The sequence below is a fragment of the Methylomonas lenta genome (assembly GCF_001644015.1).
Classification (GTDB): Bacteria; Pseudomonadota; Gammaproteobacteria; order Methylococcales; family Methylomonadaceae; genus Methylomonas; species Methylomonas lenta.
Genome location: NZ_LUUI01000096.1, coordinates 1 through 112060, shown reverse-complemented (window position 1 = coordinate 112060; position 112060 = coordinate 1). Strand labels below are relative to the sequence as shown.

Annotated in this window: 93 protein-coding genes and 2 pseudogenes; 54 read left to right on the top strand and 41 right to left on the bottom strand. The window is 46.4% G+C overall.

Annotated features, from left to right (window positions below; genetic code table 11):
* A partial coding sequence (locus A1359_RS23145; protein WP_232322171.1) for a hypothetical protein occupies nt 1-245 on the top strand: 245 nt, incomplete at its 5' end.
* Between the two features lie 330 nt (nt 246-575).
* Here A1359_RS23145 and A1359_RS09640 read toward each other — a convergent pair.
* The 3 genes from A1359_RS09640 to A1359_RS09630 all read right to left on the bottom strand — a co-directional run bounded on the left by A1359_RS09640 (nt 576) and on the right by A1359_RS09630 (nt 4516).
* The gene (locus tag A1359_RS09640) at nt 576-1511 is read right to left on the bottom strand and encodes an STM4504/CBY_0614 family protein (RefSeq protein WP_066981588.1); all 936 of its coding nucleotides are present in this window, start codon (nt 1509-1511) and stop codon (nt 576-578) included.
* A gap of 74 nt (nt 1512-1585) precedes the next feature.
* Nucleotides 1586-2266: a TSCPD domain-containing protein gene (locus A1359_RS09635; protein WP_066981585.1), complete on the bottom strand. Its 681-nt coding sequence runs from the start codon at nt 2264-2266 to the stop codon at nt 1586-1588.
* 99 nt (nt 2267-2365) lie between these two features.
* Nucleotides 2366-4516 carry an adenosylcobalamin-dependent ribonucleoside-diphosphate reductase gene (locus A1359_RS09630; protein WP_066981581.1) on the bottom strand — a complete coding sequence of 717 codons (2151 nt, stop codon included), beginning with the start codon at nt 4514-4516 and terminating at the stop codon, nt 2366-2368.
* 376 nt (nt 4517-4892) lie between these two features.
* Between A1359_RS09630 and A1359_RS09625 the strand changes: the two genes are divergently transcribed.
* Nucleotides 4893-5498 carry a hypothetical protein gene (locus A1359_RS09625; protein WP_066981578.1) on the top strand — a complete coding sequence of 202 codons (606 nt, stop codon included), beginning with the start codon at nt 4893-4895 and terminating at the stop codon, nt 5496-5498.
* A gap of 71 nt (nt 5499-5569) precedes the next feature.
* Here A1359_RS09625 and A1359_RS09620 read toward each other — a convergent pair whose 3' ends face one another.
* The 4 genes from A1359_RS09620 to A1359_RS09605 form a co-directional block, all read right to left on the bottom strand.
* Nucleotides 5570-9790, bottom strand: a complete 4221-nt coding sequence (locus A1359_RS09620) for a DEAD/DEAH box helicase (protein WP_066981575.1) — start codon at nt 9788-9790, stop codon at nt 5570-5572.
* A gap of 91 nt (nt 9791-9881) precedes the next feature.
* The gene (gene sucD, locus A1359_RS09615; protein ID WP_066981573.1) at nt 9882-10769 is read right to left on the bottom strand and encodes a succinate--CoA ligase subunit alpha; all 888 of its coding nucleotides are present in this window, start codon (nt 10767-10769) and stop codon (nt 9882-9884) included.
* A gap of 9 nt (nt 10770-10778) precedes the next feature.
* Nucleotides 10779-11960, bottom strand: coding sequence for a malate--CoA ligase subunit beta (locus tag A1359_RS09610; RefSeq protein ID WP_066981570.1), 1182 nt, complete (start codon nt 11958-11960; stop codon nt 10779-10781).
* A gap of 98 nt (nt 11961-12058) precedes the next feature.
* Nucleotides 12059-13012, bottom strand: a complete 954-nt coding sequence (locus A1359_RS09605) for an HpcH/HpaI aldolase/citrate lyase family protein (protein WP_066981567.1) — start codon at nt 13010-13012, stop codon at nt 12059-12061.
* A 223-nt stretch (nt 13013-13235) separates the two neighbouring features.
* Between A1359_RS09605 and A1359_RS09600 the strand changes: the two genes are divergently transcribed.
* The 4 genes from A1359_RS09600 (at nt 13236) to A1359_RS09585 (ending at nt 20018) form a co-directional block, all read left to right on the top strand.
* On the top strand, nt 13236-14402 hold the full coding sequence (locus A1359_RS09600; protein WP_066981564.1) for an aminotransferase class V-fold PLP-dependent enzyme: 1167 nt from the start codon (nt 13236-13238) through the stop codon (nt 14400-14402).
* 256 nt (nt 14403-14658) lie between these two features.
* Entirely contained in the window at nt 14659-16590 is a 1932-nt protein-coding gene (locus A1359_RS09595; RefSeq protein WP_066981561.1) for a GumC family protein, read from the top strand.
* A 145-nt stretch (nt 16591-16735) separates the two neighbouring features.
* Nucleotides 16736-18754 carry a sodium-translocating pyrophosphatase gene (locus A1359_RS09590; protein ID WP_066981622.1) on the top strand — a complete coding sequence of 673 codons (2019 nt, stop codon included), beginning with the start codon at nt 16736-16738 and terminating at the stop codon, nt 18752-18754.
* Between the two features lie 16 nt (nt 18755-18770).
* Nucleotides 18771-20018 carry a hypothetical protein gene (locus tag A1359_RS09585; protein ID WP_066981558.1) on the top strand — a complete coding sequence of 416 codons (1248 nt, stop codon included), beginning with the start codon at nt 18771-18773 and terminating at the stop codon, nt 20016-20018.
* A gap of 321 nt (nt 20019-20339) precedes the next feature.
* Here A1359_RS09585 and A1359_RS09580 read toward each other — a convergent pair whose 3' ends face one another.
* From A1359_RS09580 to A1359_RS22425, 3 genes are all read right to left on the bottom strand, one after another.
* Entirely contained in the window at nt 20340-20696 is a 357-nt protein-coding gene (locus A1359_RS09580) for a hypothetical protein (protein ID WP_066981555.1), read from the bottom strand.
* 154 nt (nt 20697-20850) lie between these two features.
* Nucleotides 20851-21456, bottom strand: coding sequence for a 5'-deoxynucleotidase (gene yfbR, locus A1359_RS09575; protein WP_066981552.1), 606 nt, complete (start codon nt 21454-21456; stop codon nt 20851-20853).
* A gap of 209 nt (nt 21457-21665) precedes the next feature.
* Nucleotides 21666-21851, bottom strand: a complete 186-nt coding sequence (locus tag A1359_RS22425) for a hypothetical protein (RefSeq protein ID WP_157200516.1) — start codon at nt 21849-21851, stop codon at nt 21666-21668.
* 605 nt (nt 21852-22456) lie between these two features.
* Between A1359_RS22425 and A1359_RS09565 the strand changes: the two genes are divergently transcribed.
* A complete protein-coding gene (locus A1359_RS09565; RefSeq protein ID WP_066981545.1) occupies nt 22457-23221 on the top strand; it encodes an ATP-binding protein in 765 nt (254 codons plus the stop codon).
* Between the two features lie 49 nt (nt 23222-23270).
* On the opposite strand, the gene A1359_RS09560 is transcribed toward A1359_RS09565, so the two are convergent.
* The 4 genes from A1359_RS09560 to gnd (A1359_RS09545) all read right to left on the bottom strand — a co-directional run bounded on the left by A1359_RS09560 (nt 23271) and on the right by gnd (A1359_RS09545) (nt 28618).
* The gene (locus A1359_RS09560) at nt 23271-24413 is read right to left on the bottom strand and encodes a glucose-6-phosphate dehydrogenase assembly protein OpcA (protein WP_066981542.1); all 1143 of its coding nucleotides are present in this window, start codon (nt 24411-24413) and stop codon (nt 23271-23273) included.
* Nucleotides 24398-25942, bottom strand: coding sequence for a glucose-6-phosphate dehydrogenase (gene zwf / locus A1359_RS09555; protein ID WP_066981539.1), 1545 nt, complete (start codon nt 25940-25942; stop codon nt 24398-24400). Before zwf (A1359_RS09555) ends, A1359_RS09560 begins: the two co-directional genes overlap by 16 nt.
* 69 nt (nt 25943-26011) lie before the next feature.
* Nucleotides 26012-27607 (bottom strand): glucose-6-phosphate isomerase, encoded by a 1596-nt coding sequence (locus tag A1359_RS09550; RefSeq protein WP_066981535.1) that lies wholly within the window; start codon nt 27605-27607, stop codon nt 26012-26014.
* A 30-nt stretch (nt 27608-27637) separates the two neighbouring features.
* On the bottom strand, nt 27638-28618 hold the full coding sequence (gene gnd / locus A1359_RS09545; RefSeq protein WP_066981532.1) for a phosphogluconate dehydrogenase (NAD(+)-dependent, decarboxylating): 981 nt from the start codon (nt 28616-28618) through the stop codon (nt 27638-27640).
* A 570-nt stretch (nt 28619-29188) separates the two neighbouring features.
* On the opposite strand from gnd (A1359_RS09545), the gene A1359_RS09540 reads away from it, so the two are divergent.
* From A1359_RS09540 to A1359_RS09525, 4 genes are all read left to right on the top strand, one after another.
* Nucleotides 29189-30892, top strand: coding sequence for a glycoside hydrolase family 17 protein (locus A1359_RS09540; protein WP_066981529.1), 1704 nt, complete (start codon nt 29189-29191; stop codon nt 30890-30892).
* An 88-nt stretch (nt 30893-30980) separates the two neighbouring features.
* A complete protein-coding gene (locus A1359_RS09535; RefSeq protein WP_066981527.1) occupies nt 30981-31856 on the top strand; it encodes an NAD(+) kinase in 876 nt (291 codons plus the stop codon).
* Nucleotides 31857-31868: 12 nt separating this feature from the next.
* Nucleotides 31869-33545: a DNA repair protein RecN gene (recN, locus tag A1359_RS09530; protein ID WP_066981524.1), complete on the top strand. Its 1677-nt coding sequence runs from the start codon at nt 31869-31871 to the stop codon at nt 33543-33545.
* 58 nt (nt 33546-33603) lie between these two features.
* Complete coding sequence (locus A1359_RS09525) at nt 33604-34164, top strand: histidine phosphatase family protein (RefSeq protein ID WP_083960573.1); 561 nt, start codon at nt 33604-33606, stop codon at nt 34162-34164.
* 51 nt (nt 34165-34215) lie between these two features.
* On the opposite strand, the gene A1359_RS09520 is transcribed toward A1359_RS09525, so the two are convergent.
* Complete coding sequence (locus A1359_RS09520) at nt 34216-34932, bottom strand: DUF2490 domain-containing protein (protein WP_066981520.1); 717 nt, start codon at nt 34930-34932, stop codon at nt 34216-34218.
* 633 nt (nt 34933-35565) lie between these two features.
* Between A1359_RS09520 and A1359_RS09515 the strand changes: the two genes are divergently transcribed.
* The 10 genes from A1359_RS09515 to A1359_RS09470 all read left to right on the top strand — a co-directional run bounded on the left by A1359_RS09515 (nt 35566) and on the right by A1359_RS09470 (nt 50022).
* Nucleotides 35566-36036, top strand: coding sequence for a hypothetical protein (locus A1359_RS09515; RefSeq protein ID WP_083960575.1), 471 nt, complete (start codon nt 35566-35568; stop codon nt 36034-36036).
* Nucleotides 36037-36092: 56 nt separating this feature from the next.
* The gene (locus tag A1359_RS09510) at nt 36093-36752 is read left to right on the top strand and encodes a DUF2076 domain-containing protein (RefSeq protein WP_066981514.1); all 660 of its coding nucleotides are present in this window, start codon (nt 36093-36095) and stop codon (nt 36750-36752) included.
* Between the two features lie 14 nt (nt 36753-36766).
* Nucleotides 36767-37642, top strand: a complete 876-nt coding sequence (locus A1359_RS09505) for an alpha/beta fold hydrolase (protein ID WP_232322170.1) — start codon at nt 36767-36769, stop codon at nt 37640-37642.
* A gap of 15 nt (nt 37643-37657) precedes the next feature.
* Nucleotides 37658-39010: a virulence factor family protein gene (locus tag A1359_RS09500; protein ID WP_066981511.1), complete on the top strand. Its 1353-nt coding sequence runs from the start codon at nt 37658-37660 to the stop codon at nt 39008-39010.
* A 125-nt stretch (nt 39011-39135) separates the two neighbouring features.
* Nucleotides 39136-41718 carry a bifunctional lysylphosphatidylglycerol flippase/synthetase MprF gene (gene mprF / locus A1359_RS09495; protein WP_066981507.1) on the top strand — a complete coding sequence of 861 codons (2583 nt, stop codon included), beginning with the start codon at nt 39136-39138 and terminating at the stop codon, nt 41716-41718.
* A 57-nt stretch (nt 41719-41775) separates the two neighbouring features.
* The gene (locus tag A1359_RS09490; RefSeq protein ID WP_066981504.1) at nt 41776-42246 is read left to right on the top strand and encodes a hypothetical protein; all 471 of its coding nucleotides are present in this window, start codon (nt 41776-41778) and stop codon (nt 42244-42246) included.
* 16 nt (nt 42247-42262) lie between these two features.
* Entirely contained in the window at nt 42263-42622 is a 360-nt protein-coding gene (locus A1359_RS09485; protein ID WP_066981501.1) for a hypothetical protein, read from the top strand.
* 550 nt (nt 42623-43172) lie between these two features.
* Nucleotides 43173-44237, top strand: a complete 1065-nt coding sequence (locus tag A1359_RS09480) for a DUF389 domain-containing protein (RefSeq protein ID WP_157200515.1) — start codon at nt 43173-43175, stop codon at nt 44235-44237.
* A gap of 41 nt (nt 44238-44278) precedes the next feature.
* The gene (locus A1359_RS09475) at nt 44279-46021 is read left to right on the top strand and encodes an autotransporter assembly complex protein TamA (protein ID WP_066981613.1); all 1743 of its coding nucleotides are present in this window, start codon (nt 44279-44281) and stop codon (nt 46019-46021) included.
* Nucleotides 46018-50022 (top strand): translocation/assembly module TamB domain-containing protein, encoded by a 4005-nt coding sequence (locus A1359_RS09470; RefSeq protein ID WP_066981496.1) that lies wholly within the window; start codon nt 46018-46020, stop codon nt 50020-50022. The genes A1359_RS09475 and A1359_RS09470 overlap by 4 nt, the downstream gene beginning before the upstream one ends.
* 209 nt (nt 50023-50231) lie before the next feature.
* Here the strand turns inward: A1359_RS09470 and A1359_RS09465 are convergent, their stop codons facing one another.
* Entirely contained in the window at nt 50232-50732 is a 501-nt protein-coding gene (locus A1359_RS09465) for a DnaJ domain-containing protein (protein WP_066981493.1), read from the bottom strand.
* Nucleotides 50733-50812: 80 nt separating this feature from the next.
* On the opposite strand from A1359_RS09465, the gene mobB reads away from it, so the two are divergent.
* Together mobB and moeA are read left to right on the top strand one after the other, a co-directional pair.
* Nucleotides 50813-51340 carry a molybdopterin-guanine dinucleotide biosynthesis protein B gene (mobB, locus tag A1359_RS09460; protein WP_066981490.1) on the top strand — a complete coding sequence of 176 codons (528 nt, stop codon included), beginning with the start codon at nt 50813-50815 and terminating at the stop codon, nt 51338-51340.
* Complete coding sequence (gene moeA / locus A1359_RS09455; RefSeq protein ID WP_066981487.1) at nt 51337-52581, top strand: molybdopterin molybdotransferase MoeA; 1245 nt, start codon at nt 51337-51339, stop codon at nt 52579-52581. The genes mobB and moeA overlap by 4 nt, the downstream gene beginning before the upstream one ends.
* A 379-nt stretch (nt 52582-52960) precedes the next feature.
* Here the strand turns inward: moeA and A1359_RS09450 are convergent, their stop codons facing one another.
* From A1359_RS09450 to A1359_RS09440, 3 genes are read right to left on the bottom strand one after another with little or no spacing between them, the layout of a single operon-like run.
* The gene (locus A1359_RS09450) at nt 52961-53683 is read right to left on the bottom strand and encodes a DUF3581 domain-containing protein (RefSeq protein WP_066981484.1); all 723 of its coding nucleotides are present in this window, start codon (nt 53681-53683) and stop codon (nt 52961-52963) included.
* Nucleotides 53684-53698: 15 nt separating this feature from the next.
* Nucleotides 53699-54022: a rhodanese-like domain-containing protein gene (locus A1359_RS09445; protein WP_066981481.1), complete on the bottom strand. Its 324-nt coding sequence runs from the start codon at nt 54020-54022 to the stop codon at nt 53699-53701.
* Entirely contained in the window at nt 54013-55176 is a 1164-nt protein-coding gene (locus tag A1359_RS09440; RefSeq protein WP_066981610.1) for an aminotransferase class I/II-fold pyridoxal phosphate-dependent enzyme, read from the bottom strand. The genes A1359_RS09445 and A1359_RS09440 overlap by 10 nt, the downstream gene beginning before the upstream one ends.
* 113 nt (nt 55177-55289) lie before the next feature.
* Here A1359_RS09440 and dksA point away from each other — a divergent pair, with 113 nt between their 5' ends.
* The 4 genes from dksA to A1359_RS09420 are packed head-to-tail and all read left to right on the top strand — an operon-like array spanning nt 55290 to nt 59476.
* Nucleotides 55290-55712: an RNA polymerase-binding protein DksA gene (gene dksA / locus A1359_RS09435; RefSeq protein WP_066981478.1), complete on the top strand. Its 423-nt coding sequence runs from the start codon at nt 55290-55292 to the stop codon at nt 55710-55712.
* A 2-nt stretch (nt 55713-55714) separates the two neighbouring features.
* Complete coding sequence (gene gluQRS, locus A1359_RS09430) at nt 55715-56605, top strand: tRNA glutamyl-Q(34) synthetase GluQRS (RefSeq protein WP_066981475.1); 891 nt, start codon at nt 55715-55717, stop codon at nt 56603-56605.
* A 41-nt stretch (nt 56606-56646) separates the two neighbouring features.
* Complete coding sequence (acs, locus tag A1359_RS09425) at nt 56647-58584, top strand: acetate--CoA ligase (RefSeq protein ID WP_066981473.1); 1938 nt, start codon at nt 56647-56649, stop codon at nt 58582-58584.
* A gap of 4 nt (nt 58585-58588) precedes the next feature.
* Complete coding sequence (locus tag A1359_RS09420; RefSeq protein ID WP_066981471.1) at nt 58589-59476, top strand: DMT family transporter; 888 nt, start codon at nt 58589-58591, stop codon at nt 59474-59476.
* 41 nt (nt 59477-59517) lie between these two features.
* Here A1359_RS09420 and A1359_RS09415 read toward each other — a convergent pair whose 3' ends face one another.
* Nucleotides 59518-59964, bottom strand: coding sequence for an Rrf2 family transcriptional regulator (locus A1359_RS09415; protein WP_066981468.1), 447 nt, complete (start codon nt 59962-59964; stop codon nt 59518-59520).
* Between the two features lie 115 nt (nt 59965-60079).
* Between A1359_RS09415 and A1359_RS09410 the strand changes: the two genes are divergently transcribed.
* From A1359_RS09410 to A1359_RS09400, 3 genes are read left to right on the top strand one after another with little or no spacing between them, the layout of a single operon-like run.
* Entirely contained in the window at nt 60080-60418 is a 339-nt protein-coding gene (locus tag A1359_RS09410; protein ID WP_083960572.1) for a hypothetical protein, read from the top strand.
* Entirely contained in the window at nt 60411-61010 is a 600-nt protein-coding gene (locus tag A1359_RS09405; RefSeq protein WP_066981466.1) for a c-type cytochrome, read from the top strand. Before A1359_RS09410 ends, A1359_RS09405 begins: the two co-directional genes overlap by 8 nt.
* A gap of 4 nt (nt 61011-61014) precedes the next feature.
* Complete coding sequence (locus A1359_RS09400) at nt 61015-62520, top strand: cbb3-type cytochrome c oxidase subunit I (protein ID WP_198159313.1); 1506 nt, start codon at nt 61015-61017, stop codon at nt 62518-62520.
* 99 nt (nt 62521-62619) lie between these two features.
* Here the strand turns inward: A1359_RS09400 and A1359_RS09395 are convergent, their stop codons facing one another.
* The 8 genes from A1359_RS09395 to A1359_RS09360 all read right to left on the bottom strand — a co-directional run bounded on the left by A1359_RS09395 (nt 62620) and on the right by A1359_RS09360 (nt 69267).
* Nucleotides 62620-62820, bottom strand: a complete 201-nt coding sequence (locus A1359_RS09395; protein WP_066981463.1) for a KTSC domain-containing protein — start codon at nt 62818-62820, stop codon at nt 62620-62622.
* Between the two features lie 249 nt (nt 62821-63069).
* Complete coding sequence (locus tag A1359_RS09390) at nt 63070-63591, bottom strand: DUF1097 domain-containing protein (protein ID WP_066981460.1); 522 nt, start codon at nt 63589-63591, stop codon at nt 63070-63072.
* Between the two features lie 283 nt (nt 63592-63874).
* Nucleotides 63875-66232, bottom strand: a complete 2358-nt coding sequence (locus tag A1359_RS09385) for a penicillin acylase family protein (protein ID WP_066981457.1) — start codon at nt 66230-66232, stop codon at nt 63875-63877.
* Between the two features lie 246 nt (nt 66233-66478).
* Nucleotides 66479-66952 (bottom strand): LabA-like NYN domain-containing protein, encoded by a 474-nt coding sequence (locus tag A1359_RS09380; RefSeq protein WP_066981454.1) that lies wholly within the window; start codon nt 66950-66952, stop codon nt 66479-66481.
* Between the two features lie 4 nt (nt 66953-66956).
* Nucleotides 66957-67268 carry a pyrimidine/purine nucleoside phosphorylase gene (gene ppnP / locus A1359_RS09375; protein WP_066981451.1) on the bottom strand — a complete coding sequence of 104 codons (312 nt, stop codon included), beginning with the start codon at nt 67266-67268 and terminating at the stop codon, nt 66957-66959.
* 41 nt (nt 67269-67309) lie between these two features.
* Nucleotides 67310-67885, bottom strand: coding sequence for a class I SAM-dependent methyltransferase (locus A1359_RS09370; RefSeq protein WP_066981601.1), 576 nt, complete (start codon nt 67883-67885; stop codon nt 67310-67312).
* Nucleotides 67863-68918 (bottom strand): NAD(P)/FAD-dependent oxidoreductase, encoded by a 1056-nt coding sequence (locus A1359_RS09365; RefSeq protein ID WP_066981449.1) that lies wholly within the window; start codon nt 68916-68918, stop codon nt 67863-67865. The genes A1359_RS09370 and A1359_RS09365 overlap by 23 nt, the downstream gene beginning before the upstream one ends.
* Nucleotides 68908-69267 carry a HopJ type III effector protein gene (locus A1359_RS09360; RefSeq protein ID WP_066981446.1) on the bottom strand — a complete coding sequence of 120 codons (360 nt, stop codon included), beginning with the start codon at nt 69265-69267 and terminating at the stop codon, nt 68908-68910. The genes A1359_RS09365 and A1359_RS09360 overlap by 11 nt, the downstream gene beginning before the upstream one ends.
* A gap of 225 nt (nt 69268-69492) precedes the next feature.
* On the opposite strand from A1359_RS09360, the gene A1359_RS09355 reads away from it, so the two are divergent.
* From A1359_RS09355 to A1359_RS09335, 5 genes are all read left to right on the top strand, one after another.
* Entirely contained in the window at nt 69493-70152 is a 660-nt protein-coding gene (locus A1359_RS09355) for a polysaccharide biosynthesis/export family protein (RefSeq protein WP_066981443.1), read from the top strand.
* A 22-nt stretch (nt 70153-70174) separates the two neighbouring features.
* Nucleotides 70175-71500 carry a porin family protein gene (locus A1359_RS09350; protein WP_066981440.1) on the top strand — a complete coding sequence of 442 codons (1326 nt, stop codon included), beginning with the start codon at nt 70175-70177 and terminating at the stop codon, nt 71498-71500.
* A gap of 1 nt (nt 71501) precedes the next feature.
* Nucleotides 71502-73247, top strand: a complete 1746-nt coding sequence (locus A1359_RS09345; protein WP_066981437.1) for a GumC family protein — start codon at nt 71502-71504, stop codon at nt 73245-73247.
* Between the two features lie 16 nt (nt 73248-73263).
* On the top strand, nt 73264-74034 hold the full coding sequence (locus tag A1359_RS09340) for a CpsD/CapB family tyrosine-protein kinase (protein WP_066981434.1): 771 nt from the start codon (nt 73264-73266) through the stop codon (nt 74032-74034).
* A gap of 401 nt (nt 74035-74435) precedes the next feature.
* Nucleotides 74436-75335: a prenyltransferase gene (locus A1359_RS09335; RefSeq protein ID WP_083960571.1), complete on the top strand. Its 900-nt coding sequence runs from the start codon at nt 74436-74438 to the stop codon at nt 75333-75335.
* Nucleotides 75336-75340: 5 nt separating this feature from the next.
* On the opposite strand, the gene amrS is transcribed toward A1359_RS09335, so the two are convergent.
* Nucleotides 75341-76423, bottom strand: coding sequence for an AmmeMemoRadiSam system radical SAM enzyme (gene amrS, locus A1359_RS09330; RefSeq protein WP_066981431.1), 1083 nt, complete (start codon nt 76421-76423; stop codon nt 75341-75343).
* A gap of 233 nt (nt 76424-76656) precedes the next feature.
* On the opposite strand from amrS, the gene amrB reads away from it, so the two are divergent.
* The 9 genes from amrB to gnd (A1359_RS09285) all read left to right on the top strand — a co-directional run bounded on the left by amrB (nt 76657) and on the right by gnd (A1359_RS09285) (nt 86946).
* Entirely contained in the window at nt 76657-77436 is a 780-nt protein-coding gene (amrB, locus tag A1359_RS09325; RefSeq protein ID WP_066981428.1) for an AmmeMemoRadiSam system protein B, read from the top strand.
* Entirely contained in the window at nt 77423-77980 is a 558-nt protein-coding gene (gene amrA, locus A1359_RS09320) for an AmmeMemoRadiSam system protein A (protein ID WP_066981426.1), read from the top strand. Before amrB ends, amrA begins: the two co-directional genes overlap by 14 nt.
* A gap of 162 nt (nt 77981-78142) precedes the next feature.
* Nucleotides 78143-79612, top strand: coding sequence for a glucose-6-phosphate dehydrogenase (gene zwf, locus A1359_RS09315; RefSeq protein ID WP_066981423.1), 1470 nt, complete (start codon nt 78143-78145; stop codon nt 79610-79612).
* A gap of 31 nt (nt 79613-79643) precedes the next feature.
* On the top strand, nt 79644-80354 hold the full coding sequence (pgl, locus tag A1359_RS09310) for a 6-phosphogluconolactonase (RefSeq protein ID WP_066981420.1): 711 nt from the start codon (nt 79644-79646) through the stop codon (nt 80352-80354).
* Between the two features lie 126 nt (nt 80355-80480).
* On the top strand, nt 80481-81836 hold the full coding sequence (locus A1359_RS09305; protein ID WP_066981418.1) for an OpgC family protein: 1356 nt from the start codon (nt 80481-80483) through the stop codon (nt 81834-81836).
* A 46-nt stretch (nt 81837-81882) separates the two neighbouring features.
* A complete protein-coding gene (edd, locus tag A1359_RS09300; RefSeq protein ID WP_066981414.1) occupies nt 81883-83703 on the top strand; it encodes a phosphogluconate dehydratase in 1821 nt (606 codons plus the stop codon).
* 122 nt (nt 83704-83825) lie between these two features.
* The gene (locus A1359_RS09295; protein ID WP_066981411.1) at nt 83826-84455 is read left to right on the top strand and encodes a bifunctional 4-hydroxy-2-oxoglutarate aldolase/2-dehydro-3-deoxy-phosphogluconate aldolase; all 630 of its coding nucleotides are present in this window, start codon (nt 83826-83828) and stop codon (nt 84453-84455) included.
* 248 nt (nt 84456-84703) lie between these two features.
* A complete protein-coding gene (locus A1359_RS09290; protein ID WP_066981408.1) occupies nt 84704-85282 on the top strand; it encodes a cytochrome b in 579 nt (192 codons plus the stop codon).
* A 218-nt stretch (nt 85283-85500) separates the two neighbouring features.
* On the top strand, nt 85501-86946 hold the full coding sequence (gene gnd, locus A1359_RS09285) for a decarboxylating NADP(+)-dependent phosphogluconate dehydrogenase (RefSeq protein ID WP_066981405.1): 1446 nt from the start codon (nt 85501-85503) through the stop codon (nt 86944-86946).
* 67 nt (nt 86947-87013) lie between these two features.
* Here the strand turns inward: gnd (A1359_RS09285) and A1359_RS09280 are convergent, their stop codons facing one another.
* A complete protein-coding gene (locus A1359_RS09280; protein ID WP_232322169.1) occupies nt 87014-87463 on the bottom strand; it encodes a Dabb family protein in 450 nt (149 codons plus the stop codon).
* Nucleotides 87460-88023: a thioredoxin family protein gene (locus A1359_RS09275; protein ID WP_066981402.1), complete on the bottom strand. Its 564-nt coding sequence runs from the start codon at nt 88021-88023 to the stop codon at nt 87460-87462. The genes A1359_RS09280 and A1359_RS09275 overlap by 4 nt, the downstream gene beginning before the upstream one ends.
* A 121-nt stretch (nt 88024-88144) precedes the next feature.
* On the opposite strand from A1359_RS09275, the gene A1359_RS09270 reads away from it, so the two are divergent.
* From A1359_RS09270 to lexA, 4 genes are all read left to right on the top strand, one after another.
* The gene (locus A1359_RS09270; protein WP_066981399.1) at nt 88145-93346 is read left to right on the top strand and encodes an ATP-binding sensor histidine kinase; all 5202 of its coding nucleotides are present in this window, start codon (nt 88145-88147) and stop codon (nt 93344-93346) included.
* 69 nt (nt 93347-93415) lie between these two features.
* Nucleotides 93416-94117 carry a response regulator gene (locus A1359_RS09265; protein WP_066981396.1) on the top strand — a complete coding sequence of 234 codons (702 nt, stop codon included), beginning with the start codon at nt 93416-93418 and terminating at the stop codon, nt 94115-94117.
* 17 nt (nt 94118-94134) lie between these two features.
* Entirely contained in the window at nt 94135-96510 is a 2376-nt protein-coding gene (locus tag A1359_RS09260) for a sensor domain-containing protein (RefSeq protein ID WP_066981393.1), read from the top strand.
* A gap of 249 nt (nt 96511-96759) precedes the next feature.
* Nucleotides 96760-97392, top strand: a complete 633-nt coding sequence (gene lexA / locus A1359_RS09255) for a transcriptional repressor LexA (RefSeq protein ID WP_066981390.1) — start codon at nt 96760-96762, stop codon at nt 97390-97392.
* 124 nt (nt 97393-97516) lie between these two features.
* On the opposite strand, the gene A1359_RS09250 is transcribed toward lexA, so the two are convergent.
* The 5 genes and pseudogenes from A1359_RS09250 to A1359_RS09230 form a co-directional block, all read right to left on the bottom strand.
* Entirely contained in the window at nt 97517-98905 is a 1389-nt protein-coding gene (locus A1359_RS09250; RefSeq protein ID WP_066981387.1) for a TIGR03013 family XrtA/PEP-CTERM system glycosyltransferase, read from the bottom strand.
* A gap of 25 nt (nt 98906-98930) precedes the next feature.
* Entirely contained in the window at nt 98931-99704 is a 774-nt protein-coding gene (locus A1359_RS09245; RefSeq protein ID WP_066981384.1) for a S1C family serine protease, read from the bottom strand.
* 60 nt (nt 99705-99764) lie between these two features.
* Nucleotides 99765-100025 (bottom strand): annotated as a pseudogene (locus tag A1359_RS23635) (YdcF family protein); the annotation flags it as partial.
* Nucleotides 100026-100339: 314 nt separating this feature from the next.
* Nucleotides 100340-101221 (bottom strand): hypothetical protein, encoded by an 882-nt coding sequence (locus A1359_RS09235; RefSeq protein ID WP_066981378.1) that lies wholly within the window; start codon nt 101219-101221, stop codon nt 100340-100342.
* An 18-nt stretch (nt 101222-101239) separates the two neighbouring features.
* Nucleotides 101240-102256 (bottom strand): tryptophan--tRNA ligase, encoded by a 1017-nt coding sequence (locus A1359_RS09230; protein ID WP_066981375.1) that lies wholly within the window; start codon nt 102254-102256, stop codon nt 101240-101242.
* 218 nt (nt 102257-102474) lie between these two features.
* Between A1359_RS09230 and A1359_RS09225 the strand changes: the two genes are divergently transcribed.
* Genes A1359_RS09225 through A1359_RS09215 form a run of 3 tightly spaced genes read left to right on the top strand, consistent with a single transcriptional unit; the run spans nt 102475 to nt 103664 of the window.
* Nucleotides 102475-102774, top strand: coding sequence for a PilZ domain-containing protein (locus A1359_RS09225; RefSeq protein WP_066981372.1), 300 nt, complete (start codon nt 102475-102477; stop codon nt 102772-102774).
* A 34-nt stretch (nt 102775-102808) separates the two neighbouring features.
* A complete protein-coding gene (locus A1359_RS09220) occupies nt 102809-103213 on the top strand; it encodes a 6-pyruvoyl trahydropterin synthase family protein (protein WP_066981370.1) in 405 nt (134 codons plus the stop codon).
* Between the two features lies 1 nt (nt 103214).
* Nucleotides 103215-103664, top strand: a complete 450-nt coding sequence (locus tag A1359_RS09215) for a DUF1249 domain-containing protein (RefSeq protein ID WP_066981368.1) — start codon at nt 103215-103217, stop codon at nt 103662-103664.
* Here the strand turns inward: A1359_RS09215 and recQ are convergent.
* Complete coding sequence (recQ, locus tag A1359_RS09210) at nt 103657-105798, bottom strand: DNA helicase RecQ (protein WP_066981592.1); 2142 nt, start codon at nt 105796-105798, stop codon at nt 103657-103659. The genes A1359_RS09215 and recQ overlap by 8 nt on opposite strands.
* Nucleotides 105799-105975: 177 nt before the next feature.
* Between recQ and gshA the strand changes: the two genes are divergently transcribed.
* The 3 genes from gshA to A1359_RS09195 are packed head-to-tail and all read left to right on the top strand — an operon-like array spanning nt 105976 to nt 108695.
* Nucleotides 105976-107562, top strand: a complete 1587-nt coding sequence (gene gshA / locus A1359_RS09205; RefSeq protein ID WP_066981365.1) for a glutamate--cysteine ligase — start codon at nt 105976-105978, stop codon at nt 107560-107562.
* On the top strand, nt 107559-108281 hold the full coding sequence (locus A1359_RS09200) for a phosphoadenylyl-sulfate reductase (protein WP_066981362.1): 723 nt from the start codon (nt 107559-107561) through the stop codon (nt 108279-108281). The genes gshA and A1359_RS09200 overlap by 4 nt, the downstream gene beginning before the upstream one ends.
* Before the next feature lie 36 nt (nt 108282-108317).
* Nucleotides 108318-108695, top strand: a complete 378-nt coding sequence (locus A1359_RS09195) for a rhodanese-like domain-containing protein (RefSeq protein ID WP_066981359.1) — start codon at nt 108318-108320, stop codon at nt 108693-108695.
* 122 nt (nt 108696-108817) lie between these two features.
* Here A1359_RS09195 and A1359_RS09190 read toward each other — a convergent pair whose 3' ends face one another.
* The 4 genes and pseudogenes from A1359_RS09190 to A1359_RS22765 all read right to left on the bottom strand — a co-directional run.
* A complete protein-coding gene (locus A1359_RS09190) occupies nt 108818-109957 on the bottom strand; it encodes an ABC transporter ATP-binding protein (protein WP_066981356.1) in 1140 nt (379 codons plus the stop codon).
* A gap of 9 nt (nt 109958-109966) precedes the next feature.
* Nucleotides 109967-110794, bottom strand: coding sequence for a carbohydrate ABC transporter permease (locus tag A1359_RS09185; protein WP_157200514.1), 828 nt, complete (start codon nt 110792-110794; stop codon nt 109967-109969).
* A gap of 2 nt (nt 110795-110796) precedes the next feature.
* Entirely contained in the window at nt 110797-111663 is an 867-nt protein-coding gene (locus A1359_RS09180; protein ID WP_198159315.1) for a carbohydrate ABC transporter permease, read from the bottom strand.
* Between the two features lie 2 nt (nt 111664-111665).
* Nucleotides 111666-112060 (bottom strand): annotated as a pseudogene (locus tag A1359_RS22765) (ABC transporter substrate-binding protein); the annotation flags it as partial.

Below are 112060 nucleotides of genomic sequence, written 5' to 3'. Positions count from 1 at the left end.
GTGAATATACAAAGAATCTATTGCTTGGTCGTAGCTTAATTTCATGGTTTAAATCTCCGATCAGGAAAAGCATTTTGTACGGTTACGTCGTCTTCCAAAGTCAATATTCATGCAACCTTTTAATTCCGCGTGGGCACATAAACCGTGCCCACCCTACCCGGCTTCCACGCTCCAATGTCATGCTGGCGGCACCGCCAACGATTTCGCCAAGCTTGCAAATGAAACATTTCATGCGGACAACCTAAGTTTGAGGAATGATTTTTCTCCCATGATGCCGCGCCGAGCACCGGAGGCTTTGAACGGATCAGCCCGCAGGGGCGATGCAGGGAGGCATCGCGTTTTTCGTAGGGGCTGGGAAGCCCCTTCGGAAAACCCCGTTCAAAGCCTTCGGCGCGCAGGATAAACGCGGCATGGGGTGGCCTTTTCTTTGGATACTTTCTTTTGGTCACGCAAAAGAAAGTATCGCGGTTGCCGGTCCGCGAACCGGCGTTAAATCAGGCTTCGCGATAGCGAAACAATATTCATGCAAACTTTTAATTCCGCGTGGGCACAAAAACCGTGCCCACCATACTCGGCTATCCCGCCATTTCGCATAAAAAAACAATTGCAGAAGCGGTCATATGCAGAACATAAGCGACAATTGCAGGCGGGACTTCTGTGACATCGCTACCTTGCCCATGCCCTCCAAGACGATTTCGAGCAGGAGGAATTCCAGTTTCCAATGAGCTTCGCAAAGAATTAAAGTGTTGTTGCCAAAACTTTGGGATCACTTCATTTACAAAAAGAACATCGAGTAGAGCCTTGCTTGTAGCATTAGCATCGTGAGCCCATCCTCGTTTTTTGCATATTATCTTCATTACGCTTTCAAACGCTTTGAGACACTCGGCGAGCGTTTCTTTGTCATTTCCGTGCCGGTAATGTTCATGGGCTTTTAAAAATTCAGCCTGTGCACCAGCAAATTCAGGTGCACGTATTAAACCGAGTGCCGGTTTAACCACCTCCAAATGGATCAATTGAGAGTCAATGCGGATGATTTCACCCTCTAAATACTGGAATCCGATACCATGCTCTTGAAACCTTTGATTCAGTTCTTCAATTGCACTATCAGCTAACTCAGATGCCTTTGATCGACCAAGATACTCATAGCGACGGGTAAATTTATCAATGACCCGAAAAGAAAATTCAATTGCATCAAGTACCTTTTCTGAGTCGTCCTGCTGAATTAAAAAATTGAAGATCTCATCAATATAGCGCCTGTCGTTATATTTATTTATTTCCGGAGGTAGAAAAAATAATCCGTATTCACGGCACAATGCACCAACGATAAATTTGTATGCCTGAAAAACTTCCGCATAGTGCCCCTGATAATCCCGTTCGTCGCCTAGAATATCCCTCCAAATATGCACAACCTGAACTTTCAGTGGTTGAGGAATCGTGTCGTAGATGTAAATATCAGGGACATCACCACGTAATTTCTTCTGCCGTTTTGAAAAAATGTCGAAAGAAGCCATTTTTGTCCTGATAAATGGTTATTTTAAAGACCATACGACGGAACACGTCAGCGGTTCCTCCGCATGGTGGCGGATCATCCGCACTTCGACTCCCCACAATTCAAACAAGTCATACACCCATCCATCAACACCATCGCCTTGGTGCTGCATTTGGTACACAACACCGCTTTTTCCGGAAACTCTCCATTGTCCGACTCACCATGCTGGGCATCGAATTCTGCACGTTTTTCGTCCAGAAACAGTTTCTGATGATCGGTCATTTTTTCCGACTTGATCATGCCGATGTGCTTCATATGCGATTCTATGGCGTGGCCGATTTCGGCGACCAGCGACGGCATGAACACGCCGCCTTTCTTGAAATAACCGCCGTGTGGATCGAACACTGCTTTCATTTCTTCCACCAAAAAAGTGGCATCGCCGCCCTTGCGAAACACCGCCGAAATCAAGCGGGTTAACGCCAGCACCCATTGAAAGTGCTCCATGTTTTTTGAGTTGATGAAAATTTCGTAAGGCCGGCGTTCTTCGTGCTCGGTACCCTGATTCAGGATGATGTCGTTGATGGTGATGTACAACGCATGTTCGGACTGCGGCGTTTTGATCTTGTATGTAGAACCTAGCAGCACTTCCGGCCGAGCCAGATTTTCATTCATCGATTCCAGCGACGGCTCTTCCACTACCGGCTGAACGACTTCGGCGATTTCTTTGCTCAGCACTTTGTAGCTAACGATTTTTTTGTTGATTTTGTGTAGTGTCATGGGAACCTCAAATTCCGTAGACTGGGTTGAACGATAGCGATACCCAGCTTAAATGTCTTAAATGCTGGGTTTAACAACCCAGCCTACGCCATTGGCAGCTTAAAACTTGCCGTAATAGCCTTCTTTCAAGGCGTCGAACAAATTGGCGGCGCTGTGGACTTCGCCGTCGTATTCCACGTCTTCGTTACCTTTAAATTCCACCACATGACCGTCTTCCAGCGTGAACTGGTAGGTGGTATTTTCCAGGTCGGATTCTTTTACGAGTACACCCTGGAATACTTCCGGGTTGAAGCGGAAGGTGGTGCAACCTTTCAAGCCTTGTTCGTAGGCGTATTGGTAGATGGACTTGAAGTCCTCATACGGATAATCGGTTGGCACGTTAGCGGTTTTGGAAATCGACGAATCTATCCATTTTTGCGCAGCGGCCTGGATATCAACATGTTGCTTGGGCGTGACGTCGTCGGCAGCGATGAAGTAGCTCGGCAATTGCAGATCAGGATTTTCGCTGTACGGCATCGCTTGCGGATTGATCAAATGGCGGTAGGCCAGTAATTCATAGGAAAATACGTCGATTTTTTCCTTGGATTTTTTGCCTTCGCGGATCACGTTGCGCGAATAGTGATGGGCAAAGCTGGGTTCGATGCCATTGCTGGCGTTATTGGCCAAGGATAAGGAAATAGTACCGGTAGGCGCGATTGAGCTGTGATGGGTAAAGCGGCAACCAACTTCAGCCAGTTCCGCTACCAATTCCGGCAACTCCTGGGCAATTTTTTGCATGTAGCGGCTGTATTTGGCGTGCAGGACTTTACCCGCTACTTGATCACCCAGCTTGTAGCCATCGGTTTTCATTTCCGGACGCTTGTGCAGCATTTCGCCTGTCACTGTGAACAATTGCTCCATGATGGGCGCCGGGCCTTTTTCTTTTGCTAGCTCCAAGCCGGTTTTCCAGCCTTCAACAGCCAGTTCTTTGGTGACTTGTTCGGTAAAGCTCAACGACTCATCGTTGCCGTATTGCATGCCTAACATGGTGATGGTGGAACCCAAACCCAGATAGCCCATGCCATGACGGCGCTTGCCGGTGATTTCGTCGCGCTGTTTTTCCAGTGGTAGGCCGTTGATTTCCACCACATTATCCAACATGCGAGTGAAGATGCGGATGGTTTTACGATAAGCATCCCAATCAAAATAAGCTTCCTTACTAAACGGTCTTTCCACGAAGCGGGTCAGATTGATCGATCCCAATAAACAGCTGCCGTATGGCGGTAGCGGCTGTTCGCCGCAAGGGTTGGTGGCACGTATGTGCTCACAAAACCAGTTGTTGTTCATTTCGTTGACCTTGTCGATCAAAATGAAACCTGGTTCAGCGTAATCGTAAGTCGAAGACATGATAATGTCCCACAAACGGCGGGCCGGCATCACTTTGCTGATACGGCAAGCCACCAATCCGTCGTCATTGACCACATAGTCTTTTTTATTCGGTAGGTCGCGCCAGACGATTTTGTTGCTATCAGTCAAATCGATATTGTCAGTATTAACTTCACGTTCGCTAACGGGGAATGATAGCGCCCAGGGGCCATCATTTTTTACTGCTTCGACAAATTCGCTGGTAATCAGCAATGACAAATTAAACTGACGCAAACGGCCGTCTTCACGTTTGGCACGAATAAAATCCACCACATCGGGGTGGGCTACATCGAAAGTGGCCATTTGCGCACCACGCCGGCCACCGGCCGAGGATACGGTAAAGCACATTTTGTCGTAAATATCCATGAACGACAGCGGACCGGAAGTATAGGCGCCGGCGCCGGACACATAAGCATCGCGTGGCCGCAGGGTAGAAAACTCGTAGCCGATGCCGCAACCGGCTTTCAGGGTTAGACCGGCTTCATGCACCTTGGCCAGAATGTCATCCATCGAATCTTCGATGATGCCGGACACGGTGCAATTGATGGTGGAGGTGGCGGGTTTGTGTTCCAGCGCACCGGCATTGGAAACGATACGACCGGCCGGAATAGCGCCTTTACGCAGTGCCCAGAGAAAATCTTTGTAGTGTTTTTCCTGCAAGGCTTTGGATTTTTCAACTTCGGACAGGGCTTTGGCGACACGCTTATAGGTTTCATCGATGTTGGCATCGATGGCATTGCCATCCTTGGTTTTCAAACGGTACTTGCTGTCCCAGATGTCAAGCGAAGCGCTTTGTAACGGAATGTCGACATTGTTTGGCGTCACAATTTGAAGTTTTGCGGTCATTCGTGGTTTCCCTTATCTGAATTATGGTACGAGTCGATTACAACCACAGGCCTTAAAAAAACCAGCTAAGACATTGATGTGCAATCGGTTTGAAGCAGAAAACACTACAGCAAGGCTTAATACTGCATATAGTGTATTTGTAAAAATATTAACACAACATATTGTGTTTTTAGCAGGATATTTTTATCTTTTTTTGCTTGCAAGTAGTTAGTTTTTACACTTCAATGGCTTAGCGAAAATTTTTAATAGCATCATCATCCAGACCTAGCTCGGGCATTAATTAATCTGAAAAACCTATGGACAATCTAAATCACTAAACTAGACTTCAAGCTACGCCGATCTTTTTGACGGTCTCTAAATTGCCGGGGGAATAAAAATGATAAAAAAAACTGCCTTTTCTATAGGCCTACTGTCCTGTTTTGGGCCTGCTTTAGTCAATGCTGATAACAAATGCATGGATATCAGCTTAGATCCGGAAAGAGTCTCTGGTCCATTAAGACCTACCTCGCTAGATGAATGCAATACTGTCTGGGACACTTTAGAATCCAGTAAAAGCTTTCCGCATGTTTTCACACAGAATCAAACCCATCTTTACCCAGGACTATGTTATGTGTCTACCGGTAACGGCATAGCTGCAAAGTTAGGCTCAACGGCAATCAATGTGCGCTCCGCATCGGCGTGGACTACCGAGTTTCTGCCTATTATTATTCCTAACGGTATAGACACCATGGCTACTGTCATTAGCCAATGGAGTGTAAACACCACCAGGAATAAACCATTAGGCAAGCTATTCTCTGCAGACGCGATCGATCTCATCTCTTCCAGTGAATTTGATGTAATTGTTGGCGGGAGTGATCAGTTTGAGAAAGCCAAAGGCGCGGTCAGGATAGACTCTGAGCTAGTAGATAATCCACTTGGCACTCAGTATCCACCCCTTATCAAAATCACCAACATTTCTGGCAAGGTTTGCTTACATAAATAGACACTGCCTAAGAATGCCGGGGCAGTTTAAATACCGCCCCACCTCTCCGAGAACTTTTGTATCACGGACTATCAATCCCCTTTGATCAGCCCCAACAAATCATCCGCCGACATTTTGCCACTGATATCCGCGCCGTCCAGCAAGCTATCAGCCAAGTCGCGTTTATGGCTATGCAGTGCAACGATTTTTTCTTCTATCGTGTCTTTGGCTATCATGCGATAGATCGTCACCGGTCGCTGCTGACCCATGCGATGCGCGCGGTCCGAAGCCTGGTCTTCCACCGCCGGATTCCACCAAGGGTCCATATGAATCACATAATCGGCTGCTGTTAGGTTCAAACCGACGCCGCCGGCTTTCAGGCTGATTAAAAATAAATCGCCTTCACCGCGCTGAAACGCATCAACCCGCCGTTGACGTTCTTTGATCGGGGTACTGCCATCCAGATACTGATAACTAATCCCCCGTTGTTCGATATGGGCTTTAATGAGTTGCAGATGATCGACAAATTGGCTGAATACCAGCGCTTTGTGTTTATTGTCGATTAATTCGTCGACAATCTCGGCAAATGCCGCTAATTTACTGCTGGGCAAAGCGATTTCCGGGTTTGCCAACTGAGTATTGCAACAACTGCGACGCATCTTGCTGATAGCCGCCAGAATTTGTAGATGCTTTTGTCCAGGCGGACCGTCATTGCTGGATAGCATCGCCAGGCTTTCGCGGCGCAGAGCCTCGTAAAACACCTTTTCTTCCTGACTGAGTTCGACATAGAACGGAATTTCGGTACGCGACGGTAATTCCTGCAAGACCTGGGTTTTGGTGCGACGCAGGATAAACGGCTGGATCAGTTTTTTTAACTGTTGTTTGGCTTGTACACTTCTATCCCGCTCGATAGGGCCGGCAAAGCGTTTGTTGTATTGTTCCAGCGAACCCAGCAAGCCCGGATTGATAAAGCGAAACAAATTCCACAACTCACCCAGATGATTTTCCAGTGGAGTACCGGTCATGATGACTTTAAAGCCAGCCTGCAGATTCATTGCCCCTTGCGATCGACGGGTAGCGATGTTTTTAATGGCCTGGGCTTCGTCAAGAATTGCAGTCCGGAAACTGATTTTGGCCAGCATTTCCGCCACTTGTTCCTGCTGCAACATGCCATAGCTACAGATCAATACATCAAAAGGCTGTAAATTCTCCAGCAAGCGTTGACGGTCGCCACTACCGAGCACTATCGGTTTTAAGGTGGGAGCAAAACGGTTGGCTTCTTTTTCCCAGTTCATGCAGACCGAGGTTGGCGCTACGATCAAACTGGGGCCTCCCGGTGCCTGTTCCACCAACAATGCCAGGCCTTGTATGGTTTTGCCCAACCCCATGTCATCGGCCAGACAGGCGCCCACTCCCCATTGAGCCAAGCGCGACAGCCAATTGTAGCCATCCATTTGATAATCACGCAGTTCCGCTTGAAAAGTCGACGGAACTCGCGGCTTATAATCGCGGGCGTCTTTGAGCCGTTGAATATGGTTTTGCCAATGTTTATCGGCTTTAAAACCCGCTTCATCCTGCCAGTCTTCCAAGGTCAACGCTGCTAACGGATTTATCCGCACTTTCTTGCCGCTGATATCCGCATAAGCTTTCAAGTCTTCCAATCGACGCCTAAATTCATCGGTCAAGGCAATAAACTGCCCATCTTTCATTTGCAGAAAGCGGCCCTGGCGATTATCCAGCAAGCCTAAGAGCTGCTGCATATCCAGCACGGTTTCATCGTTGATTTTTAATTCGCCCTGCAGGGCAAACCAGTCGTTGTCGCGTTTGACTTGCACACTTAAGCCACTACCATTGCTGTGGCCCAGCACTTTAAAACGCACACCTTCCGGCCATTCCAATAAAGCCAGTTCAGTCGGTAAATTCTGCGCCTGTAATAAAAACTCCAAACAGGCTTCAGGGTCTTCCAGCAGCCAGTCCCCGGCAGGGTCGCGTTCCACGTCTTGCAGGGCTGGGCAAGCGTCAATGACTGCGTTGGCCTGTTTTTTTTCCAGCTTTAAATCACGTTGGGTTTGCAGGCGTTTTCCATCGACTTCCGCCAACACACTTTCTCCGCCTTGGCCGGGTTGAAAATAGGCTCCCCCACAGGTAAAAGGCCTTACCAATAATGCGACTCTTAAGCCTTCATTGTGAGGTAATAGATGAATCCTTGCCGTGGCATCGGCTTTGACTTGTTCGGCACTACTGGAACTGCCGCCAATGTCAGAATGTACTGTCAACAAGCCGGAAATACTGGTCAATGTTTGCAACACTCTTTCTTGAGCAGAAGCAGGCACTTCTAGCCCTTTTGCGCCAAGCACCGTAAAAATTTTGTGATGATCTGCGGTAAATTCCACCACTCGCAAACGGGTTGGGGTTTCTTTAATGATATGAAACTTTTGTTCATATTTGGGCGCAGGCTCCAGGATGATCTTGATTTTATCGTTCTTTTCTAAGCGTTTAACGCGTAATTCCGCTTCGCCGTTCACCACCTCAACCCTCACCTCCGGCGCATCGGCCCAAAATAAAGTCGGGTGACCTATCAAGGCTTGTGGAATATTGCCGTCAAATTCAAAATAAGTGCTGCCGCCGTACCAACCTGAATCGCGGTATTCCTTGATATGACTACAAAGCCTTTGATCATGCTGGCTGAGATAATCAAAACTATCGCGCTCATGTGCCAAACGTTTCAAAGCGACTGCCCGGCCTTTGCTCCAGCCGCCTTTAGCTTGTTGTTTTTGTTCGCGCGGCTCGATTTTGATATGGTCTTGAGCCTCATTAAAACTTAATAGCCAAGTCAGTCGAGTTGGCTTCTCGACTTGGGCTGAGCTGTCGGGTTTTTTATCGCTAGCCGGTAGATTCAGCAACGCATCCAGCGCCACTTCCCAGTCTGCTCGACTGGCAAATAAGTCGGCCAGTGCTTTAGAACCATTATCAAAAAATCCGCTATCCCACTGCGCTGCTTTTTGCGGCTGCAGGCTGCTGAAAACCTTTGCCAATTCTGCCGCAGGCCAACGGTAACCGTTGTTCAAACAATGTGTATAAAGCTGCTGATGGACCGGTTCCACGCTTTTAGCAAAATCGGCTTTAGCCCAATGCTTAAATATCAGCAATAACATGGGCTGCATTAATGGCATGCTAAAAACAGAATCCGGCACACCACTTTCCTTAAAACCGCTGGCGACGCGATAAGACAGCAACAAAGAAATCAGTTGATCACGTTGCTGCAAATCACCTTGTTGATATTGCTGAAACAGGATCAAGTACTGAAAAACCGAACCCCAAAAACCGTTGGTTTTGATGGCCTGATTCAATAATATCGTCAGTTTTTTGCGTAATTTGCTGTCGTTGGACTTTAAGATAGCCAACGGATAAAACACCCCGGCCAAACCATAGAAATAGGTATTCCGTTGTGCGCTAAGTTTTCTGAGATTTGACAGGGCTTTTTCGTAATGACTGACCGCTTCGTCATAATCACCGCGTAAGAACATCATCATTGCCGCTATAGCTTGCAATTCCGGCTGTTCAGAATTAGCTGTCTGCGCAGATACGACCTGCCATTCACCCCGTAACAACTTCAATTCCATCAAGACTCGAGTGAATAATCGATTCTCTCTGCCATCAGTGTCTGCTAATTGTTGTTGATAAAAGGCATCCAGCTCAGGCTGCTGATATAGATAAATCAATTGATGCAAACAGGCGTAAGCCGCCAATTCTTTCAAGATATGCGGATGATGCTGTTCGAAAAAGCCGATATCCAGCGGATTAAAAAACCAGGACAGGTATAGATCAATCGTATGCGGTAAATTTCCCGGATAGCGTTGGCCGATATCCAAACAGGACTGCATCTTCGGATAATCGCCACGATGAAAATGAATCCGTGCATCCCGAATACAGTCTTCGACTGTGTTGTAGTGATAATAACCGGTCCCGGTAGAATTTAGCTGTTTCACTACGGCTACATATTCATCGAACTCATTGTCGACAATCAATTGTCGAGTGATGGCCTCTACCAGTGTGCGGGCACAGCGAGTACCGCCTGGACGGATATTTTCCTCCAGTATGCCAGCCGTAATCAGCGGTCTTATGCGTGCCTTGACCGTTTCTGACTTCAGAACCCGATTACCTTCCTTGATACCTAAGTCGGCCAAATATTTAGCAATATTCGTCAACGAGCAATAGCCATAATATACCGCTAGCAGTTTGACGATAACTTGCAACTCATTTGGCAAAGCACGGTAGGCGTCCAAATATTTGAGTTGTTGCGAGGCATGCATAAATAAATCCTGAATAAAACCGATGTGATAAAAAGTTAACTCAATAAAAAAGCCCGCATGAAGCGGGCTCTGTAGGCTTAATCAAGCCTGATTAGAGTTTGGCTAATACTTTAGCAACAGTCTCACCCATTGCCGCTGGAGTCGGCGCAATCGTCACGCCCAACGCTTGTAGCATTTCGACTTTTTCTGCTGCCGATTCACCGACAGACGAAATAATCGCACCAGCATGGCCCATGCGGCGACCTTTAGGGGCAGTTAAGCCGGCGATATAAGCTACGACTGGTTTGCTCATGTGTTCTTTAGCAAAAATACCGGCTTCTACTTCCTGTGGACCGCCGATTTCACCTATCATGACGATTACTTTGGTTTCCGGGTCTTGTTCAAACTTTTCCAGAATGTCACGGTGCGAACTACCATTGATTGGATCGCCGCCAATACCGACTGAAGTGGAAATACCAATACCCAGCGCTTTCATTTGATCGGCCGCTTCATAACCCAAAGTGCCGGAGCGGCCAACGATGCCGACATTGCCCGGCATATAAATATGACCCGGCATGATACCCAGCATGGATTTACCCGGACTAATGGTGCCAGCACAGTTAGGGCCGGTCAGCACCATACGTTTTTCTTTCGGGAATTTGCTCAGGAATATTTTGACCTTCATCATGTCCTGAGTCGGAATTCCGTCAGTGATAGACACACAGAATTTAATACCGGCTTCAGCCGCTTCCATGATGGAGTCGGCTGCATAAGCCGGTGGCACGAATACGATACTGGCTTCGGCGCCGGCTTGTTCTACCGCTTCTTTAACGGTATTGAATACCGGCCGGCCCAGATGGGTTTGGCCGCCTTTGCCCGGCGTAATACCACCGACTACGTTGGAGCCATAATCTATCATTTCCTGTGCGTGGAAAGTGCCGATTTTTCCGGTAAAACCTTGCACGATAATGCGGGTGTCTTTATCAATAAAAATTGCCATGTTGTTTCCTTAACCTAGTCTTGCGACTACTTCGTTACGTGCCTGCACCGCTTTCTCGGCGGCTTCCGCCAAGGTTTCAGCCATGATGATGGGTAAGCCGCTATCTTTGATGATCTTGCGACCTTCCTCAACATTGGTGCCGGACAAACGCACGATCAACGGCACTTGCATGTCGATTTTTTTCACCGCATGCACCACACCTTCGGCAATCCAGTCACAGCGGTTGATACCGGCGAAAATATTCACCAACATGGCTTTGACGTTTTTATCCTGTAACACCATGCGGAAGGCTTTTTCAGTACGTTCTGCCGAGGCACCGCCGCCGACATCCAAAAAGTTGGCCGGTTCGCCGCCAGCTAGTTTGATCATGTCCATAGTCGCCATGGCCAAACCGGCACCATTGATCATGCAGCCGATGTCGCCATCCAGCCCTACATAACTCAAACCGCGATCGGCAGCTGCCATTTCGCGTGGATCTTCCTGGGTCTTGTCGCGCAATTCGGAGATTTTTTGCCGACGAAACAGCGCGTTGTCGTCGAAGCTCATTTTGGCGTCCAAAGCGATCAATTCGCCGTGACCTGTGATAACCAGCGGATTGATTTCCACCATATTGGCATCCAGCTCACGCATCGCGCGATAGCAACCTTGAATTAATTTGACGGCTTGCGGTACCAAGTCAGCGTTTAAGCCGAGGGCAAATGCCATTTTCCGGGCTTGAAAATCCTGCAAACCTACTGCGGGCTCGATATAGATTTTCTTGATTGCATCCGGGTTGTTTTCTGCCAGCTCCTCGATTTCCATACCCCCCTGGGCTGAACCTACCATGACGATGCGCTCTTGCGCACGATCAATCAATAAGCTGAAGTAGAGTTCTTTGGCAATATCGGTGCCTGCTTCTACGTATAAACGCAAGCATTGTTTGCCGGCTGGGCCGGTTTGATGCGTTACCAGACGTTTGCCAAGTAATGCTTCCGCGGCTTCGCTGATTTCATCATGGGTTTTGCAGACTTTAATGCCGCCGGCTTTACCACGGGCACCGGAGTGAATCTGGGCTTTAACCACCCAAACATGGCCGCCGATTTCGCGCGACCGTTGCACAGCATCTTCCGGACTGTAGGCCAGTCCGCCGGCAGCGATCTTTACGCCGTATTCGGACAGCAATTGTTTTGCTTGGTACTCATGTATGTCCATGCATCTCTCTCATCTATTTTTGAATTCATGTGAACATGGCGAAAGATCAAAGACGAAAACACCCTCGCCTTTAGCCTTTAGCCTTTAGCCTTTAGCCTTTAGCCTTGTTTTTTTGCAATCGCTTCAGCAGCACGCACAATATTATTGGCCATCCGCTCGGAAGCAGCATCGATTAAACGACCATCCAGCGCAGCAGCACCTTTGCCTTGTGCGGCGGCTTCCTGTAACGCGACCAAAATGCGTTTGGCTTTTTCCACTTCAGCTGCAGGCGGGGTGAATACTTCGTTAGCCAAAGCGATTTGGGAAGGATGAATGGCCCATTTGCCTTCGCAACCCAAAGCAGCGGCCCGGCGGGCACCGGCTTTATAGCCTTCGGGATCTTTGATGTCGCCGAAAGGGCCGTCGATAGGACGCAAACCATAAGCGCGGCAAGCTACCGTCATACGACTAATGGCAAAATGCCATTGATCGCCAGGATAATCAGGATTCAAACCGCCAATATTGACGGTGCGGGCGCGGTTACTTGCGGCGTAATCGGCCACGCCGAAATGCAGTGCTTCCAAACGGCCACCGATGGCGCCCTGTTTGGCAATATCTTCCACATTCGCCATACCTAACGCAGTTTCGATCAGGGCTTCGATACCTATTTTGTTAGTCAAACCCTGCTGCATTTCCAGCTGATTCAACATGGCTTCCACCATATACACATCACCGTAAACGCCCACTTTAGGGATTAACAAGGTTTTGATTTTGGCGCCGGCTTGTTCGACCAGATCGACCACATCGCGCACCATGTATTGAGTATCCAGACCATTGATTCGAACTGAAAGGGTCACCCCGTGGCCTTCCCAATCCAGATCATTGATAGCCTGGATGACATTTTTCCGAGCTTGCAGCTTATCGTCGGGTGCGACAGCGTCTTCCAGATCGAGAAATACAAAATCCACACCGCTTTTCAGGGCTTTTTCGAACATTTCCGGACTGGAACCCGGCACCGCCAATTCACAGCGTTGTACGCGTTGGGCATTGGCTTCGTATAGTGTGTGACTCATGAATTATCTTCCTACTGGCTGATTATTGACTGAAGGCGATCTTCAGCCCAGACTAAAAACAATCAGCCATTTTACTTTCAGACCCGTCAATGTCAATCGCTGCAGACCGATGAAACATTTGAGTTTCAGCATTCTGCCCCAGTAAACGACTTGCTGAAAACGGCCAAATATGCCACTATCCGGCGATTCTAAGCAGACTCATTTCATTCAAAGGAGAAACCTAATGGCAGGTCGCAATCACTTATTTATCCCAGGCCCAACCAACGCCCCACACGAAGTGCTCAGCGCCATGCATGTCGCCATGGAAGATCATCGTTCGCCGATCTTTCCTAATCTGTTCAAACCCATATTGGCCGACCTGAAAAAAGTCTTTCGCACTGAAGCAGGCCAGTGTTTCGTATTTCCAGCAACCGGCACAGCCGGCTGGGAAATTGCGTTGACCAACTGTCTGAATCCAGGCGACAAAGTACTGATTTACCGTTTTGGCCAATTCGCTCACTTGTGGATGGAAGCGGCGAGAAAACTCGGATTTGATGTCGAAATGCACGAAGTTGAATGGGGTAAAGGTATTCCGTTAGATGCATTGGAAGCACGCCTTAAAGATGACAAAAACCATGAAATCAAAGCCGTACTGGCCACTCACAACGAAACTTCAACAGGCGTTACCAGCGACATCAAAGGCGTACGCAAAGCCATGGATGCCGCTAATCACCCTGCCCTGTTGTTCGTTGACGGTGTCAGTTCTATCGCCAGCATTGAATTCCGCCTTGACGACTGGGGTGTAGACGGTGCTATCAGCGGCTCACAAAAAGGCTTTATGCTGCCTGCCGGTGCCGCCATCCTGGCTTTCAGCCAAAAAGCGCTGGCAATGATAGACAGCAGCAGCTACCCACGTTCGTTTTTCTCATTGAAAGATCAGATGAACGCCAACAAAGACGGCTACACGCCTTACACGCCATCCACACCAATGCTGCACGGCTTGCGCAAAGCCCTGGAATTGTTATTGGAAGAAGGCATGGACAACGTCTATGCTCGCCATCACCGTCTGGGCGAAGGCGTGCGTCGTGCGGTTGCGGCCTGGGGCTTAAGCATTTGCGCACAACCCGGCTTTGAATCCGACACAGTCACTGCCATCGTGGTGCCTGCCGACAAAGATGCGCGTGATGTGATTAGCACTGCTTTCAAAAAATACAATATTTCACTAGGTGCAGGCTTAACTGAAGTCGCTGGCAAAGTATTCCGTATCGGCCATATTGGCGACATGAATGATGTCTCTTTACTAGGCGCGATTGCCGGTGTGGAAATGGCCATGCTGGATAATGGCTTTAACATCAAACCCGGCAGCGGTGTAGCGGCGGCGATTGAATATTATCGCTCTACTGCCAACTAACTCTGACCAGTTTGAAGTTCAAAACCAAGAGATTATTGACATATAAGTGCTTGATTTAACTGCAAGCTAAGTTTATCAGGGCGTAAAGGGATTTACGCCCGCAAAGCTTATCAACGATAGGCGAAATCACGTCGAGATGAACAAACTCATGCCCAACAGGCAGGAAAAACGCGTTCTTCTGAACAAGCTACCATTGGTGTTGGAGAGTTGGCTATACTAATTCGGTAAAATAACCTATCTTCCAGGGCGGTCGTTCATGAATTACCAATCTCCCGATTATCATTTGGCGGCGGACGAGTTCGACCATCCACATCAATTCAAACCGAAACGCTTACGACGCTGGCTGGTGTTCTTGCTGGTGTTCTTGCCTTGCCTATTCGGCTCGCAGATTTACATTTTTCTGCAACCTGCCATTTACCAGAGTGTCGCTACCGTTTTAACCATGGCTGCCACCGACATTGATCAAGCCAGTCCTGAAGCTGATTTACAACATGTCAGCATTCAAAAGCAGGTTTTACTGGGCTCTGTGATTATGGAAAAAACCGCAGAACGTTTACAACAACTGCCCAGCAATTTAAAAACCTGGAGCGCTGATGAATTGAGAAGTTTATTGGCGGTGACTCCGGAGCCTGACACCAACCTGGTGCAATTGCAGGCTCAGGGGCCGGAACCTAAATTATTGCAATTAGCTGTTAATGCCTGGATAGAAAGTTATCTGCAAATTCGGGCTGCATTCATTGCCGAAAATACCGCTAAAGTCACTGAAGAGTTAAACAATGAATTGCAACGCATAGCCCAACAAGTGCAAGACAAACGAAATGAAATCGATCAGTTTCGGTTGAGTCATGACATTTTATCCACTGAAAGTGCCGATAATCAGGCACATGCTCGCCTGCAAGGTTTGAATAAATCGTTGAATGACGCAATGGAAGAAGAGGTTAAAACCAAAGCCAAGTTCGATGCCATATTGGATGCCATTTCCCGTAACGAAACCGTGATTCCGGAGTCGGATTCGCGCTCGATGGCGGTTTTAATCCAACAAGCAGAAAAGTTACGCGACCAGTTAGCGGCTATAGAAGCGCAATACACAAAGGAATACATTGATTTAAACCCTAGCCTGAGCCGGGTACGGGAACAGTTGGCGGAAATTGAAGCCAAAATCAGCGAAAAATCCAGCACCGGCAAAAATGTCGCCCGACAAGAAGCAGAAAACAACTACAACGCAGCCAGGCAAGCGGTGATAGCGCTTAAGCAACAAATGCAGGCACACAAAAAACTGGCTGCTGATTACACTTCGCAATTTACCGAGCATCAAGCCTTGCAAAAAGAGCTGGAAAATCTGGAAACTTTACAACAAGACACCCAGCAGCGATTAGTGGAAATCGATGTCAAACAACGGGAAAAATATCCGCAGGTTGATGTTGTCGACTGGGCGTCGTTAGCCGACAAACCGATTAGTCCGAATTATTTGCAGGAATCCCTATTAGCTTTTGCCATCAGCTTGGCTTTAGCCTTACTGGCAGTTTTGATCATTGATTATTTGAATCGAGAAAGCCCGCCATCTGCGCCAGCACCGTTATCTTTTGGCGGCATCCATTTACACCACCAACCCCAATCTATGCTGGACGCATTGAATCAACAACCACAGCGTGTGGCTTACGATCCATTAAAAGCCTTGCCTGTTGAAGAAACTCCGCGTGAAATGCCCCGACAGGAAGTTCTAGCTTTGTATCAATCGGCGGAACCCGTTATTAAAGCGATCATCAGCCTACTATTTAATGGTTTATCACTGATGGAAATACGCACAATTACCCCAGACTGCCTGAACACAAATACACTGATGATACTGATTCCGGGACAGCGCAATCTGATAATGACAGCATCAGTCGCCCATTTATGTGCCAGCGGTTATGTGTTTTCTGACTGGCCCAGTGAGGATGACATCAAAGCTCTGCTATGCTGTGCGGCGATTGATAGCGGTTTATCGCATCCCGAGCAAATCACCTTGGAAACTTTACAATTTACTTACCTATTATTTTTGCTACAGCAAGGTATCAAATTAGCTGATCTAAGCAAGATTGTCGGTCCGCTCCCGCCCAGTCGCTTACTGGAGCTCAGTCAATGGGCTACCACGCAAGCCAGTGTCTCCTTTGATAAAATCAGTCTAGATTATTTGAATGCTTCCTAAAGCCAAAGGCTAAAAATAAAATCGTTTAAGACTTGCCATGGTCGCTATTGAAGCTATCTTGGCATAAAATCTAGATCTATAACTAAAACAACTTAATTCAGGAGGCACCACAGTGGCACTGACATCGGTAGCGGTGAATCTTGCAATGGTTATGGCTTTGATAGGCATAGTGTTTGTTCTTTGGCAGTTGCAACGGGTTTTGGCCTACGAGCAAGGCAACGACACTATGCGCAGTATCGCCAAGGCTATTCAGGAAGGCGCGGCGGCTTTTTTGAATCGTGAATACCGCATACTATCGATATTCGTTGTTGCGGTGGCCATCATCATAGCCAGTTTTTTACAAATACAAACCGCAGCCTCCTTTCTGCTGGGAGCTATCGCTTCCGCCGGCGCGGGTTACTTGGGCATGTTCATTGCGGTTCGCGCCAATGTACGGACTGCCGAAGCCGCCCGACATAGCCTGCATCAAGGCCTGCGCGTGGCATTCGGCAGTGGCGCCATCATGGGCATGTCTGTGGTCAGCTTCAGCCTGTTGGGCATGACCAGTTTGTATTTGCTGTTTAGCGATGACCCTGATTGCTTGACCTATATAACCGGATTTGGCTTCGGTGCCAGTAGCATTGCCTTGTTTGCCCGCGTTGGTGGTGGCATTTTCACCAAGGCTGCCGATGTGGGTGCAGATTTAGTGGGTAAAATCGAAAAAGGCATCCCGGAAGACGATCCGCGTAATCCCGCAGTGATCGCCGATAATGTCGGCGATAATGTCGGCGATGTGGCCGGAATGGGGGCGGATTTGTTTGAAAGTTACAGTGGTTCAATTATTGCCGCGGCAACATTGGGCAGTGCCTTGACCGGCCAGCTCGACACAGCTTTAGTCGCCCTACCCTTTTTAATCGCAGCCATAGGCGTTATCGGCTCGCTATTGGGCTTTAGTGTCGTTGTATTTTCCAATATCGACGAAAATACCAGTTTATTCTCGCTGTTGCGGATGTTACGCAGTTCGGTATGGGCGTCGTCCGTGGCCGTACTGGGTTTAGCATTACTGGTTATTCGCCACGAGCACATCGCCATGAACTATTGGTATGTCATCTTAGTGGGTTTGCTAGCGGGTAACGCTATTGCCTATGTCACCGAATATTACACTACCTATACCGAAAAACCGACTCAATCCATTGCCGAAGCTTGCGAAACCGGTGCCGCTACTACCATTATTCAAGGCTTGGCGGTCGGCATGATGAGTACAGTATTTCCGGTATTAATCGTCGCGGCTGCTATTCTAGCCAGCATCTGGCTGGGCTTTAAAGCGGACGGCAGCATGGCGGCCGGCCTTTACGCCGTGGCCCTTTCGGCCGTCGGCATGCTGAGCACGCTGGGGATTACCCTTGCAACCGATGCTTACGGCCCGGTGGCCGACAACGCTGGCGGGATTGCTGAAATGAGTCATTTGCCTGCTGAAGTGCGTCAACGTACCGATGCTCTTGACAGTTTAGGCAATACCACTGCCGCTACCGGTAAAGGCTTTGCGATTGGTTCTGCCGTCTTAACGGCCTTGGCTCTACTGGCAGCCTATGTCACAGCTGCCAAGGTGGAGCATTTGAATTTACTTGATCCCACTATGCTGCCTGGTATTTTGATCGGCGCCATGATGCCTTATCTATTTTCAGCCATGACCATGATGGCCGTTGGTAAAGCCGCACATGCCATTGTTTTGGAAGTACGCCGTCAGTTCAAGGAAATTCCCGGTTTAATGGAAGGCACAGCACTACCCGATTACAAGGCCTGCGTGGGCATCAGTACTGAAAGCGCGCTGCGGGAAATGATATTGCCTGGCACGCTGGCAGTATTAGTGCCCTTAACCGTCGGCTTTGTTTTAGGCAAGGAAGCCCTGGCCGGCTTGTTGATAGGTACTACGGCTTCCGGCTTTTTGTTAGCCGTCATGATGGCTAATGCCGGCGGTGCCTGGGATAATGCTAAAAAATGGATAGAAACCGGTGAACACGGCGGCAAAGGCTCCGATGCGCATAAAGCCGCTGTGGTTGGCGATACCGTAGGCGACCCGTTTAAAGACACCAGCGGGCCGGCTTTGAATATTTTGATCAAGCTAATGAGTATCGTCAGCTTGGTTTTTGCCTCTGCTTTTGGCTCAGGCTGGTTAAGCTTTTAATTGCAATCAAAAAACCATGAATAAAATCAATCATATATTACTCACACTATCAGTCAGCGTATTACTGAGTGGTTGCGCCAGTTTCGGCAAAGGTATTACCGAAGCTATTTTGGAAAAACAAGATAGTGAAGATACTCGGGTATGCGAAATCACCGGCAATCAGTTTACTGGGCTCAAACCACAAGTGGAAGCGCCTGGTCGCAAGATGAAAGTGCTGATGGTGCATGGTGTGGGCAACCACCTGCCCGGTTATTCCACCGAATTCCTGGAAAAACTGACTAAGGAATTAGATCTGCCAGTTACTACCCGAGCTTACAAAAATATTAAACTGGTCGACCCTAAAGACCCTGGGAAAAACTTAGGTAATTTACGTATTCATCGTTACCTGGATCAGTCCCAGACTCAGGAATTACTGTTTTACGAATTGACCTGGTCGGAAATTACTGCCAAGGACAAAGAAGTATTGGCTTACGATAATTCCGGCGAACAATCTTTCCGCCGTGCCGAGGTCAACGATTTGTTAAAAAAGTTTTCCAATGACACAGGTCCAGATCCGATTATCTATTTAGGCGAAAAACGCGACGACATTCTGGTGGCGTTTGCCCAATCGTTTTGCTGGATGATCAGTGGCGATTGGAGCGCATTACCGGATGATGTGCAACAAGTCTGTTCTTCTAAAAATGTCACGCCGTTTTATAACGACAGCTATGCCTTTGTTTCTCATAGTCTCGGCAGCCGAATCACCATTGATGGCTTGCAACGATTGGCCTCGATTTACGCCGACCAAGAAAATGCCTTGTACTATTCGGCTATCGCAAACGTGCTGAAAAACAAGGAAGTGCCGATTTACATGATGTCTAATCAATTGCCCATGCTGCAACTGGGACGATCCATCCCCAAAATCGTTAATCAGGAAGACGCTTATTGCAAGCCCGATGGACAGAAATTTGCCGAGCGCATGCTGCTAAAAACCAACATTATCGCTTTCAGCGATCCCAACGATTTGCTCAGCTATGCCTTGCCACATGATTTCGTTAAAAAATATCTGGATTCACGCCTATGTATCAATGTCACCAACATCAATATCAACGTTGCCAAGATTTATGACGCATTTGGCCTAGGCAAACTAGCCAATCCAATGGATGCACATGTTGGATATGATACCGATGACCGAGTAGTCGCTTTAATAGCAAAAGGCATCGCCAATGAAAAAACTGCACCTATCGTCAAAGAGCGCTGCAGTTGGGTTAGGACTATCGATTAAGCCAAAAAAAAACTGGCGTCATTCTACTTTGCCTTAAGACACGCAGGAATGGCGCCAAGTTTAAACCCTCTCCGGTTAGCCGATGATAACTTCCAGCATCAGCCTAGTCAGCCTGGAAGTGATCTGTCAATTGCTAACCTAAGCTATTCAAGCCAAAAATGACGGCTCATGGGTAGCTTATGATGCCAGTACCGATAGTTACAAAACCAGCTTCAGCGAACTCAATGTAGCCTGCGAGGCTTGGCATGGACCATGCTTCATAACATATCGAGTGGGCTAAACAAATACAACCACCCTATAAAGCGGAAGATGAAAATAGCCTTAACGACTCATGCCATTTCCCATCCAGGCACCTGCTGCTGCACCGATTCCTGCACCTAACGGATCTCCACGGCTCATTTCGTACCCCACTGCGCTACCCAATACCCCGCCGACCAAACCTTGGGTTGAACGCTGATCATAACTTTGATAACGCGGTGCAGGTACTGGCGCAGGCACATATTGCACCACACGTTCAGGATAATACACCCGCTCTACCTCGACATAATGATCGTGATGATGACCATGATGACCATGATGACCATGATGACCATGATGCTTATGGTGACCATGTCCATCAGCCAATGCAACTGAAGAAAACAGCAAACCGATGACAACTAATTTCGCAACTCTCAACATAAAACCGCCCTCTTTTGAAATGTGATTACGTTGAGGTGAAGTTTACCGAACAATGTTTAATAATAAATGAGTAATGGATTAAAAACAGATTAAATACCCACACCAGATTGATTAATTACCCAATGACATCAGTTAGCCAACAGGCAAATTTCATTCAATTGGTCTGCATCAAACCATCCAAAGTTAAACCACAACTAGGTACAAATGCCTGCATAAAAAAAACCACTTCCGGTTGCTGTAAATTGGCTATATTTTGCGCCAATTGCTGGGCTGCCATTTCAAACTCGCTATTTCCGGCTTTCAGTTCGGCCTGACATTTCAAATATGCCGAAATTTTATCTGCCGCTTTAATAATTACTTGATGCTCTATTGGCTGCTGTTCATGTTGAATCAATGCTCTAAAGTCATCTTGCAATGCATCCGGTAATAATTGCAGCAATTCCGTTTCGGCCTGATGCTCGATACGTTTATATGCATTCAAAATGGCCGGTGAGTGATATTTAATTGGCGTTGGTAAATCGCCGGTAATCACCTCGGTAACATCGTGGTACAAGGCAGCCGTAGCAATAGCGTTGGCATCGAGCTGACAGCCAAAATATCGATTTTTGATTAACGCCAGGGTGTGCGCTATAACGGCCACTTCCCAACTATGCTCCATGACATTTTCATCAAGCGCATTCCGTTTCAAGCCCCAGCGTTTAATCCACCTAAGCCGGGAAAGATAAGCATAAAAGCTACTTTTAATAGTGGTGTTTGTCATAGTATGTTTTGAAAGGTAGAAGGATTTGCTAATAAACCAAGCTTTTTAAACACTTAATAAAACAATTCAACAGATGCCAGTATTTTTAACCTGATAACACCAGGAAAACTATTTCATAATAAGAAACAAATCATACAAAAACACATGTATTGTAAATTTTTTAATTAAGATTATAGTTAAATCGTCTTCAATCATCGACTGTTTACAGTCTAGGACGCAACAATGAACCCTTCAAACAGTAAGTTTAGAGATATCGTAACTGGAATTTTCTTTACATCCGGTATTTTTGGATTCATGTCCGGTGAATTTATCATTTCAACCATGTTGTTTTGGGCGGCTTCGGTTTCCAGCAATTTGGGTCTGAACCATGGCAACCAACCATAAATCGTTAGCATGCACCATCCCTCTTGCTTATCCCGCATCAAGTTCTGCGTACGCCATAGCCCTCAACCATAGTCAGGTGAGGGCTATTTTGTAGACAGCATTAGCCGTGTTTGCTTACAAAACAGAGTTTACTTGCGACAGACACTGTAAATCACATAAGAAGCAAATATCATGGTTAACACATAAATAGCCACTGAAATCATTGTTTTTCCTCGTCAATTATTGTTGTAGTTGTTTTATATCAGAAAAACCTTGCCACTGCTGCCTGTTCTTATGCCTCTAGAATCTATGCAATTGATTATGCGCAACTTAAACCAAATCGGAACCTTAAACATCAATCGCTGAAACAGCGACCTCAACCGCATGATTCTAGAGAAAAAACTCAGCGCACATAGCATAATCATTTAGGATATTCAGGCTCAAACCCATCGCTACAGACATAGTAGCGATACAAAAAGCACTACTTGTAAATTAGTTTTCGTCTATTCGTGGTTGATGTGCATTTTTATGCGGGTTAAAGTGACTTTAAACGCTGCTTAACTTAATAACTTACAGCTTTTAAGTCAGTGTCATCACCATAAAAATACTTTAGAAACCCTGGGATTCAGACAAAACCATGATCGATTGGAACATTAATTACGCCGCCATTTGGCGCCAACGTCAATCTTATTTGCGACCTGTTCGTCAGATCGATCCGGTAAAACTGGGACAACTCATCGGCATCGAACGGCAAAAGCAGCTATTGATTGCTAATACAGAACGATTTTTAACCGGCTTACCCGCCAATAACGCTTTGCTTTGGGGTGCAAGGGGGACGGGCAAATCCTCTTTGGTGAAAGCTTTATTAAATGCCTACAAAGACCGCGGATTACGGCTTATTGAGGTGGATAAACAAGATTTGTTGTTTCTACCAGAAATCGTTGACGATATCCGCGAACATGATCAGCGATTTATCATTTATTGCGACGACTTGTCGTTTGAAGCTGGCGACAGTATGTATAAACCGTTAAAAAGCGTACTGGAAGGTTCTATCGAATTACCACCGGATAACGTGTTGTTTTATGCAACTTCCAATCGTCGCCACTTATTGCCTGAGCAAATGCGCGACAATCTTGAGACCCAGTTGATCGATGGCGAAGTACATTATTCAGATACTATCGAAGAAAAGGTTTCGCTATCGGATCGCTTTGGTTTGCGTCTGGCTTTCTATCCGCAACCTACTCCCACCTATCTAGATATAGTCGACAGTTATTTCGTCGACTACTCAGGTGATCGGGAAGCTTTACATAAGGCAGCGCTAGATTTTGCCCATCTAAACGCGGCCAAAAACGGCCGAACAGCACGACAATTTTATAACGCTTATAGTGAGAAATCGTCGTAGATAGTAGAGATACTCCGGGAGTCTAGTTACCTTATGATGTTGTGCTCGGCTATTTTTGAAAAACTGCACTCATGGCTTGTGAAGCCTTAAGTGCATCTTCAAAAAGTTTATCGCGGTTACGTTGCGCTAATTGTGCCGATATCAATGTAGAACGAATTGGAATAGTTGAAGAAAATACACGTGATGGCACTGTAGAGAGTGATTCGACGATGCCAATTCGGTCATGATCCAAGCGCTCAAAACAAATACGACCAGGCTGATCCGCTTGACTCCAGTCGAATAAGACTTGATAAAGCAGAGGTTCACCTTCCGGCAGCCGCTTAACATGGACTTTAATTTCTTTTTGCTTGGATTGAAACCGCCAGACTAATTCGGAATCGGATAATTTTTTTCCATCGATAGCTTTCCATTGCAAGCGACTCGCTAGCCAACCCACCAACAGCCAAGTCATCGCCAACGCATGTGGACCATGTTCTATTTCAATCAGACTTAATGAATCCAATGCCCCGGGTGCGGTTTGTGGATCAAGCACCTGGCTGATCAACTTGCGCCAACTGGCAATTCGCCGCCAGGCAAGATTATGCACTACTTGTGAGTCCTGTTGAGCCGCCACCCAGCGTGTCATGGATGCAACGGCTTTAGCTGGATTAGCCCAGCCCATGTTGTCGTAAATGATTTGGTTGGCTAACTCAGCAAGTTGAAAAAATAATTCACCGGCTTCGGGCGCTGGCTGACGAGATGCCCACCACAATGTAGTCGGAAGATCGCCAACCAGATGAGCCCTCGCCACAGACGGCAACCTATCAACCGCCTCTGCTTTAGCAATCACATCAATTCTTTCTGCACACACCTGCCAGCCTTCATTCAGCTCAGTGTAATAGATACTCACTAGGGATTCGATGCTGCCCTTTTTCAGCTGACCATTGCCGATGAGCAAGAGTACTCGCGCTGGATGAATGTCAACGATGGCTGAGATTTCATTACCAACGTATTCTGCTTGATCTTTATTATCGCAATAGATGATCAAGTTGGACATACAGGCACGCATGACGGTGTGTCCGCCACTGACATCCTGATGGAAGTTTGACCATAATCGTCTAATCGCAAGATCAATATCTGAAATACTGATGCGCTTGGTTTGGGCGGTCAGCATTTTATTTGGACTGGAATAGGCGATCATAACATCCGCCATTTACGGTTATCCGTTTCAATCAGGCGATCAGCTTCTAGTGGCCCCCAAGTACCGGCAGCATATTCCGGTATCCAGCGCGTGCGGCTACTGGCCCAGTTATTCAGAATATTGTCGACATAGGCCCAGGAGGACTCAACCGCATCTCTACGCATAAATAACGTGGCATCGCCAGCCATCACATCCAGTAGTAAGCGCTCATAGGCTTCCGGCGATTGTTCACCAAAAGTGGAACCATAACGAAAATCCATTTTTACCGGGAATATTCTTAGTTTGGCACCTGGCAATTTGGTGGCAATACGCAAAGACAAGCCTTCATTTGGCTGAATACTCAATGCCAGTACATTGGGCTCTAAGGGTTGCTCATGATTGGCATTGAATAAAATAGGCGGTACGCTTTTAAATTGAATAGCAATTTCACTGGCTCGTTTAGGCATGCGTTTACCCGTACGAATGTAAAAAGGTACCCCTGCCCAACGCCAATTGTCGATAAACAATTTCAAAGCCACATAGGTTTCTGTCACAGAATCTTGCGCCACACCAACTTCGCGGCGATAACCCGGTACGTCTTCACCATGATGAAAGCCGGGTCCATACTGGGCTCTGACCACATGCTGATCAAAATCCTCGCTGGTGATGGGTCGCAAACAGTTCAAAATATCCTGGCGATGGTCGCGAATCACATCCGCATCCATCTTCCAGGGTGGCTCCATGGCTATCAAGGTTAGTAACTGCAGGATGTGGTTCTGAATCATATCTCGCAAAGCGCCTGCCTTATCATAATAGCCGGCACGGGTACCAACGCCCTCCTCCTCGGCTACCGTAATCTGTACGTGGTCGATATGCTTGGAATTCCATAAGGGTTCAAAAATTGCGTTCCCAAACCGCATGGCCAAAATATTCTGAACGGTTTCTTTTCCAAGGTAATGATCGATACGATAGATCTGTTGTTCATCAAAGTTTTCCGACAACGTCGCATTCACTTTTCGCGCACTTTCGAGATCACGGCCTATGGGTTTTTCGACAATAATCCGGGAAAAAGGGCTATGTCCATCAACCGGCATCACCAAGCCTGCAGCTTTGAGTTGGCAAACGCAGGTTTCGATTAAATTAGGCGGAATTGCGAGATAAAACACCCGATTGCCAGGAATACCAAAATTGACATCAATTTCATCCAGTCGCTGCTTAAGTTGCTTATAGGCTTCAGGGTTATCCATTGAGCCTTCTAAATAATGCAGACGGGTTTCAAAGTCAGCCCAAAAAGTAGGCTCTAAGGATTGCCTGGAAAACTGTTCAATGCCTTTGCGGGCAAAATCACGGTAGCTGACGTCGTCCATCTTTTCAATGGCAAAGCCCAGCACGGCATAATTAGCCGGTAATTCACCATCTAAGGCTTGATTAAACACCGCCGGCAGCAGTTTACGACGCGACAAATCACCACCACCACCAAAAATAACCAGCGTGCAGGGTTGCGGAGCATGGGCAATATTGATGCCTACGGTCAGCGGGTTATCGTATTGTTGATCGGACACGTAAATTCTCCAGAAGTGGGATTAAAGCAAGTAATGAATGCGATTTATAAGCCTAGGTATAAATATTAGTTAGGCGCTTTCTGTTCGATAACTTACCAAGATTTCACAGGGTTTGTGCAAATCGCCCTGCAAGATAAGTCCACGGTGATTGATGGCCATGTGGCGAACAATTTTGTACACCGTTTCAACTTGATCAGGGGTATGGACTTTTTCCGCCAAAGATTCAAGCGATAATGGCTCGGGTGTTTCCCTAAGTACTTTTACGATCAATTGCTGTAGGGCCAAAAATTGGGTGGCGGCTTTTTTACCTGCTTCCACGCCGGGTTGGTGATAGGCATTGACATTGATTAAACTGGCATATAACCCTACTGCACGTTCATAAAGGGCAATTAAAGCACCAATATTGATTGCGTCGACCCGTTCCAAGGTAATCGTTAGTGAGGCACGCCCATTTTCATACAGTGCCTCTCGGGTACCTTGTAAGCAACCAAACAAGAAATCGCCCGACATGGCATCCGGCTCAATTTCGATAGACGGGCCTTGGCGATCTTCCAGGACTTCAATGAAGGTCGCAAAGAAATTACCCACTCCTTCCCGCAACTGTTGCACATAGGCGTGCTGATCAGTAGAGCCTTTGTTGCCATACACCGTAATACCTTGATGGACGATATTGCCATCCAAATCAAATTCTTTACCTAAGGACTCCATGACTAATTGTTGCAAGTAACGTGAGAATAGCAATAGGCTGTCCTTGTAAGGCAGGATCACCATATCTTTTTCGCCTTTCCCATCGCCCGCTGCGTACCAGGATAAGGCCAGTAAAGCGGCCGGATTATTTTTAAGCTCCGGTATTCGGGTAGCCTGATCCATGATTTTGGCACCTTCAAGCATGGACTTGATGTCTATGCCAATCAAAGCCGCTGAGAGCAAGCCCACCGAGGATAATTCAGACGTGCGACCACCCACCCAATCGAAAATCGGTAATTTGGCTAACCAGCGGTCACATTGCTCCTCTTCATCCATTTTACTGCCGTCCATCGTCAAGGCGACGGCGTAATCGGGGAAATGTAAACCCAATTCATTATATGCATGCTTGACTTCTAACATGCCGTTGCGCGTTTCCGAGGTACCGCCGGATTTACTGATAACAATCACCAAAGTGGTTTTCAGCCGATCTTTAAGCCGCGTCAGAATGCGGTCTATCCCAGCCGGGTCAGTATTGTCGATAAAATGCAGATTCAATGGTGGAATATCCGGGCCAATGGCATCTGCGACAAACTGCGGACCTAACGCAGAACCACCAATACCAATAGAGATAATGTCAGTAAATTGTGGCTCATACGGCGGATGAATAATGCCGTGATGGACCCTACGGACAAAATCGTCAATATGTATCAAAGTGGTTTCAATTTCCTTTTTGAACTGTGGCGGCGCAAGGTCGGGATTACGCAACCAATAGTGTCCTACCATCCTGTTTTCATCAGGATTGGCAAGCGCACCGGCTTCCAATGCAGCCATATCCAGGAACGCCTTATTAAATTTAGGTTCTAATTTTGCAATTAGTTCATCATCAAAAAACATCCGGCTAATATCCAGATAAAAGCCTAAACCATCATGAAAATACAGCCAATCTTGATAACGTTGCCAGAGTTTTTTTGAAGTCATATTAATAAATTAGTAAGTTGGATTAGAAGTTCAGCTTAATTTTTTTTCGATGTGACCACCGAACTTTTTACGCATTGCAGAAATCATCTTATCGGAAAAGGTATTTTGTTGCCGCGAACGAAAACGCGCATACAGCGCAGCCGTTAACACATGAGCAGGCACCGCCTCATCAATCGCGGCTTGCACTGTCCAACGGCCTTCGCCGGAGTCTTCCACATAACCGGAATAGGTTGATAAATCAGGGTCTTCAACCAAGGCCGTAGCGGTTAGATCCAGTAACCAGGAGCTAACCACACTGCCGCGACGCCAGACTTCTGCAATATCAGTCAGATTCAGGTTATAGCGTAAATTGTCCGGCAAATTTTCCGAGTCGGCATTACGCATAATATCGAAACCTTCCGCATAAGCCATCATCATGCCGTATTCAATACCATTATGTATCATCTTAACGAAATGCCCAGAACCCGCCGGGCCGCAGTGGATGTAACCTTGTTCGACTGTGTTAGGCGCATCGGTTCTGCCTGGAGTAAGTTCAATGTCGCCTTTGCCGGGCGCCAGCGTTTTAAAAATCGGATCAAGTAAATCGACTGCGATCTCTGGGCCGCCAATCATCAGGCAATAACCTCTTTCAACCCCCCAAACGCCGCCGCTGGTACCAACGTCAACATAATGGATGCCTTTTTCAGCTAATAACTCAGCGCGGCGTACGTCATCCTTATAAAAGGAATTGCCGCCATCCACAATCACATCGCCGCTATCTAATAATTCTGCAACACCCATCACCGTCGATTCGGTGAGCTCTCCGGCTGGCACCATGCACCAAACAATCCGAGGCGTTTGCAACTTTGCCACAAAGTCTTGCAAACTGGTTGCACCCTCAGCACCCTCGATGACTAGCGCATCTACATTGGCACTGTTAACGTCAAAGCCGACACAGTGATGTCCATCTGCCATTAAGCGTCTGACCATATTGGCGCCCATCTTACCCAGCCCTATCATACCTATTTGCATTGCGATCTCATTTTTGTGGTTCATGAAGTGTAACTATTTTTCAACCAAAATCATTAAATAATGGCTTTATGTTAAATGATCTTAAAATCTGCTTGGCACTGACTATCTGCTCCATTGTTAAGGTATTTTGATTGTTTAATATAGTCTCTGTAAAAAACAGGATCGGAGTCTTGCTCAAATTTTGCCCAAAAAAAAGCGCCCTACGCTGAATGTGAATTACATTCGGTGCAGGACGCCATTGTCCAGTTGACAAACAGAGTAAGCCCAGGAGTGAACTTGATAATAAATGAGCAAAATAAGTGCCAAATAAAAATAATCTTTATAATCAAAACTATACGGATTTTAACAGCACTATTGCAAGCTTTTTTCGCACTAAAAGAAGGCAGCATCTGCAGAAATACGCACAACTATGGTTCACAACATGAATCATCATACCTTGGTTGGACATAGACTAAACTTTACACTCTCTTAAACAAACTATAGAAATCATGTCCGGCAGTGAAATAATTTGCCTCCAATTGCGCACTGTATAATAGCGTTTCAAAATCGCCCACCAACCACACCGTATCAATGCAATCCGTAAAACTTTTGTTCTGCCTGATTTTTATCCTTCTTACTCACGCCACCATTGCCTGGTTAATCAATCAACCCCAAGACGCAGGCCCGGATGTACCCTCAGGCAAATTACGCAGCTTATCTTTTGCGCCTTACCACGACGGCTTTAGCCCCATAGAGCAAAAATTTCCAGAACCTGGGCATGTCGATGCCGACGTGCGTGTGGTCGCTGATAAAACCTACAACATCCGCACTTACTCTGTTCGTGGCGGCATGCAACCAACACCGGAATTTGCTCGTCAATATGGTGTGGATATGATCATGGGTGGCTGGCTGGGCGATGGGCACCCGGAAAATAAAATTGAAATCCAAACACTAATACAAGCCGCCAACCAAAACCAGGATGTGGTGAAACGGGTTATCGTCGGTAATGAAGTCTTGCTGCGCAAGGACATGGATATCGACACGCTGATCGGCTACATTCGCCAAGTCAAACAAGCCGTCAAACAACCTGTGACCTATGCTGATGTTTGGTCGAGTTATATGCAATACCCACAGCTATTTAATGAAGTCGACTTCATCACCATTCATATATTGCCCTATTGGGAAGACGAACCCGTGGCGATTGAAAATGCCGCAGAGCATGTGGAAAAAATCGTCAAACAAATTCAAGACAAAGCGCGCAGTATGGGGGTAAACAAACCTATTTTGATCGGTGAATCCGGTTGGCCGGCAGTGGGCCGGCAACGCGGATCTGCTGTGCCTAGCGTTGTGAATGAGGCTCGTTTTATCCGCGAATTGATTCAAGTTGCCGATCGGCAAGGCTTTGATTACAACATCGTTGAAGCGTTTAACCAACCCTGGAAAAGTAACAGCGAAGGCGTGGTCGGTGCTAACTGGGGCATGTTGGACATCAATCGTGAACCGGTGTTTCCACTCACCGGCCCCGTCATGGAAAAGCCGAATTGGTTGCTGCATTTTGCCTGGGCCACTGCTTTATATTTAATCCTTGTGGCTTTTTATTTCAAACGTTTGCAAATACTGTCTACCCTGCGTTTAGTCTTATTTTTAAGCTTGACTCAAGTTCTCAGTGTTTGCCTGATTAATCTGGTCGATTATCTTTGGCAGACAAGTTACAGCGACTGGCAACGTTTCTATACAGTCGGGATGGTGATGGCTAACACCGCTCTAGGTATCTTGTTGACGCAACGCTGGTATGCATTATTAAGTGATAGTCCTAGTGGCGAATTTTGGGCAAAAGCTCTGGACTATGCTTACCGGCTATTTGCTTGTCTAGCCGTTTACAAAACTTATTACTTGGCTTTTAACGGCCGCTATTTGAGCTTTCCTGTCGAACAATTTGCTATTCCTGTTGTCGGCATCCTCGGTTTGATGGCTTGCGTCGGCTGGTCCAAAAGCCGCTGCAATTTTGCAGATTTCAAGCTTACTGAACTGATGGGTAGCCATTTATTAAATCCCTATCAGCGCTATTTAGCCTATTTACTCAGCTTTGGCGTTGTTGCCGTGGTGATTGGTGAAATCTATTCCTTCATGTCGGCTTACGATTTTATCCAGGCCCATCCTGATTTTTCTGAAGGCCTCCCCGTGGCACTGGGTTACAGCTTGCAAAATCAACAATTAGTCAGTTGGCTGTTTTGTATACTGATTTTATCGTTACCTTTTTGGCCCAGCAGCAGAACTAAAAGTGCAAAAGCTTGAGACTCACTAAGTCACAAGCACGATCAAACGACGCAACGGTGGGTTTGTTTGTATAATCGACCTCAGTTTTTTTAACCACTTTTAGACCATGCCCACACCTTTTCATCGCATTGGCATTATCGGCAAGTTTGGCGACCCCGGAATTGCTGCAACGCTAAATGAGCTCTATGGTTTTTTACTCGCTCGCGGGCATGAGGTGTTACTGGAAACCGAAAGTGCCGGCCTAATTAGTGATGCAGAAATCAATGGTCTGCATATCGAACGCTTGCCTGAATACTGCGACTTAATTATCGCTGTCGGCGGTGATGGGACTTTCCTGGCGGCCGCTCGTGCGGCAGCGGATTTTGAAATTCCTTTGGTGGGCATTAATCTAGGCCGCTTGGGTTTTTTGGTCGACATTTCACCGGAACAATTTACCAGCCGCTTGGAACCCATTCTGAATGGACAGTATAAAATTGAGCGGCGTTGCATGCTGCACACCAGCATCTTTCGAGATGGCGAGATCATTCACAGGCAAACCGCCGTCAACGAAGTGGTCGTGCATCGCTGGGTAACGCCGAGCATGATAGAGATTGTCACCAGCATCGACGGGGTTTATCTGAATACTCAACGTTCCGACGGTCTGATTATCGCCACCCCAACTGGCTCGACAGCCTACTCCTTGTCAGCGGGCGGGCCCATTCTGCATCCTGGCTTAAGTGCTTTGGTTTTGGTACCCTTAAATCCGCATACCCTATCCAATCGCCCTATTGTCATCGATGACAATGTAGAAATCGAAATTGGCTTTAGTCAAACCAAACAAATTAATGCCTTGGTCACCTGCGACCATTTGGAAATCCCCGATGTCTTAATCGGCGACAAAATTGTGATTCGAAAAGCGGATAAAACCATTAAAATTTTGCACCCGGAAGACCACGATTATTTCAACATTCTTAGAAGCAAACTCAACTGGAGCCGCGGCTAGCCTGCCTGACTTATGCTATTAAATTTGAATATCATTGATCTGGCCGTCGTTGACGCCCTCGATCTCGATCTGGAACCCGGCATGTCAGTATTGACTGGCGAAACCGGCGCCGGTAAATCCATCTTACTCACTGCGCTGGGTTTGGCGCTAGGCGACCGTGCTGACTCAGGCTATGTTCGGCCCAATAGCAAACGCGCCGAAGTGAATCTGGAATTTGATTTAAGCCAAGCGCCAGTGGTAAAAAACTGGCTGGCAGAAAAGGAACTTGACGACGATGGCCAATGCCTGGTGCGCCGCACCATCAGTGAAGATGGTCGCTCAAAAGCCTATATCAACAACCGGCCGGTCAATCTGCAAATCCTGCAAGCCTTGAGCCGGCAACTGGTGGAAATCCATGGTCAGCATGCCCACTTAACCTTGCTGGACAAAGAAGAACAACGCCTGTTACTGGATGATTTTGCCCAAAATCAAGCGCTACTGGAAAAACTCAACAGCTGCCATCAAAACTGGAAACTAAGCCAAAAATCCTTGCAACAAATGCTTAAAGCCGGCACTGATCAAGCCGAGCGCGAAGAGTTACTGCGTTATCAATTAGAAGAATTGCAGCAACTGGATTTGGAAAATTTTGATTATCAGGCGTTAGCCGATGAACACAACAAACTGGCTAATTTAGAGCAAATTTTAAGCGTCGGTCAGCAGCAACTGGATATCTTGTACGATAACGACCAGCAATCGGTCACGCAAATGCTGGGGCACTGTATCCATGCCATAGGCGAATTAACCACCTATGCCAACGAAATGTCTGAGGTTAGCGATTTGCTGACATCAGCTGAGATTCAAATCGGTGAAGCCGCCCAGCAATTACGCCGATTTCTGGAAAATCAGGAAGCCGACCCGCAACAACTAATCCGGCTGGAAAATCAAATCGGCATCGTGCAAAACCTCAGCCGCAAACATAAAACCACTCCGGAAGAATTACCAAAATTAGCCGCTCAATTAGCCACCGAACTGGACAACATCAACCACAGCAGCGAACGCATCGAAAGCCTGACACTGGACTGCGAAAAGCTATTAAAACAATACCAACAACTAGCAAACGAATTATCTGCCAGCCGCAGCCGAGCAGGTAGCGAATTGCAACAACGCATTTCCGATACCATCAAGGAACTGGGCATGCCGCATGGTGAGTTTGTAGTGAAAATAACGCCCGACCAAAACACCGAACCACAACGCAATGGCACCGATACCATCGAATTCTTAGTCAGCACCAACCCCGGTCTGCCGGCAAAACCGTTAGCCAAAGTGGCATCCGGCGGTGAGTTATCGCGTATCAGTCTGGCAATTCAAGTCACCACCAGCACCGACAAAACCACCCCAACCATGATTTTTGATGAGGTCGATTCGGGTATAGGTGGCGGCATTGCCGAAATCGTCGGCCAAAAACTGCGCCGTTTAAGTAAAAATCGGCAAGTGCTATGCGTGACCCATCTACCGCAAGTCGCTTCGCAAGCGCATCAGCATTTGTTTGTAGCTAAAAACCAGCATGCAGCCGTTACGTCATCGACTGTGCGTCAATTAAGCCATGAAGAACGCGTGGATGAAGTCGCTCGCATGCTGGGCGGCGTCACCATCACCGAAAACACCCTGGCGCATGCAAGGGAGATGCTGGAGATTGGGAAAATTAATTAGCCTACTTGGCTGGAAAATATTATGAACCGAGTGAACATCTCTAGTAAGGAGAGTCTCAATGATGTACCGTAACCTAACATCAATTTTTGCAATTATCTTAGTATTCATTTACCCCATCGCAAGCATTGCTGAAAGCATGCCGGATGATAGCTTAAAAGTGGTTATCATCCGGCATGGCGAAAAACCGAACGATGGCGACAATCTTTCCTGTCAAGGCCAAAATAGAGCACTACAATTGCCGACAGTTCTCTATAACAAGTTCGGTCGGCCTGACCAAACTTATGTCCCTTCCCTAAGCCTTGGCCTATCCACCAAGCACGCCAGAATGTTCCAAACAGTTTCGCCATTTGCCATCCAATACAACCTAACGGTAAATAGCCAGTTTGACGAGAAAGACTATCAGAATGTCGCCACCGAAGTTCTAAACAAAACTGGCACGGTGTTACTGGTATGGGAACATAGCGCGATTCACCATCTGGCGAAAAAGTTGGGTGTCAAAAACTCACCTGATTGGAACGATGATGATTTCGACAGTATATGGATCATTACATTTGCCGAAGGTGTCGCCTCTTTATCAGTAGATAATGAAGGATTGCAACCCTCTGAGGATTGCCAATAATAAGGCTGAAAATTAGGCTTTGCTGATTTATGCAACAAAGCCTTAGACTGCTCAAAATCTATAACTCAGATTGAACTGCGCATTATGTATAAACAGTTTATTTCCGCCCAGGGCATCCACGTATTGACCCAAATAACCTAAATCAGCACCTAATTCTTTGGTAAATTGATAACTAAAGCCCCCCAATGCGCGATTTTCGCTAAAGCCGGTACGACCAAATGTATTGGTATTAACATAGCCCATTACTTCATCACCTACATAAACCCTTAAATCTTTATTGATGAATTCCAGCGGATAACTTAGCTGAAATAACTGCCTAAAGCGACCACCCACATCACCGGTATCCTGGCGTATGCGTTCCTCAAATCGAGTCCGACTAGTAAATCGAAGCTCATCGAAGTTGGAGTTCCACAAGAAATCCTGGTAAGGCCGGCTCTCTTGAAAAGCCAGTTTATCTAAAGGATGTATCCAGTCATGCACATAACCCACCCAAATGCTGGCATTCTGATTAATGGCATACCCCACTTGGCCGAACAGCAGATTTTCACTAAATCGCTGACCATCCGGAGTATCCCCGCGTGTGCGTGCCTGCTCCAGAATCTGCCAGCGAAAGTCTTTTAAGTTGTCCGACAGTTTTGCGAAACTGCCTGACAAAGTCAGCGAATTCCAGCTACCCGACATATCAGTGGTGTCCGCCATGCTCAGAGGTGCGTACAGAGCACCGATAACAGGCAAATATTTCAAAGTAACTAAAAACTTGTTCCGCATAATTCACCTATAAAAACATCAGCTAAAGCTTAATTAATCAACCCGAAACTCAAAACCAAAATGGATTGAGACTCTTGTTCGATTCCAATCAACACAGAGACAATTAATAAAAGCAGTCGCTAGTTTTGAGTCTAATCCGGAAAATCCCTAATCCTAACCAGCGACTGACTTAAACTTAATAGAGCCAAAAGCGTGCCAACTGCTTAAGCCTTGTCAGAACTGTGCTTGATAGCTTTGTTTGAAATTAATTGGTGATAATGCACCGCTAAAACTGGTTGAAAAACACAAGCCAGCATCAATATCCATGTACTCAATAAACGCAACTGCTGGCTGAGGCTGAATTTCATGTATGACGCACAACCAGTAAGAATATAATGACTTTGATAGCTATCAGGTTTAGTCGGTGGGTGACTTGGCGAGACAGGTTTGGTTGAAAAATAGGGATTAGTGATTTAAATACCCCTGGTATTCTGGGTCAAACACCTTACGTATCTCAAGCCCTCTCCAAATAAAAGACTAATTCCACCCTTTCCAAGCAAAAGCTGAATGGCATAATTCCTGCGATAAGTTAACTAACAGTGTTGAAATCGCTTGAAAATACAAACATTTTTTTTAAACAACAATGAGGACAATATGCATAAATTTTTGATTTCCAGCCTAACTAGCGCAGCTATATTTTTAAGCTTCAACATCAATGCGGAGCCCAGCCAATCAGTTAGCATTCCAGCCAAAGTCAGCGCTAATATCTTAAAAAGACATCCGACTGCTCAGGAAATGAAAGGCTCACCTGAAACACACTTTGGCCAAAAGCTGTTGGAAGTTAGCTTCAAGGTTGATACCGGTGAAACGCTAATGGAGTTATTTACCGAAAATGGCCATCTTTTTACTAATGAAATATTGGTAGACAGCTATGACGGCATTTCGCAAGCGGCCATCGGCACGTTAAAAACTGAATTCCCCAACTTCACCCTACAAAAAATTGAATTAATTGGCAACCCTAATGATGCAGGGGAGGAATATGAGATTTATCTGACTAGCGAGGGCCAGCAATGGAAGGTATCGATCAACGATGCAGGCACCATAGAAGACAAACAGCATTATTAACTCAACAACACAATGCAACTTTATCAGCACAACTTTGACAGCGTGGAGTTTTCAATATGAACAATCAAGAACAAACCCAATTGACTCAATTTTTAAACCAATTGGTTGATGTGAATTTAACTGAAAAGGACAGCGCCGCGGAAGCTCTCATTCGCGAAGCCATAGCTCGTCAACCGGATGCGGCCTATTTGTTGGTACAACGCAGTTTATTACAAGACCAGGCACTGCAAGCGGCTCAAGCAAAAATCACTGAGTTACAACATCAGATACAACAAAGCCCCGCTAAACCGGCTAACAGTTTCTTGAATGGTGATCCCTGGGCGCCGGCTGCTGCGAGTTCCAATGGGGTACCGGGAGCCAATAGTTATCAAATACCCAATACACCTCAAGCGCCAGGCAATCCGGCTTTTTCAAGAGCGGCAGCACAGAATCCGGGGCCTGGTTTTGGTTCCAGTTTCCTGGGCAATGTCGCCACGACTGCGGCCGGCGTGGTGGCCGGTTCGTTTTTGTTTCAAGGCATTGAAAATTTAATGGGCCATCACCAGCCTGGCTTGGGGCAACAAGCAGCTAACACCCCAGCCACCGAGCAGAACATAGTCAATAATTATTACGGCGACGATCAACAACCTGACACCAGCAACCATAGCGATTATCTGGCCAGTGATGATAGTGATGGCTTTTTCGATGACGGTGACTCAGATTCGGACTGGGTTTAATCAACCTGGAAACCATGCCCAGCCTCAAGCACCATCCACTGTTTCTGATGTTTGGGCTGCTGACATTGGCTTTAGGCTTCAGTCTGTGGTTGTGGCTGCGGCCAATGTCGACTAACTTTTTGAATTACCTGTTTTGGAAATACACCACTCGGGTAGTTGTGCAAACCGGTACGCTTAAAAACCATGGCGCCAACATAAAATATGTCGCATATGGTAGTGGCGAGCCGGTTTTGCTGTTGCATGGCGGACTCAGCAACAAACTCAGCTGGTTTTCGCAACTGCCATGGCTGGTTGAAAAAGGCCGTCGAGTGATATTGATCGACACTCGCGGCCATGGCGAATCCACGACCGGTCATGCGGCACTAAATTACCAAACCTTTGCCGATGACACCTTAAAGGTGCTGGATAAACTAAAAATCCAGCGTACCGATATCATCGGCTGGAGTGACGGCGGTATTATCGCGCTGATACTGGGTCTGGAAGCGCCGCAGCGGGTAGCTAAAATTGTCGCCATTAGCGCCAACTTTCATCCTTCTGGCGTGATTACAGCCGGCGATGTAGCACAACAGCCTAATGCCAAGCTAAAGCTGTTAGCCTGGTTGCGCGCTTGGTGGTCTGGTGCGGGTGATCGACATGAAAGCCTGGAAGCGCAAATCAAACACTTATGGCGCGTCGCCCCGCAATTGGATCACGCCGATTTGCAGGCCATTACCGCGCCAACCTTGGTCATTGCCGGCGAAAACGACATCATAGACTTACCGCATTCGGGCGAACTGGCGCAGAGTTTAAAGCAGGGTCAACTGGAGATTGTGCTGGGAGCAGGTCATGCCGCGCCAGTTACTCATGCTGAGCAAATCAATCATTTGATAGCCTCCTTTCTGCATCTTTAGCGCGGAGATCAATCAGTGAAAATCAAAAGATTGTTGCTGTTGTTTGTCACAGTCACAGCGTTAGTTATCGCGCTGACATTCGCCGCAAAAATAAAACCGCCCATCCTACATAGCTCACTGAATACTGATGAGCTGAAGACCATCAGCGTCTCCGAACCACTCTGGGGCTCTCAGGCACTGGCGGTGGTTTTTGTCGACACGCAAAAGTTTGATGCTAAAGCATTAGGCCAACGCATTGCACGCTTGGGATTGACGGCGGCGATAGTGGATGACGGGGAGTTTTTTAATATCTTTACCACCCAAACTGAGCAATGCCTGGGCGACGACAGTATTAATATGTTGTTGACCGATTTGGCTAGTCAACTATCGCAGCCGGCAAATAGTCAAATGATACTCGCCGGCATTGCAGAGGGTGCTGTCGTACCGTTTGTTAATGCGTTATCAAGCTCCGGTAACGACGCCCGAAATCTATCTATTGCTTTCTCGGTAAAATTACCCGCCGAACTGAGCTTGTGTCCGCCTTTACTTAGCCAGCATCAGGATAAATTCCAGACTTTGACTTCAGCCACGGCAATCGAAGATAACTGGCGCGCGGTTTGGACCGATCAACCCGCCGATGAGACTGGCGTATTCATCCGTAATTTGGGTAACGTCGACACAAGGATTGCGCCTTACGATACCCCGCTGGATGAGGTACTAATTGAAGAGCTAAATACGATTTTAGGTAACGACAATCAGTCAGCTCCACCCATGCCGGTGGTAGAAGTTCCCACCGCCAGAGCCAGCGACAGCCTGACTTTGTTTTATTCCGGCGATGGCGGTTGGCGTGATCTGGATAGAACCGTAGCAGGGGAAATGGTTGGGCAAAACTATCCTGTGGTTGGCGTCGATGTATTGCGCTATTTCTGGGAGCACAAAACCCCTGAACAAGCCGCTGCCGATTTATCTGCCACCCTGGCCTACTACCGAAAACACTGGGGAGTTAAATCCTTTGTGCTGGCCGGCTATTCCTTCGGTGCCGACATTCTGCCGCCCATTTACAACCGTTTGTCGCCAGCAGATCAGGATAGCGTTTCGCTGTTGGTACTGCTGGCCTTGGCCGATCATGCCGATTTTGAAATACATGTGTCCGGCTGGCTGGGGCAAGCAGGTGGTGAACTTGCTTTGGCGCCGGAACTGGCAAAAATGCCAAAACAAAAAATTTTATGTGTGTACGGTGTCGAAGAAAAAACTCAAACCGCCTGCACCGGTTTGGCGAATACGGCAGCAAGATTGCTTGAATTGCCAGGCGGACATCATTTCGACCAAGATTATCCTAAATTGACTGATCAAATTTTAGACGTCTATCGCCAGCACAACATTCATTAATCACACCGAGTTTATCGCTCCGGTGTTCCTATGGCATTTGGCATTAGTCTTTTATTGCTATTTACTCATAGTCGCGGCTAGCATGGCCGACAAAAACAAAACTTAAGTTGAGATAAAAATTCAATATGATCAAAGTAAGCCTAAGTCGCCAGCTCCAGAAAATAGTGCAGTTTCTGCCGGTTTTGCTGTTTGGCTGTGCACTATATATCGTGCACCAGCAACTGAAACAGCACCAGTTAAGCGAAATTCTGTCATCGTTGGCAAGCACACCGTTCAAAATCATCGGCGCTGCCGGGTTACTAATGCTGATGAATTACTTGGTGCTGGTTGGTTACGATTGGCTGGCGCTACGCTTTACCGGGCATAGAAACATTCCTTTACCCAGAATGGTCGCCGCGGCTTTATTGAGCTATGCCATCAGTAATAATACCGGGCATGCCTGGGCTTCAGGCGGCTCGATTCGTTACCGGTTTTATTCAAAATGGGGCGTGCCGGGTTGGGATATTTTAAAAATTTCGTTTTTCCAGGCCATTACCTATTTACTGGGTGCGCTGAGCTTGGGCTTGTTGGGCAGCCTGTTATTACCCTATTACCTGAGTAGCGCAGAACAAGACCCGCCGGCCATTCATTTGGTCAGTTTGGTTTGTGCCGCTAGTTTGATCGGTTATTGGGCAGCCATCTTTTTATGGCGTAAACCCTTATTAGTCAAAGGCTTTGAATTATATTTGCCTTCGCCCAGCATGACTTTCTGGCAAACCCTGGTATCCAGTGTCGATGTGATTTTATCGTCATTAGTGCTGTGGGTGCTGTTGCTGGGTAAGGTCGACATCGACTTTGGGGCCTTTTTGGTGGTATTTGTAGTCGCTCAGGTGATTGGGGTTATTAGCCAGGTGCCCGGCGGTATCGGCGTATTCGAAAGCGCGTTTCTCTGGTTGATGTCGGATGTACAAGTCACAGATCAACATTTAACTCTGATCAGCGCCTTATTGCTGTATCGAGTGATTTACTATTTTGTACCCTTGCTTTTGGCCGGTAGTGGCCTGTTGGGTTTTGAGGTGTATAGCCGCCGACATCTGATCATCGAAAGTAGCATGACCGTGAGTCGGTTACTTTCAGGCATCTTACCGCAACTGTATTCATTGTTATTGCTGTTAGCCGGCAGTGTGCTTTTGGTATCCGGTACTATTCCGGCTAATGCCAATGCCTTGAACTGGCTGAGTAATTTATTGCCTTTACCGGTAATCGAGTTATCGCATATGACCGGCAGCCTGGTTGGCTTGCTACTGTTATTTCTAGCCCGAGGCATACACCTCAAGATAGATGCTGCCTGGTATGCCAGTTTGATACTGTTGGGCTTGGGTGTTATCGCCTGTTTGTTAAAAGGTGCTGAATGGCGTGAAGCGCTGCTGTTGTTAGCAATTTTGGCCTTGTTCCTGCCCACCCGCAGCCATTTTCAACGCCATTCTTCGTTGTTGCGTATGCCGTTTTCCAAATCCTGGCTGACAGCTACATTGATGGTACTGGGTGGTAGTTGTTGGCTAGGATTTTTCTCGCATCGTAATCTGGCCTATTCAAACGAATTATGGTGGCAGTTTTCATATGATGGCAGTGCTCCACGCTTTTTACGCGCCTGGCTGGTATTGACTGTAATCGCGGTTTGCTACGGTATTTGGCGTTTATTCAGCCAAGCCCCGCCACACCCTTTTAGCAAACCCACAACTGCGGATCTGGACCAGGCTCAAAGCCTGTTAATTCAAGCCGACCATACACAAGGCTATTTGGCATTGCTGGGTGATAAATATCTTTTTTGGAACCCGGAGCGTAGCGCTTTTATTATGTTTGCCACCACACCGCAATTCTGGATTGCTATGGGCGACCCGGTCGGCGAGTCAAAAGCCGTTGAAAGCTTACTCTATCAACTGCAGGAACAAGCGGATTGCTATGGAGCAAAACTGGTGTTTTATCAAGTCAGTCCGCAATGTCTGCCTTATTACCTTGATTTGGGATTATCCTTGTTCAAACTGGGTGAAGAGGCCCGCGTCAATCTAGCTAACTTTAGCTTACAGGGCAAACAACGCGATGCTCAACGGAGTGCGCGGAATAAATTTGGCAAACTAAATTATGCTTTTGAGATTTTAACGGGCTCTGCTGTTGTAGACGCCATGCCGCTGTTGCAGCAAATTTCCGATGCCTGGTTAGCCAAGAAAAATACCTCAGAAAAAGGTTTTTCACTGGGATTTTTTAAAGCAGAATATTTACTCCGCACCGACGTTGCCGTGATCAAAGACCCGGACGGACACATCAAAGCCTTTGCCAATATCTGGCAAACTGCAGGACTAGATGAATTATCGATCGATTTAATGCGCTATGATCCGGACAGTCCAAACGGTATTATGGACTTTTTATTTGCCGAGTTGATGCTGTGGGGCAAAGCCGGAAACTACCAATGGTTTTGCTTAGGCATGGCGCCCCTGGCCGGACTGGAACACCGCCGATTGTCACCCTTGTGGCATAAAATCGGCGCGACTATTTTTGAGATGGGCGATCAGTTTTACAATTTTGAAGGTTTGTACGAATACAAGGCCAAGTTTGCCCCGCAATGGCAGCCGCGTTATTTGGCGGCACCTGCCGGCTTGTCGGTGCCATTCATCCTGATGCAAATCACCCGACTGATTTCAGGTGGCTGGCAGGGGATATTCAGCAAGTAAACCCAGCCAGCCTCAATCACCCCTACTTTTTATTCATTTCTAAATCCGGAGGATTTTATGTTTTATGCAAAGTTTTTAATCGCCCTACTGATGGTTTTATTTCATTTAAACACTGCTGTAGCTGCCGAAATAACTCAGGTGAAATTTGATAGCTTACCCGAGGCGGTAAAAAAAACCACTCTGGCTATCATCGACCAAAAAGACATCAGCAAACTATCCCAGATCAACGACAACAATTTGATCAGATTCGAAATCGAAGCCGATAAAACGGAAAATAACCAAGACGTAGTTGCGTTGGAGTTGGTGATTGCAAGCAATGGCAAGCTGATGAAACTGGCCAAGGAAGTACCTTACTATGCCTTAAGCTATCCTCAGATGCAGGAAATCGAAAAACGCTATCCTGGCATTAAAGTGACTGAGGCTGAGTCTGTAGATCTACATTTTTATGATGTGGTCGGTAATATCAATGGCCTAGCCATTAATTTCAGACTTTATGAAGATGGTTTAATCGAAGACCAAAGTAAATAAACCCCAGGTAACAGCCATGTCAACCAAACCAAACCATCATCTACTGTTAAAAACTCTAATATTAGGTGGCCTGATCGCCGCGCTGGTTTACCTGTTTCATCCAGGTGTAGGTCAGTTTAGCTTGCTAATCAATGGCCAGCCAGTTGCTGAACCTTTATTTCGGCTGGCCGCTATACCCGCTTTGTTGCTAGTGATGCTGTTTATTGGCGTTCTGAGTGTGCTGGCTATGCTGGGTGTGGGCATGTTTATTTTTATGGGCGTGCTTGGCTTTTCGCTACTGAGTATCTTGATTATTGCCCCGTATTTTTGGCCGGTGTTATTAGTGTTTTTGGTGATAGTTTTAATCATGTCTTCTGGCGGTAGTAAAAACACCTAGAGGGCTGTTGCTGTTTTGTAGCCACACCCATGAAAAAACCCCTTATCTCAGTAATTGATTTTTTCGGTAAAAACAAACAAACAAACAAACGATGTTGCGACATAATTTAACGATGTACTCTAAGTGTCTTGGTTTTATACCAAGATGCTTAGCTTTTGACTGCGGGGAAACGGAGTTTTTATTCAAATTCAGTTTCTTGTTTGTGCTTTTTACCCTCTTCTTTCAACGCGTAATCCCCACTGAATGTATCTTCACCATTTTTATTTTTCATTATCGGTTTGTCATTGATAACCTAATCCGGCTAAACCTGCATTGTTGAATCATGCCCCCTATCAGCACTGGTTTCAAAATAAATTGTGTTTTCATTGCAACTCCTTATATTGTGAATAATTAATGACTCCCACGCTGATCGAAAACAACTCTTCTGCATTGAGGGCTGGTAGTCAGCCAGTCGAAAACAAGAGCAACATAATATTTACAGCTAATTAATCCATGTTTAATACTGGCAAACTCTTTGTTTTTTAATGTTCTTTTTCATCAATTATTACTTATGTTTAGTTTTGTAGAAAATAAAGAAGTCCGCCTGCAAGAGATTCAGTCGATTAGGGCAGAAATTGCTCAAAACGCTGAATTTGATAAAGCTTTTATTATCATGAACGCATTAGCAGCCATCATCGCTTCCTATGCGTTATTGGCGGATAGTTCCTCGGGGGTAATAGGCGCTATGCTGGTTGCCATGCTTTTGAGTCCGATTGCCGGCGTCTCGCTATCATTGGTAGATGGTGACTCAGTATTATTTAGACGGTCGATCAGATCACTGGGTGGCGGTATTGGCATCGTGATACTGTGTTCACTGGCCGTAGGTTTATTACATACCGATATGCCAGCCGGCAAAGAATTATTGAGCCGCACACACCCGAATTATCTTGATTTAATGATTGCCTTAGCCGGTGGTGCTGTCGGTGCATACGCTGTCATTTCGCCGCGTGTTATCAATGCGGTTGTCGGCGTAGCTATAGCCACGGCTTTAGTGCCTCCTTTATGCTCCGGAACCATTTTTGCAGCCCGTGGCGAATGGGAAAATGCTGGCGGGGCCTATTTATTGGCTTTTGCCAATATAGTGGCTATCCAGTTTTCTTCCTCCATCATCTTGTGGCTAGCCGGTTTTCATCAAGCCGTTGATAGATTTTACCGTAATAAAAAAGTTGTCTGGCTGAATGCTGTGAGCTTTTTGTTGATAGCTTTATTGTTTGCCGCCTTAGGCGCCAATACCAAAATTATTTTAAGCCAAGTGCTTTATGAAACCAATATACGCAAAGTTTTAAATAAGGAAATGAAGAATTTTCCCGGTGCCTATATGAGTGATGCCAGGATTAATCAGGAAGACGATAAAAATCTGGTGCGCATCGTGGTTAGAAGTCCGTATGCTTTCTCTGCATCTGAGGTGGGCGGCATAGAAGCAAAACTACCCACAGCCCCCAATCAATTACCAGTAGAATTACGCTTACGTCATATTAAGGTTGAGGTGATGACCAAAGAAGGCCCAAAATTTGACTTAAAGCTGAGTCATTACAGCCAACCACTTTCCAATATCGAAAGCATCGAGCCGCCTTGAATCAGGCCATCTGTTTTTCCAGGGAACTTAGTAATGAATTTATGTTAAACATCCAGCGGGTACGTTATTTTACCTGGATGCTGCTGTTATCAATATCTTTGCAGGCTAGCGGGGAAATTTCTGTTTCCGGTTTGTCTGCACAAGCCGAAACCAACGTTAAGTTGACAGTATCGCTAGCAAAAGAACAATGCGACACGCCTGAGTGGAAAATACGCCAACTGTTTAATAACTCTAATGTTGAAATAGACGAAGCTATGCGCGCGCTAGGTTATTACCATGCCAGTAGCAGTCAAAACCTGTCGTTTGATGCTGATTGCTGGCAAGCTGACTTTGAAGTAGAGCCAGGCCCCAGCGTTATAATCGACAGCATCGATATCATTATTGAGGGCGACGCGAAAGATGACGCAGAATTTATTGTACTGCGAGACAAACTGCTTGGCGACACCGGCACGGTATTAAATCATAGCTATTACGAAAAAATGAAAAGCTGGATTGAAACCCTGGCCATGGAGCACGGTTATTTAAAAGGCCAATTCGTCGAAAAAGAGCTGTTGGTAGATAAAGAGCAGAATAGCGCCCAGATTAAACTGGTTTACGATGCCGGTAAGCGCTTTTATTTTGGTGAACTGACTATCGATCAAGACATACTTGAGCCGGATTTTGTCAGTAAATTCATCCAAATCAAACCCGGCGAGTTTTATTCCAGTTCGCAACTGGCTCAAACCCATAATGCGCTGTCCAAATCCGGTTACTTTGAAATGGTGGATATTCATCCGGAAATGGATGAAATCAAGCAACTCGATGTCCCCATCAGCATGAAGCTATACCCGAAAAAGATTCATCATTACAGTATCGGTGTCGGCTATGACACCGATAAAGGCCCCTTGCTGGGCGCATCCTATATTAATCGCCGACTCAACCGCAGAGGTCACTTTTTAACCTCTGAGATCGATTTATCGCCCGTATTATCCACCGCAGATGTTGAGTACAACGTGCCTTTGGAAAACCCAATAACAGAAACCTTCAGCTTTGGCGGCGGGCTTAAACGTGAGCGTACGGAAAGCTTTAACTCCTTGTCCGGCAAACTATCGGCCCGCCTGAAACACGCTTACGAGAGTGGCTGGAGACAAACCCTGTATCTGGATTCAGTTTATGAAAAATATACCGCAGCTTCTATAAGCGACAGTAACTTAGACAATAACACCTTATTACTCCTGCCAGGCGGCAGTTGGTTACTTTCGGTAGCAGACAATCCACTGCGTCCAAAACACGGTTATCGATTAGACTTTAATATTGCCGGTGGTTATAAAAATCCAATATCCGACATCAGCTTGGTGCAAGGCTCGATGGCTGCGGTTTGGACCCATCCGGTCCCCTGGGATGGCCGCATCATTGCCCGTGCCGAGCAAGGCGCAACCTGGGTGGATGACTTTGAGCGCTTGCCTTCCACCTATCGCTTTTATGCTGGTGGCATGAACAGCATCCGGGGTTATGCTTACAAAGAACTAGGGCCAAAAGATAGTCAAGGTAATGTGATTGGAGGCCGTTTTCTGAGTGTTGTCAGTTTGGAATATGAACAAACCCTATTTGACGACTGGGGGGTTGCTGCATTTATCGACGGCGGAAACGCCTATAATCTGGATGATATTCAGATGAAAACCGGGGTGGGTTTGGGTGCACGCTGGTATTCACCTATCGGGCCGATACGTGTTGATTTTGCCATACCGTTAGATGAAGCCGATTCATCTTTTCAAATTCATTTTGCCGCTGGCACTCGTTTATGAAAAAACGCGCCCTTCTGCTTGGCCTGTGCTTAATTCTATTGATTCCAGTGTCCCTGTTTGCCTTGCTGGGCAGTGCATCCGGTAGTCGCTGGTTATTAACACAAGTCTTGTCGGCCTTACCGGCAGAAACCTCAGTTGCTCAGATTGAAGGGAATTTTCTGCAGCAAATCAAACTCAGTCAACTACATTACGAATCTGCCAATGAACGTATCGACATCGCGCATTTCAACTTAAGTTGGCAACCCGGACAATTACTGAGCGGCCGTTTAAAACTGGTTGATTTAAGCCTGAATGGGGTGGACATCATCATTAAACAAACATCCCCCGCAGAACCCAGCACATTTGATTTTAATGCCGAAGTATTTTTGCCGCTGCAACTAATCCTGGAAAACTTCTCGATTACCAATTTGCACTATGAAGATGGCAGTGCGCATTACAATTTGCAACAGTTAAAACTTTCGGCGCTAACGGAACAAAACCAACTCAAGATCACCACACTCACCATAGAATCTGATGGAATAAACGCCAACCTGCAGGCGCAGGTAACTCTGGGCAAGCAATTTCCTTTTAGCTTGAAAAGCCAATTGCAAATGGCAGCCGGCGACTACGGCCACTGGCAAGCAGAAACCTTAATCAACGGGGATATCAATCAAGTAGCTTTTGATATTCAGCAGTCCTCGCCGTTTAAACTCAAGCTAAAAGGCGCCTTGGATAAACTGCAAACTGCACTCGAAATAAAAGCCCGCGGTGACTGGGAACAACTAAGCTGGCCATTAGCCACGACTCAGCCACAAATTATGAGTGAAAAAGGCTATTTTGAAATCAATGGCCCGCTGGATGCTTATCAATTAACTTTGGTCGGGCCTTTGACCCAGGACTATCTCCCCGGCGCCCAACTAAATTTTCAGGGCAAAGGCAGCCCGAATGGTATCAATATCGAAAATTTACAAATCGCTTCCGATGCCGGCTCATTGCTGATTGCCGGGATGGTTGATTGGCAAACTAACACCGTATTTGATTTAAACACCCAGGGTAAAAACTTCAATCCGGCCATTTTTTTGCCGGATCTTCCTGGCAAGCTAACGTTTGACAGCCATATTCAAGGCAATCTGAGCGATAAAAGCAACCAAATACAATTGGCTATCAACACACTAAACGGTCAATTGCGCGGCAATCCTATCGATGCCAGCGGTAAATTAGCCATGGCCGATGACATCTATACCATCAATCAGCTGACTATCAACTCCGGTCGTAACCGTATCAGCGCAGATGGCAGCTTGAGCTCTGAGCAATCTAATCTGCTGTTCAACATCGACACGCCAGCATTGGCTACGTTATGGCCAGGTCTGGCCGGCAGTTTAAAAGGCGCTGGCAAAATTCAGGGTAACCTTAAACAGCCGGTTATTTTATTTCAGGCCAAAGGACAGCAACTTAAATACCAAGATCAGCAAATCCAAAAACTCAGTCTGGCTATCGATTATCAACCCGATAACCAACGAATCTCTACATTACAGTTTACTGCCAACGCTATTAAAACAGCTGATCAAGACATCGCTTCCGTGATACTAAACGGCAGCGGCAGTTTAAAACAGCATCAATTCACCCTGGACATTCAAAGTTCTTTGGTTTCTTTGTCAACAATCCTGAGTGGTAGCATGCATGACCAGGACTGGCAGGGTAATCTCAGCAAACTTAATCTGGACAGCGCCGATTTGGGGAAATGGCAATTAAAGGCACCCAGCAAAATCCAGGCTTCCAAACAAGATGCGGGTATAGAGCTTAGCTTGCCGGATACCTGTTTAATACAAAATTCTGCCGCATTGTGTGTCAGCAGCCATTACCAAGCAAATTCCGATTTTGACCTGCAATTAAAAGCCACAGAGTTACCAACTGCACTATTACAAGCCTATTTACCCGCGCAATGGCAGTTAAAAGGCCTGGTTAATGCCGACACGGAATTGCAGCAACGTAAAGGTGTATTGGCAGGTAATTTTCGGCTGGAAATGCCGGCCAATAGCAAAGTCATTTTACAGGAGCCTCAAAACCGCCAGGAAATGACTTTAGGTCGCTTAAGTATCGATGGCACGCTAAAAAATAATCTGTTATCCAGTCATGCTGATTTGGCATTGACCGGCAAGGATAATCTAACGGCACAATTGCAACTCAACACTCATGCATCCCAGATTTTGTCGGGTCAAATTAAGGCGTCGATTGCAGACTGGTCATTGTTTAGAGCATTTATGCCTGGCGTTTCTGAGCTGAGTGGTCAATTGACGACAGATTTAAAATTACAAGGCAACCTAAGTAGCCCTTTGATTGCCGGCGATATCGATTTGCTATCCGCTAAACTGGAAATGGCTGAAGCGGGTGTTGCTTTAGATCAAATTAATCTGCATGTCCATGCCTCTGGCGGACAAAACAACAGCATTAGCCTAAAAGGTAGCGCAACGCCAAAGTTTCTGCCTAAATCCGATAGCAAAGAGGCTATGGAATTTACCGGCATTATTGATGTTTCTGCAGAAATACAACAAAGGAAAAACCAGTTTAATGGCCATTATCAATTGGCCATACCAGCTAATAGTAGCCTCGGGTTCAAAAATGCCCAGACACAGATTACAGTACCGTTTGCTGCATCGACCCTGAGCGGCGATATCAATGGCGACCAGCTTTCGGCTAATCTTGAGTTATTGATGAGCAATCAGGATTTCTTACGCGTCAAATTGCAAGCCGATACTGGCCCAAGTAAGAGCTTAAAGGGACAAGTAAATGCTTCCATGCAGGACCTTGCCTTATTCAACGCATTGGCGCCTGAATTATCCAATATTAAAGGCCAGATTAAAGCCGATTTGTCTGTCAATGGCAGCATGGAACAACCGATTTCACAAGGCTATATTCAGCTCACGCAAGGTGCTACCGACGTTGCCAGTCTGGGTATTAGTCTGCGTGATATCAACTTAAAAATTCTTACCGCAGACGAACAAGGTCAACGCATGCAAGTGACCGGCAGTGTAAACTCCGCTGAAGGGCAATTAAACATCAATGGTTTGATCGGTCTGGACGGCAAGGCAGAGATTAGTATTCAAGGCAGTGATTTTGAAGTAGCCAAGCTGCCGGAAGCTGAAGTCACTCTTAGTCCCGACCTAAAGCTGACACTGGCCGAAACAGAGAGCAAACTAAGCGGTTATCTACTGGTGCCTAAGGCCATTATCACCTTAAAGGAGTTACCTAAAAATGCCGTTACCGTCAGTGAAGATGAAGTGATAAAAGGTCAAACCATCAGCGAAAAAAAACCAGGAACCACAGTGGGCCTGAATACGAATATCGATGTTGAATTAGGCCCGCTGGTACGCTTTTCCGGACAAGGTCTTACTACCGAATTGCACGGTAAGTTAAAAATAAATCAATCCGGCGACAAAACAGCGATGCATGGCACCATTGACATGAAAAATGGCCGTTACCAAAGCTATGGTCAAAACTTGACCGTGCGTAAAGGCCGCTTTATGTTTGATGGCCCTGTCGATTCGCCTTGGCTGGATGTGGAGGCAATTCGGGTTTCTAAAGACCAGAATGTCACGGCTATATTGAGCTTAACCGGCCCGTTAAAAGCCCCCAAAACCCGGATTTATTCGGAACCGTCTTTGCCTGAATCCGAAGCCTTGGCGTATTTGCTTACCGGCTCGTCATTGAATCAAGTCGGAAAATCGGATGGCAGCATGGTTGCTGGCGCGGCTTTGTCTTATGGTGCCGGACAATTATCCTGGTTGACTGAAAAACTGGGGGTGGATGAATTTGAAGTCAAGCAAGGCAAAGCCCTGCAAGACACTATGTTGGCAGTAGGTCAATATTTAACCCCGGATTTCTATGTCGGCACCAAAGTCGGAATATTCAATCAACAGGCTGTATTGGTTCTGAAACACAAACTCAGCCAATCCTTCAACGTAGAGACCCAGGCCGGCACCTCACAACGGATTAAACTTAACTATGAAATCGACACCAATTGATAAGCCGTTTTGTAAGGGTTTTTAATCTTAGGATTTCGCCAAAATCAACTTCCGCTTATGATTTCCATGCTGGAACACTTTAATCTGATGGTGTTAAGCCCCCTCTCCTGATGGAGAGGGGTTCTGAGGCGAGTGACTTGTGTATAACGATGAGTGCAAAGCGTAGGAACAATGCACTTGGGTTTGAACTACAACAAAATCAATCGGATTTAACTATTCAATAGTGTTTTTTTAGCTAAATTTATTTGTGCCGCTAAATAATTGGAACCGCCTTTATCCGGGTGTAATTTTGCTATCAGCTTCCGATGCGCCTGAATAATTTGTTCTTCACTAGCGCCCGGAGTCAAACCTAACACCTCCAAAGCCTCAGCTTTACTCATATTGTTACCCCGCGGAGGCCGGTTAGATTGTTGCTGATGATATTGCTGTTGTTTACCGGCAGTGAATGACATCCAAAGACGATGGAGTTGTGGTGCGTAATTTAAAATAGCCGGCATCAACCGAACCATAAAAGCGATGGCGACACCAAGCATCGCAAAAAGCCAATTAAGCTTTCCAGTCCCCATTAACACTAGCATTAATACAACGACTAGTATCCAGCCGATTTTTTTGAACCACTTGCTAACCTGCTCAGGTGGCGTTTTCTGGAACCAGCGAATCGCCAGATAAACCAGCATCACCGGTACCAATAACAACAAAAGGCGTATCACGGTTTCTCCCTGCCAGCATTAACTTCAAATAGGTCATAATACCTTAGAATGTTATTGGCTTCATATGACTAAGGACATCAATGACCTTGCAACAACCTTTTATTCTCGGATTTGCTGCCTTCAGCGGCACAGGCAAAACCTATTTACTGACACGCCTGATACCGATACTAAAGCAACGAGGCTTGAAAGTCGGTTTGATCAAACACAGCCATCATGACTTTGAAATAGACTATCCTGGCAAAGACAGCTATGAATTGCGGGCCGCCGGCGCATCGCCTGTCATGATAGTATCGCCCTATCGTCGAGCCCTGATTACTGAGTTTCAACCATTGTTGGAGGTACATTTAATCGATCAGTTAGCTGCTTTTCCACAAGCAGATTTGGATTTAATTCTAGTGGAGGGTTTTCGACATGAAAGCTTTCCCAAAATTGAATTACACCGCCCAAGCCTGGGCAAAGAATTAATCTATCCCAATGATAGCAACATTATTGCCATCGCTAGCGACCAGCCATTAAACACCACCAATTATTTACCCTGTTTGGATTTGAATTGCCCACAAGCTATCGCCCATTTTATTTTTAACTATTTTTTCGAGCCCGCATCGTGACCGAAATTTGTTACCCCAAAAGCGCCGCATTATTATCCGTTGAGCAAGCGCAACAACACATACGTCAGGCTATTAAACCGATTGAGCAACACGAATCGATAGGCTTGACGGAAGCTTTAGACCGCATCCTGCAACAAAGTATTCATACGCCCATCGATATTCCGCCGCAACGGAATGCTGCAATGGATGGCTATGCCTTTGCTAGCGACGCCCTGATCAAAAACCAGGCGACTATGTTGCAGGTCATTGGGACATCCTGGGCCGGAAAACCTTTTACAGGCTCAGCCCAACCCAATCAATGCATACGCATTTTTACCGGTGCCGTGGTACCGGATTTTGCCGATAGTGTGATTGCCCAGGAACAGATTACCCGCCAGGCAGATCAAATCACGCTGCCGGAAAACACTAAGCCATTTAAAAATATCCGCGCAGCAGGCAGCGATGTTAAACAACATGAACGGTTAATCAAGGCGCCCAAAAAACTAAAAGCCAGTGACTTAGGTTTACTGGCAGCCGCAGGCATAGACAAAGTTCAAGTGACGCGCCGCTTAAAAATTGGCTTTTTTTCCACCGGCGACGAATTGACGGCCATCGGCCAAGCTTTGCAGCCTGGGCAAATTTATGACAGCAATCGTTATTTATTGGATAGTTTATTAAAACAGGCTAATCATCTGGTTACCGATTTAGGCGTCATCAAAGATGACAGTCAGTTAATTGAGCACACCATCAGCTCAGCTGCCGGCAAATTTGATGTGCTGATTTCTACCGGCGGCGCATCGGTTGGGGATGCCGACTTTATCAAACAAACACTGGAAAAATGCGGTCAGGTCAATTTCTGGAAATTGGCTATCAAACCGGGTAAGCCATTAGCCTTTGGCAAGATCGATGATTGTTTGTTTTTCGGTTTGCCCGGCAACCCGGTAGCTGTATTAGTGACATTTGAAAAGTTTGTGAAACCGGCTTTACAACAACTTTCCGGATTGTATCCAACACAAGCATTGCAACTGCTTGCCCGCTGCGAAACACCGCTACGCAAATCACCCGGTCGGCAGGAATATCAGCGCGGCATCCTGCGACAAATTTCACCGGGTGAATTTAGTGTCCAAGCAGCCGGACAACAGGACTCTCATCAACTCAAAGTAACCAGTTTAGCTAATTGTTTTATTGTACTTAACAGTGAATGCAAGGGGGTCGAAGCCGGTGAAATGGTGATAGTAGAACCCTTGGATACATCGCTTTAGAAATTAAAACGGGTTAAGAAGTGCAACCAAAGTATGTAATGCAGGCGTTTGTTAAATGCTGTTTTATGTTCTGACAATGTAGATCAAGCGCTTATCAAGCATAAACTGACAAACAGAAAGCAAATTTTGATCATGGCACTCAGGCCATAAAAGAGGAAGATTCTTGTGTCCATATTTCATGGCAATGGCAGATAATGCGGAGCGAGGTGTATTTCAGAATTCTGATTATAAAGCACCTTCAGCAGAACCCAACTAGCTTTATCTAAGGCAAGATCACCTGGATCCATAAGCCACGGATGCCCGCTTCCCGGCGGGCATGACGGTGGTATTTAAGCGGTAGATCGCTACTTGAATAGTGAAAACCGATGATTAAAAAAACTTAATTGGCAATCAGGTTTGCCAGATAGCCATTTTTCCGGGCCAGATATTCATCAACAAATGCATCCATAGGCTCGGTTTCATAGGTACGCAAACCGCTGACAGTCAGCTTCTTAAACCCCGTCCCCACGACCTCGTCACCCGACTTAATCTGAAAATATAGATAAGCAGTGGCGCGCTTACCATTAACTTCCATTTTGGGTTCCAGCATTTCCAGGCGAGGATTGTCCACGTCTATCTGCGCGATATTTAGCGTCATACTTTCATAAATCACTAACGGTCGATCAATGTTGAACATGACATTTTCTTTTGCCAACAAAGGCACCAGCACATAAGGAAAGTTTTGCCCGGAAAATGCCACATAATCGCGAATCAAGGCTTCAATCATGGCATGGTCATGATTGATTTTGCCGGAACGTTGGATTTGCAAATAGGTTTTACCTTGATGATCGGTAACATCGATTTGTTCGGCATCGGTTTCCGGAAAATTCAGCAAAACCCCATCACCCACCATGCCTGAAAATATAAAGTGCATATGTTCACTGAGACCATATTTCTCCAGCACCAAAGAAAATAATAAATCACCCGGCACACAAAAACGCTTGGCATCGGCATCGTGTAGCGGATTGAAATCGTGAGCAATTTCCTTGGCAAAGCTACTCGCTTGCTCTGCAGATATACGCAAGCCGTTATCTTGTGTTTGGTAAAATTCTTTTAAAAACATATTGTTATTATTCTTTTAATAGCGAGAAACTGTGGTATCGCAACTTAAGGACCAGGCATCTATGCCGCCGACTAAATTGAAAAGACGTGTAAATCCGTATTGCTCTAAAAACAGACAAGCTTGCTGACTACGCATGCCATGGTGACAGAGCACCACTAGGTCTTGCTCTGGATTCAGTTCTTGTATGCGTTCGGGTATTTGTCGTAAGGGTATGTGAAGGCTGCCTTGAATCTGCGCAAAGGCGTATTCATTGGCTTCACGCACATCCAATAGTAAAAAGTCTTCGTTATCTTCCAAGCGTTGTTGTAATTCTTGTGCACTACATTGTGTTATCGGCATAAAAAGCGTTCCAATCGTGTTAAAGCGGCAGACATTCTATCGATAGAAGCAGTATATGCAAAACGGATATGTTGATCAGCCAAATATAAGCCAAAATCACGACCCGGGGTAACCGCCACACCTTCCTGTTCTAACAATGCTCTGGCAAATTCAAAACTGTTGTCGGTAAAAGCACTGCAATCGGCATAAATATAAAATGCGCCTTCGGGTTTACAGGCAATTTTAAAGCCCAGCCTTAGCAAGTTTTCATACAAAAAATCCCGACGGGCCTTAAACTCAATCCGGCGACGTTCCAGTTCTGCCATATTTTCCGGCGTGAAAGACGCCAGAGCAGCATATTGCGAATGTGTAGGCGTTGAAATAAAAATATTTTGCGCCAGCTTTTCAGCCGCTTCGACAAAGGCGTCCGGCACCACCAACCAACCCACGCGCCAACCGGTCATGCCAAAAAACTTGGAAAAACTATTGATTACAAAAGCTTCATCGCTAAAAACCAAAGCACTAACAGCAGGCTGATCGTAAATCAGACCGTGATAAATTTCATCAGAGTAAAAACAGCCGCCAAGCTGATGTACCTGAGTGATGGCTTTATGAAAATCCTCACGGTTAATCAAGGTGCCGGTGGGATTAGAGGGTGAAGCAATCAACACGCCTTTACTGGCCAGGTACCAGTTTTTGGCGATCAAATCGGCGCTTAGTTGATATTGGGTACTGGCATCGACATTAACAAAATGCGTATGACCATTGAACAAACGGACAAAGTTATCGTTACAGGGATAACAAGGATCAGACATCATCACTTGCTCGCCAGGGTTTAAACTAATACCAAACGCCAATAAAAATGCCCCAGTAGCACCCGGAGTCACAAAAACCCGCCGCGGATCGACAGTTACACCATACTGCTGCTGGTAATAATCGGCAATACTGCTACGCAATTCCGGCATCCCGGCTGCAGCAGTATATTTCACTTCACCGGTTTTTAATAACGCTCTGCCGGCATCGATGACCGCTTGCGGGGTTTGGAAATCGGGTTCACCGATTTCCATGTGAATAATGTCTCTGCCCTCACGCTCTAATTGTTTGGCACGTTGTAATAATTCCATGACATAAAAGGCTGATATGCCTTGCATTCTGTCTGCGACTTGCTGTTTCATATCCTTGTTATCCATTGAGCTAATGGGCGTGCATAATAACAAACTTCTTGCTTGTGGCCGGTCATTCTGATAAAAAGCCCCCCAATTTTAGAAAGATAGGCAGGAGTCAATGGATGAATAGTTCCACTACAGAATTTACCCTCAAACCGTATGTTGAAGTTGAGGGTGAAGAATACATGAATGAGGCCCAGTTGCAGCATTTCACCAATATCCTGAACAAGTGGAAATCGGATTTAATGCAGGAAGTGGATAGAACTGTGCATCATATGCAGGATGATGCAGCCAACTTTCCGGATCCCAACGACAGAGCCACGCAAGAATCTGAATTTAGTTTGGAATTGCGTACCCGCGACCGTGAGCGCAGGCTGATCAAGAAAATCGAAGAATCGATTAAAAATATCGAAGCCGGCGATTATGGCTATTGTGAAACCTGTGGTGTGGAAATCGGCATTCGTCGTTTAGAAGCGCGTCCAACCGCAACCTTGTGTATCGATTGCAAAACCCTGGATGAAATCCGGGAAAAACAAATGGGTTAACTCTGTCGGTATCCACCCCTTCATACATAGGCCGGTTTGCACCTTCGCCAACCGGTCCGCTTCACCTAGGATCGCTTTCCACCGCTTTAGCCAGTTATCTGGATGCCCGTTACCATAAGGGATTTTGGCGTCTAAGAATCGACGACCTGGATACTCCGCGAAATGTAACTGGCGCTACGGATACTATCTTGCACTGTCTACAACGATTTGGCTTGCAATGGGATTGCGAAGTTTATTTTCAAAGCCAACATCTGCAGCAGTATCAACAGAGCTTGGCAAAATTACAGCGTCAGCAATGGCTGTATGCCTGTCGTTGTAGTCGTAAAAAATTAGGCAATAGCCTGGTTTATCCTGGATATTGTCGTCAGGCTGGTTTTCCTGACGACAATACAACCGCATTACGCCTAAAGACCCAGGACTTAACGATCGAATTTGATGACGCTTTACAGGGCAAAGTTTGCCAAAATCTTGCGTTGGAGCAGGGTGATTTTGTGCTTCGGCGACGAGATCAAATCATCGCTTATCAGTTTGCCGTTGTGATTGACGATAATAGCCAGGCTATCAGCCATGTCGTAAGAGGGGCGGATTTGCTGGATTCAACACCCAAACAAATTTATCTACAGCAATTATTAGGCTATCCCACACCGCATTACCTGCATTTACCGTTAATTGTCGATGAGCATGGCGATAAGCTCAGCAAACAGACGTTAGCAGCACCTATTGATGATAGCCACCCCACAGCTACGTTGTTTTTTTTGTTAAAACTTTTACAGCAAAACCCACCAGAAAACCTGCTAAGCGCATCGATACAACAGCAGTTAAACTGGGCCATAGCGCATTGGCAACCACAGGCTTTACAAAAAGTTCGTGCAATTCAACCGCCAATTCTCTAATTTACTCGCCCTATAAGTTGGATATAGACCAAGGAATTACCATGTCAGAACATCACATTTATCCGGTAAAACCCGAGATTGCCGCCAAGGCGCACATCAATGCAGAACGTTACCAAAAGCTTTATCAGCAATCGATAGCTGATCCGGACACTTTTTGGGCCGAGCAAGCCAAGCTATTTTTAGATTGGGATCAACCCTGGCAAGAAGTGTCGCATTGCGATTTCCCACAAGGCGATATCCATTGGTTTATCGGCGGCAAGTTGAATGTGAGTGTTAACTGTCTGGATAGACACCTGGAAACACGTGGTGATCAGGTGGCGATTATTTCCGAAGCCGATCATCCCGACTACGACTCTAAATTAACCTATCGTGAACTCCACCGCGAGGTATGCAAGTTTGCCAATGTATTGAAAGACCAAGGCGTGCAAAAAGGTGACCGGGTATGCATTTATTTACCCATGATTAGCGAAGCGGCTGTGGTTATTTTAGCCTGCACACGCATAGGCGCGATACACTCGATCGTGTTTGGCGGCTTTTCTGCCGATGCTTTACGCGACCGTATATTAGATGCTGATTGCCGTTTTTTGATCTGCGCCGACGAAAGCTATCGCGGTGGCAAAATCATTCCGGCCAAAATCACCGCCGATAAAGCCGCTGCCCAATGTCCCAATCTAAAAACCATTATTGTCATCAAACACACCGGCCATGAGATTCCCTGGATGGAAGGACGTGATGTTTGTTACCGCACCGCCATGCAACAAGCCTCGGCAGATTGCCCACCGGTGATGATGGATGCGGAAGATCCATTATTCATTTTGTATACCTCAGGCTCCACCGGCAAACCCAAAGGTGTATTGCATACCACAGCCGGTTATTTGTTGTACGCAGCGATGACGCATAAATATGTGTTCGATTATCAGGAAGGCGATATCTACTGGTGCACCGCAGATATTGGCTGGATAACCGGCCATTCCTATGTGTTGTATGGACCGCTGTGTAACGGCGCCACCAGCTTAATGTTTGAAGGCGTCCCCACCTACCCCGCCGCCGATCGCTTTTGGCAAGTAGTGGACAAGCATCAAGTGAATATCTTTTACACGGCCCCCACTGCGATTCGCGCCCTGATGGCACAAGGCGACAACTATGTCACCAGCACCAAGCGCACCAGCCTGCGCATCTTGGGCAGTGTTGGCGAGCCGATAAACCCCGAGGCCTGGGAATGGTATTACCATGTGGTCGGCGAAGCGCGCTGCCCTATTGTCGACACTTGGTGGCAAACTGAAACCGGCGGTATTTTGATCACCCCGCTTCCAGGTGCTACCGCTTTAAAACCCGGCTCGGCAACTTTGCCGTTTTTTGGCATAGTGCCGGCTATTGTTGACAATGACGGGCATTTACTGGAGGGTGAAGCGGAAGGCAATCTGGTATTGACTCATTCCTGGCCTGGACAAATGCGTTCGGTTTATGGCGACCATGAGCGCTTTATCGATATCTATTTCAAAAAATACCCCGGGTATTATTTTGCCGGCGATGGCGCCAGACGTGATCAAGACGGTTATTACTGGATTACCGGTCGAGTGGACGATGTCATCAACGTTTCCGGTCATCGCTTGGGTACGGCTGAAATCGAAAGCGCCCTGGTACTACATCATGATGTAGCGGAAGCTGCAGTCGTCGGTTACCCGCATGCTATCAAAGGCCAAGGTATTTATGCCTATGTCACCCTTAATGCCGGCGTTCAACCTACAGATGCGCTAAAAAAACAACTGAAAGAACTGGTTAAAGAGGAAATCAGCGCCATTGCTTTACCCGATTTTATTCAATGGGCACCTGGCCTACCAAAAACCCGCTCCGGTAAAATCATGCGCCGTATTCTGCGTAAAATCGCCGCTAACGATGTCAGTAATCTCGGCGACACCTCCACCCTGGCTGATCCGGCGGTAGTCGACGATTTGCTGACGCAACGCGCGCAGCAGTAATTAAATGCGGATTTTTCTGGCCTATTTAGGCGTAGTCGTAATCTGGTCAACCACGCCATTAGCGATCAAATGGAGCTCAGTCGATGTCAGTTACATTTTTGGCGTTACCGCACGCATGAGTATTGGCGCCATCTGCTTGTTTTTCTTGATGCTGATTGCCCGGCAACCCCTACGATTACATAAAGCCGCTTTAAAAACCTATCTTGCAGTGGCCTTGCAACTGTATTTTAGTATGCTGATTACCTATTGGGGCGCACAGTTCATACCCTCAGGCTGGTTATCCGTTATTTTTGGTCTGACGCCCTTGATGACCGCATTTTTAGCCGCCGCTTTTTTAAACGAGCGCAGTTTAAGCCTGGGTAAGTTGTTTTCTTATACCTTGGGCGTGGCCGGCTTGGTAATCATGTTTGATTCTGCTCTGGAAATGAACCAACAAGCCATGCAAGGCATGATTGCCATGTTGATCGCCACCTTTCTGTATGCAGTCAGTTCGGTATGGGTCAAGCAGATCAACGCCCATCTACCCGCTCTGACTCAAATCAGCGGCGGTATGCTGTTGGCTTTACCGGCCTATTTGCTGACTTGGTATTGGCTGGACCATGCCAGCCTACCGCAAAGCCTATCTCAACAAACCCAGCTATCCATACTTTACCTAGGCGTTATCGCCACGCCGATTGGATTTGCCTTGTACTACTACGTTTTATCTTACCTGCCGGCTACCACTGTGGCGTTGATTACCCTGATCACGCCTGTGTTTTCATTGTTTTTAGGCTACAGCGTCAATCAAGAACCTTTGACTATAAAAATCGCCAGCGGAACCGGATTAATATTGCTGGCCCTGGCCATGCATACTCTGCTTAATCGTCGAAAAGTGAATAAACCTGCGCATTGAAGGAATATTATCTGCATTACATCGTTGAGGGCGAACAAAGATTAAGCGTCTGTAATATGGTGCAAAATATTTGCCGACCTATCGGTCATCGGTAATAAGTCCGTCAAAACGGCATCATCCAATACTTGTAAAAAACCCTCTACTGCCCTACCCAATAAACCGGTTAATCCGCACTCCGGTTGAATCGCACAATGCCCTTGTTTTTCAGGATTAAAACATTCGGCGATTTGAAAATGGTTTTCTATCTCCCTGACTACATTGCCAACATTGATATGTTGCGGAGGCCTAGACAGACAAATTCCGCCGCCTTTGCCACGTACAGTTTTTACAAAACCTTTCAAGCCTAAGTTATGCACTACTTTAACCAAGTGGTTTTTGGAGATACCGAAAAACTCGGCTAATTCTGTGATGGTAACCAGTTGATCAGGGTGCAAACTCAAATAAATCAAAACCCGTAACGCATAATCCGTATGTGTTGTTAATTGCATGATGTGCTTTTTTTATAAGTTGCATTTGAAATATACTTTATTAAGCTCTACACTTTCAATAAAGATTAGTTTTAGACTGATGTTTTTAATTTTGTTCATTACTCGGTAAATTTCTATGCTGATTGAGCCCGTTGCATTATCCGATTTTTTCCTGAGCTTTTTCAGTGCCGCAATGATTATTCTAACCGCTACCGTCTACGCCGGCCTGTTTGCTTGGGCCAAAATTAGCGCCCGCCGTAGCGTTTACTGGGGAGCTTGGCTTGCCTATATCATCTTGCTGGTTTGTGTGGGCATATTCAGCATTGTGAATAATTTTAGCGGTTACTGGCTGTTATTGTCGCTGACCATGGCCCTAGGTTATGCCTTCATGCCGCGTTTAATCTGGCATTTATGTGTAGCTACTCACACGCTCGAACCCAAACATTCTCATCACTCTGGAGGTCACCATGACTGAGCAAGTCCCTAAATGGGCATCGGAAACGTTCTGGAAAAAAACCGCTATCTGGGTAACCGGCGGATCTTTCGTGTTACTGGTTATTTTAACCTTCGATTCCATGTCTCAAATTACCGCCGGCGGCTCCCGCGTGCAGGCTTATAGCGTCATCAATAAGGACATCAGCTACCGTCTCGACAAAACCAAGCAGCGATATCAACCCATAATTGGTGGCGATGCACCCTTGTTCGGCAAAATGCTCACTGAAGAAGAGGCTGAAAAGCTGGTCGATCACGGCAAAAAAACCGTGCAAACAAAAAACTGCATGAATTGCCACACTTTACTAGGCAACGGGGCTTATTACGCGCCGGACTTAACCAAAGCCTGGCTGGATCAAGGCTGGGGCGCAAAAGCCTCACGCGAAGAATTGATGGTAAATTTCCTGCTCGATCCGGAAAAGAACGCGCGCACTTTCGGGTCAAATCGCAAAATGCCCAATCTGGATATTACTCAATCGGAAGCAGAAGCCATCGTCGCCTTTTTAAAGTGGATGTCGGCTATTGACACCAATGGTTTCCCGCATAATTTTACAGCCATCGGCGAAGAGGATTAACACGATGACGCTACAAACCTATCAAGAAAAAGCCGCAGTGTACTGGAGTAACTGTAAGCAAAGACATGCCAAATTCATGGCTAATCCGAACCTCAGCGGCGGACAAAAACTGGCAGTGCATTATTTTACTGTGGCCATGGTGTTGTTCATGGCCCAATTGTTATTCGGTCTGCTGGCCGGAATGCAGTTCATTTTTCCGAGCTTTTTGTACGAAATCCTGGATTTCAACGTCAATCGCATGGTGCATATCAATGCCATGGTGGTATGGATGTTGTATGGTTTCCTCGGCTCAATTTATTGGTTTCTGGAGGAAGAAAGTGGCGTACCCATCGTCGGCCTGAAATGGGGGCATTTGGCATTTTGGGTGCTAACGGGTGCTGTAACCATAGTCGTGCTGGTCTATTTACTGATTCAAATCGGCAGTGGTGATGACACATCATTGTGGTTGATCAACGAAGGTCGCGAATATATCGAAGCACCGCGTTGGGCCGACATTGGCATAGTGATTGTGATACTGGTTTTCTTCTATAACGTTACCGCCACGTTTGCTGCCGGCAAATGGTCCGGTATCGCTGGCGTTTTAACCCTAGACTTGGTTGCACTAGCCGGCTTGTATACCGCCGGTATGTTTTATGTCACCAATATCAGTGTTGACCAATATTGGTGGTGGTGGGTAATCCATCTGTGGGTAGAAGCCACCTGGGAAGTATTAGTCGGCTGCATCATGGCCTGGAGCTTGATGAAACTGCTGGGTGTACGTCGAAAAGTGGTACAAACCTGGTTGTATATTGAAGTGGCGTTAATGTTCGGCTCCGGCATTTTGGGTTTGGGTCATCATTACTTCTGGATAGGCACGCCGGAATACTGGTTTACCATCGGCGGTTTTTTCTCTGCCCTGGAACCCATTCCTTTGGTAGCCATGGTAGTCCATTCGATTTACGATTCAGGTGCGCATCGGTTTAAAAACAGTAACCACCCTGCCCTGACCTGGATCATCGCTCATGCCTTCGGTAACTTTCTCGGCGCTGGTGTGTGGGGTTTTATGCATACCCTGCCGCAAATCAACCTATACACCCACGGCACCCAATGGTCAGCTTCACATGGTCATTTGGCTTTCTTCGGTGCTTACGCCACCATCAATATCGCTTTCTTCTATCTGGCTGCGCAACAAGTGCGCGGTAATGTTTGGATGGGCGGTGATCTTGCAAATGGCTGGCGTTGGAAAACAGCTGCCGTGCTATTAAATTTGGGCGTCATGGGTATGACTGTCGCATTATTGATAGCCGGTTACGAACAATCTTTTATCGAGCGTGCAGTGGAAGGCTCAACCTGGGCTGGCTACTTTGCCGCCCAAAACAACCACTGGTTCATGCAAGCCATGGTATGGCGCATGGTGTTTGGCTTGATGACAGCCGTCGGTGGTGGTTTGTTATTTTGGGATTTATTGGAAATTGGTAAGGGTGAAACAAGACCCGCCGCAATCATTCAGAACGATGCGATCACAGACTAAGGTTCTAGTCACGGATAACTTGTCCAAATTCTGATCATAGCTACAACAAGGATTTAATCTCCCCTTTTGAAAACAGGGGAGATTATGAGTGCCTAAGTTTTAGCAGGGAAAACAGCCTTGAATATTTCGTTTAAAAAAACGACTTTTTGAGCGGGACTTGATGAATGCGCTAAATGTTTGTTCTGGCACATGGCAAAACTCTTGCGGTTTATCGTGTCGAAATGAAACCCGCAGTTTATGTGTTTGCTCGTCGTAACCGACAACATCAATCGCACTGGATTTAACAGCTTCCATTTTCATGGGACACCCCCACTATTTAATCTTAAAACAATTAGTCTTATCGATCGACGGATAGTTCCAATTCAAATGAAAAATGGACTTGATTAAACCAAATCACAGGTCTAGTTTTAAGCATCAGGATATTGGGTATGCACTGCAGAGGAACTTTTCAGGAAAAATTGAAATGGTGTCGACTGGAACGCCAACACCATATTTAAATTTACCCAAGACGGTTTTGTAACCCGCCCTGGATAAACAAATGAGTAAGCCTTACTCTTTAGTCCATTTAGCGGCCAATTGCGCCGAGAACTGACCCAAATAAACACCAATTACCAGTGAGATGGAAATCACTAACAAAGGATTATCCAATGAAACGCCTAATAATACATCTGGGGTCAATTTGCCTGGTGTTTGCAATAAATAAGCAAAGGTTGCCGAATAGCCCAACACACTGACAGGAATAACTGACAGTTGCGGAATAACTGCCAAAAGGCACATAACGGTTACCACAACAGCAACCGTAATCGCTGCCGTCAGGCTAAAACCAAGTACTGCATCAGGTGAAATACCAGTCAGCAAAATTGCTGTAATCCAGGCCATCACCACACCAAAAATACCGCATACGATAATGTTTTTTACGGCTTCTTTATTGGCGCCTAACATGAAATAGGCCGCCCAAGAAATGGTTGCCGCCCAAATAAAAAATACGCCGCTGGCAGGCCCTACCGCCAAAAATGTTGCGACGCCAGCCAAAAGACCAATGCTTAACGAAAGTGCTGCTAGTTTTTCCATCATTTTCCCTCTGAATTAACACCTCATAAATAATTAGAAGATTTTGCATTGAGGTGGCGCTACAAAACCTCACGACTTACAAAAATCCAACCGCCCCTACAAAATGGGTCGACCTATCTTAAGCAAGTTGGCTGAATTATAACCCGCTGATTCAAACACCGCCCGCACCATTCTTAATCATTCTCGTTGTAGCTTCTACTCGTCTACACCATCAATCCCTCAGCAGTGAAAATCAGCGAGTCTCACTTCTACACTAATCGCAATAACCTGACCAATTTGGCTATTACGGCAAAAAAGACAAATTATGTATCTTGCCTTTCGCCTGCATAGGTGCGGCAATACCAGCCTGCCAATAGGGTTGTTGATCCCGATAATGTTTGGAAAAAGGATGCCCGGATTGTCCACCCGGCATTTGGAATAGTGCGTCCTCGGGATGTAAAGGCGACAGCACTAACCTCTCGCTGGCACCATGCGCAGTATCCATGACTTTTACGCAAATACTGGCACAACCATCACTCTCGAAACGGGGCATATCCAATAACTTGCCTAACAGCGGCGACACTTTGCTGAAAGGATGCTGCAATTTGATCGCATGAGTTGTTCCCCATGCCAAGTGGGTTAAGTTTTGGTCTGGATACGCTTGCTGCTGCTGATGAGCAGATTGTCGTAAAGCTTCTACTATCATCTGCTGCCAATTATCGCGATATTGGGCTTTCAATAATCCTGCCGGCCGTTGCGTCAACAATAATCGTAACGGCGTTTCCATTTCTCGCCAGGCATATCTAAAATCCGCATCATAGGTTTGGCAGGCCGCGACGATTTTGGCAAACACCTGTTTCGCCAATTGGTTTCTAAATTCAGCCAGCAAGCCAGCACCTATACTATCGAGATACATATGTCCATCCCAGGCGGTTAAGGCTTGTTCGACTTCCAATAACACGTGGTCTTTATCGTTTAAATCTCGCAGCGTATCCAGGGCTAATTGACGGTAAAAATCATACACCGCATTGCGAGTGTCCAGCTGAATAGCCAATAAATCCTGTTCCGTCAGCTGATTTTGTGGGCGTAATAATTCAGCGATTCGAAAGGCCCGGTAGCCAAGCGCCCAGTTATGCGCAATCGTATGCGGATAATCTCTACCTAAGGTACGATTATTGGCGGTCACGATAAATCCTGCCGGTGGGTCGAAGACATGCGGCAACTCTTCCGGGGAAATATAGCCTTGCCAATCCAGATTACCATCAGCCCAGGAGCGGCTAGCTAGCCCATCAAAACCAACCCGATACGGCAAGCGGCCCATATAAGTCCAGCCGATATGCCCTGCCCTGTCAGCAATCACCACATTTTGTGGCGGGCTGCCGATTTGATTCATCATCGACATGGCCTGCTCGGTGGTTTGTGCGTCGTCCATATTCAGCAAGCCTAAATCAACCGCATGCCGCTCTAATGCCGTCCATTTTACGGCTACCGACTTACCTAATAAGAGTTGCTCGGACACCGGCCCCCACAAGGTTTCTTGTACGGTCATTTCGATAGCGGGCGCGTCTTTAACTAAGATGGTTTCAGTATGTGTGCCAAATGCCACCCAGCCTTGTGGGGAGCGGTATTCCTGCGGGTTATTCGGATTGATCTCCAGACTGATCAAATCCAGCAAATCGGCAGTGACATTGGTAAAACCCCAAGCTACATCATCATTACCCCCCACCACGACACCCGGTACGCCGGGCAATGTCACCCCAAAAACGTGATGGTTTGGATAGCGTATATCAGCCCGATACCACAGATTGGGTACGCTTAAACCCAGATGCATATCATTAGCAACCATGGCCCTGCCGTCCTTGGTTTTACTGCCTGCCACCACCCAATTGTTGGAGCCGACGACAATATTTTGCGTATCGATACTATTACTAGCCAGATGAGTGTCCGGTTCCGGCAAATTAGCAAATGCGGATGTCGCAATATGCGGACTAAACCGCCGTGGAGCATCGCCACCAACCAAGGTAGTGGTATAGCTATCGGTATCCGGGGTTAGAAATTTTAGCAAATCCTTAGGCAGCGCCTTTTCCATTACAGTCACCATGCGCTCGTCTTGTTCATAACCGTTGAGGGTTTGAAACATGCCTAACACCACTAATAGGCTATCTTCCTCACACCAGGGTTCCGGCTGGTGCCTCAACAGCAAAAACTCAGGCGGCAGTATGGTGGTTTGCAGCAGATAAGCATTAATGCCTGACACATAGGCCTGTAATAGCCGTCGTTGCTCGGCAGGTAAATCCTGTACGATTTGTTTGGCAGTTTTAGCTAATTGGTAAGCCCGCTGTTTGCGGTCGCTGTCGACTGCTACTTGGCCGAACAATTCAGCCAAACGCCCGGCGCTTTTCCGCCGCATCAACTCCATTTGAAATAAACGATCGCGGGCGTGCAAAAACCCCAACACCCGCAACGCATCAGACCGGTCTTGGGCGGATATGCTGGGAACGCCCAATTTGTCACTGTCTACCGATACCTGGACATTTAAGCCGGACAGCTTCACTTCGCCGTCTTCCATTGGCAAGGAGGAAGCGATCAGCAGATAAAAAACTCCAATGGCTATCAGTGCGGTAAATAGCCCGGCTATAGAAACAAGCTTTAAGGTACGCATGAATTTATTTGGAAAAAAGACTATTGAAGTTTAGCAAGCTGGGTTAAATGATATTGAAACCCAGTGGCAAAGTCAGCCCATTATGCAACCCAAAGGCCAAAATAAAATGAAGCATGCATATTTTTGCAGGGTTTCGCGTTGCTCTACCTAGCCGGAGATTGCGATGATTTTGTAGGCCGGACCACCCAACGGGCACAAGTAAGCCGATAGGTGTTGCTGGCAATTTTAAGCTTTGGATTCAAACGATTACAACAAGAGTTCGTTTTCAATCGCCACAAAACGATCTGCGGCTTGAATCAGCGATTGCGCCGTTAAGGCCGCCACGCCGTAGACTTCAGACTGCACCTGATACCTGTCCCTGGCTTTTTGTAATAGCAGCTGAAAATCACCATCGCCTGACAGTAAAATAACCACATCTACCTGTTCAGCCAATTCCAGCACATCCAGGGTAATACCGACATCCCAATCACCTTTTGCAGAACCATCGCTGCGCTGAATGTAGGGCTTAAGTTTGACCTGGAAACCAATGTCTGTCAGTATTTTTTGAAAGCCGCGCTGCTTGGTATCGCCACGCTCTATAGCATAGGCAAAGGCAGCGACTAGCTGACGATTTTCAGTAGCCTGCTGCCAAAAAGCACTGTAATTGAAATGTTTTTGGTAGCGCTGTCGACAGGTGTAATAGATATTTTGCACATCAACGAAAATCGCTACCTTTTGCATGTCATTATTTTAAAAATGAGCAGCAATAATCACTGGCAGTTTTAACTTTCATGCTAAATGCTGCATTGCCTGGCACGTTGAACGACTCACCTGCAGCAACAGCTTGCCAGTCACTACCGGGTAATAAGACATCCAGTTCACCCGCCAAAATTTCCATTAATTCCGGATCAACAGTGTTAAAGGTATATTCACCTGGCAACATAAAACCCAGAGTTTTTTTACTGCCATCTGCAAACACAATGGTTCGACTATTTACTTTGCCATCGAAATAAATATTGGCTTGTTTGACGATGTTGACGTTTTTAAATTCTGACATGATGCCTATCTACGGGTAAAAAAGCTGCGCATGATAACAGATCAGAGCAGTTTTCGAATCACAAAAAGCCTAGGCGCACTCGCTTGATGGTGATGGCTAAAAATAGTTTGCGTTTGAAAACAATCCGCATCCAGTTGCTGCAGCCATTTTTCCAGACTCAGAGTTTCTTCATCTCCTCCAGCATGCCCCGGATAGGCCATTACCGTCAACACACCCTGCTCCGCCAATAACAGACAAGCAGTATTCATGGCTAGCAAAGTACTACTGGTTTTTGTAATGATGTGTTTATCCGCCCCTGGCAGATAACCCAAATTAAACATGATGGCTTTTATCTGACCATGCAGTTTTGCTGGCGTATGCTGAATCATTTGTGCGTGACAGGCGTGTATCAATGTTGCTCTAGCCAATAAGTCATGCTGCATTAAACGCTGCTGACTGGCTTGCAAAGCCTGCTGCTGAACATCAAACCCGTAGACATGACCAGACTCACCCACACATTGGGCCAAAAACAAAGCGTCATGTCCATTTCCCAAAGTAGCATCTATTGCCACATTACCTGCTTGTAGTGATTCACGGATAATGCCATGGGCAGTATCAGACAGGGAAATGCGTTTCATAGTATCGTTGAACATGTCCATTTGAAGGTATTTTGGATTGTTGCTTGAGTGCGCTAACAAACTGACGTGCATACCATGGAATTGATAGGCTGCCTTTAGCGCCAAAACCATTAAAAATATGTAGGTTAGTTTGACGCGGATGCGAACCAACAAAGGGCTGCTTGTCCAATGTCGTCGGTCTTATACCGACTTGGTGTGCAAGTACTTCAATCGACTCCAGTCCGGGATAAACGGCTAACAATGCTTGCAATAAACTTTGTTTGGCTTGCTCTGTCGGTGTTGTATCAGTTTGTCCGGGTTGAAAGGTGGCGCCAATTCTGAAATGATTAGTCCCATGTGGAATTAACCAATAACCAAAATTTAAAATCAGATTTGGACAATTTGTATCCGTTTGGCAACTTAGAATTTCGCCTTTGGCTGGCTGAAAAGGCAAGCCGCCAAACCAGGGATTTTGCCTGCCATGCTGACCCTCACAAAACACAATATGCTGCGGTTTAATATCAAGCCAGTTTAAGTTAGGTTGCAAGCTAATATCTTGATAATCCAACCTGGTTTGTCGATAACTTTCACGGGCAACAAAAAAACCCTGTAGTTTTTTTAGTAGACTGCGGGTTTTTAAATACCCGGTTTGTTGCTGCTGCAAGACACCAAAGCCAGCCATCAAAGTGGACGGTATATCATGGCATTCACGCAAAAAAGCTTGGTACTCGGCTTGCTGCAAGCGTTGCTGAGCAGATTGCTGTTCGCGGGCATTTTTTAAAATCCGTAGCATAGGCATGGGGACAAAAAAGTCTTGCTTAAATTCCCTGGCACATAGTTGATAACAATCCAACGCTGCCGGCAGCAGATATTCAATGTCAGTGCTTTTCACCAGGCGCTGGCCAGTGACCGGATTAAGCAAACCCGCAGCTACTTTGGAGGCATTTTCGCTGCCCGTATCAATCACGATTACTCGCATTTGCTGGCGCAGCAACTCCCACGCCAATAAACTGCCAGCCAAGCCCTGACCGACTATCAGAACATCAATCGGCATGTTTAGCCGTTAAAGCCTCGGATTTAAACGTAATGCCTTGCCAGCCATCACGCATAAAATAGCGAATGTTTTGATGATCAGTGCCATCCGGACTATCCAAAACATCTTTACGGTAATAATCCCCAAATAATGCCAGTGTTTGGGCCTGATCTAAGCCCTGCAGCATGGCAAAGGCAAAAATCTTACAGGAACCTTCATTTTGTCCGGCTTGATTAACTAAAGGCTGCTGTAGGCCATTACTAAACTCAGCAGGTTGGTATGTATAATGTTCGGCAATGAGCGCCATGCTGTCCTTAAAATCAACCATTTGGCCGGATTTAACACGATTTATAAATTCATTTAGCATCATAGAGTTACTTCTAAAGTTTTTGAAAATTAAGCCAAGTATCATATAATTAATCGATTAAAACTGTTTTAGGCTTGAAAAGTAAAGTCTAAATACAGCTAACCCAGCAGTCAACTGCAACGGCTTTAAGATTACTGTTACATTCCATCTATACACTATGGGTTTTTCAGCCGTATATTGTAAAGACCGTACGGATAACAACTTATCACATTCACAAAGGAATACGTTTTGAAACAGCAGCTTATCTTTTTGGTATTTTTTACGCTCGTTGCCGGCCAAACCTTCGGCCAAACTGAAATCCCACTGACTGAAACTGAACTTCCACTGATACAACCTGAAATTCAACCTGCCGATACCGAAACTAAAACTGACGCTGTGATCTTAAAAGATCCGGAAATTTTAGCCACCTATCTTCTCGCACCCGGCGACGCTTTGGAAGTAACGGTCTGGAAAGAAGAAGGCTTACAACAACAACAGTTTCTGATCGGTCCCGATGGTAATATTGTTTACCCTTTGATAGGCACCATTACTGCAGCCGGCAGAACCATTCATGATCTTAATGAATTATTAACAGTCAAGCTGGCGGATTATATTGCAGACCCCTCTGTCAGCATTAAATTATTAAACAATCAAGGCAATACCATTTTCGTCATAGGTAAAGTCAATAAACCCGGACAAGTTTTTGCCGGTAGACGTATCGACGTATTGCAAGCACTCAGCATGGCGGGTGGTTTGACGGTATTTGCCAACGAAAGCAACATCAGCATTCAACGCCGAATTGGCGATGAAATTAAAGTATTCCCGTTTGATTACGACGATGTGTTAGATGGTGAGGATCTCGAACAAAATATCTTACTGCAGCCCGGAGACACCATCACAGTACCTTAGGTAATAAGGTAGCATTTCATACATGAAAATCAAGACCGAGTTCTTGCTGCCAGCCATGGTGTTGTTCAGCAGTCATTGCCAGGCATTAGATTGGTTATTTCAACCTTATTTTAATGCAAACGAGCGTTATGCCGACAATGTAACCATGCAACAAGCCAACAGCGTCAACCTCATCAGCAGCATGATCACTACGCTATCGCCTGGCGTTATGTTGGGCTATCAGGCTGAAAATAATGATCTGAAAACCCGCTTTACCTGGAACGAATTGATTTACCACAACGCCTCCGATCTGGATTTTTCCGAGAAACTGCTGGATGTCAATCATCAATATCAAGGTGAACGCTTTAAAACCAGTTTACTGGCCAGTTACCATGAGCAATCGTCCATTAACACCCAGTTAGTTGATCCAACACTGAATATTACCGGTCAAACTTTGGTACCCCGATTTACCCGCTCAATTGCCCCCAGTATTTCTTTTTTCCTGACTGAAAAGAATTCCCTGCAATTTGACTATAGCTACCAGGACGTCACCTTCGACAAACCGGCAGGCCTTCAAAGCTTACAGTACTCGGATTACACCAGCCAACAGTTCTCGACCACCTTGACTCACGCCTACTCCGAACGCTTGTCGTTTAATCTGGTAGGGGCATATTCTTTGTTTGACTCTTCGACTAGCTTTCCTTCAGAGAATTCCTTCCAGTTTTTTGGCATACCTATTAACCAATCGGTCAATACAAATTACGATCAAAAATCAAATACCTTTTTTTATCAAGGCGGATTGCAATATGCGTTTGATGAACTCACACAATTGTCACTTTCTGCCGGGATGCGCAATACGGACAATAAGACCAAATATGGTCAAACAGTTACCTATGACCCGGAAATCCCAGCCCTTGGCATAATCAACAGCACTGGAGAGAACAACCTTTCCAGCAAAGCCAGTGGTCACGTATTTTCTGCCAGCCTTAACCGAAAGGGTGAATGGGGCAACGCCAGCCTGAATGCGGGTCAGCAACTGAACCCCTCCAGTAGCGGTAGCCAGCAACAAACCACCACGGTTTCCGCTCAGGCCAACTACAATATTACTGAACGCTGGACGACCGGACTGAATGCCAATTATCGTTTATCCGAATACACATCGGTGTTTAATGCTGTCAATACTGTCAATAACAGCACATACACCACGGTGTCACCCAATATTCGCTGGCGCTGGACACCGGAAATGAATTTTCAATTATCGTATACCTATGCCCAACGCGACTACACATCCAGAGAGCAGACAGCTACCGGCAACAACGTGCAACTACAATTTTCTTATCAACCACAAATCAATCGCCTGGTGAAATAACGTGGAAAATCAAACTCCCGACTTCAAAGACTATTTCAAGATAGTCAAAAAGCGCCGCAAATTTTTAATTATTCCGTTTATTATCATCGCAGCCCTCAGCGTTATCTTGGCCGTGGTTTTACCGTCGGTATTTCGCTCATCAGCCACCATTCTGATCGAAGAGCAGGAAATCCCTTCCGAATTGGTCAAATCCACCGTAACAACTTTTGCTGACCAACGCATTCAAATTATCAGTCAGCGCATTATGTCGCGTAGCAACCTGATTGAAATTGTTAAAAAATACGATTTATACGCAGACGACCGCAAATCTAAACCTGAAGAAAAAATTCTGGATAAGATGCGAGAATTGATCAAAGTGGAAACCATCAGTGCAGATGTTATCGACCCGCGTAATGGCTCCCCCACTAAAGCGACTATCGCCTTCGTACTGGCATTTGATGACCATTCACCCACTCAAGCGCAAAAAGTAACGAATGAACTAACGTCCTTATTCTTAAAAGAAAACATCAAGTCAAGAACCGAGTCAGCAGAAAATGCGGCATTATTCCTTAGCGAAGAAGCTCGCCGTCTGAAAGATAAGATTCAGCAATTGCAATCAACACTGGCAACATTCAAAGAACAAAACCTGCATCAATTACCTGAAGCCAATCAATTAAATCAACAAGAACTCACTTCATTAACGAATCAATTGATGAGTCTTGATAGTCAGGAACGTTCGGCACTGGAGCGCAAGTTTTATCTGGAAGGTCAGTTGGCACAAATTGACCCCAATGCCCTGGCTACTAATGCTGTCGGCAATCGGGTGTTCGATATGAAAGATCGCCTTAAGCAATTACAATCTGAATATCCATCACTGGTCGCGCGCTATTCAGATAACCATCCGGATGTTATGAAAGCCAAACGAGAAATCGATTCATTACAAAAAGAAATTGGCTCAAACACTGACCTGAACAAATTGAACGCCGAACTGACCGAAAGAGAAGCCGATTTGGCTGTGCTGCTTAAGCAATATTCTGCGAGACATCCTGACGTTGTTAAATTGCAAAAACAGGTATCCGCCTTGCAGCAAGCGCTGACCGAAGCAAGTCAAAACAACTACACCAATGTAGATTTGCATCCGGATAACCCAGCCTACATCACGCTTAAATCGCAAATGGATGCAGCAGATTCGGATATTAAATCCATAGCTTATACCCGAGAAAAAATCAAAACCAGGATTGACGATCTACGCAACAGCCTGATGCAAGCCCCGTTAGTTGAAAAAGATTACATGGACCTTGTACAGGAATTGAATAACACCAATCAGCGCTACCAGGAAGTCAGTGCGCGGGAAATGGAAGCGCAAATTTCACAGCAACTGGAAATAGAAAAGAAAGGCGAGCGCTTCACGCTAATCGATCCGCCACAAGAACCCTTAGAACCGGTCAGTCCTAACCGAATTGCCATTTTATTCCTGGGTATGGTGTTAGCAATTGCTGGTGGTTTTGGTACCGTGGCATTAGCTGAGATGATGGATTCCAGTATTCACAGTGAAAAAGCCATCTTTAATATTCTTGGCGTAGAACCTCTGGCCACCATTCCGTATCTGGAAAGTCGTATAGAAAAAGAAAATGACCAGAAAAATCGCCACATTATGATGATTAGCGCTGTGATTTCAGTGATAGTTGCGACACTATTATTCCACTTTTTATTCATGCCGCTGGATGTGTTTTGGTACAAATTACTCCGTGTTGCGGGCAGTTTATAAATAATCGAGATTAGCCATGAATACTATTCAAACACTACAGCAACCATCGACTGCAGATGCCAGCGACAACAATTTCGATGGCATCAATTTCGCTTACAACCAAACCAGGGTGTTCACCCCGAACAACAAAATACTTAGAGAAAATCGCATCATTTCTGCATTTCCACCGGATAAATGGCTGGAATCGTATCGGATGTTAAGGACCCGCTGTTTGCAAAGCATGGACGCGATGGAATGGAAAACACTGGCTATTACCAGTACCAGCGACAAAACCGGCAACAGTCTGACTGCAGTCAATCTTGCTATTAGTATCGCCATGGAACTGGATAGAACCGCATTATTAGTAGATGCCAATTTCCTGAATCCATCGATCAATAAATTGTTTGGCATGCAAACCGATACCGGTCTGAGTGATTATCTGCTGCACGACAAAGATATTAGCTCGATGCTGGTTAATCCGGGTATTGATCGTTTAGTGGTATTACCCGCCGGAAAACCGATATTCAACTCAACTGAAATGCTGCGATCCCCTAAAATGCTTAGGTTGGTTACGGAACTAAAAAGCCGCTACCCTTCGCGGACGATTATTTTTGATATGCCGCCCATTCTTTCGCATGACGACGCGCTTGGCTTCTCGCCTTATGTCGATTGTGTATTATTGGTGGTTGAAGAAGGGCGAACGAAAACTGATGAATTAATGCATGCAGCCAATTTACTTAAAGATATTAATGTCCTTGGCACAGTGTTTAATAAATCCACAGACAACAAAATTCCGTTAAAAGATTAGACAATTTCCCGCGACACCACGCCTCATTTCATAAGTTTGCGGTCAAGCTCATACAATATAGGCCTTATCGGCCGTATACAGCTTGTCTCAGCCAGCCTATTTGGGGCTCTCTTGCTCACCAGCGAACCTAGAAGCCATAATAAGGAGTGAGAGATAAACATCAATCACTGAAACAGCCACTTCAACCGCATGATTTTAGAGAAAAAACTCAGCGTACATAGCATAAAGATTTAGGATATTCAGGCTCAAACCAATCGCTACAGACATAGTAGCGATACAAAAAGCACTACTTGTAAATTAATTTTCGTCTATTCGTGATTGATGTGCATTTTTATGCGGGTTAAAGTGACTTTAAACGCTGCTTAACTTAATAAGTATCGTAATTTTTTGGCAATTTAATTATGTTTATTTATAAAGTTTCTGGCATCTTCGCCACTAGTCGGCCTGCATTTTTAGTCCTATCGCCTTGCTGCCTCTCAATTGCGGTAGCTTTTGCATTTGTCCATGCAGAAACGATACAGCCTATCCAACTGCTGCTGATATTACTGGCAGGTGTTACAGCTCATGCCAGCGTCAACATGTTCAATGAATACTCAGACTTTGTCAGTGGCCTTGATTTTCAAACACAACGCACCCCTTTCAGCGGAGGTAGCGGTAGCCTCCCTGCTAGACCGGAATTGGCCAAGCCGGTAAGACTGATCGCTTTCATTAATTTGCTAATCACGCTTTTAATCGGCCTTTATTTTTTATCGCAACGTGGCCTGGATTTGTTGCCCATCGGCTTGATCGGTATTTTATTGATTTATTTTTACAGCGATCAAATCACCCATAATCCATGGCTTTGCCTGATTGCTCCTGGCCTGGCTTTTGGGCCGTTAATGGTTAATGGAGCTTATTTTGTTTTAACCGGTCAATATAATCTGGGTGTTGCGTTCGCATCATTAATAGTATTTTTTTTAGTGAATAATCTGTTATTACTGAATCAGTTTCCTGATGTAGCCGCAGACCAAAATGTGGGCCGCCAACATTTGCCGATTTTATTGGGTAGAAAAAAATCAGCCTACATTTATGTGACATTTTTGGCTGCAGCCTACGGCATTTTAATTTTTAGCGTTTGGCAGACATACCTACCCACTTTTAGCCTATTGGGTTTGTTGACTTTATTTCTAGCTATACCGGCGGCAAACTTATCGGTGCGCTATGCCAATGACATCGCGCATTTAAAACCCGCCCTATTGCTGAATGTTTTAGTCACCTTGACGACGCCGGCATTGATAGCTATAGGCATAATGCTAGATTGACTCGACTATAAGCGCACAGCTTGACGTTTTGCACCCCAATCACCCGGCTTAGGATTAAACAACCCGGCGCATTTTGTACCGCAGAACTGGCAATGACCACCGGCATCCAAATTCCAATCCGACAACACATACCAGTCACGGCCGATCAAAAGTTCGCCGCACTGATGGCAATAGGTACTTTCGGCTAATTTATCATGCACATTACCAACATAGGCATAACGCACGCCGTTTTTAATGGCGATATTACGCGCATTAAGTAGTGATGAAGTCGGCGTATGCGGTTTATCGATCATTTTCCAATCCGGATGAAAGGCTGTGAAATGCATAGGCACATCAGGCCCCAGATTTTCCACTACCCATTGGGTCATGGCTTCCAGTTCGGCCTCGGAATCGTTTTCGCCGGGTATGATCAGTGTAGTCAGTTCAAACCAAACCTGAGTTTCATGCTTTAAGTACAACAGGGTTTCCAAAACGGGTTGCAAATGACCGCCGGTAATTTTGTAATAAAAATCTTCGCTGAAGGCTTTTAAATCGATATTGGCGGCATCCATCCATCGATAAAACTCGACACGCGGTTCAGCACAGACATAACCGGCGCTGACGGCTACCGATTTCAAGCCTAATTCGCGGCAGGCTTGAGCAGTATCGATAGCGTATTCGTGAAACACCACCGGATCGTTATAAGTGTAGGCTACGCTGCTACAACCTTGCTCTAGCGCAGTTTTAGCGATTAAATCCGGCGACGCCAGGCTCATCAAGGTATCCATTTCCCTGGATTTACTAATATCCCAGTTCTGGCAAAATTTGCAGGCCAAGTTACAACCGGCCGTGCCAAAGGAAAAGATAGCTGTGCCGGGCAAGAAATGATTGAGTGGTTTTTTTTCGATAGGATCGATGGCAAAACCACTGGATCGACCATAACTGGTCATGACAATCTGCTGCTGCAAATTTTGCCGCACAAAACACAAGCCGCGCTGGCCTTCATGTAATTTACAAAAGCGCGGGCACAAATCACATTGTATGCGACCATCGTCCAGTAAATGCCAATAGTGGGTTGCGACGGTATCGTTAGTTATAAAGGTAGTCATAGTTAATCTCCTGCCTGCTGAGCTTGGATTTTTACGAAACATTACAACAATCCCGAGCAGCATCAGCCATCATGAACCGGAAGACACTTCAGCAGGCACTAACCTATAAGCATTTGATCCGGCAATAAAATACGTGCCAATACGCACTTGTAAACACTTTAAGTTGTTGTACCATACCAAAGCAGGAATGACGCAAAAGAATGCATTGACATTTTCCGACGGAGGTACGAGCCATGAACAGAGAACCCGCTGTGGCAGGCAGTTTTTACCCTGCCAATGCCGTTACTTTGCGGCATATGCTGAGTGATTTTTTAGACCTGGCCGATAGCGACACTCGCCCGCCAAAAGCCATTATCGTGCCGCATGCCGGCTATATTTATTCCGGTCCGATTGCCGCCAGCGCTTATGCCCGGTTAAAGTCGGTTCGTGACAGCATTAGTCGAGTCGTATTAATCGGTCCATCGCATCGGGTGGCTTTTCAAGGTCTGGCTGTCAGTAATGCCGACACCTTCACCACACCGCTGGGCAGCATCCCTATCGACAAAGCAGCCATTCAACAATTACAAAACCTGCCTTTTGTGGGCTATCTGGAGCAGGCTCATGCGCTTGAGCACAGCCTGGAAGTACATTTGCCTTTTTTACAACAGAGCCTGGCTGATTTTAAACTGGTGCCGATTGTGGCCGGCGATGCCAGCCCGGATCAGGTTAGCCAGGTGATAGATACCCTGTGGGGCGGCAATGAAACCTTGATCGTCATCAGTTCGGATTTAAGTCATTACCACGACTATTCAACCGCCCAACGTCTCGATCGGCATACCAGTGATTTGATCGAACAGTTGAACTATCAAAACCTGTCATCGGAAGCAGCCTGTGGCAAGGTGCCGGTCAGCGGATTGTTAAAATCTTTGCAGGAAAAATCACTTAGCATTAAGACCATCGATCTGAGAAATTCCGGCGATACCGCCGGCGATAAAACCCGTGTCGTGGGGTATGGTGCTTATGTCGTTGAATAATGCGCAAAAAGCAGAACTACTGGATCTGGCTAGAGCCTCTATTAAGCACGGCCTGGAAACAGGACAGCCGCTTGCAATCGATTTGCAGCATTACCCGGCGGAATTAATCGTCAAGCGAGCCAGCTTTGTCACGCTGGAGCATCAGGGGCAATTACGCGGCTGCATCGGCATGCTGGAGGCAAGCAGACCGCTGATACAGGACATTGCCGAAAACGCCTTTGCCGCCGCTTTTCGCGACCCGCGTTTCCCGCCGCTGACTGAAGCAGAATTTGCCGATGTTGATCTACACATATCCATTTTAAGCCCCGCCGAAGCCATCGTTTTTACGTCGGAACAGGATTTAATCGAGCAATTAAAACCGGGTATCGATGGCCTTATTCTGCAAGAAGGTTATCGGCGCGGCACTTTTCTGCCCTCGGTATGGGAGCAACTGCCTGATGCCCTGCAGTTTTTGCGGCATTTAAAACAAAAAGCCGGCTTACCCAGCAACTATTGGTCCGACACTTTAAAGGTTTCCCGCTACCGTACCGATATGTTCCCCTGAACATAAATCCAAATGGTTTAACTAGCAAATAATGTGCTGCAAAAAATGCACATCTTGTTTGACGGGCACTGCCGACACTATAATAGTGCGGATTTTCTTCGCCCTTAGCCCGGTTTAATCGCATATCAAACGCGATAAACTTTTTTTGCCTCGTAAAATAACATGACAAGAAACGACTATTTCAAACCCTGCGACCTGGTGATTTACGGGGCACTGGGAGATCTATCAAAGCGCAAGCTACTGATTTCGTTATATCGTTTGGAAAAACACGATCTTCTCGAAGCAGACACTCGCATCATCGGCGTCGATCGCCTGGACGAAACCAGCACCAGCTTCATTGAAATCGCCCAGCAAAGTTTACAAGCATTTTTGAACCATGAAATCGACCAAAACATTTGGCAACGCTTTTCTCAGCGCTTGTCGTACTTAAAAATCGACCTAACTCAACCCGAGCAATACCATCTATTGCATAGCGTAGTGGACGCCAGCAGCCGGGTTATGGTCAACTACTTTGCCGTATCACCCTTTCTGTTCAAAAATATCTGCAAAGGTCTGCAAAGCTGCGGTATTTTAAATGCCGAGTCTCGCATGGTGATGGAAAAACCTATCGGTTACGACCTGAAATCCTCCAAAGAGATTAATGATGTAGTGGCTGATGTTTTCCATGAAGATCAAGTTTATCGCATTGATCACTACCTGGGTAAGGAAACAGTGTTAAACCTGCTGGCCTTACGTTTTGCGAATTCGCTTTTCTACACCAGCTGGAATCACAACACGATCGACCATATCCAGATTACTGTGGGCGAAGACATTGGCATCGAAGGTCGCTGGGACTATTTCGATAAAACCGGTCAATTACGTGACATGTTGCAAAACCATTTGTTGCAAATTCTGACTTTCGTCACCATGGAACCACCTGCCGATTTGTCAGCTGAAAGCATACACATGGAGAAAATCAAGCTACTGAAAGCGCTGCGTCCCATCACATATTTAAATGTTGAAGAAAAAACCGTGCGTGGCCAATATACCGCCGGCTATATCAAAGGCCAATCGGTACCCGGCTATCTGGAAGAAGAAGGCGCTAACACCAATAGCACCACAGAAAGCTTTGTCGCCATTCGAGTAGATATCGACAACTGGCGTTGGTCCGGCGTACCGGTTTATATGCGTAGCGGCAAACGCATGCCAAATAAACGCACCGAGATTGTGATTAATTTCAAGAATTTACCGCACAACATCTTTAAAGACAGCTTTCATGAACTACCCGCTAATAAGCTGGTCATTCACTTACAACCCAATGAAGGCGTGGATGTGATGGTTTTAAACAAGATTCCAGGCATTGATGGGCTGATAAAATTACAGCAAACCAAGCTGGACTTGAGTTTTTCTGAAACTTTTAAGAAAAGTCGTATCTTTGGTGGCTATGAAAAACTAATTCTTGAGGCACTGCGAGGCAACAACACTCTATTTTTAAGTCGCGAGGAAATCGAACAAGCCTGGACCTGGGTAGATTCTATTCAAGAGGCCTGGCAACACAACCACACTCCCCCTAAACCTTACCCGGCCGGCAATTGGGGCCCAGTAGCGTCAGTTGCATTACTGGCACGCGATGGGCGTGCTTGGGAAGAATGAAACCACCATCCTTATTGAGAGAATAACAACTATGGTTAAAGAATTCTTTTTTGAACAGCGTCATCACCTTTTCACCGCATTAGTTGCCGAGTGTCAGGATGTATTATCAGAAGCTATCAGCAAACAGGGTACCGCCACTCTACTGGTCTCCGGTGGCAGTACACCCGCGCCTTTATACGAAGCATTATCCAAAAGCGAATTGAATTGGAAAAAAGTCAAGGTTGCCCTGGTTGATGAGCGCTGGGTGGATAAAAGCCACACGGCCAGCAACGAAGCATTGATCGAGCAAAACTTATTGATTAACAATGCAAAAGCCGCCACATTTATCGGCATGAAAACACCGGCAAAAACGGCCGCTGCCGGACAAAGCGAAACAGAAGCCAACTATCTTAAATTGCACCAACCCTTTAGCCTGGCCATTGTCGGCATGGGTCCGGATGGACACACAGCGTCTTTGTTTCCAAATGCCAAGGGATTGGCTGAAGCCTTGCGGATTGACAATAAAAATCTGACCGCCGCAATTACCGCCAAGAAAAGCGAAGTAACAGGTCCAAACACAGATCGTCTCACCATGACGGTGTCCGGATTGCTAAAAACCGACCGCATCATCATTCTGTTTACCGGTGAAGATAAACTGGACGTATTTAGCCTGGCGCAAAAACCCGGCCCCGTCGAAGACATGCCCATACGCGTACTACTACAACAGGAGCAAGTACCTGTAGAACTGTATTGGGCGCCTTAAAAGTGCTTAGCAATCTGCAGAATGGCGTTTTTTATCTGTTCGCAGCCGGCAATATTGACGACACTTCAGCCTCTTTTAAGCTGTAGCTATCAGACTGTACACTTTATTTATTAACCAGGGCGCCTTATGAAATCCGACATCCGCTCCGCATCACCTCGTAATTTGCAGCTGGATTTCTTCCGCGGCTTGGCATTGATGGTAATTTTCATCAACCACATGCCATCCAACCCTTGGTTTGCCTATACGCCCTCGCGCCTTGGACCCAGCGACGCAGCCGAAACCTTTGTTTTTTTATCCGGTTTTGCTGCTGCGATTGCATTTGGACGCAGCTTCAAACAGGCGGGTATCGGTCTCGGCTCGGTACGTGTTTTGTTTCGCTGCGGTCAGATTTATGTCGCTCATCTGGCCTTATTTATCTTAATGGCCACCTTATTCATTGCTATGACTTCCCAAGGGTTTGTCAGCGCCCAATGGCAACTTGATAACCTAAGTTACTTTTTCGACCATACCCAAGATGCGCTAATCGAACTGGTCAGTCTTAAATACGTGCCCAATTTTATTGATATCCTCCCCATGTATTTATTGATCATGTTGTGGCTACCAATGGTATGGGCCTTGTCACGTATCCATGTTTTTTTAGCGCTGGCATTTTCGATAACACTGTACATTGCTGCGGGTTATTTTGGCTGGGAACTCACCGCAGATCCTCTCACAGGCCGTCCCTGGTACTTCAATCCATTTTGCTGGCAATTGGTATTTTTCACTGGCTTTGCTTTCAGCAGTGGCTGGCTACCCATTCCGCAGTTTCACCGTGGCTTAATGTGGGCATGTATTTTTTATGTAGTGTTTTGTTACCCGCTGGAAAATGCATTCGGTTATCAACGTTTACCCTGGTTTGCTACTTGGCGGGATGACTGGGCGCCATTACTCGATAAAAGCCACGTTGGCTTAATGCGATTTATACACTTTCTGGCTATGACTTATTTGGTCACTAACTTTATGCGTAGTCGTCAGCATTGGTTACAGTTCGGCCTGGCACACAAAGTTATTTCTATGGGTCAGCAATCTTTACCGATCTTCATGTTCGGTACCTGCCTATCATTTGCCGGCGGCATGTTATTAGATGGCCGTCAAGCTGACCTTTTCGATAGCGCCTGGGTCAATATCGCTGGACTGGGTTTAATGCTGATCATGGCACAATTACTGAACTGGCTAGACCAAAAACCCTGGAAAAACGTGAATACAAATCCAAACCTTAGCTTCACTTATAACTGGTCAAATCAAGCCATGCTTGCCTTTAGTTTGCTTTTTATAACGATCACTCCTTTGCTTTTTATTAATAAACAATCTACCGAGATCAGCATAACAGACACAACCACAGCTGAACTGACGATCTCACAGCCCAACGATACACTTATCAATACTGAAGAGGTAGCCTTCCAGTCACCAGAAACCAACCTGGAATTAGCTGATACACTCTGATAACTTTCAAATTGCCCGCAATAGCAACCACCTGGAGATAGGCTTAATGCACCCCATAGTCGAAAAAATCACGCAACAAATCACCGAGCGTAGCCAGGTAACCCGTAATGCTTATCTGGCTCGTATTGATGCAGCCATTACTAATGGGCCGCAGCGCACCAACCTGCCTTGTGGAAATTTGGCACATGGTTTTTCTGTATGTTCAGCAACTGAAAAAGATGCGCTATCTCACGCTGTAAAAGCTAACGTCGGCATCATTTCTGCCTATAACGACATGCTTTCGGCTCACGAACCCTATCAACATTACCCCGAACTGATTAAACAGGCTGTGCGTGAAGATGGTGGCGTAGCCCAATTCGCTGGCGCTGTTCCCGCCATGTGCGACGGCCTGACTCAAGGTATGCCTGGCATGGAAATGTCTTTATTCAGTCGCGACGTCATCGCTTTGTCTACTGCGATTGGCTTGAGTCATAACATGTTCGACGCAGCCTTATATTTGGGTGTTTGTGACAAAATTGTTCCCGGTCTTTTGATCGGCGCCTTAAGCTTTGGACATTTACCGGCAGTCTTCGTACCAGCCGGCCCGATGACCACAGGTTTATCAAACAAGGAAAAATCCCGTGCCCGGCAAAAATTTGCCGAAGGCAAAATCACTGAAAAAGAACTGTTAGAATTCGAATCCAAGTCTTATCACAGCCCTGGTACCTGTACTTTCTACGGCACTGCCAATAGCAACCAAATGATGGTTGAAATCATGGGTTTACATTTGCCTGGCAGCTCATTCGTCAATCCTTACACCCCGTTGCGCGACGAACTAACCAAAGCAGCCGCTAAACAGGTATTAAAATTCACTGCCCTAGGTAACGATTACCGCCCAATTGCACATGCCATCAACGAAAAAGCCATCGTCAATGCCATCATAGGCTTGCTAGCAACCGGCGGTTCAACAAATCACACCATACACTTGACCGCCATAGCCCGAGCTGCCGGCATTATTATCAATTGGGACGACTTCGATAACCTATCCAAAGTAATCCCGCTATTGACCAAGATCTACCCTAACGGTCCGGCAGACGTCAATCAATTCCAGGCAGCAGGTGGCATGAGTCTGTTGATCAGAGAACTGCTGGAACATGGGTTGTTGCACGGCGACATTCTGACCGTCGGCGACGAACGCGGCATGGCCCAATACAGCCAAGTACCCACATTGCAAGACGGTCAATTGCGTTGGGAACAAGGACCGACCAGCACTTTGGATGCTGATGTAATCGCCAGCGTTGAAAAACCATTCGCCACTGGTGGTGGCTTGCATGTCATGCACGGCAACCTGGGGCGCGGCGTGTCCAAAGTTTCAGCCGTGGCCGAGAAACACCAAGTGGTGACAGCTCCTGCCATGGTATTCGACGACCAACTAGATGTGGTGGCGGCTTTCAAGCGCGGCGAAATGGAAAAAGATGTCATCGTAGTGTTACGCTTTCAAGGCCCCAAAGCGAATGGCATGCCGGAATTACATAAATTGACGCCTATCATGGGTTTATTGCAAGATAAAGGCTTTCATGTAGCGCTGATTACCGATGGCCGCATGTCCGGCGCATCCGGCAAAGTACCGTCCGCCATTCATATGTGGCCTGAATGCATCGATGGTGGTCCACTAGCTAAAGTCCATGACGGCGACATCATCACCTTGAACACCCAAACAGGTGAAGTCAACGTGCAAGTGGATGAAGCCGAATTTGCAGCCCGCATCGCCGAGCCAAACCATGCCACCGGCCATCACTTCGGTATGGGACGTGAACTATTTGGTGCGATGCGTGCACAGGCTTCCACGGCTGAAACCGGTGCCACCAATTTGTTTTTCGTGGATTAAAGACTAAAAAATGTAAATCGGGTTAACGTAGCGTAGCCCGACATCACACCTTCAATACTTTGGGTTAGGCTACGCTGTTGTGCCCATTAGGCAAACCCAATCGACGTTATCGAGATTTAAATATGAGCGTATCAATCAAAGAAGTCATGACCACCTCACCTGTGATGCCGGTCATGGTCATTAATCAAATAGAACATGCTGTTCCCTTGGCGCGCGCACTGGTCGAAGGTGGCTTGAAAGTATTGGAAATCACTTTGCGCACCTCGGTAGCCCTGGAGTGTATTCGCCGCATCAAAGCCGAAGTACCGGATGCCATCGTCGGCGCCGGCACTATTATTAACACCCAAACCTTACATCAAGCGATCGATGCCGGCGCACAATTCATTGTCAGCCCCGGTATTACCGATAGCTTACTGGATGCGTCTTTAACCTGCGGCGTACCGGTTTTACCCGGGGTTATCACACCCAGCGAAGTCATGCGTTTATTGGAAAAAGGCATCACGGCCATGAAATTCTTCCCTGCAGAAGCTGCCGGCGGTATTCCTATGCTGAAATCCATCGGCGGTCCACTGCCACAAATCATGTTCTGCCCTACTGGTGGGGTAAACTTGAATAATGCCACTGATTATCTCGCCTTGAGCAATGTTGCTTGTGTCGGTGGCTCTTGGATGGCACCAGCCGACTTGGTGGATGCCGAAAATTGGGCAGAAATTACTCGTCGTGCTGTTGAGGCAACGGCATTGCGAAAATAAATTACTTGCAAAGCCTAGTTAGATGAATTCACGTGACACTTCAGTGTCACGTTCTTCGAAAAATCCAAGAACGCATTCTCGATCCCTGACCTGACGCTACACCTACCTTAAAAAACCAGATGGATGTGACGAATGCAGATATTAACCAAACACTCATGCAAAGCGTTATAACATTGCCTAAACTAAGCTTTAAACGACAATTCGTTTCGACTCGTCCATTCCAAACTTAGTATTAAGGAGGATTATAAATGATCCAGAAAAACACACCCGAGCACTACAGTACATCCTCTATTGCCCTGCATTGGCTAATGTTTGCCTTAATTGCCTCTGCTTATGCCTTTATCGAACTACGCGAACTATTCCCTAAAGATAGCGATCCGCGTGAGACAATGAAAGCCCTACATTTCATGTTAGGTTTATCGGTATTACTGCTGGTTTTACCGCGGCTGGTTTTACGTTTTCAAGGTACAACACCCTCCATCAATCCTGAACCACCTGCTTGGCAACATTCGGTGGCAAGAATTGCTCATTTGACCCTCTATCTGTTTATGGTTGTCATGCCATTGCTTGGCTGGCTGATGTTGAGTGCAGCTGGCAAACCCATTCCATTTTTCGGTTTGCAGTTGCCGGCATTAATCGCTGAAGATAAAGAGCTGGCTAAATTCATCAAGGAAATCCATGTAACCATCGGTGAAATCGGTTATTACCTGATTGGGTTGCACGTCTTGGCCGCGCTAAATCACCATTTCTTCCAGCGCGATACCACTCTGCTTAACATGTTGCCCGCCTCATTAGCTTATCGCTTCAAGCCTACGCAACCCTCTTAATGGTTGTGGTTGCCCTCGAAACGCAAGCAATTTATTCCCGGTCTTAGAATAGCATACCAGCCTATAAACCTTGGTTTATAGGCCCAAATAGAAATTGATACGCAAAAGATTTAATCAACGGTAATTTTTGCGAAAACCTTAAGCTGGATGTAGCAGCCCAGAATCCCGTTTACTCGTGTTAAAATTTCGATTACACACAACGATCACAGTAGGCAATCATGAAAGCAAACATTGGTTTAATCGGTCTGGCCGTCATGGGTCAAAATCTGGTTTTGAACATGAACGACCACGGTTTTAAAGTAGCGGTGTATAACCGCACCACTAGCAAAGTCGATGAATTCCTGGAAGGACCTGCTAAAGATACTCAAGTAGTCGGCACCCATTCTTTACAAGCACTGGTAGACAGTCTGGAAGCGCCGCGCAAAGTCATGCTGATGGTGAAAGCCGGTTCGGTAGTCGATCAATACATAGAAGATTTGCTGCCGCTGTTATCGCAGGGCGACATCATCATCGATGGCGGTAACTCACTATTTACCGACACTAATCGCCGCACCCAGTATTTGCAGGAAAAAGGCCTGCTGTATATCGGTACTGGCGTATCGGGCGGCGAAGAAGGCGCTAGAAACGGGCCGTCGATTATGCCCGGCGGCAACAAGGCGGCTTGGCCGGCTGTCAAACCTATCTTCCAGGCCATCAGCGCCCATGTCGGCGACGATCCTTGCTGCGAATGGGTGGGTGATAATGGCGCCGGCCACTATGTAAAAATGGTGCATAACGGCATCGAATACGGCGACATGCAATTGATTTGCGAAGCCTACCAGTTATTGTCGGAAGGCCTGGGTTTGAGCACCGATGAAATGCAGGCCATTTTCGCCGAATGGAACCAAGGCGAACTGAGTTCTTACCTGATTGAGATCACCGCCAATATCCTGGCTTACAAGGAAGATAACGGCCAACCGTTGCTAAACAGCATTCTGGATACAGCCGGCCAAAAAGGCACCGGCAAATGGACCGGCATCAATGCGTTGGATTTGGGTATTCCGCTGACACTGATCGGCGAATCGGTATTTGCCCGCTGCCTATCTGCGCAAAAAGACGAACGCGTCAGAGCCGCTAAAGTATTGCCAAAACCCACGGCAAATTTCAGTGGCGACAAAGTGACCATGATCGAGGCCATTCGCCAGGCTTTGTACGCATCAAAAATCATTTCCTATGCCCAAGGTTTCCGTTTGATGCGCGAAGCTGCCAAGGAATACAATTTGGCGTTGAATTATGGTGACATTGCGTTGATGTGGCGCGGCGGTTGTATCATCCGCAGCCAATTCTTGAATGACATCAAACAGGCTTACACACAAAACCCGGAGCTGGAAAATCTGTTATTGGCCGATTTCTTTATCGATGCGATGAAGCAAGCCGAAGCAGGCTGGCGGCAGGCGGTGATTCTGGGCATACAACTAGGCATCCCTACCCCGGCTTTCTCGTCGGCCTTGGCCTATTTCGACGGCTATCGCACCGAACGCTTACCGGCTAACTTGCTACAAGCACAACGGGATTATTTCGGCGCCCATTCATACGAACGCACCGACAAGCCCAGAGGCGAATTTTTCCACACCGACTGGACTGGTCACGGTGGTAAAACTGCGTCATCTACCTATACGGTTTAATAGCTAATCTTACGCCACCCATGCTGTGTGTGGGTGGCGTACCAAGGGCACGACTCTACACAACCCATCACTCAACAAATTCATACACTTTGTATTTATCCACCAATGGCCGCAACACCTGTTGCGCAATCCGGCCATATTCCGGATTCTTCAAAAACATTTCAAAAGCTTGCGGACTTTCAAATACACTGGCGACAGCTACATCATAAGATTCATCCAATGCTGCGCTGGTATGCCGACGTTTAATGCTGGCCGGGGTGCCGACATCGTAAGCCAATACCCCGGGCAATCTGGCTAACGGCTTACTCTGTTCGATGTAACGTTGCCTGACATCAGCATCACCAGACTGCTTCAACCAAATAACTACGACATGATGCAATCGATGCCCTGTGGCGTAATCAATCTTCTTGTATTCATTTTCAGTCGATGCACAAGCAGTTAATAACCCAAACAACAGCAAACTCAGTAAACACTGATTTAGCCAGTTTGCCTTAAAAAGAATCATCCCATTTTTCATCTGGCCTTCCACTTGATATTACAACCTATGCTGGGGATTTGTTCTGGATTGATAGGTTGCCTGGCTAACAAATTATCCAAGGCATTGCGCAAGTCTTCACCGTTTACAGGCTCATCATTTTTAGGTGTAGAGCTATCCAAGCGACCACGATAGACACAGACTAAATTTGCATCAAACAGATAAATATCCGGCGTGCAAGCGGCCTGATAAGCTTTGGCGACTTGTTGATTTTCATCATACAAATACGCCGCAAATGGATGGCCCCATTCAGTCATCAATTGCTGCATTTTATCCGGCGCATCCTGCGGATAATTTTCGACATCATTGGAACTGATTGCAATCGTCGAAATTCCTAACATGGCATACTGCTGGGCTATCGCGATCAATTGTTGTTTGATATGCAACACATACGGACAATGATTGCAGATAAACATCACAATGGTGCCCTGCTCGCCTTTTAAATCCTGTAAACCAAGCTGCTTACCGCTTTGGGTATCAGGCAAACTAAAATCAGGGGCTATCGTAGCCAAAGGCAACATATTGGAAGGGGTTGCGGCCATAGTTTCTCCTTAGATGCGATCTATAAAGGTTCGATTATAAAACAGTGTTGCAGCTGGTTTTATCTTAAAAACAGATTTACCATGCCAGACAACATCAGATTTCCAAGGCAGGTGTGACGTGATGATAGATACAAATATAAAAACCAATCTGTTGCAAGACGCCCCCCACCTCATCAACTATGTAATCAACGAAAAATTAGGGGAAAGCTTACAGGCTTTGGTTTATAAAGGTTATCACGCCCATGTGCCTGATTACCCAGTCGTCATCAAATGTCTGAAATTACTATCCAGCTGGGAAGATCAATCTCGGCACTTACGGCAAAAAGTTGAACGTTTAAAGGTCTTGCACAACCCCCGCGTCAGCACCCCGTTAGCACTGGAAAGCTGCGACGATCATCATTTTATTGTGCAACCCTGGTTTGCCGGACACACATTAAACCATTGGGCCAATCTGCAAGACACTGTAAAAATAACAGATTTTTTTACTATCGCCTGCGCATTGGCAGAGACATTACAGAGTGTACATGAAGCCGGCATCACGCACGGCGGCATCAAACCGCATAATATTCTGCTGCAAGCTGACAACTTGAATTTGCGCTTAACAGACTTCATCACACCGCTGGATATTCGTGATGTCAGTCACTTTATTTACGACCCGGAGTTCGTTCGAAATACGCTGGCTTATACCTCACCGGAACAAACTGGCCGCATCAATTATCGGGTCGATTTTTCAACCGACTTATATTCATTAGGCATCGTTTTTTTTGAATTATTGACCGGTCGCTTACCGTTTTTTTCCAAAGACCCGCTGGAATTAATTCATTCTCACCTGGCAGAAGAAGCGGAGAAAATTGACAACCTCAACCCCGATATTCCACATACTTTAGCCAATATCATCGCAAAACTGCTGGTCAAGCAACCCGAAAAACGTTATCAAAGTGCGGCAGGACTCTATGCCGATCTTCGACGTTGTCAGGAAGAGTACGATAAAACCGCCAGTATTTCTCACTTCAACATTTGCCAGCATGATCTTAGTCGGCGGGTGATTTTTATTTCCAAAATGGTCGGTCGCCAGACCGAGAGTGAGTTGATTCATCAAGCATATGCGCAGGTCATGCGTGGTCAATTTCGTTCTGTGTTTATTTCCGGCTTGTCCGGCATCGGTAAAACTCGGTTGATTCAGGAATTACAGAAACCGCTGGTGAAAAACCGCGGTTATTTCACCAGCGGCAAATTCGATCAATATCAAAAAAATATTCCCTACAGCTCATTAATACAAGCCCTACGAAATCTGATACGCACCTTTCTCACCGAAAGCAACAATCAGGTCGCCCATTGGCGGCATAAAATTCTGGAGGCCGTGGAAAATAACGGAGGTGTGATTATAGATGTGGTACCGGAACTTGCCTATATCATCGGCCCACAACCGGAACCTCTGCATTTGCCGCCGGTAGAAGCGCGTAACCGCTTTAATAATTTATTCGGTCGCTTTTTGAGCTGTTTGGCTAGTGAAAACAATCCGCTAGTCTTATTTATTGACGATTTGCAATGGTGCGATAGCGCCACCTTCGATTTTCTACAAAACGTATTTGCCAGCCATCAAGAACATCCGTTTTTATTTTTCATGGGTGCCTATCGTCATAATGAAGTCGACAACGCTCATCCGTTAACTAAATTGATTCGAGCGATACAAGAGAATCAAGGCCCGTTGGCAGAGATTCGTTTGGAAGCGCTCAGTGATAATCATTGCCATGAAATGGTGGCTTACATCCTCGATTCGCCACTTGAAACCACTGTCCATCTGGCAAAATTCATTGCCCATTTGACCGAAGGTAACCCTTTATTTGTCAGTGAAAGCTTAGCCTGGCTGTATAACGAAGGCCTACTGAGTACTGATGAAGATCAGCATTGGATCTGGGATATGCAGCGTATCCGCGAGGCCCATATGCCCACCAGCGTAGTGGAATTATTCAGTTCTAAAGTCTGTAAACTACCACTTAAAACATTACATATCCTGAATCACTGTGCCTGCATGGGCAACCGTTTTACGGCTGACGAAGTAGCCTTGGTGATGGGTATACGCATAGAAACCCTATTTGAAGACCTGAAACCGGTGCTTAGCTTAGGTTTACTATTAGAAAACAAAGCCGACTTGCAATTTGTCCACGACCGCGTGCAAGAAGCCGTACTACGCCAGGTCGATATCAAAATCCGTCCTGCCATACATTGGCGTATCGGCAAGCGCTTACTTGACGCGCTTACCGTTAACCATGCTCAGGAAAAGCGGGATACACTGGTCGTTGGGGATACGGAATATCAATGTGCCGTTAAGCATAGTTTCGATCCGGAAAACCTGGACAATCTGTTCACAATAGCGACTCATCTCAATCAAGGTCGATCGGTCACACTGGATAGTGAAACCACATACTGGCTGGCGGATATTAATTTTCATGCCGGTAACAAGGCATTGAACGCCTTGGCGGGCGAAGCGGCCAATGAATTCTTCCTGCAAGCCCATCAGTATTTGCCAGCCAATGGCTGGGAAGCTGCCTACCCACTCACTTTCAGAATTCATCAGCGGCTGGCAAAAACTGAGTTGATGTGCGGTCATTATGAACGCTCGGAAAACCTGCTGAATAATCTGATCGAACACGCCATCAGTGACCTGGATAAAGCTGAAGCACTTGCAGAGCAAACCACTTCCTTGTCGTCGTTTGGCAATTTTAACCAAGCCATCCTGACGGCTAATCGCGGTCTGGCCTATTTTAATAAGTCCATCCCTGATAATGCTGACCAAGCCAGACAGCGCCTGATTGGATTGATGGCAAAAATTCAGGCAAAAGGCGATGTTTGGCGCATCATTTTAAACATGCCGTTTACCCAAGAACGTCAAAGCAAAATCGAATTGGCCATTTACAGTGAACTGATTCCCGATTTATACATGTCCGGCCTGGTACCGCAATTGTACTTGTCAGCCGCCCAATCGACCTTGCACTGTCTGGAAGGTGGCATGGACGAGTCGGTGATTTACTCGTTTTCCATTATGGGTTTGAATCTAGGCGAGCAAGGCCAATTCGAGCTGGCATTTAAGTATCAGGATTTAGCCCATGACCTGTGCGCTAAATACCCCAATACCTTTGGCACTACGCGAGGCATGAACGGCATCGTCTGGTGCAATATGCATTCCCGTAGTCACCCTGCAGATATCATTGATTACGCCCAAAAAGGTATTCAATGCGGCAAAAACTGTGGCGATTTGTATAACGCCGGCTTGTGTTATGGCCCATTAATGTGGAATTTAGTAGCACAAAGCGCAAACCTGCGCCTGATAGAAGAAGCTGCCGAAGAATGTTTACAATTTTCCCGTAAAAATCAGTTATCGTTTTCTGTCGGCTTGGCCGAAGCGGTACAGGCTGGCTGGATATTACCCATGAAGCCTGACTATCATCCGGTGGATATGCAGCCAACCCTTGCACGTTGGGCCAAGGATAATTATGTATCTGCCTCCGGGAGTTATTTTGCTTTGCTAGGCTTTGCTCAGTATTTCCTTGGAGATTATTCTGCAGCTGCCCAGTCCTTGCAAAAAGTTGATGAATACTTACATGGGCTAACTGACAATGTACTAAAACGCTTGTGGTATGTGTTTAAAATTCTCAACCATTTGCGCCTATTTCCTCAAGTAGGCTGGACGGAAATTGCACCAGAAATTAACAACTTACTGGAAAAACTGGAAGTCTGGGCAACATTGGGCCCACTACTGCAACCTTATGTCGCTCTCATCCACGCCGAAATAGCACTCTATCAAGCTCAATATCGTGAAGCGCGCAACCTCTATCTGGACGCTATCGCCTTATCTGTAGCGCAAAATTACGGCTTGTTGAGTGGTCATCTCTATGAATGCCTGGCCAATCTCTTAAGCGAGCATAAGCTCGGTAATGCCGAGCTTTATTTTCATGAAGCCCGCCGCCACTATCGCCTCTGTAGGGCCGATGCTAAAAACCATTTATTACAACAGCGACACCCCTATATTGATATGGATACCGCTGCACGAAAAGCGCAAGTAAAGAATGTACCAGCTACCCTGCCTAGTCTGGACATCAATTATTTAATGAAATCAGCCTTGGCGCTTTCTGCTGAAATTGACCTCAACCAATTGATGCAAAAAATCATGGCCGTGGTACTGGAAAGCTCAGCAGCACAGCATGGTTACTTATTGATAAAACAAGGCGATGATTTGATGATTACCGCCGAACAACATATTGGCAAAAAACAATCAATCGCCAAACAGGCCTACCCGCTAAGCCAAGATCGAAGTATTTGTCGGGCTATTATTAACTATGTACTGCATACGCAGGAAAAAGTGGTATTACGTGATGCGATGCACGAAGGCGATTTTCAGAATGCCCCGGAAGTGCAAAGCTTGAATTTACGCTCGGTGTTATGCCTGCCCATCATCAAACAAACCAAATTTGTCGGGCTAGTTTATTTGGAAAACCGCTTGTCTGAAGCTGTATTTAGCGCGGAAAAAATCAGTATGACCGAATTATTGACTGCGCAGGCCGCCATTTCATTAGAAAACGCCAATTTGCTGGAACAAACGCGTCAAGCCTATTTGCAGTTACAAGAAAATCAAGAGCATATGCTGCAAATGGAAAAACTCTCTGCTATGGGTACTTTAGTTGGCGGAGTGGCACATGAAATCAATAATCCACTGATGGGGGTAATGAATTTTGTCGAATTTGTCGCCGAGCGCACCGAAGATGCCAAATCCAAGGACGTGCTTAATCAGGCTTTGGTACATATTCAGCGGATTAAAAAAATCGTTACCAACATGCTGGTGTTCATTCGCACCCAATCCTCACCAACCGGTCATAGCTCTTTTGCTGAAGTGTTGAAGCAGACGCTGATGCTACTGGAAGCTGAGTTGCGTAAAGCCAGCATCAAGCTACACATCGATATTCCTGAAGATTTGCCGCAGATTGCCTGTACCCCGGAGAGTTTGCAACAAATACTGGTTAATCTTTTAATTAACGCCCGCGATGCACTACTAGACCGAGCACAGGCACAGATTTCTATCGAAGCCTATAGGTGTGGTGAGCTAATAGAAATAAAGCTATCCGACAATGGCCCCGGTATCAGTCCTGAGATCCAAAACCGAATGTTCGATCCGTTTTTTACCACCAAAGCTCCAGGCAAGGGTACCGGTTTGGGCTTATCAGTAACACGCCGTTTAATTCAAGACTGCGGCGGCACCATCCGAATTGCAAGTCAAGTAGATCATGGATGTCTTATGTTATTAGGTTTCCACATTTATTCTGGCTAATTACAACCACTATCGGCATAATTACTGCTTGATTAGACGGTTATACTTTTGGAATAAGGCACTAAAACTATGTTGAACAAAATTCTGGTAATTGATGACGACCCTGCAGTACGCGGCGCATTCAAACTTATTCTGGAAGAAGAAGGTTACGACGTCAAAGAAGCCGAAGATGGCTTGCAAGGCATCGAAATGGTCAAAATTGAACGCCCCGATCTGGTTTTTTTAGACCTGCGCATGCCAGGCATTGATGGCGTAGAAACTCTGCGACGTCTAAAAGAATATGATGAAAGTTTGCATATCTATATCGTCACCGCCTTTGCCGCCGAATTTATGCATCAACTCAAAGATGCTCACGCAGAAGGTCTTAAATTTGAAATAGCCAGCAAACCCTTGTCAGCCTCGCAGATTAGAAATATTGCCCAGGTTGTGCATGTAGCTAAAGCTCATGAAGAACGCCGCGCCAGCCATCATAAATTAGTATTAACCCTTTATGTAGTTTCGTTAAATTCGGAAACCCGGCGCATGGTCGAGCAAATCAGCGCAGTATTAGCTGGAATCTATGAACCCGGACGCTGGGTATTTGATGTAGTGGAAGTTTTAGGCATGCCGGAAAAAGCCCTGGAAAAAGAAATTTTTGCCACCCCCATGTTGGTGCGAGATATTCCCGAACCCGTATTAAAGCTGTTGGGTGATTTATCTCGTATGTCCTCGGTGATGGCAGCCATTACCACACAAACACACGGCAGCGGTGTGCAAACTGTCATCATTTAACTAACAATTCCGCTGAGATGCCGGATAGCTTAGAAAGACTGAATCTGATATTGAATACCATCACCGATGGTATTCTGGTTGTCGATATTCTTGGCATTGTACTTTATGCCAATCAAGCAGCCATAAAGTTACTCGAACGCAAAGCCATCGTTGGCCAAACGCTGGCGATTCCTATCAGTACCGGCAGTCCCGAACCACAAGACATCAACCTGATTCGCCCGAGTGGTTTTGCTTGGGCGGAAATGCGATCCGTGCCTTTTGAGTGGGAATACACACCCGCCTATGCCATTGTTCTGCATGACATTACCGCCCGCAAACAAGCTGAAATTGCCCTGCAACATAGCGAAGCCCTATTCCAAACGTTGGCCAGGCTTGCGCCGGTAGGCATTTTTAAAACCGACACTCACGGTAAATTTGAATATGTTAATCAACGCTGGTACGACATCAGCGGTATGTCAGCAGATCTAGCGCTTGGCGATGGCTGGGTTGAGGCAATTTTTGCCGACGATAGAGCCCGCGTGTTTCAGGAATGGGATAGAACGACCCAAACACAAACTCCCTTTAACAGCCAATATCGCTTCCAATATAAAAATGGCCCGGTGCATTGGGTGATTGGCCGTGCCACAGCGGAATATGACCAAAACCATGAGTTGCTGGGCTACATTGGCACAATCACAGATATTACCGACATTAAACGTAACGAAGCCCAACTGCGCCAAGCAGCGGCAGTGTTTGAAACCACCCGCGAAGGCGTGATGATTACCGATGCCAACCGCCGCATCCAAAGAGTGAACCGGGCCTTCATAGAAATCACCGGTTATAGCCAAGCAGAATGCCTAGGAAAAACCGCCGCACTGATGCGATCCGGTCGCCACCCCCGCGAGTTTTATGTCGAAATGTGGGCACAAATCAACCTGTACGAACATTGGCAGGGTGAAATCTGGAATCGGCGCAAAAACGGTGAAATTTATCCGGAATTACTCAGCATCAGCACTGTAAAAAATCAAGCGGGTGAAATTTGTAATTACGTTGGCGTGTTTGCCGACATCTCAAAACTAAAAGCATCCGAACAAGAGCTGGAATATTTAGCCCATCACGACCCGCTGACTACTCTACCCAACCGCATGTTATTCATGTCGCGTCTGCAACATAGCATCGACCAGGCGCAACGTCAAAATTGCCAATTAGCGGTATTGATGCTGGATTTAGATCGGTTTAAGGATGTTAACGACAGCTTTGGGCATCTGGCCGGAGATGATTTACTGCAAATGGTTGCCCGGCGTTTAAACTCACGCTTACGGGCCAGCGATACTGTCTGTCGCCTGGGTGGTGATGAATTCGTCGTATTACTAGAAGAACTACCACACCCCGAGTCTGCGGCACGAATTGCTCTCGACATTATTGCTACCATGAATGAAGCATGGTGCCTGTCCACCGGCAATGAAGTCAGGATAGGAGTCAGCATCGGCATTGCTCTGTTCCCGGATCATTCAACAACTGCCGCTGAATTGATTCAACATGCTGATACTGCCATGTATCAAGCCAAAAACGAAGGTCGTAACTGTTTTAAATATTTTTCAGAAAGACTGACTCACGCCGCTCGTGAGCGTATCGAAATCGAATATCGTCTGCGGCTAGGTATAGAAAAAAACCAACTCCGAGTGTACTATCAACCGCAACTGGAAATCGCTACTGGTAAAATCATCGGCGCAGAAGCCTTGGTGCGCTGGCAAACCGACCAGGGTGAACTGATACCACCGGTGCGTTTTATTCCGATCGCAGAAGAAACCGGTCTGATCACTCTAATCGGCAATTGGGTGCTTAAGGAAACCTGTCGCCAAGGCAAACAATGGCTGGATGCCGGTCTTCCCGCCTTACGTTTGGCAGTCAATGTGTCTTCTCATCAGCTTATGCATAGTGATCTCTGTGAAGTGGTGAGAACATCCTTAGCAGAAACCGGTTTTCCAGCGCACTCTTTAGAGTTGGAGCTGACTGAAAGTGCATTGATGAAACGTGAAAAAGAAGCCATCGAAATCCTCAACAATTTACATGCGTTGGGCGTCCATCTAGCTATTGATGATTTTGGTACTGGCTATTCATCATTGGCTTACTTAAAACTGTTTCCACTGGATATATTAAAAATTGATAAAAGCTTTATTGATGACATTCCAATGGCTATCGACGATATGGAAATCACCGCCACCATCATCGCCATGGCCAAGACATTGCGTATGAAAGTGATTGCCGAAGGCGTAGAGACGGCAGAACAACTGGCATTTTTAGCTGAACGAAAATGCGACTTCTATCAAGGCTATTACACCAGCAAGCCCCTGCCAGCCAATGAGTTCGAGGACTTCATAAAACAACACCCATCAAGCCCGCTATTATCATAATCCAGCTACAATACCGGCCGTATTGCTTCACCCAATAATCAAACTACCCGCAGTAGCCGCCACACCTCAGGCTAACAACATAAATTCTACCTTTAGAAAAGTGGGTGTTTATTAAATCATTTCAGCATTTAATTGATTATTCCCAAAAGCCTACCATTGAATGTAAATTTGTTCTTTTATTGTTCTTGATACAACATTACAATACCCCTCAAAGAACAAAAAAGAAACCAGACTGACCGAGACCTATTCATGGACGCATTGACCCGTAAACAACACGAGATTATCGATTTTTTATTACAAAATCAGGCTAGCTTTACCCGCCCACCCTCACTGGATCAGCTATGCGCTGCTTTAGGCCTTAAATCACGTGGATCACTACACCGTATCATTCAGGATCTTGTCGGAGCTGGTCTAATTGAAGCCATGGATCGAAAACATCGTGGCGTGCGCCTAACCGAGCAGGCCAAGAAAATCGTCCAACCTAGCAACAATTCCAGTACTTTGCGCTATGTTGGCATCATTGCCGCCGGTAAACCCATCGAAGCAATTGAAAACACAGAATTCATGACGATCCCCGATGAAATCAAGACCGAAAATCCCTGTTATGTACTCAAGGTTAAGGGCGATTCGATGATAGAAGAGGGTATTTATGATGGCGACTGGGTGATCATAGAACAACGTTGTCATGCCCGTAATGGTGAAATTGTGGTAGCACTGGTCGATAAATCCGAAGCCACGTTGAAATTCATCGAGCAATATCCGCACGAAACTTTGTTAATACCCGCTAACTCCAGCATGCAGGCCATGCATTACCAGCCCGCACAAATTGATATTCAGGGTGTGCTAGTGGGACAAATGCGCAGTTACAGAAGTATGGTTTGACTCCAAGCGACCAGGAATCCATCGACGTTTGACCTACCAATAAAGCGGTTACAAAGAATATATTTACCCGGGCGAGACCGTAGTTTATACAGTTTGCCAAGCATCGTTAAATGCCAGCAATTGATCATCTAGCCCCTTTCCCCCACAGCACAACTTCTACCGTACTCAACATAATGGTTAAATCCAGAAATAGACTGTAGTTTTTAACGTAATACAAGTCGTACTGCAGCTTTTGTCTTGTATCATGCTCGCTGGCACCATAGGGATAACAAAGCTGCGCCCAACCTGTTATGCCGGGTTTTACCCGATGACGTTCTTTATAGTAAGGGATGGTTTTTTCGAATCCTGTCACAAACTCGGGCCGCTCAGGCCTTGGCCCTACGAAGCTCATATCCCCTTTAAAAACATTAAATAATTGCGGCAGTTCATCAATGCGAAATTTGCGTATGACTTTACCGACTCGAGTCACCCTATTATCAGTTTGACTGGCAAATTGGGCGCCATTTTTCTCTGCATCCACTCGCATACTGCGAAACTTCATGACTTTGAATGGTTTATCGCGATAGCCAACCCGGGTTTGCTTATAAAAAACCGGGGCTCCAAAGCCGCTTTCAATATAAATTGCAATGGTAGTAATCAGCATCAACCACCAGCTAACGCTGAGTAACAACAAACTGGCGACGATATCAAAGCCACGCTTTACCACTGGCCGCATGCCATCATTAACAAATCCATCCGAAAATACCAGCCAACTGGGACTCAAGGCATCCAAAAAAACTAATCGCTGCTCTCGTTCATAAAAGGTTTGTAAATCCATCACAATGACGCCAGACATTTTTATGTCCAGCAAATCATCAACCGGCAGTTTTTTACGTCTGTCGTCCATAGCAATCACAACTTCATCAACCTGATAAGCTTCTACGACAGCAGACAATGTCATATTTTCATTTAAAACGATAAGGTTTGGCACTGCAACCGACTCATCTTCCAATGCTACATGACCAATAATCTCAAAACCGCGATAAACAAAACTGGAGTTGACAACCTCAAGTTCACTGGCCAGCTGCCCGCAACCTATCACTAAAACCTTGCGTTTTAAATTGTCCAGATTAATAAAACGGTAAAAGCAATAACGCGTCAGCAATATGCCGAAAAAGGAAAATAAAATCGCTGAAATCAACACACTACGTGCCAACATCAATTCTGGAATCACGTAATACACAAACACTAAAACAAAAATCGCCACAGCAAAGCTGTAATTAATTCTTTCCAGTAGATTATATTCTTCCCTATCCAGGGTTTTTCGATATAAACCCAAAGCTGAGCAGCATAAAGTAAATACGGCAGAAAATACCACGGAAGCCCAAATCATCTCCTCGTTGCTATACCAGGAGGCGGTGTATAAAAATCTGAAAGCGGCTCCTACATGCATAGCCAAATAAAACACCAACCATTCCACTGCCATTAAGCCCAAATAGGCGGTAGAGATGTAGTGTCGAAATATTCTTATCATGCTGGTGATTCCGTTTGATAAATAATTATTGAATGCCTGTTTGGGCTATAAGCCTTTTGATATGCTCTGAGGGGATAGCATAGGAAATACCACTAGGATGCGTGATAGCGTTTTCTTTGCTGCCCTGCACAAAAACTTTGTTGATAATGCCTATGACCTTGCCTGTATCAATGTCATACAAAGGGCTGCCACTATTCCCAGGATAGGCTGTGGCATCTAACTGAAACACATCATAAGGCGTTTCCAGTTTTTTCAGCATTTTGATATTTAACTGCCTACTGGCATGAACAGGAATTGCATTGGGCGAAATTGCGGCAATAATGCTGCGATGGGTAACAGGATACAATCCAAGCACCATTCCAATCGGATAACCGGTGAAGGCATATAACTCACCTTCTCTAACCTGACTAGAATCGCCTACCTCCAACGCAGGCAACTTGCCTTCCGACAAACTGAGCATAGCAAGATCATGTTCGTCATCAGTAGCGGTTAACTCGGCTAATTGCATGTATTCTTTCTGATCATGCCGGTAGAAGATCGCAAAGCGCTCAAGATGAGCCACATCCAGTTTATTACTCGTGACGTGGGCATTGGTGATTATCCGACGCCCATCAGACACCACAAAACCTGTTCCTAAAAATACCGCACGTGGGTTGCGTGTGGGCATAAAAGTACCTACAGCAACCACGCTGGGTTTGATACGTTGCAAAATATCAGGCAAATTGGCTTCAGTTGACTGGGCAAAACAATTGCTCACGATCAAGAAAAAGCTTACAAAAAACGATACCAAAATTTTCATTAAAAAAAACCTTTTGCCACTAGATTACAATCTACAAGGCGCTTAAATATCAAGGTAAGCTCAATACTTGAAGCGATACCATAACATTCCCAGAGTTTCGTGAGCCAGCAAATAGCTATTCATTAATGCGGTTGGCGAAGACAAAAGATCAAATATGCTTAAGCCTGAATCCTGGCCTATAAATGCTGTCGGGGCAGGCAAAACCTCAAAGCCTGCTTTACTAAATTCATGCGCAGTGCATGGCCTATGATAGGCCTGAACCACCAAAACAATTTTATTAATAGCAAATTCTTGCAACACGCTGCGAATGAATTGAGCATTTTCTGCAGTATTTCAGCTATTAGATTCGCGCCAAACCACCAGTATTTTGAATTCATTACCCAGCATATCTGCCATTAAATAGCTAAACCTGTTCAGTTTGCAATACTGAAAAACCTTGCCAAATAAGGGTTCATTGACTTACCACAACAGGAAAACTCACCAATAACAAGCTGGCTGACACCAAGAATAGTCCATATTTTCATTTTCTACGCAAAATCTCGATCAACGCCATAATCAGTAAAGCTGTCGGTAGCAAATGCAGATATTTGAGCATATAAATCAGCCTGATCAAAATTCTGCCAAAAAGGTACTAACTACTGCTGTTTCACTAAAAAACTAAACAACTTAGCTAAGTAAACCAAGGCCATAACGGCTAAAATCAAATACACAAAATTCAGAATTGTCAGATATTTCAAAATACCAAAAAACCTCCCTTCAATTTCAGCATCAGCAGCTGCAATCTTGATTGCTTGTTCGGTTTCGTATTGAGTTTGCAGCACATCAACCTGACTACCCATTTGCATGTGCTGTAAACGACTAGCATCGGATCCCATTAAACCCATAAAAAATAATTCTGCCTTTAACTGATCACTCAAACCGACAACGGCCTGGTTGCCAAACAACGCTTGCTGACTGAACAAAGCAAATTGACTCGTGGTTTCGTAAATCCAATTATCCAAGCGCTTTAAATCCAGATAGGTCCAAGCCATTTTGCTATAAACCTCTTCGCCGACCATTAATCGTAATTCATCATGCATTTCCCCTAGAAACTCATCGTAACTTTGGTTTTGGTTGGCATTCAGGTTGGGATAAAACCCAAGATTAGGATCAGCAGCCAGCATGTTTCTTTGCATCAAACCGGCATTTGACTGCATCTGCAGGGGATTTATCGGCGACGGCTTAGGCTTGGATCTTTGCAGCACAACTGCAGATTCAGAGGTTTTTGTAGGCGGGGATGGCTTATCTTGCAAGTTTTGAATCGATTTAGAATCTGACGACTGCGGGACAGAATTAGCGTCATCTTGCTTGATTTCGGTGGGTAATTGATTATGGTCTTTTAGCAAAACAGGTTCTTCAAGCCCGCTGATGGGTTGTGAATAGGTCTGAATTAAATCTTTGGAAACCTCTATCTTAAACTCATCAGCCCAAGCTGAGCTGATGCAACAGCTTATAAATAAAAGACTGATGATAAGCATGTTGAATTCAGCTTTAACTTAGGCCTGAGTGATGGGTAAAATCCCCACTGCCTCTCGTAGTGTCTGAATAAACGGCCGACTGATGGCGCGGGCTTTTTCCGCGCCCTGCTGCAGTTGCTGCTCAATGTGTTCAGGCGCTTGCAGTAAGGCTTCATAACGCTCGCGAGCCGGGGCAATTTCATCGTTGATTTTTTCGAACAACATCTGTTTCATCTCACCCCAGGCGATGCCATTCGCATAGTGTTTGCGTATCGCATCCACTTCATGGGCATTGGCAAAGGCCTGATAAATGCCAAACAACGTGCACCCATCAGTATCTTTAGGCTCGCCCGGCTCTAAGGAATTAGTTTTGATTTTATTGATCAACTTACGCAGCTTTTTCTCGGGTTCGAACAAAGGAATAGTGTTGTTATAACTTTTACTCATTTTGCGACCGTCCAGCCCTAATAACGTCGCGGCGTTATCATCCAGCACCGCTTCGGGCAACACAAAATGCTCGCCATAAATGTGATTAAACCGACTGGCAATATCCCGCGCCATTTCGATATGCTGAATTTGATCCTTACCAACCGGCACCTTGTTAGCATTGAACATCAAAATATCAGCAGCCATCAATACCGGATAACTAAACAAACCCATGGTAATGCCTTTATCAGAATCACCGCCTTCGACTTCCTCATTTTCTGCTACGGCGGCTTTATAGGCATGGGCACGATTCATCAATCCTTTAGCGGTGACACAGGTCAACATCCAGGTCAATTCCATGATTTCCGGCACATCAGATTGGCGATAAAACACCGCATTTTCCGTATCTAGCCCCAAAGCCAGCCAGGTTGCGGCAATTTCCAAACTGGATTGTTTTACTCGAGCCGGCTCGTTACATTTGATCAAGGCATGATAATCAGCTAGGAAATAAAAAGGCCTGACCTGCTCATCTTTACTGGCATTAATCGCCGGACGAATCGCGCCTGCGTAATTCCCCAAATGTGGCGTACCTGTGGTGGTAATGCCGGTCAGAACGATAGATTTAGTCATGCTGCTACCTGTGCATCCTATACTTATGCTTGAAATTCAGGAGATTCTACACAATTCATCCCAGTTAGTCAGGCATTAACACTCGCTTTGTCCTATCCAGGCTAGCACTTAACCGGTTTTTGATCCGTCAGATTGTATAAACAAGGCGTGAGTTTTTATAGTAAACTTTCAGGCGTTTGATTTTCTGTTTAAAACTGTTTAAACATCGGAGGAACCTGATGCTGACTCATGACGAAAAACGTGATTACATCCGCATGGAAGTCGATTGCGATATCACCTATAAACTCGCCAGCTCCAACGAAACCAAAACCGGTCGTTGCACTACATTAAGCGGTGCTGGCGTTTCTTTCATCGCTGACCAGGCTTTTGCTACCGGTTTGGCGATGGAGGTCAGCATCATTCCCAAAACAGCTATTACCCCACCGATGACGGCTTTTATTGAAGTCGTGCGTAGTGTTAAACATGATGATGATCAATACGAAATTGCCGCGGCCATTAAAAGTATTAAAGCCAGTTAAGCCCCCTCAACAAAGTTCAAGGATGAGTTAACTCATGCACGTGATCACCAAAGAAGTGTATTTTTGTTACGGTCACCGGTTGATGAACCATGCCGGAAAATGCCGTAATTTACACGGCCATAGTGTCAAAGCCAGCATTTCCATCAAAAGCGAGCAATTAAACCAGCAAGGCATGGTCTGCGACTTCGCCGATGTGCGCGATGCGGTAGAATCGTTTGTCGACCAACATCTGGATCATAATTTTTTACTACACAAAGACGATCCTATCATTCCTGCGTTAGTCGCTAATAACGAACGCTTTCTGGCCATAGACGAACACCCAACCGCTGAAGTATTAAGCAAAATGATTTATCAGCATTTAAAACAGGAAGGCTTGGCTGTAGACCAGGTGGTGTTATGGGAAACCGCCAGCGCTTACGCCTGCTATCGGGAAGACTAAGATGGGCCAACTCAGACCGGTTAATACCTCGCTATGTCTGGAAAAGATCTGCGAATCCAATTATCAAAAGCTGTTACGCCTGATCCCCAATCTGCGTTCGGTCGATAAAACCGCCATCGGTCTGACGCAAAATAAACCGGCATTGCACCTGGATATTCTGGAACGCAATCCCTATACCCTGACCATAGAACTGAGCCATTGTTTCTTTAAACAGCAACTGTCAGAACTGATTGCCCCGGCGGTAAAAATCCGGGTTTACCTGGATGCGCAACTGGCGGAAGTGATCCGCGACAACGACAGACCGGCGGTCGACAGGGTGTATCAAAATCCTGGACGAGCACTGGAAATTCAGGAATACAAATGGCGGCTGAATTATTTTCTGCAAAAATGGCTGGACCATTGCCTTCAAACCGATTATCAATTCTCAAACAATGCCAACTGGGTTATTTGATTCGATGCTGCAACGCTGCCCGTACGCAACGTAATATTCCATAACTATAAGCACCGCCCATCTGCTCATAAACCGGCTTTAAAGCATTGCGCTGCTGTTCCGGCATCGCCAGCAACACGGCTTCGATAGCGGTAATTTCCTGGGCAGACAAATCCAGCACATCTTCAAAGCGCACTGATCCCACCTCCAGCCCTTTGGCCAAATGGGTATAAATCGTCTCTGCTGTCAAACCGCGCTGTTGCGCAACTTGCTCGATGCTGTAGCCTAATTTAAATAACTCCAGGCTTTCACCCACAGTATCACTTGCCGAAACTGCAGCATAATCCTCATCAAACTCGGCCAATACCGCCAAAAATTCATCACCATATAACGCCAACTTGCGCTCACCAATCCCGGAAATCAGGCCTAATTGCTGATGATTGCGCGGCCGATTTTCCACCATCGCCATCAAAGTCGCATCATGGAAAATCACATAGGGCGGCACATCCTGTTCATCAGCCAGTTCGCGACGCTTGGCGCGCAAGGCATTCCACAAGGCGTTGTCGGCGCTGCCGCCGGGTTGGCGTTTTTCATACTTGTCGCGTTTTGTTTTGGCAACCTGCACATCCTTGCGTAGCATCAAGGTTTGCTCGCCACGCAATACCGGTCTACAGGCATCGGTCAATTTCAAACTGCCATGACCCTCGAAATCAATTTCCACCAGCGACTTGGCCACCAGCTGCCGGAATACCGAACGCCATTGTTTTTCGTCCAGCGCCTTGCCTATCCCAAAGGTGGACTGTTTATCATGACCAAATTGCTGAATCCGACTATCGCTTTTACCCAGCAACACATCAATTAAATAAGTCACGCCAAACCGCTGGCCGGTGCGATAAATACACGATAAGGCTTGCTGCGCGGCGACACTACCATCCCAGGTCGCCACCGGTTCCAGACAGGTATCACAATTTCCGCAGCCCTGTTCCAGGGTATCGCCAAAATACGCTAACAAAGCCTGGCGTCGACAACTGACCATCTCACATAAGGCCAGCATGGCATCCAGCTTGTGAAATTCGATGCGTTTATGCGCTTCATCGCCATTGGATGAAGCCAGCATTTGCCTTAAGGTCAATACGTCCTGTAATCCATAAGCCATCCAGGCATTGGCCGGCAAACCATCTCGTCCGGCCCTACCGGTTTCCTGATAATAGGCCTCCACACTTTTAGGTAAATCCAGATGCGCCACGAAGCGCACATTGGGCTTGTCAATACCCATGCCAAAGGCAATGGTGGCGACAATAATCAAACCATCTTCCATTAAAAACTGATGTTGATTTTTCTGCCGCAGCTCGTTAGTCATGCCAGCATGATAGGGTAAGGCCCGAATCCCTTTTTGATTCAGCCACTCGGCGGTGTCCTCGACTTTTTTACGCGACAGGCAATAAACAATGCCGGTATCGCCCATATGTTCTGCGCGAATAAAACTTAGTAATTGCTGACGCGCATTGTCTTTTTGCACGATCCGGTAGCGGATATTGGGTCTATCGAAACCGCTAATGAACACCTGGGCATTTTCCAATGCCAGGCGCGTGATGATTTCCTGCCGGGTACGCTCGTCGGCAGTGGCTGTCAGGGCAATACGCGGCACCTGCGGAAACTGCTGATGCAATATCGATAACAGCAAATAATCGGCCCGAAAATCGTGCCCCCATTGCGATACGCAATGCGCCTCGTCGATGGCGAACAAAGCAATCTTGCAGCGAGCGAACAAGGCCTGGGTGCGACTATTACTCAGACGTTCCGGAGCGATGTAGAGTAAATCCAGCTCGCCGTTCAACAGTTGGCGTTCAATCTCCCGGACCTGTTCGAACGACAAGGTTGAGTTCAAAAATGCCGCTCTAACCCCGGCCAAGTGCAAAGCACTAACTTGATCCTGCATCAGTGCTATCAATGGCGAAATCACTATCCCGACTCCCTCCATCACCAATGCCGGAATCTGATAACAAAGGGACTTACCGCCACCCGTCGGCATCAACACCAGTACATCCTGACCATCCAGCATCTGCTGGATAATCGCCTGCTGTTGCCCGCGAAAACTGTCGTAACCAAACACCGTGCGCAAAACCTGCAACGCACAGGGATGTGCTAGTGTCACGGGAGGCAGGACGCCGGGAGTGACCAACGCACTGGGAGGCAGGACGCTGGGCGTAACCAATGCGGCATCGTGATCGGCGGAAGGTGGATATTTTTTCTGCAATGCTAGTTGACCCTATATAATGCGGTGATTATATCAGCACTGAGGTGCTGCTCATGCCACATCTGCACTCTATTCATGAACAGTCTAAACAACGCCTTATCCAAACGCCTGCAATACCTGATCGATAATAACCTGCATCATTTGCTGCAACTAGGGCTGAAAGGTATCGAAAAAGAAAGCTTGCGCATCAATCGGCGTGGCGTGATTTCGCAAACACCGCACCCCAAGGCTTTGGGCTCGGCACTGACACACCCTTACATCACCACCGACTATTCCGAAGCCCTGCTGGAATTCATCACCCCGCCCTTTGCCGACATCAAGCAAACTCTAGGCTACATGCATCAGATTCATCAGTTTGTCTATCCGCAACTGGGTGAAGAAATGTTGCTGGCGACCAGCATGCCCTGCGGCATTAATGGCGACTTGAGCGTGCCGATTGCCGATTACGGCAGTTCCAATGTCGGCAAAATGAAACACGTCTACCGCAAAGGCCTCTGGCATCGCTACGGCCGCACCATGCAAGCCATTGCTGGCATACACTTCAATTACTCGGTACCGCAAGCCTTATGGCCGGTGCTACATCGCCAGACCGGTAATCAAGGTAGCTTGCAAAGCTTTATCTCCGCAGGATACTTCGGCTTGATCCGTAATTTTCAGCGCCAGGGCTGGCTGATGTTGTATTTGTTCGGCGCCTCGCCAGCCATATGTAAATCGTTCTTTAACAGCCGCCCACAGTTAATGGCTGAATTTGAAGAATTTGATGCACACACACTTTATCACCCCTATGCGACCTCATTACGCATGAGCGATATTGGCTACAAAAGTAAAAATCAGGCCGGTCTGAAAATCGATTACAACTCGCTGGATGGCTATGTCGATAGCCTTAGCAAAGCTATAAATACCCCCTACCCTGACTACCAAAATATTGGCGTCAAAGTCGATGGCGAGTATCAGCAACTCAATGCCAACATCCTGCAAATCGAAAACGAGTTCTACAGCACCATGCGCCCCAAGCAAATCGCCGAATCCGGCGAAAAGCCCACCCTGGCCTTAAAACGCCGCGGCGTCATGTATGTGGAAATGCGTTCGCTGGATTTAAACCTGTTCAACCCGATCGGCATTGAAGAAAGCACCGCCCGCTTCATCGAAGCGTTTTTACTGAGTTGTTTATTGCAAGACAGTCCGCTTCACACAGCCGAAGAATTTCATATCAATAACAGCAACCAGTTACTGGTCGCCAACCAGGGCCGCCAGCCGGGCTTGATGCTGAGTAAAAATGGCCAGGACATCAGCCTGCAAGCTTGGGCCCATGAAATTTTGGACGCCATGCAGCCGATTTGCGCCTTGCTGGATCAAGGCAGCATGGACAAACCCTATCAACTGGCCTTACAGCAGCAGCAAGCTATGGTCGATAACTCGGCTTTAACCCCATCAGCGCATATTCTGGCTTGCATGCAGCAAAACAGCCAGGAATTCGGCTGTTTTGCCAGCAACACATCGGCTTTACATAAAAATTACTTTATCGCCCAACCCCTAGACTCCCAAGTCCAACAACAATTTGTCGACATGGCCGCCGCCTCTTTGCAAAAACAAGCGGAGATTGAAGCTGCCGATCACTTATCTTTTGACGACTTTCTGACCCGTTATTTTTCACAATCATGACCGCATTCGACTTAAGCCAAACCCAAACCGAACTGCAGGGTAAAAACCCCCGCAGCATACTCAAAACCGCCCTGGCCAATTTTGACAACATCGCCATCTCCTTCAGCGGTGCCGAAGACGTGGTTCTGATCGACATGGCGCTACAAATCCGCAAAGACGTGCAAGTGTTTACACTGGATACTGGCCGCCTGCATCCGGAAACCTACCGCTTTATCGAACAGGTGCGCAAACATTATCAAATTGACATCGATGTGCTAACGCCTAACCGCGATGTATTGGATGCATTTGTCAAACAAAAAGGCCTGTTCAGTTTTTACCAAGATGGTCATAAAGAATGTTGCGGCATTCGTAAAGTTGAACCTTTACGTCGTAAACTGGCCACACTGGATGCCTGGATCACTGGCCAACGCAAAGACCAAAGCCTGGATACCCGCAGCGAAATCCCCGAAGTGCAACTGGACGAAGCCTTTTCCATTGCCGACAAACCATTAATCAAATTCAATCCGCTGCTAAATTGGAGTTCCGCGCAAGTTTGGGATTACATCGAAGCCTATCAGGTACCTTACAACCCATTGCACGGCCAGGGTTTTATCAGCATCGGTTGCGAACCTTGCACTCGGCCGGTGTTGCCAAACCAGCACGAACGTGCCGGACGCTGGTGGTGGGAAGATGCCACTAAAAAAGAATGTGGCTTGCATGTTGGCAATGTTAAGCAGTAATCTCTGAGTTTAAATTTCACTTGCAAAATTCTGAATATGAAAAAATACTACACTCTATTTGCCTTCAGCTTCATCCTCAGCGGCTGCATGTTTGAACAGCCGGATTATGTAAACCCTATCAGCGCTGCCGAATTAAATAATATCATGCAACAGCAGGATATCTTCCTGGTCGATGTCCACACGCCGGAACAACAGCATATCAAAGGCACTGATGCCTTTATTCCATACAATGCCGTTGAAAAATACCAGGACAAACTACCCAGCGATAAAAGCAAAGCGATATATTTATATTGCGCAGGCGGTCCAATGGGCGATACTGCCGCAAAGACTCTGCACGAATTAGGTTACCAAAACATAAGCAACCTTGATGGCGGTGCCAAGGCTTGGCAAAAAGCAGGATTTGCTTTCGAATAAGCCACTATTTCGCGATTTTTAGCTGGATTGGGCTGAACAAATCGGCGTCGAAACCAATTTCGCTCACTTCGACGCCACTCAGACAACGTCAAACGCGGTTGACGCAGACTAATTGCATAAATTCAGGCAAAGTCTGTATGCAGATTACAACCTGACTCCCAATCGAAAAGCTGTAATGCCTGCAAATCTAACTGCAGTTGCAGCACTTGACCAGCTTGTACCGACATTGACGGTTCCAGCCGAAAAACCAGGTTTACGCTACCATGTTTGAATAATTCGTGTGCTCTGGCAGGCATTACTGCCGCCAGATCGATATCGGCATAAACAAATAATTCCGCTCCCAGCCATTCGACCCTATCGACAGTCGCTTGGAATAGCAGCGCCGGTGTAGTTATATCGGCACTTGAAACACAACTCACTGCCTCCGGTCGAAAACCGGCAATTACCGGTTTTTCTGCCATTTGACTGCAGCACTCGAGTAGCTTAGTTTCGCCGAACGGCAGTCTCAACTTACCTGCTTTAATTTCAGCCGGCACAAAATTCATGCCCGGCGAGCCCATAAATCCCGCCACGAATAGATTGGCCGGCGTCTGATACAGTTGCTTAGGCGTGCCGATTTGTTGCACTTCGCCCCGATTCAGCACGGCGACCCGGTCACCCAAAGTCATCGCCTCGGTCTGATCGTGGGTGACATAAATCATGGTCGTACCCAAGCGCTTTTGCAAGCGACCGATTTCGCCACGCATTTGCACCCGCAAGCGCGCATCCAGATTCGAAAGCGGCTCGTCCAGCAAAAATGCAACCGGATCACGCACCAGCGCGCGCCCCATCGCTACCCGTTGCCGCTGACCACCGGACAAAGTCGCAGGTTTGCGGGTTAACAAGTCCTCCAACTCTAGAAGCGCGGCCGCTTCCGCCACTTTGCGCTGAATCTCGGCTTTGGGCAATCTGGCCAGTCGTAACGGAAATGCAATATTCTCGGCCACCGTCATATGCGGATAAATCGCGTAACTCTGAAATACCATCGCCATATTTCTATCCTTGGGATCCAGATCGTTTATGACCTGACCATCGACCCGTATTTCACCGGAACTGATATCCTCAAGTCCGACGATCATGTTCAGCAAGGTTGATTTTCCGCAGCCTGACGGACCGATCAAAACAAAGAATTCGCCGTTCTGGATCGTAAAACTAGTATCGCTCAATATTCGCGTGCCATTAGCAAACTGTTTACTGACACTATCCAGGACGATTTGTGCCATCTTGCCTCCTTAGCCCTTGACCGCACCAGCCGTCAAACCGGCCACAATACGTTTCTGAAACAGCAACACCATAACAATGACCGGCAGAGTGACAATCACCGATGCGGCGGCAATCGAGCCGGTCGGCTGTTCAAACTGGGAACTACCGGTGAAAAAAGCGATTGCGGCCGGTACGGTACGAGCAGTTTGGGTGGATGTTAACGAGGTAGCGAACAAAAAATCGTTCCAGGCAAAGATAAACACCAAAATCGCCGCCGTGAATATACCGGGTGCCGCCAGTGGCACGATAATATGCCAAAAAGCCTGAAAAGGCGTCGCACCGTCGATCCGTGCCGCTTTATCCAGATCCCATGGTAGTTCCTTAAAAAAAGCCGATAAGGTCCAGATTGCCAATGGCAAGGTAAAAGTCATATACGGAATCACCAGCCCGGTCCAGGTATCGAATAAACCAATACTGCGCCAAAGATTGAACAACGGCCCAATCACGGACACCGGCGGAAACATTGATACCGCCAGCACAAGTGCCAGCACCCATTTTTTCCCGGGAAATTCCAGTCTGACGATAGCATAAGCTACAAACATAGCCAGCAAGACAGAAAGTCCGGTTGCGGTCAGCGCAATGCCGAATGAATTCCACAAAGCTGCCGGAAATTGAGCATCTTTGAAAATGGCCTGATAATGCTGAAAGGTAATGACTTCAGGAAAAAAACGTTGATCGTTCAGATCGGCCGACCGCTTCAAGGACAACGAGATAATCCAGGCCACCGGCATCAAGGCGTAGAGCATGACGATAACACCAAACCCGCTCCACGCTACGCTTTGCATTCGTTGGTGCATATTCATTCCGCCCTGGACTGGCTCAAACCGCCAAAGCCTTTCAGAAATAACACCGCAATCAGTAGTACGCAGAGAAAAATCAGCACCGACACCGCCGAACCCAAGCCCAAATTCAGACGGGCAATCAGCACATTGTATCCAACCACCGATACGGTTTCGGTATTGGCTGCGCCACGGGTTTGCACGTAAACGGTATCGAATATCCGAAAGGCATCCAGGGTGCGAAATAGCAGCGCCACTAATAGGGTCGGTTTCATTAATGGCAAGGTAATTTTTAAAAATCGCTGCCAGGCCGATGCGCCATCGATTTTGGCCGCATTAAGCAAATCCTGCGGAATCAGGGTTAAACCTGCCAGTAATAACAGGCCCATGAACGGCGCGGTCTTCCAGATTTCGCTGCAGATAATCACGAAGAAAGCCGACCAATGCTCAGTCAACCAAGCTTGGTTCAAATTGAGCAAGGCATTGACAAAACCCGTGGTCGAGTCAAAGGCGAATTTCCAGGCCAGCGCCGACACCACGGTAATCATGGCATAGGGTATCAATATCACGGCTCTGACAGTCCGACGCCCCAAGGTCGCCTTAAACATCAATAAGGCCATTGCGAAGCCCAACACCAATTCCAGTACAACCGAGCCGAGCGTGATTATCAGAGTATTGGACAAGGCTTGCCACCAAACTTCGGAGCTCAGCACGCTAACGTAATTAGCCAGGCCGACAAATTGTATCTGCTCAGGAAAACGTAGATCATAACGATGCAAGGACAACCAAAAAGCATAGCCAATCGGATAGGCTGTTACCATCAACATGGCCGCCAAAGCCGGTGCGCAGAGCAACCAAGCCAAACGGCGTTCGGCTTCAGCGCGCATACTCAAAACAGGCCCTCCGAATCCAGCGCCCGCTGAACCGCTAAGCGCAAGCGTTGAACATCCTTTTCCGGGTCAATCTGTGCTAAAGGATGCAGTGTGTGACTGATGGCCAAGGAGATATCGTTATAAACCGGTGTCTGAGGTCGTTGCACTGCATTTTCCAATGTTGCGAGCAAGTCATCAGCCATTGGAAAGCGTTGCCTGATTTTGGGATCAGCATATAAAGCCTTTATTGTCGGCGGCATACCGCCTTTTTGTGCGGCTATACGTTGATTGCTCGCCGAGGCCAGACACGCTATTGCTTCATAGGCTAAATCCGGAAATCGACTATAGGCAGCGACTGCAAGATTGATGCCGCCAATAGTGACCTGACTAGGCTGATGACATGGACTCCTCC

What these genes read in the sequence shown, in the direction of transcription:
- A1359_RS09640 (WP_066981588.1), bottom strand. Translation starts at nt 1,511, where the DNA reads ATGGCTTCTTTCGACATTTTTTCAAAACGGCAGAAGAAATTACGTGGT.
- A1359_RS09635 (WP_066981585.1), bottom strand. Translation starts at nt 2,266, where the DNA reads ATGACACTACACAAAATCAACAAAAAAATCGTTAGCTACAAAGTGCTG.
- A1359_RS09630 (WP_066981581.1), bottom strand. Translation starts at nt 4,516, where the DNA reads ATGACCGCAAAACTTCAAATTGTGACGCCAAACAATGTCGACATTCCG.
- A1359_RS09625 (WP_066981578.1), top strand. Translation starts at nt 4,893, where the DNA reads ATGATAAAAAAAACTGCCTTTTCTATAGGCCTACTGTCCTGTTTTGGG.
- A1359_RS09620 (WP_066981575.1), bottom strand. Translation starts at nt 9,790, where the DNA reads ATGCATGCCTCGCAACAACTCAAATATTTGGACGCCTACCGTGCTTTG.
- sucD (WP_066981573.1), bottom strand. Translation starts at nt 10,769, where the DNA reads ATGGCAATTTTTATTGATAAAGACACCCGCATTATCGTGCAAGGTTTT.
- A1359_RS09610 (WP_066981570.1), bottom strand. Translation starts at nt 11,960, where the DNA reads ATGGACATACATGAGTACCAAGCAAAACAATTGCTGTCCGAATACGGC.
- A1359_RS09605 (WP_066981567.1), bottom strand. Translation starts at nt 13,012, where the DNA reads ATGAGTCACACACTATACGAAGCCAATGCCCAACGCGTACAACGCTGT.
- A1359_RS09600 (WP_066981564.1), top strand. Translation starts at nt 13,236, where the DNA reads ATGGCAGGTCGCAATCACTTATTTATCCCAGGCCCAACCAACGCCCCA.
- A1359_RS09595 (WP_066981561.1), top strand. Translation starts at nt 14,659, where the DNA reads ATGAATTACCAATCTCCCGATTATCATTTGGCGGCGGACGAGTTCGAC.
- A1359_RS09590 (WP_066981622.1), top strand. Translation starts at nt 16,736, where the DNA reads ATGGTTATGGCTTTGATAGGCATAGTGTTTGTTCTTTGGCAGTTGCAA.
- A1359_RS09585 (WP_066981558.1), top strand. Translation starts at nt 18,771, where the DNA reads ATGAATAAAATCAATCATATATTACTCACACTATCAGTCAGCGTATTA.
- A1359_RS09580 (WP_066981555.1), bottom strand. Translation starts at nt 20,696, where the DNA reads ATGTTGAGAGTTGCGAAATTAGTTGTCATCGGTTTGCTGTTTTCTTCA.
- yfbR (WP_066981552.1), bottom strand. Translation starts at nt 21,456, where the DNA reads ATGACAAACACCACTATTAAAAGTAGCTTTTATGCTTATCTTTCCCGG.
- A1359_RS22425 (WP_157200516.1), bottom strand. Translation starts at nt 21,851, where the DNA reads ATGCTAACGATTTATGGTTGGTTGCCATGGTTCAGACCCAAATTGCTG.
- A1359_RS09565 (WP_066981545.1), top strand. Translation starts at nt 22,457, where the DNA reads ATGATCGATTGGAACATTAATTACGCCGCCATTTGGCGCCAACGTCAA.
- A1359_RS09560 (WP_066981542.1), bottom strand. Translation starts at nt 24,413, where the DNA reads ATGGCGGATGTTATGATCGCCTATTCCAGTCCAAATAAAATGCTGACC.
- A1359_RS09550 (WP_066981535.1), bottom strand. Translation starts at nt 27,607, where the DNA reads ATGACTTCAAAAAAACTCTGGCAACGTTATCAAGATTGGCTGTATTTT.
- gnd (WP_066981532.1), bottom strand. Translation starts at nt 28,618, where the DNA reads ATGCAAATAGGTATGATAGGGCTGGGTAAGATGGGCGCCAATATGGTC.
- A1359_RS09540 (WP_066981529.1), top strand. Translation starts at nt 29,189, where the DNA reads ATGCAATCCGTAAAACTTTTGTTCTGCCTGATTTTTATCCTTCTTACT.
- A1359_RS09535 (WP_066981527.1), top strand. Translation starts at nt 30,981, where the DNA reads ATGCCCACACCTTTTCATCGCATTGGCATTATCGGCAAGTTTGGCGAC.
- recN (WP_066981524.1), top strand. Translation starts at nt 31,869, where the DNA reads ATGCTATTAAATTTGAATATCATTGATCTGGCCGTCGTTGACGCCCTC.
- A1359_RS09525 (WP_083960573.1), top strand. Translation starts at nt 33,604, where the DNA reads ATGATGTACCGTAACCTAACATCAATTTTTGCAATTATCTTAGTATTC.
- A1359_RS09520 (WP_066981520.1), bottom strand. Translation starts at nt 34,932, where the DNA reads ATGCGGAACAAGTTTTTAGTTACTTTGAAATATTTGCCTGTTATCGGT.
- A1359_RS09515 (WP_083960575.1), top strand. Translation starts at nt 35,566, where the DNA reads ATGCATAAATTTTTGATTTCCAGCCTAACTAGCGCAGCTATATTTTTA.
- A1359_RS09510 (WP_066981514.1), top strand. Translation starts at nt 36,093, where the DNA reads ATGAACAATCAAGAACAAACCCAATTGACTCAATTTTTAAACCAATTG.
- A1359_RS09505 (WP_232322170.1), top strand. Translation starts at nt 36,767, where the DNA reads ATGCCCAGCCTCAAGCACCATCCACTGTTTCTGATGTTTGGGCTGCTG.
- mprF (WP_066981507.1), top strand. Translation starts at nt 39,136, where the DNA reads ATGATCAAAGTAAGCCTAAGTCGCCAGCTCCAGAAAATAGTGCAGTTT.
- A1359_RS09490 (WP_066981504.1), top strand. Translation starts at nt 41,776, where the DNA reads ATGTTTTATGCAAAGTTTTTAATCGCCCTACTGATGGTTTTATTTCAT.
- A1359_RS09485 (WP_066981501.1), top strand. Translation starts at nt 42,263, where the DNA reads ATGTCAACCAAACCAAACCATCATCTACTGTTAAAAACTCTAATATTA.
- A1359_RS09480 (WP_157200515.1), top strand. Translation starts at nt 43,173, where the DNA reads ATGTTTAGTTTTGTAGAAAATAAAGAAGTCCGCCTGCAAGAGATTCAG.
- A1359_RS09475 (WP_066981613.1), top strand. Translation starts at nt 44,279, where the DNA reads ATGTTAAACATCCAGCGGGTACGTTATTTTACCTGGATGCTGCTGTTA.
- A1359_RS09470 (WP_066981496.1), top strand. Translation starts at nt 46,018, where the DNA reads ATGAAAAAACGCGCCCTTCTGCTTGGCCTGTGCTTAATTCTATTGATT.
- mobB (WP_066981490.1), top strand. Translation starts at nt 50,813, where the DNA reads ATGACCTTGCAACAACCTTTTATTCTCGGATTTGCTGCCTTCAGCGGC.
- A1359_RS09450 (WP_066981484.1), bottom strand. Translation starts at nt 53,683, where the DNA reads ATGTTTTTAAAAGAATTTTACCAAACACAAGATAACGGCTTGCGTATA.
- A1359_RS09445 (WP_066981481.1), bottom strand. Translation starts at nt 54,022, where the DNA reads ATGCCGATAACACAATGTAGTGCACAAGAATTACAACAACGCTTGGAA.
- A1359_RS09440 (WP_066981610.1), bottom strand. Translation starts at nt 55,176, where the DNA reads ATGAAACAGCAAGTCGCAGACAGAATGCAAGGCATATCAGCCTTTTAT.
- dksA (WP_066981478.1), top strand. Translation starts at nt 55,290, where the DNA reads ATGAATAGTTCCACTACAGAATTTACCCTCAAACCGTATGTTGAAGTT.
- acs (WP_066981473.1), top strand. Translation starts at nt 56,647, where the DNA reads ATGTCAGAACATCACATTTATCCGGTAAAACCCGAGATTGCCGCCAAG.
- A1359_RS09420 (WP_066981471.1), top strand. Translation starts at nt 58,589, where the DNA reads ATGCGGATTTTTCTGGCCTATTTAGGCGTAGTCGTAATCTGGTCAACC.
- A1359_RS09415 (WP_066981468.1), bottom strand. Translation starts at nt 59,964, where the DNA reads ATGCAATTAACAACACATACGGATTATGCGTTACGGGTTTTGATTTAT.
- A1359_RS09410 (WP_083960572.1), top strand. Translation starts at nt 60,080, where the DNA reads ATGCTGATTGAGCCCGTTGCATTATCCGATTTTTTCCTGAGCTTTTTC.
- A1359_RS09405 (WP_066981466.1), top strand. Translation starts at nt 60,411, where the DNA reads ATGACTGAGCAAGTCCCTAAATGGGCATCGGAAACGTTCTGGAAAAAA.
- A1359_RS09400 (WP_198159313.1), top strand. Translation starts at nt 61,015, where the DNA reads ATGACGCTACAAACCTATCAAGAAAAAGCCGCAGTGTACTGGAGTAAC.
- A1359_RS09395 (WP_066981463.1), bottom strand. Translation starts at nt 62,820, where the DNA reads ATGAAAATGGAAGCTGTTAAATCCAGTGCGATTGATGTTGTCGGTTAC.
- A1359_RS09390 (WP_066981460.1), bottom strand. Translation starts at nt 63,591, where the DNA reads ATGGAAAAACTAGCAGCACTTTCGTTAAGCATTGGTCTTTTGGCTGGC.
- A1359_RS09385 (WP_066981457.1), bottom strand. Translation starts at nt 66,232, where the DNA reads ATGCGTACCTTAAAGCTTGTTTCTATAGCCGGGCTATTTACCGCACTG.
- A1359_RS09380 (WP_066981454.1), bottom strand. Translation starts at nt 66,952, where the DNA reads ATGCAAAAGGTAGCGATTTTCGTTGATGTGCAAAATATCTATTACACC.
- ppnP (WP_066981451.1), bottom strand. Translation starts at nt 67,268, where the DNA reads ATGTCAGAATTTAAAAACGTCAACATCGTCAAACAAGCCAATATTTAT.
- A1359_RS09370 (WP_066981601.1), bottom strand. Translation starts at nt 67,885, where the DNA reads ATGAAACGCATTTCCCTGTCTGATACTGCCCATGGCATTATCCGTGAA.
- A1359_RS09365 (WP_066981449.1), bottom strand. Translation starts at nt 68,918, where the DNA reads ATGCCGATTGATGTTCTGATAGTCGGTCAGGGCTTGGCTGGCAGTTTA.
- A1359_RS09360 (WP_066981446.1), bottom strand. Translation starts at nt 69,267, where the DNA reads ATGATGCTAAATGAATTTATAAATCGTGTTAAATCCGGCCAAATGGTT.
- A1359_RS09350 (WP_066981440.1), top strand. Translation starts at nt 70,175, where the DNA reads ATGAAAATCAAGACCGAGTTCTTGCTGCCAGCCATGGTGTTGTTCAGC.
- A1359_RS09340 (WP_066981434.1), top strand. Translation starts at nt 73,264, where the DNA reads ATGAATACTATTCAAACACTACAGCAACCATCGACTGCAGATGCCAGC.
- A1359_RS09335 (WP_083960571.1), top strand. Translation starts at nt 74,436, where the DNA reads ATGTTTATTTATAAAGTTTCTGGCATCTTCGCCACTAGTCGGCCTGCA.
- amrS (WP_066981431.1), bottom strand. Translation starts at nt 76,423, where the DNA reads ATGACTACCTTTATAACTAACGATACCGTCGCAACCCACTATTGGCAT.
- amrB (WP_066981428.1), top strand. Translation starts at nt 76,657, where the DNA reads ATGAACAGAGAACCCGCTGTGGCAGGCAGTTTTTACCCTGCCAATGCC.
- amrA (WP_066981426.1), top strand. Translation starts at nt 77,423, where the DNA reads ATGTCGTTGAATAATGCGCAAAAAGCAGAACTACTGGATCTGGCTAGA.
- zwf (WP_066981423.1), top strand. Translation starts at nt 78,143, where the DNA reads ATGACAAGAAACGACTATTTCAAACCCTGCGACCTGGTGATTTACGGG.
- pgl (WP_066981420.1), top strand. Translation starts at nt 79,644, where the DNA reads ATGGTTAAAGAATTCTTTTTTGAACAGCGTCATCACCTTTTCACCGCA.
- A1359_RS09305 (WP_066981418.1), top strand. Translation starts at nt 80,481, where the DNA reads ATGAAATCCGACATCCGCTCCGCATCACCTCGTAATTTGCAGCTGGAT.
- edd (WP_066981414.1), top strand. Translation starts at nt 81,883, where the DNA reads ATGCACCCCATAGTCGAAAAAATCACGCAACAAATCACCGAGCGTAGC.
- A1359_RS09295 (WP_066981411.1), top strand. Translation starts at nt 83,826, where the DNA reads ATGAGCGTATCAATCAAAGAAGTCATGACCACCTCACCTGTGATGCCG.
- A1359_RS09290 (WP_066981408.1), top strand. Translation starts at nt 84,704, where the DNA reads ATGATCCAGAAAAACACACCCGAGCACTACAGTACATCCTCTATTGCC.
- gnd (WP_066981405.1), top strand. Translation starts at nt 85,501, where the DNA reads ATGAAAGCAAACATTGGTTTAATCGGTCTGGCCGTCATGGGTCAAAAT.
- A1359_RS09280 (WP_232322169.1), bottom strand. Translation starts at nt 87,463, where the DNA reads ATGAAAAATGGGATGATTCTTTTTAAGGCAAACTGGCTAAATCAGTGT.
- A1359_RS09275 (WP_066981402.1), bottom strand. Translation starts at nt 88,023, where the DNA reads ATGGCCGCAACCCCTTCCAATATGTTGCCTTTGGCTACGATAGCCCCT.
- A1359_RS09270 (WP_066981399.1), top strand. Translation starts at nt 88,145, where the DNA reads ATGATAGATACAAATATAAAAACCAATCTGTTGCAAGACGCCCCCCAC.
- A1359_RS09265 (WP_066981396.1), top strand. Translation starts at nt 93,416, where the DNA reads ATGTTGAACAAAATTCTGGTAATTGATGACGACCCTGCAGTACGCGGC.
- A1359_RS09260 (WP_066981393.1), top strand. Translation starts at nt 94,135, where the DNA reads ATGCCGGATAGCTTAGAAAGACTGAATCTGATATTGAATACCATCACC.
- lexA (WP_066981390.1), top strand. Translation starts at nt 96,760, where the DNA reads ATGGACGCATTGACCCGTAAACAACACGAGATTATCGATTTTTTATTA.
- A1359_RS09250 (WP_066981387.1), bottom strand. Translation starts at nt 98,905, where the DNA reads ATGATAAGAATATTTCGACACTACATCTCTACCGCCTATTTGGGCTTA.
- A1359_RS09245 (WP_066981384.1), bottom strand. Translation starts at nt 99,704, where the DNA reads ATGAAAATTTTGGTATCGTTTTTTGTAAGCTTTTTCTTGATCGTGAGC.
- A1359_RS09235 (WP_066981378.1), bottom strand. Translation starts at nt 101,221, where the DNA reads ATGCTTATCATCAGTCTTTTATTTATAAGCTGTTGCATCAGCTCAGCT.
- A1359_RS09230 (WP_066981375.1), bottom strand. Translation starts at nt 102,256, where the DNA reads ATGACTAAATCTATCGTTCTGACCGGCATTACCACCACAGGTACGCCA.
- A1359_RS09225 (WP_066981372.1), top strand. Translation starts at nt 102,475, where the DNA reads ATGCTGACTCATGACGAAAAACGTGATTACATCCGCATGGAAGTCGAT.
- A1359_RS09220 (WP_066981370.1), top strand. Translation starts at nt 102,809, where the DNA reads ATGCACGTGATCACCAAAGAAGTGTATTTTTGTTACGGTCACCGGTTG.
- A1359_RS09215 (WP_066981368.1), top strand. Translation starts at nt 103,215, where the DNA reads ATGGGCCAACTCAGACCGGTTAATACCTCGCTATGTCTGGAAAAGATC.
- gshA (WP_066981365.1), top strand. Translation starts at nt 105,976, where the DNA reads ATGAACAGTCTAAACAACGCCTTATCCAAACGCCTGCAATACCTGATC.
- A1359_RS09200 (WP_066981362.1), top strand. Translation starts at nt 107,559, where the DNA reads ATGACCGCATTCGACTTAAGCCAAACCCAAACCGAACTGCAGGGTAAA.
- A1359_RS09195 (WP_066981359.1), top strand. Translation starts at nt 108,318, where the DNA reads ATGAAAAAATACTACACTCTATTTGCCTTCAGCTTCATCCTCAGCGGC.
- A1359_RS09190 (WP_066981356.1), bottom strand. Translation starts at nt 109,957, where the DNA reads ATGGCACAAATCGTCCTGGATAGTGTCAGTAAACAGTTTGCTAATGGC.
- A1359_RS09185 (WP_157200514.1), bottom strand. Translation starts at nt 110,794, where the DNA reads ATGCACCAACGAATGCAAAGCGTAGCGTGGAGCGGGTTTGGTGTTATC.
- A1359_RS09180 (WP_198159315.1), bottom strand. Translation starts at nt 111,663, where the DNA reads ATGCGCGCTGAAGCCGAACGCCGTTTGGCTTGGTTGCTCTGCGCACCG.